The sequence below is a fragment of the Peristeroidobacter soli genome (genome assembly GCF_004138485.1).
Classification (GTDB): domain Bacteria; phylum Pseudomonadota; class Gammaproteobacteria; order Steroidobacterales; family Steroidobacteraceae; genus Steroidobacter; species Steroidobacter soli.
The window spans coordinates 1-115,343 of the sequence record NZ_RYEV01000005.1 but is presented as its reverse complement, the minus strand read 5'-3'; the positions used below and the strand labels follow the sequence as shown (position 1 = coordinate 115,343).

Sequence of the window (115,343 nt, the reverse complement as noted above, 5' to 3'; positions counted from 1 at the left end):
TGGTACACGCCGATGGACATCGATGTGTCGTTGAGCTGGCGTTACATCGGCTCGGTGAAGTCGGACCGCACGCTGCCGGAAATCGGTGGCGTGATTCCGCCGGTCGATGCGTCGATCAGCGCCCAGAACTATTTCGATCTGGCGGCCAACTGGCGCATGCGCGACAAGGTGAACGTGAGTCTGTCGATCAACAACGTCCTGGATCGCACGCCCCCCATCATCGGCGCCAATTACATCCTCTCGTACTCCAACGGCGGCACCTATCCGGGCCTGTACGACCTGCTCGGTCGCTACATCTCGCTGGGATTGCGCGCCAGCCTGTAACGATCTGCTCGCAGTCAGACCGGGCCGGCGCTGCACGCCGGCCCGCTTTTTTGGAGTCTCCCGAGTGAATCAGCTCCGAGTCGCCCTCGCCTCGCTCCTGCTCGCCACCTCCGCGTCGGCGGAAACGATCGCCGTCAAGGTCGGTCATCTCGTCGACCCCGCCAACGGCACGGTCATGGACAACCGCATCGTGCTCATCGACGGCAAGAAGATCGTCGATGTTGTGGAACGCATGCCCTCACCCGCGCCGGCGACAGTCATCGACCTGTCGACCAGCTGGGTATCGCCGGGCCTGATGGATCTGCATACGCATTTGAGCTACGACTACAGCGGCACGCTGTGCGCGAACTACGTGGAGCACGGCAACGGCTATCGCGCGCTCATGGGAATGCGACGAGCTGAAGATATGCTGGCCGCCGGCTTCACGACCGTTCGGGACCTGGGCAACGCCGGCAATTACGTCGATACCGACTTGCGCAAGGCCATCGAGGCCGGTTTATTCGTCGGCCCGACCATCGTCAACGCGGGCAAGATCATCGCGCCCTTTGGCGCCCAACAGGACAGCGCGCCCGTCGAAGTCGGACCGTGCTGGCATTACGAATACATCGATGCCGACGGTGTCGATGAGGTTCGCAAAGCGGTGCGCACGAATATCTTCTATGGCGCACGCGTCATCAAACTCGTCTCCGACCCACGAGGCCAGACGCACGGCATCTACACCGAAGAGGAAATCCGCGTCGCTGCTGAGGAGACCCATCGCGTTGGCTTGACGCTCGCGGTTCATGCCAAGGAAGATCTCACCGCTATCCCTGCCATCCTCGGCGGCGCCGACAGCATCGAGCATGGCTACACTGTCTCGGATGCCACGCTCAAACTCATGAAACAACGCGGCGTGTATCTGGTCAGCACCGACCGGCCGATCAGTCATGTGCCGCTACTGAATCTGCCCAACCCTGCCGCCGCCGAAGCCAGCGCACGCGCCAAGGTGGAACGCCTGCGACGCGCTTATAAAATCGGCGTGCCGCTCGCCTTCGGCACCGACGTCACCGAGGATCTCGGCGGCCGGGATCGTGGCCGCATGACATTGGATTTCATCCAGGGCTGGATCGATGCCGGCATTCCCTCCGACTACATCGTCAAAGCGATGACGACCAACGCCGCGCGAGTGATGAAGCTGGAAGCCGAGCGCGGCTCGATTGCGAAAGGACAATACGCGGATTTGATTGCGACGGCGGCCAACCCGCTGGCGGATGCCCGCGCGTTGGCCGCTGTCACGTTCGTGATGAAAGATGGTAAGCCAGTGCCTCGCAGGACTCTCTCAGCCGCGCTATTCGAGTAGCGCGGCCCGGTAGAATGACGGCACGGCTTCAGTTGGCGCTGCCGATCTCGTTGAAATCGACGTTCATGACGGGATAGTTCCGCCATTCGCCATAGTCGAAGTGCCACCACTCGTTGACGTAGACATCGAAGCCTTCGGCTTCCATCGCGTTCTTGAGCAGGTCACGGCGCCAGCGCTGCAACGAGGTGCCGCCCACATACAACGGTGACGAGCGCGCCGACGGTTCGTCATAGCGTCCCGCCATCTCGACAGTCTGGCCGGTCGCAAGATCGAACATGCTGATGTCCGCCGCGCAACCCCGATTGTGTCGCGAGCCCTGCGACGGATCGGCGACGAACGGCCGGCTCTCCGGCGGTACGGCGTCCCAGAACATTCGGGTCGCGTACCACGGCCGATAGCCATCGATCAGCACGATGCCAAATCCTTGCTCGGCGAGCTTGCGATGCGCACGAATCAATCCATCCGCCGCCGGACGCTGCATGAAAAAGCGCGGCGAGTTGTAGAACGGCGCGCCCATGAAGTTCTCGGTCGTCGCGTAACGCACATCGAGCTTGGTGCTCGGCTCGAGCTTGTTGACCTCGACCAGGTCGGGCTTGCGCAGCTTTGCGGGCTGCGTCGGCGGCGTCATCTTGCGTGCATTCGCCACGAGCGCGGCGATGAATGGCGCGTTCGCGCGGCTACGAATTTCCGTCTCGGCGCCGAGATCGCGACGAGGCATCACGACGCCACTCAGGTTCGCCGCCGCGCCCAGACCTCGTTCGTCGCGCATGAAGCGCAACTCTTCATTCGCATACAAACCCGCAGCCGGGAATCGATAAGCATCCTTCCCTGCCCGCTCGAGCTTGTAGTGCTGAGACCACTCGGCTCGCGCATAAACCTCGCCGTCGCGTTCGTAGATGCGCAGGATGTTGTGCGGCCAGCCGTATTCGCCGACGAGCCCCGCGAGATCCGCAGCCGGCTCAGACGGTCGTTCCCAATTCGTGCGCTGATAGGTCGCTCCGCGGAAGGTCACGGAGCGCGCTTTCGAGTCGACCTGCAGCTCGTCGCCAGATACGGCGAGGTCGTCAACAACGAGACGACTGCCACGCTGACGTAACTCGGCCGCCACGCCTGGCGCTTCGACGAACAGTCGCTGATCGACGATACGAATGTCCAGGCTGTGGGCACCATCGCTGTAATGACCTTGCAGGCGATGCGCCGTGTCGACGGTGACCTTGTTGCTCGACTCCGACGTCGGCCGACGCTGCTTCGATTTCGCAGCGATGACCTGTCGCGCCGTGAAGTCGCGCACGCGTTTGAGCACCGGCTGCGCGCTGTCGATCGCCATCAACGTGATGACCGCGAAACCGTCGGCTGGGAAGACCGACAAATCCGCGGTGTAGCCGTAGGTCGCGCCGCTCAGCGAAACCAGATCGTGACGATCCAGCGTGCTTCGCTCGCCACTCAGGGCAGTCGCTTCACGACCGAGCAAATCCTGCGTGAACCGGGCGAGATCTTTGGTGCTGGACTGCGCGCCCATCGAGGCGGCAACGCCCGAATCGAACACGGCCGGCGCGAATCGCTCGCCGTCGAATGGAGCCATCGTGGCGACGGCCAGCGCATTCTTATCCGCTCGCACCGAGGTCTGCGTCATGGAGCGCGGCGCGAGCACCGTTTCAGCCAGCAACTGATCGAACGGTTTGCCACCCGCCACTTCGGCCACATGAGCGAGCACGGCGTAGCCCGCATCGGAATATTTGACCGCCGCCCCCGGCTGCGACACGAGCGCCGTCGCGTTCAAGCTCGTGACCGTCTCCGCAAGCGTCGCGCTTTCGAGGTCCGCGTGATGGCCTTTCGGCGGCATGCGAACCAGCCCACTGCGATGTTCGAGCAGGTGTCGAACCGTGATCTCGCCGCCGAACGTATTGCGCGGCTGAAATGAAGGCAGATAGCGAGTCACGGGCGCGTCGAGATCCAGCTTGCCGCCGGCCGCCAGCGATCGCACCAACTCGACCGTGAGCGCCTGAGTCAGTCCGCCGATGCGATAGACGGTGCTCGCATCGACGGCCTGCTTACCCTCGGCGTCCGGGTGACCGACGCCACCCGACCACACCAACCCGTCACGCGTAACGATACCGACCGCGATCGAAGGGATATTGCGAGCAGCGCGCTCCTGCTCGGCGGCCACCAGAGCCGCCTCGCCCGCCCGCTGCCACCCCCCATCGATGTTGGTGGACGCCGTCGCAATGGCCGGCATCAATGCCGCAGCCAGGACCACGGATCGCCACATAGTCTTCCCCTCACTCTTGTGCTGGCTTCCCCAGGAAGCGTTCGAGGAATTCTACCGTGGCCGCGTTCGCCTTCAGCACATTCTCATGACGCTGCAGGCTGTGCGTCTCATCGACCAGGATCAGTGTCTCCTGATGCACGCCCGTGTCTCGCAATCGACGCCACAGATCCACCGTGTGCGTCACCCTGACATTGCGATCGTCGTCGCCCGTGATGAACAGCACCGGCGACTTCCAGCCGGCGAGCGCCGAGATCGGCGACGAAGCCCAGCCCGCCTCCAGCGCCTGCTCGGCATCGGCCGGCATCTGATAGCTCTTGCGCGTCAGCAGGTCTTTCAGGCCGTACTGGAGAATCCAGTCGTGCACGCCATGGATGTCCACGCCGGCTTTGAACAACGCCGAGTCATGCGCCAGCCCCATCGCGGTGAGATAGCCACCATAGGAGCCGCCGTAGATTCCCACCCGGTTCGGGTCCACATTGGACAGCGATTGCAGGTACTGACCCGCAGCCTTCACGTCCTGATATTCGGACGCGCCGCGCTGCCCGGCCTTCGCGGGGAAATGGAAGTCGAAGCCGTAACCCGGGCCCAGCCGATAGTTCACCGCCAGCACCACGAAACCCTGCTGCGCCAGGTATTGATTGATGGAGTAATCGTTCGAGTAGTAACCCATCATGTGCCAGCCGAGCACCATCTGCCGCTGCGGGCCACCGTGCAGATAAACGATTGCCGGCCGCTTGCCCTTGACCTTCTTCGGTACGAACAACTGACCGTGCACCGTCACGCCGTCCGCCGACTGGAACGTCACGCGCTTCGGCGTCACCAGTTCATCCATCGGAAACTTCGCCGGCACCAGCTCCGGCGCAATCAGCTTCGGCTTGCCATCCTTCGCCAGCGTGGCCGGCACCGGCGGACGCGTGGCCGTGCCACTGAGGAACAACAAACGATCGTCGCCGGTGAGCACCGGCGCCCATTCCAAGCCGGCACCCGACGTGAGCGGCGTGACCTTGGCACGATCGACCGGCGTCTGGAACAGATGACGACGCTCGATATCGTCCTTGTCGCTGCCCGTGTTGGCCGCGAACACCAGACGTTTGCGATCGGGGCTGAGCGTCGCGTCCTCGACCATGTAGTTGCCCGGTGTGAGCAACTCCGGCGTCCCGCCCTTGGTCGCCACCGAATACAAATGTTGCCAACCATCGGCATATGAATTGAACACCAGCCTGTCGCCGGCTGCCCATTCCAGGAATCCCTGGAACATGGTCTCGCGCAACGTCGTACCGCTGTTCCAAACCGCCCGCGCCGTTCCCGTCTGCGCATCGCCGATCCAGATCGACCACGGCCGCGCCTCGAACTCCAGCGCCAGCGGCGGCACGCCCCCGTCGCCCAAGCGACGAATGAAGGCGATCTGCTTGCCGTCCGGCGACCAGGTCGGAGTGCCGTCGCGATAGACGTCGGCTGCGATCCAGCGAATCGGAGTGTTCTCGTCGGAGTAGATGCCGATGTACGTGGTGGCGTCGCGCGACGATGTAAACGCCAGTCGCGTGCCATCCGGCGACCACTGCAGAGATCCGGTTCGGCCGCGGGCCGTAAACAGTTTCTTCGCCTCGGCGCTGCCATCGGAAGGAACGATCCACGCGGCGTCATCTTTGATATACGCAACCTTGCGGCCGTCAGGTGAGACCGCCGGATAGTCGCCTTCCGCGAGGCGCACGGGTTGACCGCCCGACACCGCGACGCTCCACACCTCCACCTTCGTACCGGCGGGATGCGACAACACGTTCACCGGCAACCCTTTGTCCCAGTTCGCGCCGTGTTCTCCGCCTCTTACGTAGACGATCCGCGAACCATCATCCGTCAACAACAAACTGCTGATTTCTTGTCCGTCGTCGACTGCGTAGCTGGTGAGCTGGCGCGCCGCGAAGTCCGCCCCGTTCGCCACCCAGATGTTGTTCCGGCCGTGATCGTTGACGAGCCAGGCCACTTGCGAGCCTTGTCTGGCCGCGATCAGCGACTCGGGGAACGCATAACTGCGCACCTGCTCGATGGTGAAGCTCCACGCTTGAGCGAGGGGCAACAAGGTGCAGATCAGCGCGAGCGTGAGCCCGCGCGCGTAACGAGTGAACGTCATGTCTAGCCTTGGATGAGTGAGACGCAAGCGCGAACTTACCGCGCCTGCCGGCGTCATGCACTATCCGTGGAAGGCGTGCATTTTGCTTTTAGGTGTTTTCTTTGAATCGAGACTAGGCGGCCTGCACGATACGCAAGGCATCGAGCAGCAGGTCCGCACCGGCCGTGGGCTGACCTGCACCTTCGGAAAGATAGCGCCGCCACGACCGCACTCTCGGCAGACCGGCGTACAGACCCTGCACGTGCTTCACCATGCTTCGCAGCCGATGCCCCTCGGCCAGCCGGGTCCGCACATAGTCTGCGTACTGCTGAATCACCAGCTCACGCGCCGGCAGGCTCCAGCTCGGATCGAACACGGCTTGCTCGAGTTGCGCCAGCAGATATGGATTCGAGTAGGCCTCGCGCCCGATCATCACGCCATCGAATGTTTGCAAATGGGTCTGCACTTCTGCGACGGTCTTGATGCCGCCGTTGAGTACGAATGTGAGTTTCGGAAACTCAGCTCGCAAGGCCGCCGCGACGTGGTACTTCAGCGGCGGGATCTCGCGGTTCTCTTTCGGGCTCAGCCCTTTCAGGATGGCCTTGCGGGCATGCACGACGAACACGTCACAACCTGCCGCATGTACCGTCGCGATGAAGTTACGCAAGAACTCATATTCATCCGCCGCCTGCGGCATCGGCTCGATGCCGATCCGGCACTTCACCGTCACCGGCACACTCACCACCGCACGCATCGCGCTCACGCACTCAGCCACCAGCTCAGGCTCGCCCATCAAACAAGCGCCGAAGCGCCCGCTCTGCACCCGATCACTCGGGCAGCCGCAATTCAGGTTGATCTCGTCGTAACCGACGTCCTCGCCCATCTTCGCCGCAACCGCCAGCTCCTTCGGATCGCTACCGCCCAGCTGCAAAGCCACGGGGTGCTCGGCATTGTCATAAGTCAGCAGGCGCGCGCCATCGCCCCGGACCAGGGCGGCCGAGGTCAGCATCTCTGTATATAAGAGAGTGTTGGGACTGAGCAGGCGCAGGAAATACCTACAGTGCCTGTCGGTGTAGTCCATCATTGGTGCGACCGACACGCGTCGAGCCACTGAAAGGCTGGATTTACCGAGCGAAACGCCTATTTTTTCAGCCTTTTCCGTCATACCTGTTTCTGCGGGATTTCTGCGAATTCGGTGCCATTTTCCACTTGCAGCTGGCACAAAATTGGTACAAGAATGGCCTGTACCAGCTCGGAGACTTCACGATGGCACGAATTATAGTGCGAAAGCGAGCCGATGGGTCATGCGGGTACACAGCGCAGATCCGTATGCATCATGGCAAGAGCCTCGTCCACCAGGAGGCGAAGACCTTCTCCCGTCGCGCCGCTGCCGAAAAGTGGGCTCGGGCACGCGAAGTCGAGCTTGAAGACCCTACAGCTCTGGTTCGCGCCCAGGACGGCGACGTCACCTTGGCGAGCTTGATCCGTTGGTACATCGATTCGTTCCAGAGCCTGTCGAAATGGCAACGAACAAAGCAGTGTCAGCTCGAATTCCTGGAAAAGCATCCAATAGGACAGTCGGATGCCCTGAAGCTGACGCCTTCCGCATTGATCGATCACGCCCGATCTCGGCGGGCAAATGGCGCCGGACCGGCTACGGTGGGAAATGACCTTACATGGCTTTCGGTCGTGCTTCGCGCGGCCAAGAGCGTGAAAGGCGTTCTGGTCAAGCCAGAGGTCGTCGAAGAAGCGAGAACCGCCTGTCGGGAATTCCGGTTGATCGGCAAGAGCCGCCGAAGGGATCGGCGCCCTACCCTCGAGGAACTTAAGAAACTGGACGACCACTTCCGGCGGAGGGATCGACGAGCACGCATACCGATGCTCGATATCCTTTGGTTTGCCATTCACTCTGCTCGGCGCGAGAGCGAGATCTGCCGATTGGAGTGGAACGACAACGATGCAAAGGCGCGCACAGGCCTGGTTCGCGATGCGAAGCACCCGACCGCCAAGGAAGGAAACCACAGACGGTTCAAGTACACGCCGGAAGCCTGGGCGATCGCTGAGCGCCAACCTAAAACCAGTGAGTATATATTTCCCTACGAACCGAAAAGCATCTGCGACGCGTTCACTCGCGCCTGTCACGTTCTTGGTATCGAGAATCTCCGCTTTCACGACATGCGCCACGAAGCGACCAGTCGGCTGTTTGAGCGCGGATACCAGATCCATGAAGTTGCGCAATTCACACTTCACGAGTCCTGGAATGAGCTGAAGCGCTACACAAACTTGCGACCGGAAAAGGTGCGAGAGCTCCCAGAGGCAGTTGAGGGCAACACTGAGGTCCCGAGACAGAAACGTCGATCGACCGCACGCGAAGCGGTTAACCAGCCTTCTGCCGCTGTCGATCAATCAGGTCTGCAAGATCGACCGCACTGACGAGCCAGGGAGACTTCTGCCCACCAAGCCTGAACACCTTGCAGGGGAGTAGCTTCGCAGGGGCACGACGCCGAGCTTCCTCGTAGCTCAATCCGAAATACTTCGGAGCAATTTTATCCAGCGGGATATTCGCTTCACCAAACTCCGCGAGGAGGCCAAAGAACGTATTGCTCATCTGACAGGCCCTCACAGCACGCAACTCGGCTCACACGGGCACACGATGCGTGAAGCACGACAAGATTCACAAGTCTTCGTTTTTTACGCCTTTGATGAAAAACACTTGTCTCAGGCTTATGCGAGCCAAGTGTGAAAATTCGTCGCGTCGTCTTAGCGTGTCGCGTCCGGCTCAACCCTTTGACGGGCCTCCCAAATGGAGCGCAACTTGTCGCACAATATCGCGTCCTGTTTCAACATTTCTACTCTGTTGCGCGCCGCGACAATGGCTCAAATGCGACCGTTTAAAACAGCCTCGAAGTAGCTGGGATACTCCAGGAGTTTCTGACGAACAGTGTCAACCTTAGCCGCAACCAGAGCGCGGATATTCGTTTTGGATTCATTGATCCCTAGCACGTCCCGCAGGTCCTGAGCCAGCATGCGATCCGAGAAGCCATACTCAAATGCCGCAATCGCCAGCTCGTCGGGCAATCCATAGGTCATAGACTTCTGGAACAGCCGAAATCCGGCCCGCACTGGACTGGATTCGGAAGCCGACTCAAACAGGAACTGCTCGATCGCCGCAACGATCAACGAACATTCAAAGGACAGAGTGTTCTGAAGGAAGTCCAAAACGTCGCTTTCGGCCAGAGCGCGCCGCTGCTCTTCGCCCCACGGCTTGCTACCCTTCTGAGCGCGGCAATATTGCAGGATTTCTCGAAAACTCTTTCCCTGCATCCACAATCCGGTGAGCTGGAACGCGAGCGCCGCGGGAGTGACGGTATGAAAAAACTTATCTCTATTGAAGGCAGCGAACATCGGCCACACAGCCGCGAGCCATTCCTCCGGAGACGTAAGCTCGAGCAAGCGGTCGCGCCGTTCAGCCACCCATTGCTCTATCAGTCTGGCATCGATAACACCCAACAAGGTTTTCCCATAAACCGCCTGCCTCTCGACCGCCGAGGCCTGCGCTTCAATGTATCGAGCCACCCATTGAAATAGCACAGTGAGGGCAGACTTTTGGTCGTCGTTTGCCAGATGGTATGCAAGCGTGCCTCTGGCAAGCTGTTCGACGGTGGCGGCGAATTCCGGGAAGGAAGTCTGACCGCGGTTGGCCATCAAGTAACTCTCGATCGCGACGATATCTACCCGGCGTCGGCGCAACTCAGCAACGACGTTATCGACGGTGAAGCTATGTGCCGGATTGAGCCGAACGACTTCAGCTGCCCAGGCGACCCATTCGGGCTCCGACGAGTAAATCAGCTGACACAGATTATCCGCCGGGACCAGCAGCTCGCTCTTGTCATCCGGAGTTCCGATGGGGGCGACCAGCCCGAGCAGCGAGCTGCTGGTATCCTCGGCGTTGTCCCCTGAGAGCAGCTCACACGAAATTTTGAATCGCCAGCCGTCATCTCGCGAGCGACGCCTGTCGTAGACACTCGGGTCCGAAAAAATAATCACCCCTTCGGTATGAATGCCGGCTCGCCCGGCCCGCCCGACCAGATTCTGAAAGTCGCGCGTCTTGATGCGCTCGGCTCCCTGATAAATACCAGATACGATCAGGTAACGAATGGGTAGATTCACTCCCTGCGCCAGCGTCGATGTGCAGGCTACCAGCGGTATGAGCCGGTGTTGCATGGCATGCTCGATGGCCAGGCGCAAGCCGTGCGGCGTATTGTTGTGGTGAACGAAAAGCCCGCGGCGAGCGCCTTGGGCTTCCATTGACTGGTCACCAAAGTGCCGGTCGATTAAAAATACAAGTCGCCCGAGCTCGTTCTGATCGGCATGGATTGCCGGCGCGGGCAGCGAGTAGCCGCGTTTATAGATCTCGACGATCCGGCGCGCCATTCCCGCCGCCGTGTCCTTGCGTCCGCAGAAAATGGCGCATGCTCCTTTCGATGCCAATCGGATAGCGAGGTACAGCGACACGTCCTTGGCAGTTTCCGTCGAGCTGCCGCGATCCGGGAAGTACCTGTCCTTCTCCCTCGAGCTTAGCTTGGCAAGTTGCTGCTGCTCGATGGCCCGTGGAACGAAGTAGTCTCTGTTGGTAAAGTTGGTGGACTCGAAAAACATCAGCTGCCCAAGCTGATCCATCCAACTGGCAAACGCATACGCCTTGCTCGTGGGGTGCAGCCCTGCCCCATCGACTACTGTCGCTCCATCGCCAATCAGCCATTGAGACAATGCCTGAGCATTTCTGACGACCGCCGAAATGAGAATCGTCTGGGCGCCAGAAGGCAACAAGGATTTGATCTGCGTGAGCAACAACTCGTATGTGATGCCACGGCTGCCAGTATCGAATTGATGTCCTTCATCGTAAACGACCACGCCGATCCGGTCGACGATCTCCGGCACCTGCCGCAGCACATACAGAAACTTCTCTGGCGTGAGCACCAGGATCCGACTCTCGGTCACGTAACCCGGCCCGAGCAACTCTGCGAACTCGCTCAGGAAGTCACGTTGCAGTACATCGGACAGCTCGTTCACGGTCACGCCGTCTGCTTTAAACGCACCGTGCAGGGAGGCCGCAATCTCGTGACACAAGGCGCGGAAAGGCGCGACAACAACCGCGAGTTGCGTTCTCCCGGCTAGGAACGCGGCTCTCAGAATAATCTCGACCGACTTGGTCTTGCCGGCACTGGTCGGCATCTGTATCACTCCGGAGCGCCCAGCAAATATTCCCTGCTCTCCGAGGCGGACTTGCGCCGGCCAGAGCTCCTTCGGGAACCCGGTTCTTCCAATGATGGGTCTCCAGGCTTCTACCGCAATTCCTGTGTAGACAGGCAGCGTGGTCCATGCCGAGCGCGTGAGCCGAATTCTTGCAATTGAGGCAATCAGATCAATGAACAATAGCTCCCGAGCTGAAGCCCGCGCATACGCCTGGGCCCGGAGCGCTGCGAGCCTGGCAAATGTTTCCATCCTCCCGGAGCCGTCGTAAAAGTGGTAGGCAATGAGTCTGACCAGCGATTGCAGCCCATCGCCGAACAGTTGGTGCTGGATCGTCGGGTAGCTTTCCCAACGACCGCGCAGAATCCACCTCAGCACCTGCGTCACGGGGGCATCATCGGAGCCATCGGGTAATCGCTCCGCAAGCACGAAGCTGCTCCCAGGCCGATGCGCCAGGTAGTATGCGGAAGCTGCCAGAAGCGTGACATCACGCGAAATCTCGTCGCGAAAGCGTGATGCCAGAAAGGCATCGAAGAAGCTGGCGGCAAATTGCAAATCGTCGGAAGCGACCGGCAAGGTACTCGGCGCCTGGGTTTCGTTCAGCTGACCTTCGTTGAGACTGGCCGCGGCATCCCCCAGATTGCCTACGGTAAGGACGAATAGTGATTCCGGCTCGTCGTGCGGTGGCACGACGACGTGCGATTCCTTCGGCAGGTCAAACTCATACATCTTGCCGGTCGAGCGTGTGATGCCAAACAGGCGCCGGCTATTAAACTCAGGCTTCATTGGCCGCGCGCTCATACATAGCGTGAACCAGAGACATGAGATCGGCGCCGCGTATCACAATCAGCGAAAGGTACTGCTGATTCGGATGTTCGGCCGTCGTGGAGAGCTCAATTTCCGCGCGGTCGTATACTCCATCGACGAGAATGGCCGCGGCGCCAGATCGATACAGGTAAGGTCGATCGCTGGGATTCTGAAAGCGCTGGACTATGCCCGCTCGGGCATCCTGCTGATGCATGAGCCGTCGTTTGGTTGCGTTCAGCGTCATGGCCCTCCGGAAGTAGTCGGCGCGCGAGTCATCGATCGCCACCTGGAGACGGCCGCTGTACTTTCCATCTGCCAGTTGCGCCTTGACCTCGAAGGCGAACAACTCGTCCGAGGGAGACTCGCTCGAAGGGTCCGGCATCTTAAATCCCAAGATGTCCACACCTTTCACTGACTCATTACGAACCGCTTTCTCGGCGTATCGGCATCGTGGTACCCAATAGCCGAGCAAATACTCGACGTAATCGGCGACCAGGATCTCTGCGAAGTCCCCCGCCCTTATCGAGGGCCCGGGAGCCGCGCTCTTATCGGGAAAGACCAGTTCAGCGAGGTACTGCGCTCTCGATAGGCCGGTGCCGTCTCTTAATGCATCGATCTCTCGATCCAGACAATAGTGCTCGCGAAAGCGCGTTGCCCACTCACTCAAGTGGGCGTCGTTGGTGGAAGGCGCAAGACGCCAGACGTCGATGGCCCTGCCATCCAACGTAACGAGCTTCTCATTCGTCTTGCTCAGATACTGCAGGTGCGTTGGTGCCTCTGTATCGAGACCATGGCGCAACCCCGGCTCCTCTTGTGCGGCCGCCTCCACTCCGATCTTGGCGCCCGTAACACTCATGGCTTCTTGCCTTTCGCCGCTAGTCACTGAGGGAAGACATTTTATAACGAAGTGACTGCGTGGGCCTGTGACGCACTTGACAAAACGTGGACAGCCGCGTCTCCCGGACTGCTCGCGGTCACTTTCCGTTGCATCCACAAAGCATCCGATGGGTGAGTTATCTCACCTCTTGCAACTGTGAAGGATTTCTCGTATAGCTCGCATAAACAAGCACAAACACCAGCACGACGGATAGTAAGGCATGGCGGCTCCCGAGCTTACAGAGATCGAATTCCTTCGACATGTCATTCAAGCCGGCCCGCATCTCATGTGGTTTCTCGGCGCCGGTGCATCTCGAAGCTCCGGCCTACCAACAGCGACCGACATCATTTGGGACCTGAAGCGGAAACTCTATTGTCTGGAACAGAACCAGGACGTTCGGGATCATGACGCCGCCAATAAGGCCGTTCAGACGCGCATTCAGGGCTACATGGACAGCAGAGGATTTCCGCCGCTGTGGGATCCCCGCGAGTACTCCTTTTACTTTGAAAGGACCTTTGGCAATGACTACGCCGCGCAGCAGAAATATTTGAACGATGCTCTTTCAACTCAAAGGATATCATCCACAATCGGGCATCGTGCACTTGCCGCGCTGCTATGCATGGATCGCGCTCGACTCGTCTTTACGACAAACTTCGATGAAGTCGTCGAGACCGCTTATTCCGCAATGGCCGGGAAGAATCTGGCGACCTTTCATCTTGAAGGCTCCTATGCCGCCCTTGAAGCTCTGAATGGCGATCAATTTCCATTCTATGCAAAAGTGCATGGCGACTTCAGATATCAAAGTGTTAAGAACCTTAGCAAGGACCTCCTAAGCAATGACCAGGAGCTTCAAAAGTGCCTCGTCGCTGCTGCCACCCGATTTGGATTGATCATGGCTGGCTATAGCGGGCGCGATGGCAATGTGATGTCGATGCTCAGGGCTGCCATAGACCAAAACAATGCTTTTCCTCACGGCCTGTTTTGGACGGCGCCAAAGATCTCCGGAGTTGCGCAGAACGTCCGTGAGCTGATGGACTACGCACACAGTAGAGGAATCAAATGCGGCCTGGTTCAAACAGGAACGTTCGACGAGATGCTGTCGAAGATTTGGAAGAATATAGAGAAGAGGCCGAAGGAGCTTGATGAGAAAGTCCGAACCGCGATTGCAAAGCCGGTCTCGATTGCCTTGCCAACTCCAGGAAGTCGATATCCGATGCTGCGCACCAATGCGCTGCGAATAGCGAAGCTTCCAGAGTCATGCGGCACCATTGAGTACGATGGCGAAATTGTCATGGGTGACGTGAGATCCGCGGCCTTCAACGCCAGACCGGATTGCACGCTAGCCTATACCGACCGCCTGCTATTCTGGGGAGGGGCCGGCGAACTCGCGAAAGTTTTGGATGCAACAAAGATTCGTAAGGTGGAAAACTATGAATTCGAGAATCTGATTGATTCTGTTGATAACTCAGGGACGATGAAGTCCTTTGTCGAAGAGACCATCGCGATAGCCGCCGTAAGGGACAAGCCAGTATATCTTCGCAAAGATGACCGCACATGGTACGCCGTCGTTAAGCATGACGCGGCAACTCAGGACATCTACGAGCCCCTGCGGAAAGCACTCGGATACAGAGGATCACTTGCTCCAGTATCAGGCAAAGTCTTCGGCCTGCAAGATGTCTATTGGGCCGAATCAGTTTCCATGCGTATCGAGGAAAGAAATGGTGCTCTCTGGCTGATGTTGCGGCCTGACGTTTGGATCTCTCCGCTTAAGGAGCGTGAGAATGCAGAGGACTTCCTTCGCGCGCGAAAGCTCAAGAGATACAACACTCAAGCATTCGACATGCTTAGCGCCTGGATACAGATATTACTCGGCAACATAGGCCAGGGTCAGACGGTAGCCATTAGCGCTTTCCCCGCATCCGATTACAGCGCGAAGTTCGAGATCAGCACGCGCACGGCCTATAGCAAACGGAACGCCGCACATGGCTGATAACCCCAACGAGTTCGCCAGCAACTTTTCGCTTCCAGAGCCCGACCTACTGTTCGCCAACAGTAAAACGCACAAGCACCCGTTGCGTGGTCTCAACGACCTTGGCCCGTACAGCGCCGGCCTGGGCATCGTTTCTCAGGTCCGACTTGCCTATCTTGCCCCCACTGAACTCCTCGAAAAGATCGACTCGATCGTGGACGAACTGCGAAAGAAGCAGCAGCCGAAGGATGCTGTGAACTACTACATCGCCTATGAAGGTTTCGACAAGGTATTTAGAAGCACCCTTATACCCGCGACGGCCGCGTTACGCGTGGCAACGCCGCCGGAGTGCACTGCGCTTGCGGCTGCGGGCAATGGCAATGGCCTTGTGAACGCAATTCTTCAGGGGCTTGGCGCGCTCATGCGTATCAAGCACACCTTCGACGTGCTAATTGTTTACCTTCCTGATGCTTGGAAGGCTTCTTATCAGTATGACGGCTTCGATCTTCATGATCGCATAAAGGCCAAGCTCGCGCCTCTCAACATACCGATTCAGATCGTGAATGAAACCGCATTCACGCGAGAGTGCCGCGCGAACGTAATGTGGGGAATGAGCGTAGCCTTGTATGCAAAAGCTGGCGGGATTCCGTGGAAGCTTGCCGACTGGGATAAGGATGAGGCGTACATCGGGCTAAGCTATGCGATCAAGAAACAGCCGGATGGTGCCGAGTACAGCACATGCTGCAGTCAAGTATTCGACCCGGACGGAACGGGCTTCGAATTCATCGCATACGACACACGCGAATATGTGACCGACAAGAAAGGGAACCCATATCTCAGCTACCAAGAGATGCAATCGATCATGTCGAAGAGCCTACTGCTCTACCAGAACGGACATGGCGGACGCATGCCCAAAAAGATCTATGTGCACAAGACCACGCACTTCACAGACGACGAGATCCAAGGAGCCTTCGACGCCTTCGGGTCAAAGACCGATATTGAACTTATCCAAGTCGTCCGAACAAACAATTGGTACGGCCTAAAGGTCGATGCACCGTCGCGTCAAGGTAATCCCCCGGGGCCGGCAATGTACCCCGTTGGTCGCGGCCTCTATCAGCCGTTAACAAAAGATGAGTGCTTACTCTGGACGCAAGGGAGTGTTGATGGCGTTAATCAGCAGCGTTCGAACCAGCCCGTATTCAAGGAAGCGGCACTAAAGCCACTGCCTAGCCCGATCATGCTTCGCAGATTCACAGGCGAAGGCGGATGGCATGCCACGTGCTCCAGCGTACTCTCTTTGACCAAGGTGAACTGGAACAACAATACGCTGTACAGCACTTTGCCGGTGACCATACATTACTCGCAGGTCTTTTCCCAAGTCGTCAAACAATCACCGGAAATCATCAACGAAATCTACGATTATCGCTTCTTCATGTAGAGACATGAGCGAAGAAAGCTGCGTCGTATTTCGATGCAAGATTCGCCCCTCACCCTGGCCAAGATTGATGATCGATACTTCTAGCGAGCCCTCGGCTGCTGCAGGGTCGGGGCTCTCAATCGACGCATGAATTCCGCGGCTATCCATTCACGATCAACGTAGGCCGGCTGCATCTCCTTTGTGAACTGCCGGACTTGGCTCGCGAGATCTAAGTCGCCATCGCGGCTTAGCAGCGCGCTTACGGAGTACCATCCTCGCTCCACATCACGCCTAGTCGCGAGGAGCTTTTCCTTGCCATCGCCCGAATCGACTCGCCCGCTCCGCAGCTCGCCCGCCACAGATTGCACTCGCTCCTCGAAGCGCGTCGACTGCCCTCGGCGCATGGCCCGGTAGATCCCGTCCTTCTGATGCGTTCTGCTCACGCCGCGCACCGCCCGTTCCGTCGCGTTAGCGGCGACACCCTGGGCACGTAGTGCTCCCGCAAAGTCGCGCCGCCATTGCCGTAACGTGTCCTTGCGGATGTTTAGACGCGTGCCCAGCTCGCTCACTGCCTTCAGGACGAGATGCACATGGGGGTGATCCTGATCAGTGTGCAGCACCATCGCGTAGCGATGCTGAAGCGCGAACGTCTCCTGAGCAAAGTGACGAACGGCCGCCAGCAGCTTATGTGGCGGCGTTCCCTTCGGCATCGAGAACATTAGGTTATGCACCAGCTTCGCCGGCTTTCTCCCTGGCAAGCCCGTGTAGACCGCCTTGTCTTCGCGCTCCTGCAGCGCAAGCCCCCAATCTTCCAGCAGCGCCTTCTCCGCTCCCTTCAATCGGAGCCTCTCCCCATCGTCCGTTTCAAGCTCAAGCTCACCGCGCCGGTCAATGTACCGAAGATGTCTCCACACGGCGCCCACAGTTCGCCCGCCGCCCGTCACCTTGATCATGACCTCGGGAACGCGGGCCACAGTTCGACCGATCTGCTCCCGCTCGGCCGGAGTGAAGGTTCGACCGCGTCCTGGCGAACGCCGGCCATAGCTCACTATGTCCAGGAGTGGTTTCTGGCTGCGAAGGTCGATCGTGCGCTTACCCGTGGCCCGTCTCCCAACTACGCAGGTTCGCGTCGATCAATTGCCTGACGTGGTTCCTCAAACCTTCGCATGCACGCAACAGCGTCTTCAAATCTTCCCGGCTCGGGCCGGTCACCCTGCCCCCTTGGTTCGCATGTCGGGCGAGTTGGTTGAGGTTGCGACCGATGGAACTTAGCGCCCCGAGCGATTGGGTAAGCAACAACCGCTCCTCCTTGGGAAGAGGAGCCACGCCTCGTAGATGACTCCGAATCACCACCGATGCATACGTCGCCATTGGCATTCCCCGCGCCTTGGCGCGTGCATGGAGCAGCGCCTGATCATCCGCCAGAAGCCGGACCATCAATCTCGCCTGGCGTGGCGGCTCGTCCCTCAAGCCCGCCTCGAGCACCACACCCGAAGACTGGAGCGTCGTCTCGATCAAGCGCCGCAGCCACGCAGATTCTGTGAGCTGTTGCTGACGCGCGATCGCTTCGACGACTGCGTGTGTCGTCGCCGGCAGGCGGGTGCGAAGGATGCGCGTGTGACTCATGGGACGACTGTGGCCCATGAGCAGCCGAAAGGCTATCCTGCCTATTCCATCTCTTTGTGCAAAAAGGCCCGCGTGATTGTGATGTTCGAGAAGGTTCCGCTTGCAACCCAATGCCGCGCCCCAGATCGGTTGGCGCCAGATCGTTGATTTGTAGGCCACTGTGCAGCGTAGATTCGGGAACAAGAACAAGAGGTGCCGCAGTCCCAGCTCGGCCCTGGCCACTCAGAACGGCACGTGCTCAAACACGCACTCACCGCACCACGATCCCTTTCGTTTGCAGTTCTGGCACGGCGGACACTCCCACGCCTGCCTGAGCAGAGAGGCTCGCGCAAATGCTATCGCCTCATCGCGAGTCATGACGCTCATCGTGCGCCAACTGTACAAGTCACCCCACATGCGACGGCCCTCCTCGTCCCTCTCTTCCGTCAATCCGATTTCTATGGAATATCTGCCCCGCGCACATTGGTATTTCACAAGAACGCGATCCTGACTGATTAACTCGATCTTCCACTTACCCATGGCACGCAGCTCCCGCGTTGGCACGAGCCACACTTCGCGGCCCACTCACCCCCATGGGGAGCTTTCTTAGCCCTGGCTCCAGGGGGAGCCGTACTGGCTGCACTCGAAAAATCCGTGCGAGGGCGGCTTTGCGCGCTGGCACGGATTTTTCTGCCGGATCTGCCGCCAATCGAAGCCCTGCGGCAGCGCCGAGCTACGCGTTCGCGTCCTGAACGTTGAGGGCGAAAATCTCGGACCCACGCTACGCTGCGCGCGAGCCCGAGATGAAACACGAGCTAGAGGCCTCGATGCTCGGTCGTCGTGATCGTGACCGTTCGTCGATGGTGTTTGTGGACGAGCTCATTGCGAGCGAGATTCCAGTCGATGCGACCGTAGGCCCCCTCGCCCTTCGACCACTTCGGATGTCGCAGGTCGACCAGCTTCAGCACAACTACCGTAATCTCCTTAGCGAGGTCTTCATTGAATTCGGAAGCCAACCTCTTCCCAAATGCATTGCTCGCGTGGCAGCTAACATCGCCGGCGTCCTCCCGACCGTTGTATTCTATGCGCAGCTCCGTCGCTCCCACCGCCAGAAGACGCCAGTAGAGAGGAGCTACAGTCGCGATCAGTTCTGGGCTGGAAGGTCCGCCCGTACGGGGTGTCGAGTTATCACTCTGGTGAGTCATGAGCATTCTCCATCCTGGGCGGGATCGCCCGCGCGAGCGGCACACGTCGCAGCGCAGCCATCCAGACTCGCGTGTTCCATGCGCGACTCGCCAAGCACGCGTCTTCGCGTGCGCAGGGTCTGGAGGGCGAGGACGACGTGTTAGAATGGCACGCACAGCGATCCCAATCCGACACCAACCGAGGGAAAGCAGCTGCTGCTCGTCATCCCGAACCGCTATGCCAAGCGGGGCTCGTTCGCGTTCCCAGTTCATCACGAAGCTTTCTCTCATCAAAAGAGAGGACACCGAAGTATCCTCTCGCGACATCCAATGCCTCTACGTTGATTCTGCGTGACCCTCTGGAGCTTCTCGATGACCCCAGGCTCGACGTACATACATGGTTGATCTTTTGTTACAGGGATATCGAAGATGGCGGAGAAGATCTCTCGCTTGACATGAGCGATCGGCCCGGTTCGGAATACTTTCTCCGGAAGAACCCTGTCGCCCGTGCCAGCAAGGTCACTCCTCTCCGGGTCACACTCCACCAAGGCGACGTATCCCTCCTCGTGAAGCCGTAGATGCTCGGGGCATAGTCCCCAGCCAGTCCACTTTATGGCGCGTCATTGATGCACGCAGTCGGCGATCCAGCAGTATGCTGCCAGTCTCATACTTGTATCCGCAGACGAGACACACTCGCTGTTCCAATGAAACGTGAGACAAGTCGGTCATGGCCCTTCTCCGATCAATCTGATGGCGGGATTGCCCGGAGGGGCGCTTATCACGCTGTGCTCGCCAGTCAGGGGGCAAAGACCGCCGCAGGCGGCGAGTGCGCGAGCACTCGCCCTTGACGGCGAGCGCAGCGTGATAGAATACAAACAGTCTGCAACCCGCCTCCAGTTCGTTGGATCGAAGTCACCGCTGGAGTTGCGATTGAATGCGAGCGCGATTTGATCAACTGGCGAGGGCAGGCAGTCAGGCTCGACCGAATATCGATGGCAGGCATCAGCCGGAACCACGAGGAAGAGCCGAACTACGACAGCTGAGCCGAGCATCAATGCTTGATCTGGGCGCAGATGCCACATCTGCGCCCAGTCAACGTTATAGCCCGCGCATGGAGTCGAAGTCGTAACTGTAATTTCGCCAACCGTGAACGTGCGTTAATTCGTCACGCACGAGTTCCCACTCGAACTCCCCGCGCGAGCCCTCGGCATTCTTCCAGCCAGGATGACGCACTTCGAGCAACTCATGGAAGAATGCCCAGAGCGCTCGTCGTGCTCTTCCCGGTAAGGATGGGTTGATGAGTTCGCCATTCGCACCGTGAAATAGTGCATCGTTCACTCGGCCGGAATCCCACTCACCCTGGTAAGTGATTCGCACGTAAGACACGTCGGCTCGTTTCAACATCGCTGCGACAGCCGGCATACGTTGCGATACGCGTTGCATCCTGGGGTGAGGTTCGGTTACGTCCAGCTGCTCTCCGTTATTACGCTCCGTCATGATCGTTCTCCGCCTGGGCGGGATTGCCCACGACGCTAGCAGCACGGCGCGCGCAGCCGTCAAGAGCGCAGCCGCCGTTTCGGCGGTCGTGCCTTCGCGCGACTCTTGACGGCGAGCACGACGTGGTACGCTGGAATCGCATATGCAAGCCCCACTCCCCTCCCTTCCTCTTCGGTCGAGATGACGAGAGGCGAGCCGGCATGGCCAAGCGAATGCGCACACGCCTTAGAGAGACGCGAGGCTGCAGCACTTAACCAAACGCCGCAGCCCCGAGATCTATGTCACTGCGCTACCAACTACACCAAGCCCCGAAGGCATAGCCCCCGGACCTCAGGCGCATGATGTGAAGCACATCCCGCGTCGGCATTTGAGTCAATCGCGCTTGGGCGTCGTCAATGCTTTCGGCGACTTCTTTTATAAGTTCGACTCGGGTGCACTCAGCCAGCGCACCTGTGTAGGGCCCCGATCCCTCGTTTTCTCGACTTCTTCGGATTGCCGCTTCAGCCACTCTTACTGCGACCTCATCATTAGGAATATTTTCCCCGAAATAAAATTCAAACAAGGCGCCCATGGTGAGCTCCGCATTTCTTTGCTGGGCGAATTTGCCCGCGACCGCTGCTCCACCGCGCGCGCAAGCTGTCAACGCAACGCCCGGCGTCTTCGCCGGGTCGCGCGCCTGCGCGCGATGTTGACAGCGAGCACGGGGTGGTAGGCTGGATCGGTAGGCAATTCGTCACTCTCTTCCTCTGCTTTCCCTCCGTAGTTCAGGCGGACTGGCTCAATCTCATTCGTAGGACAAGCCCGGCCCACGGCGTTGCGTACGTGCAACCCCGAGCATCGCGTGATCAAAACATAAGGCGTGCTACGCTCGTGAGCTCAGGCAATCCAACAATTCCGGTCATCAGACGAGGTAATGTGTGGCTATAGTAAACGCGGCGTCCGGGCACATCTCTGCGCCCGGACACCACGAGTTATTTAGTCGAAGTTGTTATAAGTGATCACGTGCTTGTGAATGACATTGTTATCGACAACATCCCAGTCAAACTCCCCAGCACCATCGACCGCCCCGCCTCCTAGTTCACGAACCCTCTCGTTCAAGAGAGTTTCAAATGTTTTAAGAGCCTCTGCCAGAGTACCCATCGGGCAACGCGGTAAAACAGGCTGATCATTGGCATCGAGACAGACGATTCCGACTATGGCCCTGCCATCCACCATCTCGTATAAAGCCTTCAATCGCACGAGGCCAGTCTCACGAAGTTGAGCTGACAGCTCTCTCAGGTGCAGCATCTGCCCAGCACGGATGCTGGAGCCCCGGTCGCCAGAAGGACTCTCATTGTTGGCTGAATCATTCATGATAAGTCTCACCGTCGCGGGCGAAATTGCCCGCGATCGGGCGACCGCCAGAGATTCGGCCCGCAAAGAGCGAAGCCGCCGTCTGCGGCGGGCGCGCGTCTGCGCGCCTCTTTGGGGACCGAATCTCTGGCGGTACCGTTCGCGTCCGGCAAGTTCGCCGCCTATCACTCCTGCGCCGAGCCAAGCACTCACAGTGCAGACGGACCGACGTGACCCCGTTTTGAGTAGCAGATGATTCTAGAGCCCGGCCGTTACTGTAACCGCCTTCTCTGCCAATTGCGTTGCGTACTGTGATGGCGTGAGCCCGCCGAGTGCTCGCTTTGGACGCTCCTCGTTATATTCACGCCGCCAGGCTTCGATGACCGTTCTTGCGTGCGCCAGGCTGGTGAACCAGTGCTCGTTGAGGCATTCGTCTCGAAGGCGCCCGTTGAACGATTCGATGTAGGCGTTCTGGTTCGGCTTGCCTGGCTCGATCAGCCGCAGCAGTATGTGCTTCTCATGCGCCCACGCCAGCATCGCTCGGCCGCAAAATTCTTTGCCGTTGTCGGTGCGAACCACCTTGGGGTAGCCGCGGCGGCTACAGATATCTTCGAGCATACGCACGAGCTGACGACCGCTGATGTTGTGCTCTGGAATGACGGCGATCGCCTCGTGTGTGGCATCGTCCACGACCGCGAGATTCTTGATCGCACGGCCACCAGCGACGCGATCGAAGACAAAATCCATCGACCACACGGAATTAGCCTCCGACGGGCGCTCCAACGGCTGTCGTTCCGACATCGGTATCTTCTTCCGTCGGCGCCGGCGGACCTGCAGCTTCTCCTGCGCGTAGAGCCGTTCCACGCGCTTGTGATTCACGCGATGGCCGGCCTGACGCAGCTTCAGGTAGATCATCCCGGCGCCGTAGCGGCGATGGCGCTGCGCCAGATGCACGATCTGCTCGCGCAGCTCGCCGTTGCGATCCGGCGCTGGCTGATATCGCAACGAGCTCGCGCTCATCCCGATGATCTGCAGCGCCCGGCGTTCGGACAGGCCTTGTGGCGTCATCCAGCGCACCACCTCGCGTCGAGCTGGTGCGCCTACCACTTTTTTCGCAACGCCTCGCGCGTCACCTCGTTCTCTAGCATCGACTCCGCCAGCAGCTTCTTCAGGCGCGCGTTCTCGGCCTCCAACGCCTTCAGCCGCTTCGCATCGGAGACCTCCATGCCGCCGAACTTGTTGCGCCAGAGGTAGTAACTCGCCTCCGAGAAGCCGTGCTTGCGACACAGCTCTTTGACCGGCACGCCGGCATCCACTTCCCGCAGAAAACCAATGATCTGTTCTTCAGAAAAACGCTTCTTCACCCGTCCAACATCCGTCTCTGGGGTCGGACTCTAAATCACCGTGCTACTGAAAGGTGGGGTGACGTCGCTGCCTCAACTTCGTGGTTTCAGTATCGCATCGACCCTACTGGCAAGAACAGCAGCAACGGTACGAGCATCTGCTCAACATCCCGGCGCTGCCGACACAGACCCTCAAGATCGCGCGCGAACGCCTGTCGGAAGCCCAACGGATGCTTCGCGCGCTCGATTCATCCCCAGGAGAGTCACATGCCTCCAACACCACGTACTGAGCGTCCTGCTCGCGCACGGCTCAGCGATGCGCTCGAGCGACTGACGGCGGACACTCGCCATCGTCCACCGCGCGTGACGGTGAGCGAACTGTGCCGGCTCGCCGACGTCTCCCGCAACTCGCTATATCGCTATCATGCTTCGATTCTTGCGCGGCTGCGTCGTCATCAACCTCGCAAGTCTGCGCGCACCCAAGCCCGACGTGCGGCCGCGCATCGCCAGCGCGAGAGCGCGGTCTTGCGCGAGCGCGTGGCGCAGCTCGCCCCTCGTGGACCATTATTTCACCGCCTATCGCGAGACCAGCACACTCCTTGAGCGCCGCGACCGAGAGCTCGCGCAGCTTCGCAAGCAGTTGCCCGCGCGGCTGACGGTCGTTTCTTCCACCCCGCGCGGCGCGCACCGGCACTGAGGTGTCGTACTTAAAAAGACCCGAGCGCATCGCTGCGCCCGGGCCACGCGGCGGATCAGTCGATCGCTGCCAGGATTGTTCCGGCTTCGGCGTGCGACAGCGCGAACTCCCGCAGGTAATGGAAGTGATCCGCGATGCACTCGTCCGCGATCTGGAACGACAGATGACTCAGTGCAAAAAGACAAGCCGTGATGCCTGCAGCATCCGCACTCATCTCACCCGAGAAGCCGTTACCTTCGACGTCGATCCGGAAGATTGTCTCCCCGTGCGGCGCAAGGTAAACCCCGCCGTTTGAGAGCTCGATGAAATTCCAGTAACCGCCGGCATACTGAGGAGCGAGCCTTCGCATGAAGGTATACACTGCATCTTCCACGGTAAGCATGTGACGACCGAAGTGCCGAGGCAGCATCTCAAGTCGCTCAGCTTCGGCAACTCGGCGCGCTTGGATCGACTGCGACATCAGATCAGTGGAGGTATTCATGAGCGGGATCCTTTTCGATTGGGGCGAGATTGCCCGCGCTCCCGCTCCACGCCGCAGCGCAGCGGTCAATGGGCGAAGCCGGCCCAGCGGGCCGCAAGCGCGCTTCGCGCGTAGCCATTGACCGCGAGACCGGCGTTGGTATCCTAGCCATCCCGCAATCTCGCCCGCCTCTTCCTCCGACATGCCAGGGATCGTCATTCGAACCTATCGAGCGGCTGATTCCGCAGCCGTAGTTGCCTCCGTTCGACGCATCGCAGGGCGCGATTACAGCCCATCTCAAATCGAGGCTCGGGCGCCTGACGTCATCGATGTGAGGAGCTTTGGAAAGCGATGCGAGAGTAAATCAACATGGGTCGCCGAGATCGAAGACCAAATCGCTGGATTCTCCGACCTCGAGCCCGATGGACATGTCGACATGCTCTACGTCCACCCCGATTTTCAGCGTCGTAGCGTGGCCCGTGCTTTACTTCAGCAGATTGAAGAGGCGGCCCGCATCCAAGATTTGCGTCGTCTATACACAGAGGCGAGCATTACGGCACGCCCGCTCTTTGAGGCGATGGGATTTCGCGTCATCGTTCCGCAGACAGTCACTGTACGAGGCGAATTCATGACGAACTACCGAATGGAAAAGCGCCTCGACACCCCGCGAGCACCATAACTGTCACCTTTCTTGTTGCGCTGGGTCCCAGCGTTGCAAATACTGGATTTCAAGCATTTCCCCCACGTCCGGTGACAAATACATCCAAACATAAGATATGCGCTCGAGCCATCGTGGGAGTTGAGGATCAGAATCTCCGGGACAACCTCCCCGACATAGACTTCGGACTTGGCTCTGCGGAATCGCAGCGCGTGACGGGCGAACGCCGGCAAATCACGGCGGGATCGTGATTGAGCGGCCTGAACTACGTTGAACCCCGCCTCACCCATCGTTGCAATGACGACTGAGGTCGGCAAGAAGGCATACTTCGCACTCAGCTTCTCATGGGGAGCCTGTGCGTAGACAGCTGGTGTCAGCTTCTCGAGTTGCATGCGATCGAGCCCGCCGACGAACGCGCTGTCGCAATCGATATCGCCCAGAAGTGTCTGGATGGTTTTCATGACGATCCCTCAATTGATTTGCTTGGGCGGGATTGCCCGAATGCAATCCATCGCGGCGCATCTCGGAGTCAAGGATCCCAACCGCCTCAGGCGGCGAGTGCGTCATCGCACTCGTCCTTGACGGAGGGATCGCCGTGATAGGATTGAACTCAGCAATCCCGCCTGCTTCAGCGGCTGCGCTCGTCGCGTCGGTTGCGCAATTTCGGCGAAGGTACCGATTGGTTCTGCTGAGTTTTTTCCTGGAGGCGTTTGGCGACGCCCGCAATGAAATTCAAGCGCTTCTTTGGGTCACTCAGTCGTTGGTCGGCAACCCGCTCTGCTGCCTGCATCGCCAGCATCGTCTGAAACAACTCCGAATCTCCACGCGAGATCCGCAGAGCGGCGACATGATCGTCGCGCAAACGTCGAGCTTCGTTTCCTCGCGTTCCGAACCATTCCGGCTTCTCGGCTTGCCATCTCACGCGCCGAGGGGCCGACGCATTCGCTACGCGTCGGACCATCACCCGGTCTCCAACCCGGATCCGAGTCTGAGACTGCTCGATTGCCTTTCGCAGCCCCGGGCCCCACAGCGTTCGATACCCTTCCGAGGTCAAGATCGTCGCGTAGTAGCTCTGACGCTGGTTTCTCTCGAAGAGGTAGGGCGCACTCCCGTGCTTTAGTAATTTTCCTGCAACCGTCTCCGTGCTAAAGCGCGGTTGCCGTGGCAAGTTATTGTGTTCGGTTCCAAGAGGTCGCAGATCGCGTTCGTCGACGCGAACTTCACGCGCCAGGTCGGTTCGCTGAGCCCCGGGCTGCAGTTGCGGCGTGTCAGCTTTGGTCTGTGAGCTTGGTGGTGAAACGATACGACCGCTCGCGTCTGTCGCCCCTGCTGGCCAAACGTCCGCAAGCGTAGCTGCGCCGCCCTCAGATCTTGGCTTCTCACTCATGGAACCCGCTCGATTGCGTGTTGGAGCCGGCTTCCGTCTTGTCAGGGATCACACCGACCTTCGTTGAGAGGTAGACATTCCCGACGCTCCATCCCCATCGCTCAGCTGCGGGATCATCACGCTCGGGTGCCCGTCGCAATCGTTGGTTTGGATAGGGCTGCCACCCCCAGTCGGAGACTACCGGCCCGAGTCGCAACACACCGATCTCGCCGACCTGCCACCAACGAAGCTCCTCGCGACGCCCAAGCGTGACTAAATGGCCACTCGAAAAGTATAGAGTCCCGGCGCTCGTATCGATCCGTAGCAGCTCAACGTCATAGAGATGCTGCGTCCCTTCAAGATCTGTTGGCATGGGAGAGCCCGCTCAGCTCAAGACGCGAGCCGACGTTCGAACGCGTTCGGCTGCACGCGCTGGTACCGTTGGCGCTGGAGACCCCACTCCGCTATCCAACACCCGCGCCAGCTCCGCACGCACGCCCTCGACGAATCGACTTCGCTGGGCAGCGTCGGGAATACGAGCCTCTGCAAGCAACTCCGCTGCGCGAAGCGATGCCAACGCATTGGTGAGCGCCGAGTTGTTATGCGCTGATTCACGCGACGTCGCGGTCGGTTCATGCAATGCTTGGCTCCGAGAGCCTTCTTTCTCACCGGCCTCTCTCTGACGCACGTCCCACTGGTTTCGGTGAGCGGGAACTTCCTCTTCGCCGAGCACACGTCCGTCCGCATCGCGCGCTGGGCGCATCACGGCGACGCTCTTCCGCCCCGTGAGCTCCACTTCGATGAGATCCCCGTTCTTCACGCCGGATTGACTCAAGGCGCGAGGAAAATCGACGCCCCAGAGTTCTTTCGGCCCGTCCACCGTCTCGAGACGAACGAAATAGGATTGCTCCTTATCATCGCGAAATTTGTAGCGTGCCTCTCCATGCTCGATCAGCCGACCTGCATACACACGCGGACGCGACGACTTATCGCGAGCTTCTCGGCGCGGTTCGCTGGGTGCCTTCTCTGGCTCGGATGTCGATGCCGCAGATTTCCGCGCGCCGCGGCGTGCACGAACACTTCGCCCCTTCGATGCCATCGATGTCCGTTCGCGCCCCGGCTCCACTTCACGTTCAGATGCCGCCTGCGGCTGCCCACGCATATCAGCTCCTCGTTTAAAGGCAGCTTCTGCCGTCGGCGCAGACGCTACTCGATGCGGTGGCGCGATTGTCGGTCGTGGAGGATCAATCAACGGTTCAGGGGACTCCTGTGGTGCCCGCGCTTTGGCCAGGTCGCGCACAAACTGACGCTTATCAACTTCGGAGGGCTGATAGCCGCGCACAATGAGCCCCACATACGTCGCCTGTCGCCAAGCCTCGCGCCTGAAGCGGTCGGTGCCAGAAACCGTGATGTCATTCCAACCGCGCGCCAGAGCAATCTCAACCAAACTGCGTACTACCTCGGTGTTCTCAGAACGCGTGACTACCTTCTTTCCCTTATCCTCGAACGCCACCTCGCCGCCGGGAAAATAGTAGTAACGCCCCATGCGCGTAAAGCGCTCACGTACATCCTCGGGCACCGAGCGTACATCCAGCGCCGGAGGTCGCGCCGCCGCGATGACTGGTATTCCAACCGGTGACTGCGCTCGCGTTCGTGGCGCAAATTCTTCCGGCTCCAGCTCACGCTCCGACAGACGGCGTGCGTCAAGGCGTGCCGCAACCGGAGAATCAGCTTGATATGTCCATGGGGGATCCGAAGTAATGCGTTGAACCGCGCGATCGATCCAACTCACGATAGCAGGCGATGGTCGCAGCTCGTTGATCGATGGCGCCGAACGAGCACGCTTGCCCGCGGACGCGCCAGGGCCTGGCATCGGCGACGACGGAGCATGGTCTACCATGGGGAATCTCCTAACGGGAACGTGCACTCGGTCGCGTGGTCACACGAGGACCGACGGCGGTGGAATACGGCGATTTCGACGAGGATGTAGAGAGGGACGACGATCTGCGCGCGGGCGGTGTCGGATTCCCCGACTGCGCCATTTCGGCCACTCGTTTCTCAAGGGCGGGCATCGGCATACCGCGCTCGACAGCGTGCGCCAAGGTCTCACGCACCAGCGAGACGAATCGTTCTCGCTGCGTCGGGGATACGCGCTCTTTAGCGACACGCCGCGCGGAATCGAGGGCAAGGTACGCAGGCAGAAGTTGAGGAAAGGTCTTGATTGCATCGCGTGGGTGGAGCCGCTCGCTCCGCAGGGCTTCCGCCGCGAGCAGCGCCTCGTCATAGAATGCTCGCTGCTCGATTGCCCAATGGGTGCGCGCCGACTCGAAGCGGCGTCGCTCAACGACCTTCCCGGCCCTGTCTCGGCTGTTGAAGAGGACTGTCGCCGGCAGAATACTGTTCTCTCGCACCCCGACCTGCTCCCCGATCGTCGGCTGCGTACGCGACCGTGCGAGCGCAGTCTTAAGCGCGGGCGACCAGAACACACTCTCACCACGCTCGGTCGCAAGCTTCACAAAGTACGACGGCGGCGCACCAGGCTTACCCTCGTGCCGCCCGGGACCATGATCAACGAGGCGACCGAAGGTGACGCGATCTGCTTCGGGGCGCGGAGTATCGAACGCCTCGGCTGCGGCGTCCGCCGCGCTTCGCCGCGCACCCGCACCCTTTGATGCGGAGGGTGAGCGATCGTGCGGATCCGCCATGACGCCTCACCTCGTCTCGAGCGCAGCCATGAAGCTGTCGACCGCGGTCTGCATCTCCGCATCGCTCCATGGACCATCGTGCGTGGGGAACTCCACCTGCGAGAAGTCGCATCCAAAGTCTTCTAGCGTTAGGTTATCGGGTCGGTCGCGATCAGCGGACGCGGTCGAACGTGCACTGCCGTCCGCCGGAACCGGAAAAAGGGCGATGGATGAATCCATGAGAACACTCTCTGGTCGGGAATCAGAGATCGGAAGGTGCGCCTCGGCAGACGATAGCGATGCGCACCTCGCGGGCTGGGGCAGCGTTGGGGCGGGCAACAGCCGAGATACAAAGCGCGGATCGCGCCAGTAGCAAATCTTCTGTGCGCGAATCGGGCGTAGCTCCTCGCAGAACACGATCTCTTCGTCGCCACCCAGTTCTTTAACTTCCTGCGGCAGCAACAATGGTCGCTTCTGCTCACTCACCGAAATCGTTGCGCCGCGTGACGGAAGCCCCCAGCCACCAAATTCAGGACGCGACCGAGAGCGCACACGCACGGTCGTGTCCCCGAGTTCCTCAGAGATCTCTCGCGCGTCTTCAAAATCCTTTGGCGCGAACACGATACGAGCGCCTAAGCTTTTCATCATCGTCCGGCTGTTCTCCTGACCGTACACCTCACGCAGTTGCGAAGGAGCTTGAAACACCATCACCACGCGCACGTTGTAACCGGGGACGTAGCTGATGGCTTCAGAGAGGATCGGTATACGCCCAAGTGCTGGACATTCATCGAGCAACATCAGGACCTGAAATTTCAGCGACGGGTCGTGCTGAGGTAACACGCGCGTTTGCAATCCGATCGCCTGTTCGAAGAACAGCGATAGCACCGGGCGTAACCGGTGCAGATCGTCGGGATTGACCGCGACGTAGATGCTCATGGGTCGCCGTCGTAGATCGCGCAAATCAAAATCACTACTAGAGGTCGCTCGATCCAGGAGTGGGTTCAACCACAGATCCAAGCGGCTCGTGAAAGTCTTCCGAACCGACGACGCGGTGACGGGTGCCAGATCGATCACATCGTAGAGCGCGCGAACGCATGCCGACGACAATGGGAACCGGCCGCTGTTGCGGCCTTGGATGATGCGTCTCCAGTGGGCGCCGAAGCCCTCATCGTCGGATGCCATGCCCTGCCGCAGAATCTCTCCCACCGTCTTTGGCAGTGATGGCGACTCGAATAGATATAGAGCGATCCCGAGGAACAGCGATCTCGCCGAGGCAATCCAAAACGGATCGGTGCCTGGCACCTCGGGATAGAGCATGCTGCCTATGCGCTGGAGATCATTCACACGCAGGTGGGGATTGGAACTCACATAGTCCAGCGGATTCCACGCCGCGGTGAACCCCGACTCCGACAACGGATCAAACAGGAAACAATCGTGACCTTGCGCTGCGCGGTAGCCGGCGGTAATCGTCCAATTCTCTCGTTTAATGTCGACGCTGACTGAACTGCCAGGCCAGTTCAACAGATTCGGTACAACGACAGCGACGCCTTTGCCTCCTCTTGGACGCGCTGCAAGCGCAACGCCTTGCTGTCCGGGCAGAATGAGGTATCGGCCGAACAGCTCGCCGAGGAGAATCCCGTCGTCTCCGAGTAGCCCCGCACGCTTGATCGCGCGTCGATGCTCGAACTGAGCCGCCCCATACAACGGTCGCGGCCTCGGCCACGCTGCAGCCGCGGATGCAGCACCAACGACGCTGAAGCTGACTACCGAGCACACAATTACTCGCCGCTGAACCTGCGGTCGATCACCGTAGTGATAGAGATATCTCGCCGTCGTCAGCGGCGTGGCATTGATCGGCGGTAAACCGAGAGACCACAGAAAGTAGTAGCCCGCGAGCCACTGCGCAATGACAACTCCAGCCGCCGCAGCTAGCAGCCCCCAGGTCGCGAGTGAGCTCGGGCGACTACGCGCGGTAGTCCTGACTGCGTTTCCGTGCTGGCTCATACCACACCTCCGAGATGTAACGATCTCCCCCACTTCGCCCGAATTGCACGACGACATCGACCAACTGATAGAGCAGTCGTTTGATGTCACCTGGCTCGAGCGCTGCACCGGCACGGCTCTGCTGGACCAGCAGCGTCAGTTGTTCAAAGGCCAATGTCGCGCTGGATGCGTGAATGCTCGTGATGGAACCAGGATGACCTGAGGCGACCGAGCGCACATAGTCCCAGGCTTCCTCGGCGCGCAGCTCCGCGAGCAGGATTCGATCGGGCCGCAGGCGTAAGGAACATTCGAGGAGCTGCTTCGGCGTGACCGACGCACCGCTCTGCCCGCCCTTCGAATAGAACAACCTCACATGATTCGGGTGACGGTCGAGCGTGAGCTCAGCGGCGTCTTCGATCGTGATCAGTCTCTCGTGCACGGAGATGTCGCTGATGAGCGCACGCGTGAACGTCGTCTTGCCAGTGCCCGTTGCACCTGAGACGACAATGTTCCGTCGCGTCTGGACGGCGAATCTCAGGAACTGTTCATAGTCGCGATCCGCGAGCAGACGCATCAGCGTCTCTTCGCTGCTGTCCAGAGAACCACACGCACTACGCGTGCGACGAAAGAGTCCCTGCGCGCCGAGTTCCTCGAGCGACCAGGTACTTGGTGGCGAGCGTCGAATCGCCATCGTGACTGTGCCGGACGCGACCGCCGGCGGCAAGACGATCTGGATACGCTCCCCGCCGGGCAGCGTCGCCGATAACAACGGCGCGTCCTCGGCAATTCGTTGGTGCGTCGCGTGCGCAACCAATTTGGCAAGGCGCATACACCAGTCAAACGTTGCGATCGGCAGGGCCTCGCGCCGCCAGCCGGACGACGATTCGACGAACAGTTCGCCAGGTCGATTGATACAAATTTCCGTGACGTCCGGTTGCGACAACCACGGCGCAAGCGGACGTAGCGTCATTGCGAGAGTCGTTTGAGTTTCTCGCGCACCGGGAGTAGCCGGCTCAGTTTGCCCGGCGTCACTGTTCAAGGCGATGACACTACTGCCGCGTGAGGCGAAGCTCATAGATCCTCCGAAAATCGACATCGCGTGCCGCCAGGATCTGGACGCGATCACCCTGGTGCACGAGGACGGTCGGTGGGATACCGATAGTCTGACGGAGCACGTCGGTGAGCACGCCGCTGGACGTCGAGGGTTGAACGAGAACAGAGCCGTTGCCCCGTTGAGATTGCGAGGCGGCCTGCACGGCGCCGTCGATGACGGACACCAGGATCGCGGCTCCGAAGCGCTCGACGAAATGCCGGTGCACGTAGCCAGGCAATCCGGAACGCCCGAGTGCGTCTGTGCCAGGCGATTCGAGCGGAACGACGATGCCGTTCGGCGTTCGTGCCTCACCCCATAGCACGAAGACGCGCGCATTGCCCTGACGAACTTCCCCACGGGTTTCACCGACAAGCGTGCTGCCACGTTCGATCAGCACGACACGACCGTCTGCACTGAAGGTGTCGGTCGCGGTCACGCAGGTAACAATGCCCTCGAGACTGGTATCGATTGCCGTGATCAACGTACAGTCGACCGCTGTGCCCTTGGACAATAAGAGGTGCCGCGACGGCAGTACGCGCGCCTCTGTCGCCGGCAACACACTGGGCGTAAGCGTATGTTCGAGTGTGGACCGCCCTGCCGTGACGGCGAGATCCCCTTCCTGGCCGACGTCAGCCGCCCGAGGCGTCGGCAAGACAGGTGCGCGGCCATCATCTGCAGCACGACTGCGCCCAATGAGTACAGCGCCGGTCAGTCTCCGATCGACCGATGCGGGATGAGCAGCGCCGTCTGGTGAGCCCGCAACCTCGTGACTGGTTTCTGTAGCGAATCCTTGAGCGGCCCTCCATCTCACACCACCAGGCATTGGCGGCGGCTCGCCCATGGCGTGTTCCATCCATGACGTCTCCGGTTCAACCGACGTGTCGGGCGGAACGACGCGGGGCGGTTGGATGGGGCCGAGCGGCGGCACAATCATCTCGGTCTGAGCACGCTCACGAGTGGCACGCTCCGCATTCGCTTGGACGCGCTCGCCCCGACCAAGCGCGTGTGAGTAGTACCACCCCAGAAATCCGAGTCCTATGACCGCCATCAATCCGATAGCGAGCGCGCTACTCACGCGGCTTTGCATGGAGCGGACGCGATTGACAGAGGGAATGCCGCGTTCGCCCGCTACTCCTACGCTCGACGCCGAACTCTGTTTTGAACGCCCCTGCTGCGCGTCGCTGCTCGGTGTCTCGGGCATCGCCGTAGGTTCGAGCTCGCTCGCGTCGTCGCTCCCCCCGTCATGGCGTGAGACGCTCATGGCTGCACCTGTCTCACGTCACGTACGACGTCGGGTGAGATCGTTCCGTTCGGCAGCCGCTCCCCACTACCCGCATATCCACGGTTGACGATGCATCCAACCAAGCGTCCTCGCCGCAGGATTAGCTGCGGCGCCAAGCGGTGGAGGACCACGTAGCCGTCCTCCACGCTGAAATTCGTGAGTGCTTCCGTGCCGTCCGAATGTCGCACAAACACGGCCGGGATCTCACTGCGAGACCCGAAGCGAATGCGGGTGTGGACCCCATCATCGGTCACCGACTCGGGCTTGAGCGCCGGATGACCGCAATACCAGTAATCGACATTCACACGTCGCGCGAGCGTAGACGATGCAGTCGACAGTGCCTGCTCCAGACGAGACACTTCGGACGCCGGCGCCGGTGGATACACAAAGCGCAACGAATAGATAGGCGGCGGCTCAACTTCGCGCCCGAGCATCGAAGGATCGGCGTGATAGTCGAACTGATAGCGACGGCGATCCGTCACCAGAATGAGGTTCGTGTCGATGCCAGACGCGCGCGGTTTCAGGAAGACATGGTGGTCTTGCACGTCCACCGCAATCGCCTCGCTGTCTCCAGCACCGATACCTCGGTATTGCTCCCCGGGTTCGAGCTCGATGTGAATGACATAGCCCACCGCGCCATTGAGGCGATAGACTTGATCGGCCACGTAAGACACAACGCGCACGCGACTATCGACCACACCCGGAAGGCGCTCCGCCTCGACTTCTCGTGCCGGCGGGACATCGGCGAACACAGTGCCGCTCACAATGCACAACCACCCAATGCGCATGATCTGGCCACGCATGTCGGTCATTCCTTTTCCACTGGATTGCGTGCCCCGCTCGCGGCCTCGCCGCGAGCGCCAGTGGATTCCGCTTCGGGGCGGTAGTCGATGATTCGAAGTCCAAGCGGATTCCAGCGGCGAACGCTCGGATCGACGGATGGCTTGGCATACGCGTACTGAATAGTCGCGATCCAGTACGTACGCTGTTCATCCGCGCCGTTGCCCCGACGCAATGCCTTCACGAATCGGACCTGCGCAAGGTCTGCGAGTCCAGAGCTGCGCGTAAAGAACGTAACGCTCTGGACGTCAGCGTGCAGTGTCGATCCGTCCTTGTAGGCATTCAGCGGTGACGCGGGATTCGCGGTTGCCCATGCCTCGGCCCACACTTGGTTGCGCTGCGCCGAGTTGAATGCGGCACACTCTTCGTAGTCACTCTCGGCCGTGGACCAGGAGAAGCGTTCGCAAACCGTGACGTAGTGAGTGAGTAGATAACGCGTGATGGTCTCGTCCAACGTTCCGCGTCCGTCGTACGGTGGAACGAAGTCGACAATGCCGCTACGCGAATCCACGCGCACCAGGAACGGCTCGACCGACTTGAGCGGCATCAACACCACCAACGCGGTCACGCAAGCCAGTAAACAGATGAGGCTCACGCCGGCAACGATCCACGCTGTTCGCGCGCGACGTTCGAGCTCGCCAGCACGATCACGATCCCAACTGGCAGCCTCCGCGTAGTAGTCGGCCAATGACGAATCAGTGCTCATCGCTCCGGCTCCTTCGGAACCCGCGGCTCGCGCCTCACCGGTTCGGCTATCACGGCCGGAACATTGATCGGAGACAGGCGTCGATCACAGTCGACAGGAACGGCCCGGTTGCCCGCGCACCCGACGAGCAACCCCGCCATTGCTGATGCTATTCCGGCCCTTGTACGATGCGATTTGACGATGTTCATTCTGAAATCACCCGCGTGCCGAAGGACTCACGGTGTTATCGCTCGCGAGCGCACGTAACGTCCGGCGGCCACCGCCGAGCACTGCGCGCCGTGCTTGAAAGCCCGCCATGCGCGATAACGGATCCCAGCGTGTGGTCTCTTTATCCAGCAGCGCACCGCGCGTAAATTGCCGTGCAGAATTGGAGGCGTGGCCCATCCCCCACGCGATGACGGCACTCATCGCACCGAAGCTCGAAAGCGCGACGCCGCTCGCAAGACCCGACGCCATCGGCATCACCTGCCGCATGATGAGTAGCGTCAATCCGGAGGCGAGCCCTACTCGCACGGCATCGACAATTTGAATCCCCGTGCCCACCGCGGCCACTTGGCGAGTCGTTGCGATGAGCATGGTGAGCATGACTGCCGCGACCATCACGGAGAGCAGCGCGATGAATGCGTAGTTCGCGAGCTGCGCGAGCCATGCTTCGAGAAAACGACGGGTGGCCTCAAAGAGTGCGAGTACGAGGAACATCGGGCCGATACTCAGCAGCACCGCCAGTGCGATATGCGACAACGAGAGTAAGAACATGGTGTACACCGCCGTCAGGCCGACCATCATGAAGACGATCATTCCAGCCATGTAATATGAGATATTTCCTCCGAAGATCGATCCCTTTGCGAGCAGCGATTGCGCCGCATCCGCACCCTGAAACATGACTTCGTCGGCAATGCCGACCGGATCGTTCGCACCGACTACCGCTGCGGCAAGCTGCGAGGGCGCGTCATAGAACGTATCGACGATCACGTCGTGATAGAGCCACAAACGCAGACTCACCCCGAGGATCAGGGCGAGAATGCCGATCCGCTTCAGTCCTTCGGTGAGCGGCTCCTCGATGCGCCCAGTCAGATGGAGAGCGCCCCAGACCATCACGTACAACACTGCCAACGTAGCCACCGCAGGCTCGAGTGTCGTGGCCACACGCACGACCGTTTGAGCGATGTAGTCAAGCAGCAGGTCGTTCAGCCAGGCATAGAACTGAGCGAAGAATCCCACGGTGACGCTCCTGTTATGAGTGAATTAGAAACGCAGCGGTGGCAACTGCCGCAACGAGCCGATGTCCGTGATCGCGCGCTCGAGCAAGCGCTGCCGCTGCGCTTCAGATTCCGCGTGAGCGGTCGCACGCAATACTTCGAGTTTGCTTTGCTCATTGGCGAGCATCGCTGCCTCAGCGCCGATGCGTGCCTGCAGATCGAGCACGGCTTTTTGGTCACCTGCTGTACCAATAAAATCGATGAGCTGTTCGATGCTCGCGAACCGGTGGCTGGTCTCTTGCAACGCCTGGCGTGCCAATCCCTGCATCAGTGCCGCGATGCGTCGCGAGGCTTCGATATCTGCACGCGCCGACGGAGAGAGTGCGGCGAGCTGCGTTGCAGATAGCACCGCATTCGTGCGGGTTGCCGCTTCGATCTCGGCAGCCAGTGCACTGTAAGCACCCTCGGTCCCCCGAGCGGCCGCCACTAACGTCGCCCAGTCCTGCGGCAAGTAGTTTCGGTTGGCTCCCCGCAAGAGGCGCTGCATGCCTCGAGAGCCGGTGATGGCAGTGTATTGAGCTCGCTGCTCAGCGAGCTGAGCGCGAGCCGTGCTCAGCTGCTGCTGCAGAGTCTGCAACTGCTCCACCAGTTGGGCGATCGCGCCGACATCGACCACCGCCCACTGCGCATGGGCGGCCGACAGCGACAACAACGACGTCGCCACGATTACTAAGAGTCGACTCAGAAGCGATCTCATATAATCTCCTGATGAGCGTTCAGGCTCCGATAGATCGGTACTGCGAAAGAAACAGGGGTAACCATGCCTCCGGCGCCGGGCCGTGGCGCTCGATCAACTCACGCATCAGCGTCCCGGTCGCCGCGCGTCCGGACAGCACGGCGAGTTCATCGGTGCATCCGCGTAGATCAAGCGAGCACACCACGCTGTGATGTCCCTGCTTGATGAGGCAGCTGCCCGGCCGCAGCTCGAACTTGACCAACAGGAACTCACGTTCGGTCAAGCTGCATCCCTCGGTATAGTCTTCGCGTGTGGCATCTGGATTCGGAAGAAACAATTTAGTCGCCGTCTGTTCGAGAATGGTTCGGGCGATCCGGCTGCCCAACACGTTGCTCGGGCTTTGTGCCGCGGCGACCAGCGCGGCATCCAACTTGCGATAGGTCTGCAGTCCGTTCTTGGCGAACTCGCTGAACGCCTCATCATCGAGTTGTCGGGAAAACTCATCCGCCCAACACACCACGCGTCCGTTGCCAACCAGACTGCGGACCAGATGGAATAGATACATCGTGATCGGCGTGCGTACGCGCACGTTGTCTAGGAAATCCGTGATGTCAAACCCCATCACTGCGTGGCCAGTCAGTCCTGGCAGAAATGCATCCTCGGGGTTGTCGAACACCCAGGCATCCTCTCCTGTATCGGCGCACCAGGAGGCGAGTCGTGCACAGATGCCCTCGGCGTCCGTGACATCCAGAAACTCGAGCACGCGCGATAAACGTCGCGTCGAGGGATCGAGCGCCATCACGCCGCGCAACGCGTGGTCCAGATCGCTCTCCTCGCGGGCCGAGAGAGGTCGATCGGGCCGCCTCACGAGCACGCGGAGCCACTGGCGAAGAAAGTCGATGTTGCCGGGCGTCGGTGAGAGCTGCAGCGGATTGAAACCGGTGGCCACGCCATTTCGCAGCGGTGCGTAAGAACCGCCCAGTGCGCGAATCAGGATCTCGAGGCCTCGATCTTTATCGATGACGATCTGTGTGGTGCGAAAGCGCGTGAGCATCGTCAATAGAAAGCCGATCCACACAGTCTTGCCAGAACCGGTTGGCCCGAGAATCAGCGTGTGGCCGATATCGCGTCGAGCGCCCCCGTCTGTAGCGCGTGGGTCGCTCGCGTGTAACGAGAAGTGGACCGGTGAACCTACCGGCGTCACGAGCAGCGCGGCAGCCTCGCCCCAGTGATTGCCCGTCGCCCGCCCTATCGGATAGTTGTCGAACGAAGCGAAGGCGGCAAAGTTGCGCGAACTCACCGGAGCCTTGCGGGGACGCATCGCGAAGTAGCCTGGCAGTTGCGACCACCACGCGGCTTCCATGCCGAGATCCTCGCGCGCCACGGCGAATTGCGTATCGACCAGCATCCCGGTCGCCATGGCGAGTCGATCATTCAGCGGCTTCAACCTACGCGCCACGTCCTTATCCGCCGTGTCAGCGTTCAGATCGGCCAACACTTGCAGCGACCAGTGATGGTCCCCCATTACCCACTCGCCGCCCGAGAGCTCATCGAGCGCCACATGCAGGGCATCCGCTTGCGAAATCGCAAAGTCACCGGCATTTCGCATCTGATTGTGCTGACGCACCAACAGCCCCTGAGCCGTTACGCGGCTCAGGAAGGTGAATGACTGAGTCAACAGGAATGGAAAAGGCGCTGCGAGAAGCGCATCGAACATCCCCGGACTCGTGGGCGACGCGTACTCACGGATACCGAGCATGCCGGCAACGCGCGTTGATGAAGGCATCCGATACTCGATCGCCTCGGCCCCGAAGATGGGACGCGTGGTGCCGAGCACCTCGTTTAACGGCGCTCTCGGCAGAGCGACAGGTCGAGGCTCGGTATCGAGCAACAGGGTGAAGAACTCGAGCAGTGTCGAGAATCGTCGGCCGTCGCGCTCGACCACTCCGAGCAGCTCCGGATCGTATGCCACCAAATGCTCCATTACTGTCCTTCGCAACTGCGCGCACTGGTCGAGGGAGTCCGTGAGCTCCAACGCCGAGCCATTGCCATGCGTTCGCTTGAGCAGGCGCGTCGCCAATCCGGTGGCGCGGCCCGCGGCAGGTCGATACACGAGCGAGACGTACAGCTCATTGCACATCAACCGGCCGCGCACGCGTCGTCGGTAGGCATCGAGCAGCTGCGCGGCAAATCCTGGCGGGAACTCGCCCGGGGGCTCGACGCTAACGGCCCGGCGGATCACATGCGTCCAGACCGCCAAGTGAGGACTCGCAATCGTGCGCCATAGTACGTTCAGGCGTTCGTGGCGAACGTTGAGATCCACATCGTCGGCAGTATCGAAACTCGCGCCGCTCAAGCGCATTGTTTGTACATAGTCGCCCGCCTCCGTGCGCACCACGTGGGGCGCGACATGGGCGGTGTACGGAATGCGATCGGCGAGGCCGGACTCCCGCTTCGCGCGCGCAATGGAGAGCAGATCATGCATATAGCGTCCTCACACGCAGACGTGCGGCACGCGCCGCCGCCGTCCTTTGCTACTGGGAAGGTCGAGCACGAGCGGGCTGTAGCTCGTGCCGTGCCAGTACCGCAGGGTTCCCATCAGCGCCGGCAAGCGCGTCCTCAGCCACAACGCCGCCAAGTCAAAGAAGCGGGAATCTCGCTCACAAAGGAGCGCGGCAATACCGTGCAATGGAATGGCAAGCAGCAACGTGAGCAAATTCTTGCTCAGCAGGAAGATCTCCATCGTGATCACCATCTCGCCGAGCAGCGCGAGATACGTCACGCCCCATCGCATCGGCGGCCTCGTCGCAGCGACAAACAATGGATCCAACGTGAGACCGGCATTCCGTTCGCTCATGATGGGTTATCCTCAGACACCGAAGAGGCCACGGATCCAGGCCACCACCTGAGGAGCACCGAAGATCACGGCCACCCCGACTAGCACCCCAATTGGCCAGCCCCAGGAGATCCGGCCGGTCGCCGCAACGATGCCGAGAACCATGATGAGAATGATGGCAATAGGAGTGGCGATCGCGACGATGTTGGTGACGAGGCTCTGCGCCCCGACGTGGAAGGGCGAGGTCTGCGCCCACACAGGTGGGGCCAGCAACAGCGCGCAACCGCATGCGACTGCGGGCAACGAAACGATACTTGGTGCGGCAAGATCGGAGCTGGTCATGACAATCTGCCTCCACTGAGTGCCGGCGACCGTCGGTCGCCTCGTGAGACAGCATCAAATCACCGGATCAACGCTTGCCGTGAGCAACGAAATTGCCGTGTTTGTTCAAAAATGTTCGGAATGGATGTACGGTTCAGGAACGATTCACCGGCGACGTGACACGCTGCGACCGGACGCAACAGGTTGCGACAGGAATGCGCACATCTCGACAGAGGAGCATGAGCGATGATCTCCGAACCGCACACTCGACCGATCCAATTGTCTTTAGTCGGCGTGAAGCTCGCGTGGCGAGCAGTATGCGTTCCGATCTATTTCGTGCTGGCGATTCTGGAACCTTTTATCGGCTTCTTGTTGGGCGCCCTCACCGTGCTTGGCGTGTTGACGGCGATCGGCGTGAAGCTGACGCTTCCGGATGCTCCCTTCTGGACGCTGCTTGCCACGGCGCTAGGATTCGGCGTACTCCTGGCCGTGTACTACCTGCTCATGCGCTTGTTTCGTCCCCAGTGAACGGAGCTGTAGAGTGACAGAGTGCGCCATTCTCGACCGCACTCTGCCATCAGCGTCGCGAACTACAATGGATACCAGGGTATCCCCTCGGGTTCCGGAAGATCCAAAAATTTGCTCTCCCGAGTCTCCATCGAGACCCTTCCTAACTTGATCATGCATAGCCTCCTTGCGATAACGTAGAACACTCCCCCTCCTGATTACCATCCGCCTGCAAGCCAAGCCTGTCAAGGCAAACAATGAACAACATCTCCAGTGGAGGCCTGTCATCGAGCATGCTCAGTCTCTGCTACGTGGAGCATGACAACATCTGGCGTCTCATCAGCCGCTAACCCGAATGCACGCTCCACGCTAGTGACCCAACCGCTTATGTTGCTAGTAGTCACCGTGCCAGTAATCGGAATATCGCCGATTTCCTCAGTCGCGAGCCGTATCGGCTTCGAGGCATAGCGATTCACATCTCGTACAGCATCACGCAGCGATTGCTTGTTGAAGGACAAGCGTCCCGATTGCCACGAGAGTATCGAAGCCAGGTCACTGACTGTAGCGGGAGCACCGATGCCCGCATGGTCCGCAGTGGCTTGCTCGCCTGCATTGAGATGCACACCGGTGCGTGGCGAGACCGCTGTCGAAAGTTTGGCCAGCTCCACGAGCACACGCCCCTCGGTTACGGTCACAATCGATCTGTCCTCGCGCTGGTTTACATTGAATGCCGTACCAACTGCGGTAACGGAGGCCGCTCCGGCCTGCACGATGAAGGGTCGCGAAGAATCTTTAGCGACCTGGAAGTACGCTTCACCTCGATCGAGTCTGACTACACGCTGCCGCTCGGAGAAGGCCACTGCAAGCCCCGTACTTCCCCCAAGCACCACAAGAGATCCGTCCGACAACGTCACCCTTCGGTTCTCGCCAACTGACGTATCGAGCACCTGCTCCGCGACCGTCGGCTCATTTTTGGCGGTCTCGATGTGCAACAGCGCACCTGCCAGAACAACTGCCGTCGACACCGCGGCAACAACACCGACAGCAACTCGGCGCCGATTTCGCGTGGCGTACCAATCACCGAGAGGTACCGCCGCGTCGTAGTGATCCGCGACGAGCTTGCCCGCATCCGGCTCAGGTGGAGCCGGCACCGCCTTCAGTGAAACTGAAAGCTCCTGGATTCGATCAAATGCCGCCGCGTGCCTGGCATCCCTCTGCATCCAGTCGAGCCAAGCTGATATCTCTTCCTGAGCCACATCGGGGACTTGCATTCGCATCAACCATTCTGTGGCCGCAAGATGTATAGGATCGGTCTCCGCGTCCTTCCACCAACGCCGCTTGGTCGAAGTCTTCGAACCGAAACTAAGCACGTTATCGCTTCGCATTGATGACCTCCTGGTCTATGCGCGCACGACAGTGCAACCAAGCTCGTTTGACGTACTTGCGCACCATGTCCTCGGACAAACCCATTCGCTCTGCAACCTGCTGGAAGTCCTCTCCCACTATTTGATTCAGCACAAATGCCAGTTGACACTTGGCCGGTAACGCCGAGATCAGGTGTTGCAACCTCAGCAGTGCCTGCTCCCCGGAAATTCTCCTCTCCGGCGTGCGGTTGTCCACGAGATCCGAGAAAACAGGCAATTCTTCGGCACGGCGTTCACGCAAACCGTCGCGTCGCCGGCGATCAATGGCAATATTGGCGGCGGTTTTGAACAGGTAGCTCTCCAGGGATTTGACCCCTCGCACATCGACACTCAAGAGTCGCACGTAAGCCTCCTGCGCCACCTCGCGCGCCTCCTGCCTCGAGAGCCAGCGGATCTCCAAAAAACCAATCAGCTGCTTATTGTATCGACGAAACAGGTCCTCCACGCGTGCGCGATGCTCTTCCGTCACCGCCTCTCGATGCACCGACTCCTGCACGTCCATTGCCCCTCTATCTAAGACGATCAACACCCTATAATTTTGAATCTATTTTGGCGACTCAATCGGTGTTCCAAAAATACGCCAACAGCCCGTCTGTATAGGTGCCAGAAGCACCAAACATGTATAGGAGATTACATATATGACGGTCAAGGATATATTGAAAGCCTGCATTCAGGTGGTAGCCATGCTACTTCTGTGTATTGGCCTCTTGATTCGAACAGCATTGGCACAGTCGCCGATGAATAGCGTCTTATCCTTTGAGATCTCTCCCCAACCGCTGCCGTCGGCATTGACACGGTACTCGGAGCAGTCAGGCGTGCAGGTTACGAGCTCGAGCAGACTTGTGGAGCAGAAGAAATCACAAGGCGTGATTGGACAACTCCCCGCCCGCGAAGCACTCGCCAAGCTCTTGGAGGGAACTACACTCAGCTTCGAAGTGATCGATGCTGGCTCTGTCGTGATCGTACCCGTGCGAGCCACTCTGAGCCCCCGGCCAGGCGAAAAGCGTCCTGTGAGCGACACGGGCAACGAGACTGCACAGGAGGAGCAGGAAGTGGTTGTCACAGGAAGTCATATCCGCAGAAATGTTATCGACCACGCGCTCACGCTCTCCTTTGATCGAATGGATTTTTCGAACGCCGGCTCCACGTCAACCCAGGAGTTTCTTCGCGCACTGCCTCAGAATTTTGCAGGCGGACGCAGCGAGGCCAGCGCAGCAGTAATGTCCTTTCGCAATGGCGGCAGAGACAATCTGACGCACGGAGCCGGAGTCAATCTCCGCGGGCTTGGCAATGAGGCGACACTCGTTCTGATCAATGGCAGACGCATGGCCGCCGGTGGGTCGGGAGGCTTCTATGATCTATCGACCATCCCGCTCAGCGCGATAGAGAGGATTGATATCGTTCCTGATGGAGCATCCGCGATCTACGGATCAGACGCGCTGGCCGGAGTCGTCAACATCATCCTCCGGGACAACATTGACGGCGCGGAAACGAGCCTACGCTATGGCACAGTGACCAGCGGAGACCTGAGCGACTGGTCCGTGAATCAGCTGTTTGGCAAGACATGGGAACGTGGATCGATCGTCTTGAACGCTGATTACGGCGAGCGCGATTCACTGGCAGCTTCGGACCGACCCTTTGCCCGTGGCCTCTGGGGCGGAAGGAATGATCTGCTGCCAGACGAGGAGCGATTGAGCGCCCTCGCGCGGGCTCACTATAGAATCCTCGATAGCTTGAGCGCATCCGTCGACATCTATGCGAACCGACGGGACTCGCATGTTCAGCACTTCCAGAGCTTCACTCAGAATCAACTGTCGTCAGACTCGGAAAGCGAATCGATCGCCGGCACCTTCGAGCTTGCATGGAGTCTCGCCAAGGATTGGAAAGTGGAGCTTGCCCACACATACAGCGATTCCGACAACGTGCGATCCAACCATCTCGGCAACGTCCAGCCACCTCACAATACGGTGAATTTGGAGCTGGCGGTCTCCGCCACAGAAATCAAGGCTGCGGGAATGGCGTTCGAGGCTCCGGGCGGCATGTCCCAGGTAGCTCTAGGAGTCGAGCGACGCGAGGAAAGCCTGGATCTCCGACGAGTCGATATTTCTGGCGCACCGGACACCTCCAATGGACTCAGCCGAAGTGTTGACGCTGCGTTTGTTGAACTCCACGTTCCCTTGATGACTAGGGAGAGCCGCAATCGCCTCGACGTTACTGCTGCTGTCCGATATGAAGATTACAGCGACGTGGGGGATACCGATACTGTTAAGGTTGGCGCGACGTGGGCGCCTTTGCCGAGCATCTCGCTCCACACGACGTGGGGAACGTCCTTTCGCGCGCCATACCTTCAGCAGTTCGATACGACATTCGGCACCGGCATTCTCCTCAACGCACCCAACCCCGCATCACCGACAGGCACGACTTTCCTTGCCATCGCTACACAAGCGCCGCATCCGGATCTTGGGCCCGAACATGCTACGACCTGGACGACCGGCTTCAGCATCAGACCTGACATGTTGCCGAGAACAAGAATCACGGCGACATACTTCCACATCGACTATAAGGACAGGATCGTGACGCCTGGGGTCACTAGCATGCCCTTCTCAGATCCGGCCCAGGTACCGCTGATCTCTGTGCCAGCGGACCCAGAAGTTCTCGAGTTCGTGCGTATAGCCCCGGTTGGCTCAAGTCGGAGCGGTCAGGACTTTGGCCGCGTGCAAGGAACGCTCGATGCCCGCACCCGCAATCAATCGAGGGCAAAGGTTTCGGGACTCGATCTCGTGCTTTCGCACGAACTTCAGACTGATGCGGGCGTTGTCAAGTCGAACATCGATGCAACTTACCTGCACTCCTTCGACACATGGGTGAACCGTTCTTCGCCGAGGGTGAGTATCCTCGATACTGTCTTCAATCCAGTAGCTCTCCGAGCCCGGGGACAGCTGACGTGGTCGCGTCCGGAATGGTCGATATCGGCTTCGATCAACTACGTCGACTCCTATAGAGACAATCAGACCACGTCGTCTCGTAGAGTTGCTTCGTGGAGCACCATCGACGCCAGCACCGCATACGTATTCAGAAGCACAACGGGACTGCTGCGCGGATTGACGCTGAAAGGCAGCGTCCTCAACGCGATGGACAAGGCTCCGCCGCGAATTGTCGATCGGCGCGGAGCATTCGGAGACCCTGGGTACGACACAGAGAACGCGAGCGCACTGGGCCGTTTCGTGGCCCTCCAGGTCATCAAGGACTGGTAGCAATCATCTCGCCCGCTGACAGAGGCAAAGATCGGCCGGCCAAGCGGATCCCGGACGGCAGAGCCAAAGTGTGGAGCCCGACATGCCGAACCGCGTCCAGAACGCACGCTGTAGTGGGCTATTGAGAAGAGGATGTTGCAGTGTCGGAGCCATTCGCACCGATATATGGCATCAACTCCGAAATGCTAGCGCTGCTCGTGGACGTGGCGAACTCCGACGCGGCGGATGCGGCTTGGCCCGAATGGCATGCTCTTGGGAGCGAGCTACATGACGTAGATGCGCCATTGCTCGCGCAGATCGCCCACTGCCCGTTCCTGCTGCTGGATATCGCCTTCAACGATCCCACCCGATGGCAGATCTCCGAAGATGATCGGGTGGCGATGACTCGGGCCGTGCTGCCAGTCGCGACCGATCCGCTGCAAACGCGGCTAGAGAACCTGGCGCGCGCCGCGTGTTTCCTCGCCTGGCACCTTGCTCGCAATGATGCGATTGCGGCGCGACTGGCTTTGGGCGCTACAGCCCAGACCGCCGCGACTATTGCCCGCCTCTCACTTCCAGACTTGCTGCAGATCGCGACGTGCGAGGTTCATAGAGGTCAGGTGAGACCACGATGGCACGACCGGCCGGACGTGTGGCATCGATTGATTTACGTCGCGAGATCTTCGGAGTATGCGCGGGTTGCACCAGTAACCGCACACGGCCTGCAGTTCTTCCTCTGGGATCTGCTCGCCCAAGATCAAGAACCGTAGTAGCCCGCCTTTTTGACTAAGCCCGGCACGAACGCCGCCTTGCTGCGCCCACTACGCCGCTGCACAGTCGGAATCAGTCGAAATCCGTTGCACCCGTATGCGCTTGCGTCGCCAGCCGAGCCGTCGCCGACCGAACAAATCCGCCCACGATGGCGCCGATCGGCAATTCTCGTTACCACTGGGTGCAACGACATTGAGTGCGGATGCCGCAGCCAATCCACCTCCTCTGGCGCCCAGCAGATCCATGCTCAAGCGGGAGCAGGAACCTCATATGGACCAGATTTTGCGGACCAAAGATGTCGTCCGAATCACTCGCTGTCATCGCTGCACGATCTATCGACGTATGCGTGCCGGCACGTTTCCCAAGCAGCACTCCTCCAAAGGCTGGCGAAGGTCCGACATCGAACGGTGGCTGGCGGATGGCGCAAGCGACGAGCCGGGTCGCTGACCAACCTGGACAGATCGAGGATCACCCAACTATGCGCATTACCGATGATCGCTACATGAAGGATCGTCAGCGCCTCGACTTGGCGTGGCGGCTCATCAAGCACGAAGCCCGCACTCGAACAATCTCATCCTGGACGCGCCTCTCAGATCATCGAATTCGCGCACTGTACAAGAGCTACGCACCCGGCCACCGCGAACAGCTGATCAGACACCGAGGTGTTTCACCGTTTAGTTTGGAGACGATCATGCACTCCGCCCGCTTTCGATTGGAGTCAGCGATCTTTGCGGCGATCTGCAAATCGGTGCATGTGCTACCGAACCACGTTCTGGTCGAACCCGAGCGCATGCTCCCGAGCGTGGAGCGCGGAGATCTGCTTTGCGATGCCTTTGAGTGGTTTCAGCATGACGTACCAGCGGCCAAGCTGACAATCGAACATGGAATGCTCGTACTCAACGAACTTGCGCGCGGTGAGCAGATCGAGCTCGCCGGTTGCCGTTTGTGCGGCGGCTTGATTCTTTCGGATCGGCTCTCGTACGGACGGTTGGAATGTCCCTTTTGTGCCCGTTCGGACCAACGCGCTGGTTCGTGGAGCAAACAACGAAATGTTCTTGGAACGCGAGACGACACTTGATGGTCCCGGATAGGAACGATGAGCCACCGCTTGGCGCCAGTCTGCATATAACCACCGCGAGGAAGGCCCATCAAATCCACGCCCGCAGGCAGCCCATGTCCGCTTTCGGGCCAGAAGCGGACATAAGATCACAGCCCTGTCCGGTCAGATCAACACTGCCACTTAGCTACTCGCGTGCGCGCCCAGTCTGGTGCGCTTTTCATGAAGGCGATGGACAAGGCTGTCGACGATCTATGGGGAACCGAGCCGGAGCGGTGGAGACAGAGACTCCAGCTGGAACGCTGAATGTAAAATTCCTGTCGACGTGGACTCGCAAAGAAACCAAGAATGTCCATGGAATTTCACTCAGATCACCAAATTTGCGAGTAAATCAAGCGAACACGTTTTGTATCTCGTCGTGTGCATTGCCGCTTTGCGCGCGAATGGCGGATCACTCCGTGCCCTCGACCGGTCTTCCGCAATATGGGAGGGCAGCGCACCAAACCTTCTGAAGGCAGCTCGCAAGACGGAAGCGCTCAGGCTTGGTTCGTCAAGCTTGGGGAAGGCATTTCGCCTAAAGAGCAAGCTGCGTATGTGCGATGGCTCAAACAAAGTCCCGCACACGTACGAGAGATGCTTGAGCTCGTTAGCCTTGATCAACTTCTGCGAGAGCATGCGGACGACAGTTTGGCTGCGACGGCGTCCCCAGCCTCGCCAGCCGCCCTTCGCAGAACGATTGAGTCGCACTTAAGCGGCATCGCGCTCAGCTCGACGTACTTCGCACACTTCCGCAAGCACAATCGCCTGACAAAGGTAGTGCTCGGTAGTGTCTCGCTCGCGCTATTCGCAGGTACCTGGCTTGGACTTGTTGCCATGATATCCGCCGCCACTTTCGCGGCCGCTTTCTTTCTCCTCGTGGTGCTCAAAGAAGTTGTGGTTGGCTACCGCGTGTCCCGCGGCTTCTTCGGCCGTACTGATTCTGAAGCCCGAACACTCATTCGGTTTCTCGTAGAGCAGTCCGATCACATCGACTTCGACGATTTCAATGGCAGACGTCGTCCCGCATTCGAGCCTGCACCGCCGGATGCGTCTGAGACGCTTGCCGTAGGAGCTGTCACCGAATGAACCCCCTCGACCGCTGGACGCAGCTTATCGACAAGACGCTCGATCTATTGCTGGCGAACTCCCCCACGCGCACGGGTCTTGGCGTCTCGATGGGGCTAGCAGTGCATGCTCTCATGCTCATCTTCGAACCTGCACTGAAAACGCTCACCTATCTGAACCTAACTCAATTGCCGTTTTGGAGCTGGCCCGTCCTGGGTATCGTTGTGATGAACGTTCGCACCATTCTCTCCGCAGTGAGGGACGAGACGGTCGGCAATGAGCAGATTGACGTTGCCATCAAGCTCATCAAACAAGCCCCGATACCGGCTGCCGTGAAGCAGCAGCGCTATGCGCAACTCATTGCGGAGGTCATCGAAGGCCTGCGATTCAGCACAGAGAAGAAACATGCGGAGCCGCACACCGACTAAAGACATCGAGTGCGGTTCGCGATCCTGCCATTCCATTATGAAGCGACATCCTCTTTCGGCTGCGGATTAAACCGCAGTCGGAAACTGACATTTTACAGGAGCGCAGACAGACGCCGAAACCTGCTCGCTCAAGCAGCCTCAGCAACTCGATGCTCATAATAAGGGCGATGCCGCTGAGCGAGGATCTCAAACAACTCGGCCGAACTGCGGCCTTTGGGTGCCAGCCAGGCAAGCGCTGAGTCATGCGTCAGATTGATCGGGCACCGGTTGTGACCCGCCTGAGCAACCTCGACGGGCGGGTCGTCCGTGATGAGGGCCATCGAATTTAGTACTTCCCCTCCTCTCTCCCAGCGGGCCCAGATGCAGGGCACGAGCATCGGAGTCTCGTCCTTCGGGTTGAACTGGAGTACAACGTTCTCGGGTCGCTCCCCCTCCTTGAGTTCACGCCCTTGCATATCATGAACCTTGACGTTCTCCCGAAATCCGTCCAGTACGAGCAGCCCGTGATTCTTTCCGAAGATAGGTCGCCACCAATCTTCCAGGGAATCGATGCGCGCGTTGTAATTTCCCATCAATCGCTTGTCCATGTCTGGCGCATGTCCCGGCAATCTACAGTGGTAACGCATGGGCGTGACTCTCCGCTCTCCATCTACCTCGGTCACGAGCGGGCCATAGTGCATCGGGTACATCACGATATCTTCTTCGCTCGTCTCGGCATCGCGAAAGTCTTTGAGCCACTTCAACCGTTGCTCGATCTTATCGGTTGAAACCTGGAAATCCTTCTGCGCCGACTTGGTCACATTCTGCGCAAGTTTACGCTCGGCGTCCGCATGGCGCCGGCGCTGCTCGAAGATTTCCGCTTCCCATTCCGTCGTATGCTGCTTGCGGAATTTCTCGATGGCTTCGACGATGGGCGCTGCCGCCGAATCAGTCATTCCTAGAAACTGCCGGTCGAGCGCAATCGGAATTCTGAACGCCTTGGGCTCGACAAGGCGTGCCTCATAGGCCCGCTGAAAAGCGGCAAATTCGATGCGCGCGCCCAGCTCGCGTTCTAATCGACGCAAGTCCGCAGAAACGAGGGCTGCGTAACACATGAGATCACCTAAGTCACAAACCTGGAGGCATCATGCCATGCCTGGGACTGGTGACAACCGCCAAGGACATCGCGCGCCATTCAAGCCCAACTGACGTGACAGACTTCCACGGGCAGCCGATGCCGAGCGCAGAATTGCAACCATCGACGCTGGTTGTCCCGTACGCGATCGCCCGGCCCCTTTACCTCAATGAACTTGTACGTGCGGGCAGCAACGAAGAACTGAACCAAATCGGGAAAACCGGTGCTGTTCGCGCCCAAGTCGTCGAGCAGCCTGGCGAAGGACAACTTCAGATGCTCGACGGGGATGCAGGCAAGTGCGAGCTGCAACGTGGATTCCTCGAGGGCAGACCAATGCACGAACGGTGCACTGGTTCCGTGCTTCTCCACAAAGGTTCGCAGAATGACTTGGGCGTGCTCCTCCGATTCGAGCCACTGCAGATATGCGTCGAATACAGAACGTCGTCGCCCTACGAAGTCACTGCAGCCAAGATCGGCTGGGCCCGACTGAAACGGATGAAAAAATGCACCCCGAAATGGGGTGGAAGATAGCTTCCTAACACAGCAAGCCGAACATTGAGCAGATCAGGCTATTCTCGACGTAGTACACCGGCGTGTCGGCACTCGACAAGTGTGCCTGCACTATTGTTTCGACGCGGCGGGCGGAGATAATAGAAGGCATCGGGTAGCGCGGAGCCACTCATGATCATAGGTTAACCTGGGATTATGTACAGTATACCTGTTTGCTACTCCGAGACGAGGCCAACACTTCGCCAAGCGTGTCTTCACGCTCCCAACGAGAAAATTTATTCGACGGGCGATCAGTCTGTTAGCCATGCAGGAGGGGTCAGACGGTCGAATTTGCCGGTCTGACTTCTTCCACCGCCCGCCAAAGCGATCTAGGATATGTACATCCGTACAGCCATTGATTCGCCATGCCGGACCGGCCCGACCACATCTGCTGCCCAATCTGCAACGGCACCGTATTCCAGCCGGTCATGGCGGACCCGCCGAGCGGCTCGAGTGCAGTCCTCCAGCTGTTCCATTGTGCCAACTGCACAGTCGTCTGCCTCGACCCAGTCGCACTAACGCGCGCGTTTGAGGATCGGCCGACAGTCCGGAGACCCGCAAGCAACAGTCCGTCCATCCAAGCGTGGTCGAGGATCAATGGACGGCGGCGGGAGCGCGGTTGATCAATGAACAGGGTCACGCTCACGGATATTCCGCTGCTCTGGCGTGCGCAGTCGCTTGCGTCGGTTCAATCGAGCTGCGTCCCCACGGGTTACGAAGAGCTCGATCGTGCGCTCGGCGGCGGGTGGCCGGCACCATCGCTCATCGAGCTGCTTTGTGAAGAGTATGGTGTTGGCGAACTGAGACTGCTCCTGGGCCTGTTGCGACAGGAACCGTCACCTTTGGACCCGCCGGTTCGAAAGGTTGTGCTGTGGCTCTCGCCACCCTTCGAACTGCATGCCGTCGCTCTCGCTCAGTATCGCTTGGTGCCTGAAGATCATTGGGTCTGTTCAGTGTCACGGCCTGCGGATCTGCAGTGGGCCATGACACAGGCACTACGCTCGGGCGCATGTCTTGCGGTTGTCGCATGGGCTCAACGCCTGAAGACTGCAGCGCTGCGCACGCTCAAGCTTGCAGCCATGACCGGCCGTGGTGTTGGCGTATTGTTTCGGCCGATGAGTGAGGCGCGCATCGCCTCGCCGGCAACGTTAAGAATAGCGCTCCGAGCGCAGGCCCCCGCGCTCGATCTATCGATACTGAAAATTCAGGGGCGTCGGCCGAGCATCGTACGCATTACTCCAACCGACGTGGACCAATCACCGGGTGAGTAATGGCAACCGCTGCTCAATTATTGCTGTTCGACGTACCAGCACAGACGATCGCTTCCAAGTCAGCACTCAAGTCGGTCGAGCTGTCGCCCTCACCCACTTCTGCGGCCTGCTCTCCGCGCCGCTCGCAAGCGTGGCTGGCATTGCATTTCGCGGACCTGGCACTTGCAGCGGCGTACCAAGGTGTATCGCCAGCCCAACGCGCTACGCTTGACGCGACACCGTGGGCGGTCGTCGAAGAGGACCGATTGAAACATGTTGTCGCGTGCAATGAACGAGCATGGCAGTACGGCGTGCGCCCCGGCCATCGCATGAATGCGGCCATCGCACTGTGCGCCTCACTCACCTTGGTCGCACGACGGATGAGAGGGGAGAAACAGCTGCTCGAGCGAGTCGCGACCGACTGCCTGAAATATACATCGGCCGTCAGCCTCCAACCGCCGAACGAAGTGCTGCTCGAGTTGCGTGGTAGCTTCCGACTGTTCGGCGGCCCCACCCGGCTCATCGAGCGCATTCAGTCGGACCTTGGTGCGCTGAACGCCGGCCTGCAACTAGCGCTTGCACCTACTGCCCGCAGTGCTCAGTGGCTCGCACGAGCCTCAACGACGCCACGCGTGTGCCTTCCGCGCGAACTGGCAGATACGCTCAGCACCTTACCTGTCGCGAGCCTCGCATGGCCGCTCCCGGTCGAGCTGCAACTCGCTCGCTTCGGCATCACCACTATCGGGGACCTGATGCGCCTTTCGCGGAAGGACCTGGCGCGGCGCATCGGTGCCGGCCCGGTTCGAGAGCTACAACAGGCCCTGGGTCGAACAAGTTGGCTTCATCGAGGCTGGTCCACACCGCCAAGTTATCGCGATCGAGTGGTGCTCGACTTCGAGATTGAAACGACGTCTCTGCTCGAGAAAATGCTGAAGCGCCCCCTGGCTCGTCTGAAACGCAACCTCATTGAAAGTGACCGGGCGATAGACGAGTTGGACCTCACCCTCAAACATCGTGAGGGCGCAACGAAACTCGCCTTACGATTACAGCAGGCGACTGCCGATACTGATCATCTTGCAGGACTCCTGCATGAACATCTGGACCGACTCGTCCTCCGGGCACCGATTCGTGAAGTGCTGGTCGATGCCCCGAGGCTGCTCGTTGCCAGCCCACATACACGGTCGCTCGGTATGGACCCGGCCACGCGCACCGATCCACGCAGCGCACCGGAGCTCAAGGCACGGCTGCTCGAACAGTTGCAAAGTCGATTTGGCACACACGCGATCCGGGCGCTCTCAGTGCGCCCCGATCACATCCCAGAACGAGCCCAACGAGTGAGCTCGACGCTGCAATCATCGAGATCCGCGCAGGTTCCCGCGCACTTACCTCGCAGGCCATTCTGGCTATTGCGTGAACCAAAGCTCGCCACGCGAGAGTATGAAGCGGGCGAGTTTCAAATCGCGTCGAGCCCAGAGACCATCGAGGCCGAAGCCTGGGAAAGCGGCAGCGTAAGGCGCGCGTACTATCGAGCGCGCATGCGCGACGGCATCGAATGCTGGATCTTTCGCGACCTGAGCACCCGGTATCAGTGGTTCGTGCACGGACTCTTCGGATGAACGATGTACGCCGAGCTGTATGCCTTGAGCAACTTCTCATTCCTGAGATCGAGCTCGTTCCCCGAGGAACTCGTGGAGCGTGCCGCGAAGCTCGGCTACCGCGCGGTCGCCATCACCGACGAGTGCAGCGTTGCAGGGATCGTCCGCGCCCATGAGGCCGCGAAAAAATTTAATATCTCGTTGATCGTCGGGGCCCTGCTTACCTGCACTGATGGTCTGACGGTAATTCCGCTCGTGAAATCCCGCTCTGGCTACGGCCAGCTCTGCCGACTCATCACACAAGCGCGACGCGCTGCCGAGAAGGGCACCTACACGCTGGAACGCGCTTGGTTGGACGGAGCGCTGGATGCGTGCTGCCTCATCTGGCTACCGACCGGCCGCAATGCGGAGACCGATGGCGAATGGTTGCGTTCGAGGTTTTCGGAACGGCTCTGGATCGGCATTGAACTGCACCACGATGGTCGTGACCGCGAGCACATCGATCAAGCACGCGGCCTCTCGCGAACGTTGAATCTACCTATCACTGCCTGCGGCGGCGCGCTCATGCATGTTAGAGATCGCAAGCCGCTACACGACGTGCTGACCGCGATTCGTCTACGAACCCCGCTGTCAGGATGCGGTTATGCCCTGGAGCCCAATCGCGACCGTCACCTCCATGACATCCGAGTACTGATGGCGCGCTATCCGGCCGAGTGGCTCGTGGAAAGTGTCCGCATCGCAGATCAGTGCCATTTCTCCCTGGATGAAATCCAATATCAGTTTCCGGCCGAGCTGGTGCCGGACGGCTATACCGCAACGAGTTGGTTGCGCAAGTTGTCCTATGAGGGCGCGCACGAGCGCTGGCCAGATCGAATACCCGACAATGTCGCGACATTGCTCGAGCATGAATTGGCGCTCATCGCGGAATTGCGCTTTGAACATTTTTTTCTGACGGTGTGGGACCTCGTTCGTTTCGCCCGCGACAGACAGATCCTATGTCAGGGACGCGGCTCGGCCGCAAATTCCGTGGTTTGCTACTGCCTGGGTATTACAGTCGTCGACCCTGCGCGACAGTCGGTTCTATTTGAGCGCTTCGTTTCGAAAGAAAGACATGAACCGCCCGACATTGACGTGGATTTCGAGCACGAACGCCGCGAAGAAGTCATGCAGTACTTGTACAAGCGCTACGGCCGCCATCGGGCCGGCATCGCCGCAACCGTCATAACATACAGACTCAAGAGCGCGTTACGTGATGTAGGTAAGGCGCTCGGTTTCGATCTCCTGCAAATCGAACGGTTGATCGGCGCGCTTGCACGGCGCGAGACGGAAGACCCGCAGCAGCTACCCCATTGGCTCGCTGAGATTGGCTTCGACGCAAGCAATCCGATGATCGAACGATTGCTCCACCTGGTTGGGGAGATCGTCGGATTTCCGCGGCACCTATCACAGCATGTTGGTGGATTCGTCATCGCCAGTCACCGCTTGGATGAGCTGGTCCCGATCGAAAACGCAAGCATGCCTGATCGAACGGTCATCCAATGGGATAAAGATGACCTCGAGTCATTGAAGCTTCTCAAAGTCGATGTGCTTGCACTCGGTATGCTCACCGCGATTCGCAAGTCGCTGGCGCTTCACAATCAAGCAACTCGCGACTCGCTGACCATGGCGACGATCCCGACCGAGGATCCACGGACATACGAAATGTTCTGTCGCGCGGACACCGTCGGTGTCTTTCAGATCGAGTCTCGCGCGCAGATGTCGATGCTGCCTCGATTGCGCCCACGCGAGTTCTACGATCTGGTTGTCGAGATCGGCCTGGTGCGCCCCGGCCCGATCCTCGGCGACATGGTGCACCCCTACCTGCGCCGTCGGATGGGTCTGGAGCCAATCAGCTATCCAAGTGAAGCGGTTCGACGAGTGCTTCAACGTACGCTTGGAATTCCGATATGGCAGGAGCAAGCCATGGAGCTTGCGGTAGTAGCTGCCGGCTTCACATTGGGTGAGGCCGATGCACTTCGCCGGGCAATGGCTGCATGGCGAAGGCACGGCAACCTGGAAAGCTTTCATGAAAAATTGCTGCAAGGGTTGCGCGAGCGCGGATACAGCGAGCAGTTTGGTGACCAGCTGTGGCGCCAACTGCAAGGCTTTTCCGCCTACGGTTTTCCAGAATCGCACGCGGCCTCGTTTGCCGCCATCGCCTACGCGAGCGGCTGGCTCAAATGCCACTCACCGGCTGCATTCGCCGCAGGTCTGATCAATAGTCAGCCCATGGGTTTCTACTCACCCTCGCAAATCGTTCGCGACGTCCGCGAACATGGGGTCGAGGTTCGCGCCATCGATGTGACCAAGAGCTCCTGGGACTGCACACTCGAAGTTGATGCCCCGGGACAACGACCGGCGCTGCGGTTAGGGTTGCGCCTCGTCAAAGGGCTGGGCGAAACCCCGGCCAACTCATTGATCGGTGCGCGCGACGTCCGCGCTTTTGCCGATACGGCTGATCTGGTAAATCGAAGCCGACTCAACCGTCGTGAGCTGGAATTGCTGGCAGATGCAAACGCACTTTCAACACTTGCCGGCAATCGTCATCACTCAGCCTGGGCGCTGGCCGGCGTTGACACGGAGTTCGCATTGCTGACCCAGGCGCCACCGAAGGAGGCTACTCCCCTACTTCGATCTCCCAGCGAAGGCCAAAACATTCTCGCCGACTTCCGGAGCACAGGGCTGTCACTGTGCCGTCATCCCGTCGCGCTGTTACGAGATCGCCTCATTCGACGACGCATACAATCCGCCAGCGAGGTCCTCCAGTCGGAGAATGGTGCCGAGGTGCGCTTTTGCGGACTTGTCACGCTGCGGCAAGCACCAAGCACAGCGAAGCACACGACATTTGTCACCATGGAAGATGAAACCGGCATCGTACAAGTGATCGTATGGCACGGCGTTGCGCAGAAATATCGAGCTGCTTTTCTCGGCGCTTCGCTGCTGGAGGTTCGGGGAGTCTTTCAGACGGAGAGCAACGTGAAACATCTCATCGCACAGGCCCTGTTCGATCACACACGTTGGCTCGGGGTCCTGAAAGTGCCCTCGAGAGACTTCCACTAGAACATAGCAATGCCCGACGCTATTCTCGCTAGGACCGTTTCGAATGCTCCCCTCCTCTTGGGCGATGACAGCTCGGGCTTCTTTCTCTTGGAACCCAATCACGGGCAGGGTTCTTCCATGTTGATCCGCGATCAGTCGCGCTGCGCTAGCCCGGACTGATCAAGATTGTCATTTTCCGACCGCTCGGTCCCGGCAACGACTCCGGCACCGGCCCGCCCGCGCCACTGCAAGCCCTGCCCCGGCAGCCGGCCATGCCGCTCCAGCCGCGCTTGAATGCCCGCCATCGTCCGGTCGTGTGCCTGAGCCAGCTGTGCGAGCGACTGGCCATCGGCGAACCGTTGCAGCAGGTCGTGATCCTCCTGTTCCCCCCACGGCTTGCCGGCGTTGGCGGGCATCCGCCCGCGATTGCCCCGCGCCCTGGAGCGCTTGCTCAGCTCCAGGGCGCGGACGGCCACATACAATGCGCGAATCACGTCGGCCGCCTGATACGGCGAATCGATCTCGAACATTTCACCGGTCTGCGGGTTGACGCCATTCGCCAGCGCGGACACGATGCTCAGGGCCTTGCTCTCATCCACAGGTGGGTCTCCTATCTGATGTGTTGCTCGCCGCCAAGGGGGCGGCCGACGACGAACTTCTTGATCTCAGGTCACGAAGGAGATCACGCCGATTGAGAACTTGGCGCAGTAGTTCACATGGATCCCCGCTCGTGCCCTCGGACAGTTCGATAAACAAGCATAGGTGACTTCCGCGTCCTCGAAGAACGGAATAAACGAACGAGCGACTGACAGCACTCCACCGGGCTGCATCGGTCTGTCGAACTCGGCGCACCCTCAAGTGCCTGCGCACCGACTCACTCAGCGCTCGATTCGTCAGCTCCTCGCGGTGCTCGCGAGATTCACCGATTCGATCGGGACATCGTTTATTCACGGATAAGTCTCCAACTGAGCACGCCACGCGGATTTTCAGCTTTGTTCTGCGACTCCAGAACATCGATGATCTTGATCACAAAGCGCTGCTGGGTTTTTGAAAGCGCCTGGAGCCGCTGCGCGTGCCGCATCGCCTTTGGCGAGAGTCGTCCCTTCCTGCTTGGCTCGGGCGTGACGCCGAGAAGCTGATCCATCGTCAGCTTGAACAGCTTCGCGATCTTTTCGAGAAGGAGAGCTGAGATTCGCCTATCCCCATGTTCGTATGCAACCAACGCCTGTGGACTGACACCGACCGAGCGAGCCACCTCCAGTTGGGTCATACCATGTGACTCTCGCAACCGCCTGACGCGCCTTCCAATCGCGGAGAAATAGGACCGGCTCTCCTTGTTGACCTTCGGCGAATTGAGTGGAGGGCTTACCGTATCGCTCACGTGCATCCCCTGCTTCGCCGCTCTGCTGAGCGGGCCGGGCGGGCACCACCTAATGCCACGCCTGGTGGTGGGCCGAATTCACCGGCTTTGAAGCGCCTCATGATCTTTGCGAGCGAATCGACCGCTTCTTCTATCAAGTTCGCGATAACTTTGGCCACGTCGGCATGCATCACCCCATCGTCGTCATCGGAGTACAGCAAGACGTCTTGCAGGCACCTGACCATCGCTTGAACCTGCATGAGGTTCGCGCGCTCTGCTTCGATGAGTTCTTCCAGAGAGCGAGTGGCGGGAGGTGACTCGTATGTTTCTCGATCAGTCACGAACTCTGACCTCTTCCGGAGCAGCGACCACGCAACCGGGTGCGCCTGAGCGATGCCCGTCCCCCTGAGCTCGCCACCACGTGTCTGTTTGGCGAATGCACGCGAGTAGCGTGTTGATGCCAATGCTGAGGACGAGCCTGTCTTCTCGGCTGGGGCGGGTCATGGATTGACCCCATCCCAGAGTCGCCGCAGCGGCACCGAAATAGACTCTCCCCGTCTGAGTCAGTAAACTCCCGGGAAGATGCGCGAGCGTGTCACAGACGACACCGATATGCGCCTCTACCTGTCGAGGTTTCTGCAGGCGGTGGATGAGACGGGCTGGCCGCGCCACAGTGCGAAACTGTTGTTTCGCATTGCTGGGCAGCCGGACGGACGCATCCCTTACAGCAAAGCCCTTCTGGATCTCAGACTCAACGAGGGACAGTTGGAGCGAGCAATCGCGGCACTGATTGCCGCGAAGCTGATCGTTCGCACGGACAATCATGAGAATGCCCGCGCAGTCGACCTGCAGTTGACGCAGACCGGTGAGGACGTGATCGGTAAATTAAACGACCTCGCGGAAGCGAGAAAGCCAATCTCCGAAAAACGAAGATAATTGAAAAACACAACTCATCTCCGAAAAACGAAGATGACGTAACTATAGCCCCTTTCCCGGGCGAAGCGCAAGGCTGCCCGACGCGGCGGGCTCAATATTGCCCCGACTGGAGCTGCCCATGCTCATTGATCCCATGACTCTGATCGGCGAAGACCGTGGAGCACCTTGAGCTGCTCTCCACCTTTTTCGTGGACGAATCCGATGAGCGCATCGTCGATGCCGCGACTCACACCCCAGGCCGCGAGCAGCAAGGCCCCATTGACCTTCGCCTTTCGGCGCGTCCTCACCGTGACGGCGCGCGAGCTCGCCAAACCGCATCTTAAGGATCGCACCCGGGTACTGATCGCGTGCTTTTCGCTCATCGGGCTCGGCCCTATGCTCATCACAGGCATGACGACCCGCCGTAGCACTTTGAAACGAACGAGCCACCTCCCGCACCGATCGACTTAAACTCGCCCGTCGCCACAGCGTCGGCCGAGCTTCCCGAGACGGCGGATAAACATCCACCTGTTTCTAAGGTATCGCTAACCACGCGCTCGCGGCGCACACAGACCGTCTGCGGATCAGCCATCTTTTTTCATCTCGCCCGTGCACGGCGCTCTTCTCAGCCGTCTACAGTAAAAACGACAACGATGAGACGTTCTGGTGCCCAAATATCCTGCGCCCAATGAGCCGCCCTCTGACTCGACCGACACACGCCCACCGCAGTCCATTCTAGAGTTCTTCAGCCAGTGCCGACCCGACTACGAAAAACGCCTGACCCGAGAACTCGGATCAAGAGATGACGCAAAGGACGTGCTTCAAAACGTCTCAATCGCGCTACTGAAGGCGGAGAGGAAACACCAACCGATCCGGCAACCTCCCGCCTTCGTCCGAACGGTCATAAGGAATGCGGTCGCCGACCATCTGCGAAAACGACGTATCCGCGAAACTAGCGAAGGACAGTTCGCGCACGAACAACCTCAATCCACACCAGAGCACGCTGGATCCGACGCCCTGGACGCTCAGCAACAACTCCAATCTCTCGCGCAGGAGCCACCCGAGGTGCATCAGGCCATCAGCCTTCGAGCGTCAGATGGCCTGACCTACGCCGAGGTCGGCCGTGCGATGGGCATTAACCGCAATCGGGCGGCGAAGCTCGTGAAGTCCGCCCTCAAAAGGATGCAAAGAGGAAGTAAGCTGCTCGTGTGCCTTTGCGCCGTGTGGCTCAGCTCTTCTTCGAATCTTGGAGAGAACCGCCCTCTTAGCGCCGAGACGGGCGAGTCGCACCAACTGACGCTGGCCGACGGGAGCATCATCCAAGCCATGCCTCGAACCCTATTCAAGGATTCCGTCACCTCGGCGGAACGCCATGTGCGCCTGATCGAGGGCGAAGCCACCTTCAAAGTTGCCAAGGATACGCAGCGCCCCTTCATTGTCGAGACCTACAACATGCGAGCCGAGGCCGTGGGCACCGAGTTCTCGGTACATGTCTCCGCTGAGGCCTCGGTCATCAGCGTTGAGGAAGGAATAGTCAAGGTCTCGAAAATTGGGTCGACACTTGAGGAGCGACTCTTCGGCGGAGGGAGACAACCCGTCACCGACGTCTTCCTATCCGCCGGACAACGGATGAGTGTGTCGGGGAGAGAACCGATCGAGATCGAGCACATCGACCCGCCTCAAGACCTCGGCTGGCATCGCGGTTGGTGGGCGTCTCACGGCGAAACCATCGGCGAGTTTGTTGATCAATTCAATCGCCGCAACACGCTTCAAATCCAGATCGACGATCCGCAATTGGCACAACGCAGGATTGTAGGTTATTTTCGAATTAGAGCTGACAACCCAGAGTCGTTCGTGAAGGTACTTTCGGTCCAGGAGGCAGTCATCGTCACCCGAGAGGGCAATCGGATACACGTGCGGCAGGAATAGACCCTGTCAAACCACCAAGATTTATTCATCGATACCTCCGGGCTGCACGATGCCACGAAGCCACCACCGTCATCCCTCCGTCACGTTCGATGTATATTTCGAGCGGTGATTCAGAAAGCATCCGCTGGGATCGGCCGGGCCCGGCATGATTCCCCCCAATACATCGATGATCCGCGGGTATTGCCACCGGGCTGGGTCGGCAGCCGGTAATCGCATATGGGGGCTGGACCAAGATGACAGTCTGGGTCGCTGGTAACATTGGTTGCCGAGACTGGCTGCTGTTGGTCGCGTCGAACAGCACCGAGCACAGTTATCTCACGATGCTCACAGTCCATGCCGCGTGAATCTGCGACGCCGCGCCTCACGACATCAAATTGATTCGCGCGCCCCATGGGAGATCCTGGACAGGGCCTGGACCTGGACCAAGTTCTCCTTGTGAAGGTTCGGCGTGCAGCGGAGACGGGGTATGCCCTTCGCGCGCGACCGCGACCTTTTTCAGCGATAGACGAAATCATGCGGTGTGCCGAGCGACTCGCCGCGTGAAGTTGCCATCGCCGTGTTTCTTGTTTCCTCCCTGGATTGCCCAGGATCGTGCAGGCCACCACAAGCAGCTAGTGTTCGATCCGCCGTCGGTACCGTTGTGTCTGAAAACTTCGTCGTCAGACCGCCTCTCGATGATAGAACTTGAGCATCCCACAAGTCTCTCCCGGCGCTCCACTCGACCAACCCGATTGATAGGGGCATATCCGGCCACACCACTACCAGAGCGATACGCCAATCAAAACGCGCAACGGCAGCACCAATGTGCTCGCAGTTCACGAGCGACCTCGTCTCCGCTTTCAACCTTCCCAAGTCCGAAGTGGCCGCGAGGCCGGCCACACGCCCTTCGCGGTGACTGATTGAGTCAACGATGCCCAGCGTAGCTCCAGGAATGGCCCCCATCCACCGCAGCGGCAGCGGGGACGAACGCCTGGTCAATCAATGCATCGAGCGCGAACCTCATTTCCGTCCCTTAGAAGTTGAAGCGGAGGCCAGCCGAGTAGACCCGGCCGATGACGTCGTACAGCGAGCGAGTGGTGCCGTAGCCGCCAACGCCCGTGATCGGTGGATCCTTGTCGAGCAAGTTCTGTACGCCCACGAACAGCGAAGATTTGTCGTCCATGGAGCGACCCAGCGGCAGCTCGCCCGAAAAATCGAAGTACAGCCGTCCGCTGATGCTCCGGATGTTGATGTCCTTCGCCGTATAGGCCGTATTGATCTCGCCACCGCCCACATATCGAGCCGTGAGGCTCACGCGATAAGCGTCTGTCTTGTAGTCCGCCGCCACATTGAAGCGCACGTGCGGTGTTCCGCCGACGGCGGCTATGGCGGGCTGATCGACGGAGCCATCGAGCACCGTGACGGTCGGGCCGTTTTGCAGGGTGAGCGTGTCGACGTAATTCACGAGCGCCCGCAGCGAGAGATCTCCAGGGCCCACCGGAAGACCGTAGCTGAGATCGAAGTCGACACCTCGCTCTCGTACCGACTGCAGGTTGACCGGCACGTTGGCGATGGTGGTAACCAAGCCGCCGGCGCCGCGCGTGATGAGCGAGCAGGCCTGCTGATTGTTGCGCGCACACTGATCGAGGATGGCCTGGGGCGTCAGGCTGATGATCGCGTTCTCCAGATCGATGTCGTAGTAGTCAACGGAAAAAACGAACCCCGGCGCAAACTGAGGCGTCAGCACCAGGCCGGCCGTGAGGGTGTCAGCTTCTTCCGGCTCTAGATCGGGATTGCCGGTGCTGGCCGTCGCTACCAGATAGGTCTGGTTGGTCGCCGGATCATTGTTGATGATCAGATTGGAGATTGATCCCGCCGCGAACAGTTCGCTCAGGCTCGGCGCGCGGATATCGCGCGAACGGGTCACTCGCAGGCGCACAGTGTCATTGATGGCATCGTCCGCTCCACCTTTCCACGTGGTGACCGTGCCGGAGGTGCTGTAGTCCGTCACGCGAGCGGCGACGTTCACGCTGAGCTTTTTCGCCCAGCGCGCGTTCGACAGCAGCGGCACGAGCGCTTCGCCGAAGGCCTCCTTCACCTCGACCTCTCCAGAATAGGGTACGAGTGAGTTGCCGCGGAAACGGGCCGTTGCCGCGAGCGGATCAGAGGTCACGTCGACTGCCTGCCGGCGGTACTCAGCGCCGACCGCGACAGAGACGGAGCCGGCAGGCAGCGAGAACGGCATGCCACGGAGCGTCCCGGCGGTCTCGTGCCGAGTGAGCTCCGTACGATTGAAGCCGGATCCGTTGACCCAGGCCAGCGCTTCCGGCGATGCCCGGCCGATGCCAAAGAGATTGACGGGCACGCAGCCGTTGGCAGGGTCCGTGAGCGTGGAGCGACAGACGATTGCGTTGGTCGCGGGATCGACAACGGCATCTGCCGCCAGCAGGAAGCGGGAGCTGATCCGGGCATTGGAGAAATCCAGTCGGTTGTCGGTCCGCCCGTAGCTGTAAAACACATCCCAGCTCCAACCCTCGCCGAACTCGCCGTTCAAGCCCGAGGTGACCTGGTAGGTCTGAACGTCGGAGTGATTCTGGATCCGCGAGTTGTCGTTGATGCTCTTGCCCATGACGAAGCTTGGGATGGTATTGCCCATCATGTCGCGCACCGATGCCGGCAAGTAAGCGTTGTCCGCGTGAATCGTGATCTGGTCGACCGACGCCAGACCGAGGAAATCCGACTTCGTTTGGTTGTACGCGGCCTCGGCGAACATGGCGACATGGTCCGTCAGGTCATAGGTGACGCGTCCGAAGGCGCTATGCCGCTCGACGGGAGCGACGAGAATGCCATCCGCGGTGGTCAGCGCTCCGTCGCCGCCGCGCATCGTGGACGCAGAGACCAAATCACCGTACTGGAACGGAACGGGCGTGCCGTCGGCGGCGAACTGGTAGCCATGAAGCGGTCCAGGCGAGTTGATGACGCCGCCGTAGCTCACATTGGAGTAGATGACATTGTCAGTCAGGATCAGGCGCGGCTCGGCGTTGGTAGCCGTGTAGGCCGGATTGTTGATGAGTTGATAGTTGCGCGCGCCCCAGTCGCGGTCGCCGACCCGATCGATGCCGACGTTCTCGGAGAATTCGACACCCATCACGACATGGCCGCGGCCGCCGCTGAAGGAACGACCATAGGCAGGCGAGACGAGGTAGTTACCGTAGTCGTCGTGGTTGGTCAGGCCGCCCTGAAGCGTGCCGCGCAGGCCTTCGAACTTGTCATCGATTCGCAGGTTTACGACACCGGCTACGGCGTCGGAACCATACGTGGCCGAAGCGCCACCAGTAACGATGTCCACGGACCGGATCAGCGCCTGCGGGATCGAGGAGATGCTTACACCTCCGGCCGCGACCGTTGGGACGTAGCGCCGGCCATCCACCAGCACCTGGGTTCGCTGGTATCCCAGTCCGCGCAGGTCCAGAAAGCTCTGTCCGGCCAAGCCCGCCGCGTTGGTCGTGCTAGCTGGCGTAAGCGAAGGTCGCAGGGCGGGCATCTGGTTGATCGCGTCGGCGATGTTCGGTGCAGCGACTCGCGCCAGATCGTCGGCTCCGAGAACTGTCACCGGCGTCGGCGCATCGAACCCGTTGCGTTGGAGGAGCGAGCCGGTGACCACGATCTCTTCGATCTCGGGAGCGCCTGGCTCGGCGGGCGCATCGGAAGTTTGAGCCAGGACGCCTGCTGGTATCCAGAGCACCAAAGCAAGATTGATTGCTCGTAAAGGCCCACGGCCGGCCTGCATTCCTACTGCGACTTGGTTAGTCATCGCGCGATCCTCTCCAATGATTTCTAGTGACCCCGCGATTCCTGCTCAGGTCATGCGGCTAATTTGAAAGCCTCAGCGGGCGTCTTCATGCCCAGCGCGGGCAACGTGAAGTTCGATGTGCCAGCGGCGACGGCCGATGTGTCGCTACCGTTGCTCAGCACGTGCCCGCCATCGAGCGGTTGCGAATCTGGCGAATGCGGCGGCCACGAGGACCATGATGAGAGTGGCGCCGAGCCAGGAGACAACCTGTTTCATAGATAGCGTTCCCGTGTGCTACTGCCGCTGTGTAACGCGGGGCAACCACGGAGTTCCGAGCGGGTCCAGGGCGCAACGATACGAGCGCAGCAGCGTTGACATGGGGCACGCCTTGCAAGGATCTTCGGGATCTGCAGCGGCATACATCGAGATCGCTTTGGAAAAAGGTCAACCCTGGTGAGGTGCGGGGCTATGCAACCGAGCTCGAACGGGCAGCTACAGAGGGCGCCAGGTGCGACGACGCTGCTGATTGAAATCGCCCGTGAAGTGATCGAGGTGTACGCGAGGAAAGCGGGCCCTTTAGCGGATGGGAAGTCGAAGCTGTGAGAGCCGCGATTCCGATTTCGCGCATGGGCGCTGCGGCCTGAGTGCGGTGTGCGAGATTGGTGGTGTCGCGCACTCGAGCAGCTACGCGCAGCGCCGACCCAAGAATGCGGTATCGCGCGTGCGCCGGGAGCCGAAAACGCGCTGGAGCGATGAGACGCTGGTGGAACAGACTTGTACGCAGCTGAAGAGCTCGACCTGGCGTAGACACCACCTACTCTTTGCCGGCCTTCCGGCGCACTGATAAGCAAACTCTACCAAGACTCACGTGACCGCCGCGCAGCGATCACGCCTCACTCGTGCACCACCACCAGGGACGCGATGAGGGCCGTAACCAGCAGCATCGGAGAAGCATGGGGTGGTTCGCGACTAGCAAGCGCGGGCGTGAGCCGGAAATGCTAGCCATGCCAGTCGACCGCGCATGGCTCGGATGGCCGCGGTATCTATCCGTGAATTCGCCACGCACCGGATCACTCCGCGCGTCCGCCGCATAGGGCGGCCGGCATCCGTGAAGATGGACGCCGGCCTGTAGCATCGTCACATCTCCTGGAACGCAACCTTGTCGACACGCAGCCATTGGCCACCACTGGCGTTCGACGTAAAGGCAATCGTCGCACTCTGGTTGGTCACCTGAACATTGTCGATCGTGATCTGCGTCCAACTGGCCGTCGCGGGAATGTTATAAACGCGCTCTGCGCCGCCATAGTTGAGCACGCGCATGGCACACTGCTGCTGACCTCCGGAGCTCTTTACGTAGGCCGTTAGGCGATAATTGCCGTTCGGAATGAACTGCAGGTTCTGCTTGGTCGTGACCAGGTACGACGTCGCCTTTTCATGCTTCAGTGAGCGTGTGGCGTCGACGTACTCATCCCACACCAGCATGCTCGCTTGGTCGTCGTAGTTCTCGATCCAACCGGTGACGATTTGCAGGTCGGGATTGTTGAGCGGACGTGCATCGAAGCCGGCGTTGCCCAGCCGGTTGGCGGCAGTGTCGTGGCGGGCGTAGAACTTGAAATAGTCAAACTCGCTGTAACCCGGCAGGACCGACGAATTCGAGTTCGGCGTATACGGCAACGAAGTGAGCCAGAAGTTCATCGGCCCGTACTGGAAGGGATACTGCGAGCTTGGAATTTCGAACAAGAGATGACCATTGATATAGAAGCGGTGGTAATCGGGCGAGATTTCATAGCCATACGTATTCCAATCCGCGAAATTGATGGCTTCGCCCATGAGCGCACCAAGCTCCGCCTCCGTCCTGTAGGCAAATCGGGATTGCGTCGTCTGCTGCGCTTGTTTGATCGTGCCCATGCCCAGTTTTGCAGCGGAGTTGTGCTCGAAACCGTCCACCTCATGGAACTGATTGTGCAGCGGAATGCGCTTTGCATCGATGTCGGCCTGGATGTCGGGATCGCCGGTGGCGCCGGGCATGTTCGGGCGCACGCCCATGCTCCAGAACGACGTATGCAGGCCGCTCACCGCGTCGAACAGTTTCGCCCGCGTTTCGTAGTAACCGTAGCCGAACAGGTTGCGCGAAAGGATTCCGCCGCCAGTGAAATCGAGCACGCCATCGTTGTTGAAATCTTCGTAGTCGTACCGCAATCGGAGCAGACCTCCCTCGACGGAGACGTTGCCCGCGCGCATGTAGCCTTCGGTGTATTTACCGAGCGTGATCCGGTGATACCACTGGCTTGAATCGAGCGCACTGCCGTTGAATTCCTCCTGATAGATGAGCGAGTAGCCCGCGCCGGAAGGTGGCGCCGAAACCGCGACGCTGCAGAACGCGTTAGCGGCGATTGCGAATGGGACAATGATCTTTAGAACGTTGCGTGGACGCTTGAGCATGACACTTCCCCCGTCGATCGCTTTGTAATGATGCTGAAAGCCGGCGGCAGAGTTGCCGCCGGCGGAAAGAGATCACGTTGACTCCACATGCACGGACTGACCAGCGAGGCGCCGATTACCAGCGTGCGCGTACAGTAAGGGAGTAAATTCTGCCGTATTGTTGAGTCGAGTTGAGCGCCTCGGGAACCGAGTTGTAGCGCACGAGTTCGGTGTCGAGCAGGTTGGCTGCCTCGAACGACAGGTTGATCGCATCGCTGATGTCGTAGCGCACGGTCAGCGCGAGATCATCATACGAGTCGAAATAGACGCCGCCGCCATTGACACCGATGCTGTCGAAGTACTCGTCGCGCCAGTTGTAGGCGAGGCGCAAACCGAATGGCCCCTTCTCATAGATGGCGACAAGATTCACGTTGTTTTGCGACAGGCCTGGGATCGGCAGCGTCTCGCCGGTGCGACCGTCACGGAACGGCGTTTGGCTGTCGATATACGAATACGTGCTCTGCAACCCCAGTCCGTCGAATGGGGCTGGCAGGAAGTCGAACTTCTGCTGGTACAGCAGCTCGATGCCGCTGATCTCGCCGCCCTCGCCGTTGATACGACGTGAAGTGGGAATGGGCACGGCCACGCCAGGGACAAGCTCGCTGCGGACACGGGTCACGATGAACGATTCCACGTCCTTGTAGAAGAGTCCCATCGATGCGACCGAGCCTTCCGCGAAGTACCACTCGAACGACAGGTCGGCCTGATTCACCAGGAACGGATCGAGCGCCGGGTTGCCGCCGGTCGCCCGCACATCCGCACTGACCGAACCATCGGCATTGACGCCCGACACGGACAACGTATTGCTCAAGTCTTCAGTATTGGGGAAGGAAACGACGCGCGCTACGCCGAAGCGGGCAACGATGTCGTCCGTCAGATCGGTCTTGATTACGGCGGACGGCAGCCATTCCTCCTGCTTCACATCCTGTACGTCGGGGATAGTGAGCGCACCGATGACGACCGCGCCAGCAGATGTCACATCACGCGAGACGTAGCGCACACCGAGATTGCCCTGGAACTCACGGGCCGCGGCATTGAACGAGAAGGCACTCTTCACGTAAGCGGCTGTGATGTCCTCGTCAACGTTATAGCTTCGGTTCGGATCGCGCGCCTGCAGGCAAGCCGCTTGCGACGCCGCGCTGAAGTATTGGAAGAACTCCTCGCACTGACGCCGGCCGGTCCAGGATAGGTACGTCGCAGGCACGCCGAAGGCCTTGCCATCGAGGAAATCCGGGCTGGAGAACGTCGTGATGTTGCCGGCCACATCCGCCAGCGGAATGTTCAATCCGCTCTGCTGAAACATGTCGGTGTCGCGATCGGTCTTCAGCTCCTGATAGCGCGCGCCATACTCAAAGGACGTGAGCGGGCCCACATCGATCGAATGATCGATGTCGATACGAGCGGCGAGATCCGTGGTCTCGACTTCGAAGATGTTGTCGAACAGCACGGTGGCGGCCATGCTGGCGGGATCGACGACACTCACGTTGCCAGGCAAGCTCAGCGACGGAACCGAGCCTCGCAGGTCGAAACCGACCGGAGCGCGCTGCCGGGACTCGAGTCGCGCATAACCCTGGTCCGCAATTTCCTCGGCGCGCGTGTAGGATATCTCGCCGAATACCGTGGTTGACTCCCCTTGCCAGCGCGCAGTGAACGCGTTTGAGAATGTCTCGCTGCCCGACTCGGCCAACTCGTAGTTCGTCTGCAGCGGCGTGTTGATCGTGCCGGCGATCAACGTCTCGTGCTCGGAGAGCACGACGTTGGAATATTGCGTCCCGCTATCCGCCAGCAGAATGCTGAACCAATGGCGCTCGCGATCGGAATCGAGCTTTGAGTAGAAACCGTCATAAGCCAGTTCGAGCGAGTCAGTCGGCCGCCATTGCATCACTGCCTCGACACCGAGACGCTTGCGCGTATCGTCGATCTGCTGATATCGGAAATCGGCGATACGCGAGCCCGGCTGACCGTCACCGTTCGGATCGAAGTTGATGCCGTCCGGGTTGGTATTGAATGCAGGCAGCAGCGGCACATAGCCGGTGAAGCTGTTGAAACCGTCCTCGCGCAAGTCGTTTTCTGAATAGCGCGCGCTCAACTGCAATCCGAACGTATCGTTAGCGAAGGTATCGGAGATGAGACTGAAGGCCTCGTAACCCGTGCTGTCAGCCAGCTCGCTGTAAGTCGCACCGGCAGAGCCGACGATCTGAAAGCCCGCGTGATCGAGGGGCCGACGCGTGATGATATTGACGATGCCACCGAGCCCGCCTTCGATTTCATCGGCTCCGGGCTGCTTGGTTACTTCCAGACGAGAGATCAGCTCGGAAGGGATCTGCGCAAGCGTTCCGTAGGTCGACGTTTCAAGCGTATCCGGACCGTTACCGCCGCGCCCGGAGGAATTCACGATGGTGCGACCGTTGAGAAGGATCACATTCTGCCGCAGGCCGCGAATCGAGATATCGGAGCCTTCGCCGATACCGCGCGACAGTTGCACGCCCGAGACACGCTGCAACGATTCAGCGACATTGCTATCGGGCAACTTGCCGATGTCGTCGGCGACGATGGCGTCGACGAACTGCACGCTGTCGCGTTTGATTTCCGCGCCCGCCTCCAGACTGGCACGAAAGCCGGTCACTACCACTTCTTCGAGCTCGGACTTTGTCTCGGCGCCGCCGGTGTCAGTTGCCTGCTGGGCAATGCTGACAGGTGCGGCGGCCACGCCCAGCGCGGCCAGACATGCAGTACGGATCAGGATTCCGCTGTTCATCGATCTCCCCCAAGCGTTAGTTCACTGACGACGCGATGCCGCCCATTTACTCTTGCTTCGATCCTACTATTTGTTGCGATAGTAGATACATTGTGAGGCGACTCTAGCGACATGAATTCTGTATTGTCAAGGCGCTTGCCTAGCTCCAAGTATTAATTTTCCAGCCTTTGGCAGACCACGCCGCGTTCGACCGACGCAGGATTCCATTCCCACGCTGCGAATGGGTGTTGCTATAGGTACGCGCCGGTCGGCGGAATCAGCCGTGCCAGAGACCCGCTGGCTGCCCTGGGCAGCCAGCGCGATACGCCAGAACGGAACCTTCGAGAACGGCGCCACTGCTGTGCGACAGACCTGCCGAGGCGCTGGTGATGAATAACGTATCGCCCTCGTTCCCACCGAAGGTGCAACTGGTCGGCCGGCGGACTGGCACGGGCAAACGACCGATGCGTTCGCCATGCGGGCTGACGATCTGGACACAGCCGCCATCCCACATTGCACACCACAGATTTCCGTCGCCATCGACCGCAATCCCGTCAGGCCGCCCCTCGTGTATCTCGAACCTGGTTAGTAACACCGATTCGCCAAGGGTTCCGGTCGCACAGTCAAAGCGAAATTCATGAATGACTCTCGGAATCGTGTCCACGAGATACAGGCGGCCACCGTCCGGGCTCCACGCGATTCCATTACACACATCGAAGCCCCGCGCCTGCTCGACGAGAACGGAACCATCGAGGCGATACAGCACGCCGCGGCCGTGGCTACCTTCTGCTGATCGGGTTCCGATCCAGAATCGCCCGTGCGGGTCGCACTTGCCGTCGTTGAAGCGCTCGGATGCTGGCGGCGCGATCCAGCTAATCGAGTCGGTGTCACTATCGACGCGTTGCAGGCCCGCTGCGCCCGCAATCAACACACTTCCATCAGCCGAGGGAACCGCTGTGCTGATGGGACTGCTGAGCACGATCGTTCGCGCGTCGCCGCGCTTCGGATCGAGCCAGTTCAAACTCGGCCGCAAAGCATCGATCCACAACAATTCGCCTGAATCAGGCAGCCAGGAAGGAGACTCGCCCAGAACCGCGCCGAGGGGCCATACGCCCAGCAACGGCCGAGTCAGCTCAATCACGCTTCGGACTCATGGTTTTGTCATGCACGATGCACCGCCAGCCGCCGCGCAACTCGGCGCCGGGCGGCAGCACATCGATCATCGCGGAAGGTTGCGAATGTTCGTTGACGAGATGCGAAACAGGCTCGAGGCAGATGTAGTCGGCGCCGGCAGGTGCAAAGATGTGCAAGTGACGCGCAAGGACACCCGTCGCTTGAAACTCGAGCGCGAGCCCCAGTGCGGGCTGATCGACTTGAATGTTTCCTGACCAGTCAGCGGCGACACCATTGACGGCTACTGCAGGGTCAGCGCGCAGCACTCGGTTGGAGTCCACAAGGGTTCCAATGGAACATGCCCGTTGCAGCAATCCATTTGCGTTCGCCGGCAGCCAGCTGTGCGCAGCCAGAGCAATGCGCGTACTCGCGAAACGGGGCACGTAGGGATGCAAGCCCAAACCGAAAGGCAATGCCGATGCGCCCGAGTTACGCACCGATATCTCCACAGCAATGCCGTCGGACTCGATACGATACGCGAGCACGCAGTCGTAACTGAAATCGTCACCTTCGCCGCGCCACGCATGCGCGAGCTGAACTTCAGCGGCCGAGCGCCCGACAACGGACCACGGGCACATCCATCCATACCCGTGTGCGTGGGGTCCTGGCGACCTGGGCGATAAACGCCAGTGTCGATCTCCGAAGTTAAAGCCGCCGCCAAAGATGCGGTCCGCCCACGGCACCATTGGAAACAGCGCGGCTTCGCGGGGATCGCGTATCTTGTCTGTGCGAGCGCCACGAAACACCGGTCGAGTTTCCGAGCCGTCCCACAGATTCACGCACGCCAGCGAGCCGCCGACACCCGGCACCACCGCCGCCTGCAGCCGACCAGCACTCAACCACACGAGGCTCCCGGGCATCGGCGTGTTGCCGTGCTACTCACTCACCACATGTGTCCAAAGCGATTCGCGCGGCTCCACGCCCAAGCCATGACCACTGGGAACGACATAGGCGCCGTCCTTGCACGCCATATCCGTTTCCAGGAAGTGCAGGTTCACGTCGAATATCGTGGGCTGATACTCGTGCATCGGTAAATCCAGCAGCGTCGAGGAGGCGTGCAAACTGGCGGCCATGAAGATGCCGAAGCCGATCGTCGCGTGCGGCATGACGCGCGCATGGAATGCTTCGGCCAATCGCGCAATGCGCATGAACTGCGTGATCCCTGTGTGCCCCATCTCGGGCTGGACGATGGAGGCGGCACGTGACTCGATACGAGATCGCGCATCAAACACCGTGCGCCACTCCTCTCCCACCGCCAGCGGCATCGGCACGCGTCGGGCGAGTTCCGCCAATCCGCCCACGTCCTCGGGCTTGACCGGAGCTTCGGCGAAGGACAATTGATACTTCGACAATCTATGCAGCAACTCGGCCGCCTCGCCCGCCGTATGGCGCCAGTGGAGATCCACCATCAGCTCAACGTCCGTTCCGAGCGCTTCGCGCAGGCCAGCCAAGTCCCTTTCGAGCTCAAGATTCTGCGCGGCGTGCAGCTTGAAGGCCTTGTAACCGCGGTCCACGCACTGTTTGGCGAACGCAATGCGCTCGGGGAGCGTCGCCTGTGGCAACCCGGAGATGTAGGCAGGAATACGAGTTCTGCGGATGCCGCCGAGCAGTTTTCCAAGCGGTTGCCGCAAGATCTTGCCGCAGATATCCCAAAGCGCGATGTCCAGCGCCGCGAGCGCGTCGAGGTAAAAACCTCCGTGATAACCGCGGACCCGCATCATGTCGTAGAAATCTTCCCAGATGACTTGCACGTCGAGCGGATCGCGGCCGCGCAGAAACGGCCCGATGACATCCGTGTTCAAGGCCGCGATCACGGCGGGAGCGGACAAGCCATAGGTCTCGCCCCAGCCAATGACGCCATCCCGCGTCGTGACCTTTACAATCACCGACTTGTGCTGGACCGGGTAGATCGTTCTGTTCTGGGGCCGCACGAAGTAGCCCCGTTCGTTCACGTCGAGGCCGCCCGCCGCAGAGGACAAGTAAGGAGCCTGCGGCGCGTGACGAACAATGAATGTTTCGATGCTTGCGACTATATCGCCCATCCCCCAATCCTCCCGAGAATGACGCCTGAGCGGCAACGCTTGCGCCCGAGCCATTCTCGTCTTAGTGTGGTGCTATTATAGCGATACAGACATTGAACGCTAGCTGCTGCAGCCCGGTGCCGGCGGCGAGAGGAGCGCGGGGAAATGATTCGATCGGCCAAAGAGCAACCCTTTCGATGGATGATCGTCGCGTTGCTCGCCGTCTCTGCATTTCTCAACTATGTCGATCGGCAGGCCCTGTCCCTGCTCGCAGCGCCAATACAGCGCGACCTGAACATCGACGACGTTGGCTATGGCCATCTCGTGTCCGCCTTTCTGATTGCATACACCCTGTTCAACCTGGTCGCTGCGTGGATCGTCGATCGACTCGGCGCTCGCGTAGGTCTCGCGCTGTTCGTGGGCTGGTGGTCGTTCGCCGGCGCGATGAGCGGATTCGCGCAGAATGTGCATCAAATGCTCGTGACACGCTTTGCCCTGGGAATGGGTGAAGTCGGTAACTGGGTCGCGACGCCGAAACTCGTCCGTGAATGGTTCACCCCGAAAGACTGGGCGCTCGGCATCGGCCTGTGTACCGCCGCAGCCATGATCGGAGCGACTCTCTCGCCGTATCTGATCACAGGACTGGCGGACAATGTCGGATGGCGAGGAACGTTCTGGCTGACGGGCGCGGTCGGCTTCGCATGGGTCGCAATGTGGTTCCTGATCTACGGACCCAAGCGCATACCCCCTTTCCTCACCGCCCCCGCAACCCCGCAGGGCCACAAACCGAGCTTCAAAGAAGAATGGCCCGACTGGCGCGGACTGATCGCATCGCCCGCCCTCTGGCTGCTGACCGTTGCGGAAATACTCACCGGTCCGGTCTGGTTCTTTTATCTGTTCTGGTTTCCGAAATACCTCACCGACGAGCGCGGCATGAGCGTTGCCGCGATGGGCGAGCAGACGTGGGTCGTTTATGCCGCCGCGGGCATCGGCGCTTTAACGGGTGGCATTCTTTCCGGGCAACTCATTCGGCGCGGCGCCTCGCCGCCACGTGCACGACTCATCATCATGACAATCGCGGCCGTCGCCGCGCCTATAGGCGCGCTAAACGCTTGGGAACCTGGCGTCAACACCAGCATCGCACTCGGCGCGCTGGTCGCGATCTGTCATATGGTATGGCTGACCAATCTGACGGCGCTGAAAGTCGATCTGTTTCCTGCCCAACATCTCGGCAAAGCATTCGGCATGATCGCCCTGATCGGTGGCATAGCTTCGGTCGCTTCCACCCAGGCGATCGGACATTTGGTGCAGACGATCACTTATCGCCCGATGTTCATCGTCGTCGCCATTGCCTATCCGGCCGCGCTGGTCGCCGCGTTCTTCGCCACCCGAGCGTCATCGCTTGACCCGACCATTACCGCCGTTGCGCCGGCAGGACCGTCTCAGGCCGCTACCACATGATCGGAGCAACCCCAAGTGCTACTGCATAATGTCACCACCCTTGTGAGTGGCGCTGCCGGCGGAATCGGCGCGGCGATCTGCTATGAGTTTCGGCGAGCAGGTGCTGTCGTCATCGGGCTCGATGTCTCGGAATCAAGCGCCGCAGACTTGAGCATCATATGCAACGTTGCTGAGGATGCTTCAGTAAGGCGAGCCACGGATCTAGTCAGAGAGCGAAAGCTGCGCCCGACAGTGATCGTGCATGCGGCAGCAATCTGCGAAAGCGGAGGAACACTTCAAACCTCGCCCATAGATTTTCTGCGTGCCTATGACGTGAACGTCGTCGGAGCCGTCCGCCTCGTTCAGGCGTTCGTGCCAGCGATGCGCGAGCGCGGCGAGGGCTCGATCGTGCTTGTCTCATCAATCAACTCTCAGTTTGCGACCCCTTCGCTCTCCGCCTACGCCGCATCGAAGGGAGCACTCGATAATCTGACGCGTACCTTGTCCCTGGAACTGGCCCCCGACGGCATTCGCGTGAACGCAGTTCGCCCGGCGTCTATCGACACCGCGATGCTGCGGCGAGGGCTGGCAACGCAGGAGGATCCCGAAGCCGCGTTGGCGCGGAACATCGCACGTCATCCGCTTGGACGGTTGGGGACTCCACAGGATGCGGCCCAGCTGGTGCTTTTTTTGAGCACTCCGCAGGCATCGTGGATCACCGGTGCATGCATTCCCATCGACGGGGGCGCGAGTGTGACGCGCAGTTAGCCCCGGCGGTCAAATATTCACACCGCGTGGCGAATCAGCAGCGGGGCCAGCAAATCCTTGTCCGACTCGGATACTTGACTCGCTTGCTCGATCTCCTGCGCCGTTTCCCTCAGCGCCGCCACGATGGTAGGCGTCGACTCGACGGGAATCCAACCTGACACGCCGATTGCACTGTGCACGGGGTTGCCGACCGCAATCGCGACCGTATGTTGCTCAACATCGGTTTTCACGCGCAGGCGAACGTACGACTTCTTTCGTATGTCCGCGAGGTCCGTGAGCAGCGCCTTCATGTTCGGATAATTGGGGATCTCGTGCCCCTGATAGATCGATTTCACAACACGCTCTTCCAGCGCTGCGAGCAGCACCATACCGATACCGCCGGAAGTCGCAGGATACAAGCCGATGCGCCCGAGGGCATCCGCATCGCTCATACCAGGGGGCGCGTGGTAGATATAACTCACATTGTCTCGCCACAAAACACCCATGGCGACGGTATAACCGAAGCGTCGCAACTTGCCGAGCGATGGCAGTGCTTTGCGAATCAGCGAGGACGCGAACAGACTCTGCGCTGCCAGTACTGTCATGCCGGGACCCGGTTGGTATTTTCGGCGTACGGTCTGGGTGGCAAAGCCCAGCCAAGCAAGCGTTTTCAATAGTCGATTGACTCGCGTCGGCTCCAGATTCAGGCGCCGCGCGAGTTCGCGACACCCCACGGGCTCGGATGAGATAGCCAATGCCTGCAACACGGCAATGCCATCGATCAGGCTTTGGTTGGGCTGCGATCCGAAGTCAGCTTGCATGGGTGGATTGAGCGTCCTACGAGTAGTCCGCCAAGCGTACCCGCAAGTCGTTGCTTCTCGCCAGCGAAGCCGCGGCGGGTTGTGGTGCAAACCCTTCCAACAGCAGATCATCGAGCATGACGAGCATGTCCGCCAGCTCGCGCCGGTCGACTTCATCCAACTCGGGGCCTGGCGCGCGAACGTAGGCGCTAGCGATCACACCTCGCTGTTTGAGGACTTCCTTAGTGAGCCGCCAGCGGTAGACAGCCTGCATCATCAGAATCGGGAGCATGCGCTCATACAGGCGCCGTACCACCTGCCGATCGCCGGCGCGATGCGCTCGCATCAGTGCGACATGAACGTCCGCGAGCTCGCTGGCCGGCATGGTTCCAACCGCCCCGCGCGACAATTCATCTGTGATGTAACGCCCGCCCGCCCCGCCAAACACACCGCGCAGCGTGCCGAGCCCGGCATCCAGCAGGGCCGTGATTCTCTGCCCCGACGGGACGGTTTCCTCTTTGACGTAACACACGGCCGGAGCCGCTGCCAGGATCTTCACGATAGCTTCCGTCGCAAGACCGGAACCCATCGGAGTCGGCGCATTTTGCAGCATGAGCGGCACACCGCTCTCGCCGAGTCGATTGTAGTAAGCGGCGAGCGCATCAACGTCGTGGCCGAGCGACTTCGGCGTCATGACCATGACTGCGGCCGCATTCGCCTTTGCGCCCGCAAGCAACAACTCTCTGGTCACGGCCTCGTCGGGATCGCTGCTCCCGACGATGATGGCCGTGCGTCCGCGCACGGCTTCTCCCAATAGGGAAATCAGGCGCAAGCGCTCGTCCAGCGACAGATTGTCGTACTCACTGGCCAGACCGGGAAACACCAAGCCGTCGACTCCCGCGGCGATGGCAAATTCGATGACTGCGCAGAAGCCCGCTTCGTCGACTACACCGTTCGCATCGAACGTGGTCGGCAGGACCGGAAACGCGCCCGAGAGTCTGTTCACACCCTTTCCTCGTATGCGAGTGCTCGTCAGATGCACTGTTAGCAATTTCATCGCGCCATCGAGCGCGCCATCGAGCGCGCCAGACGACCGTGAAGCCACGCGAGCCGCCTCCCCTTCTGAGAGGGCCTGGTTGCCGTGTTGCTTCTTTAGCGACATTATATTCACCCGGTGGCTTTCTGGCGAGACCTTTCGATGAATCACGCTGTTCGTATCGGCATCGCCTGGGGCACGCGCGCGCTGCATGCGTATCTGATCAGCGGCAGCGGCGTCATTCTCGAGCGTCAGTCACGCGATGTGACATTGCAGACGTCCTCACGCATGGAGCTGGCACAGCTCCTGAATGACATCGTCGCGAACTGGCCCGCCGCTCACGGCCCCATCTGGTTGTGCGGGATGATCGGATCGGACGTCGGGTGGACGGAGGTGCCCGCGCTCGAAACTCCGGTGAGTTACGACCAGTTGGCCGCGGCAGCTGTCAGCATCGACATCGGAAAGCATGCATGCAGGATTGTTCCGGGACTGACAGGCCGTTCCGTGTTCGGCGATCCGGAACGCTTGCGAGGCGAGGAGATCCTGATTGCCGGATGGATGCAAAGATCGGAACGGCCGCGCGAAGCAATCGTCCTGTGCGTTCCCGGCATGCACGGTAAGTGGGTGCACGTCAGTGGCGATTGCATCGTCCAGTTTCACACAGCTGCGACGGTGGAGCTGTTCGGGCTGCTGCGCAATCACAGTTTCCTGCGAGGCGAGCTGGCGAACGACTCCATCTGCGAAGCTTCCTTTCTTGCCGGAGTCGATCGCGCCGCGCAGGGAGGCAGCTTGGCGAGGCTGCTCTTCAGCGTGAGATCGCTGCGGCTATCGAAGGAGCTGATGCCGGAACAAACAACCAGCTATGCGTGGGGACTGCTGATCGGCGCGGACCTGGCCGAAGGTCTGCGCGCGTATCGCAACGTTCTGGAGAGCTCACCTCTCGTGATTACGGGAGCGCATCAGACCTCAAGTCTCTTCGCTCGAGCTGCTCGCCATTTGGGAGCACAAGCGATGGAGGAGGATGAGCGCACGCTCACCGCTGCCGGATTTTCCGCAGCGTGGCGACTGAACGAAGTCGATGTCGCGTCAGATGCTCGGCGGTAGCGGCGCCGACGATCATCGTTCAAGCCTGGTTCGGAACGATTATTCGGCTTTTCGCCTACGCGAAAAACCACTGATGCGCTCATCCGCCATCGCCCGCGCTTTGTTGTGTCGGCGTATACGGTTGTGAATGATGGGCGACCTCTCTGCGTGCCGGGTATCACTTGTGCAGCAGTGCGAAGCACGGATGCACCTTGTGTGGTTGTTGTCACGTTGTGATCATCGATCCGTCTAGCATCGCTAGCGAAGTCGCCGTGCGCCGCGCAGCACAGCGCGAAATCCCTCTCTCGATTTGTACCGGATCGACTCCGCCCTGGCAGCTGAGTCGAGCAGCGGCATCGATCCCCTTCGAAGAGCGGAATTGACCCGAATGTTCATCCGTCGATGGCTGCCACCCTGAATTGCCGAGCCCGTAACGACGGGCTCGGAGACACGGCCGACTCGCCACCTTTGCGTCCGGCACGTAACCTTTGGCCTGCCTCGGGCGCTTCACTCAAAATGAATGGGACGTCGAATCATGTCCTTACGCAGGGACCCCGCGGGCGGCTCACGCATGTATACCAGGTAGCAGTCCTGGCCGGATCGAGTGCTGGAGTCGCCAACGATGAATGCGTAGCTCGCTGTGTAAGGGTCCGTCTCGGTGAAGAGCGTCACCGGAGCTTTCCAGTGCAATCCATCGGGACTGAATGCAGCCAGTATCTGCTTCTTCTTACCGAACCACATCCACGTCCTGATGAACTGTCTAAGATAGTAGTTGTAGGTGATCCCCCCGCCCGTGCCATTGTTGGCGTACGCATCCTTCATGCCGGGTGCGATATCCAGAGGAAGCAATGGCTGCGTCGGATCGACGTGCTGGCTGAACGCTTCGTTGTAATATCCATACCAGGTGCCGGGCAGCGCGTGCGGGTCCGTTGAAATGAATGCCTTGTCGCCGTTATACCCAAGCCAACGCTGATTGACCGGGTCCCAGATCCCGCCAATCCCAATTCCCCCGAACGGCTGTGCTTTTGGCGGCTTGGGCTCGCCAACGACCTCGCCATAGTTGGTCCAATTGAAACCGTCGTCCCACGAAATCCACAGGCCCGACGAGTTCCATTGACCGGATCCGCCATCGAGGAAGTGGTGGTCTTCACCATGAACGAACGCGACGAGCGCACCGTCAGGCGTGCGCGTGGCGGTAAGCATCCAGTTGCCAGCGGAGTCCCAATCACGGCTGACGCCGGGAGTGACTGTCACGTTGACCGACTCGTTGCCCGGCGGAGGTTGCATCGAATCGAGGTCGGTCCCTGAGTATCGCATCACCGAAGCGTCGCCCCAGAAAGCGAGATACTGCGTGCCGTCGCGGTTGGGAAGAAATGGAAACGTGGAGTCATTGATGCCGTACGCGTATTTCTTGATTCCGTTGATCGGAACTCTGGTAGCGGCCCCCACGGTGAACTTTGGCGCCCAAGGAGCCTTTACGGAAAACTCGATCGTCGCATTGGCCGACCCGGCGCTATTGCTGCCCGTCACCGTATAGGTGCTCTGGGAGACTTCAACCGCAGGTCGACCGCTGATGATTCCTGTTGCAGGGTCAAGCATGAGGCCCTCCGGCAACTCCGGCGAGACTTCATAGAGCGTGATCATCCCGCCGTTGTTTTTGGGAATGTTCGGTGTGATCGGACCAAACTGGGCATAGGTAGTCGTTACATCGCCGTAGGAGAGGTCCGAGGGCGGCTGAGCCTCCTCGGCAACCCCGATCGACAGACTGACGGAAGTCGAACCCGCACCGTTGCTGGCGGTCACCACATATGAACCCATGGGCACCGTCACCATCGGGGTGCCCGTGATCACCCCGCTGGTCGGGTCCAGCGCGAGCCCAGTTGGTAGTGCTGGCGACACACTGTAATCCGTGGCCACACCGCCGGTGTAGAAGGGAATATTTGCAGCGATCACCTGATTGGAGGTGTACGCAGCGGTCGTCGTCGCATAGGCTAAATTACTCGGCGGCTGTAGCTGCTCGGCGACCTCCATGACGAGACTGATCTGCACGGAGCCTGCGGCATTGCCGGCGGTCACGGCGTAAGTCTGCCGCTTGGACATCACCGTGGGCGTTCCGCTAATGACGCCGCTTGTGGGATTCAATACAAGTCCGAGCGGTAAGTAAGGCGAGATGCTGTAGTTCGTCGCAATTCCGCCGGCGGTGTCGGGGAGATTGGGCGTGATCGCCTGGTTCCGAGCATAGACAACGGGCTGGTTGGCGTAGACCAGCTTGGTGGGCGGGCTCAACCGTTCGCCGACGCCAATGATCAGGATTGTTTGGGCAACGCCGGCGCGGTTGCTGGCGGTCACCGTAAAGATCCCTGTGCTTGCAGTGTCAACCGGCGTGCCGCTGATCGCGCCGCTTACCGGATCCAGCACAAGCCCGGCAGGCAATACGGGCGATATGCTGAAACTGCTGACGGGACCGCCGGCGACAGTTGCTTCGTTCGCCTTGATCGGCTGCCCACGCACATAGACGACTGCACGGTTGGTGTAGCTCAAGTTCACTGGCGGCTTCAGTTGCGGACCGACGTCAATTTCCAGCTGCGTCTGCGTCGCACCGGCGCTGTTGCTTGCAGTCACGGTGTAGCTCAGCGGGCTTGCGACGACCGTCGGCACACCGCTGATGACTCCGTTAACCGGATCGAGGGCGAGCCCGGCCGGTAGCGCAGGAATCACGCTGTAATACGTGACGCCCCCACCGGCACTGGTGGGAGTGTTCGGCGAGATCTCCGTGTTCACGGTGTACGACGCAACCGGGTCCGCGTAGCGCAGATCAGTCGGCGCCGTTGGTTGTTCCGTTACCTCGATACTGAAGGTGGCCTGTGCCGATCCTGCGTCGTTGCTGCCGGTGACCGCGTATAAGTGCTGCGCCGAGACAGCGGCAGGGGTGCCACTGATCACGCCGGTGCTCGGATCGAGGTTCAGACCCGCCGGCAATTCTGGAGATACGGTGTAGACGCTGATGGCGCCCCCCGAGCTGACCGGCACATTGTCGGCAATGGCGTAGCCGAGCGCATATGTCGCACTCTGGTAGGTGAGACTGGCTGGAGGCGCCACGAGAGTGGAAGCGGGTGGCTCAGGCTGGAGAGGTATGGACCGGGTGTCTTCTCCCCCTCTACAAGCCGTAAGAACAAGCAGCGCCAACGCAGCGGCTATTCCACCAATACGTTTGAAACCGATTCGAGTCATTTTCGTTGCAGCCACCGGATTTACACGAAACGTACGTGACACCGGGCAACGATTAGTTCCGTTCGACCAGCGCCAAGCCGGTTGAACGGCAAGTTGTTATTACGACCGCGAAGCGATGATTTGTTCGAAGGACGGATCGGCCCGGCACGCGGCGCCCATGCCCTGAGCAAATCCCCACATTGCATCCACAGCAGCCTGACCGCGCAGGTCGTGCATGGCATCGACGATGCCATCCATCAGCAGAGATTTTTCCATTGCATCGGGCAGATGCTCGAGCCGCATCGCGAGCCTGCCGAGCACTTGGCCCTGAACGGATTCGTCGAGGTTCTTGATGTTCGCCAGCGCCTCGCGCCAGTTCGTGGCGGCTGGAACTCGATGTACGTCCAACAGCGCTTGCAGCGTGCCGTGCTCGGCGTGCGGCAGAGCATCGATCGTCGACTGCAATTTCGTCATCTGGCCCTGACCCAGCAGGCTTGCGAGTTGGCTCGGATCGACTCCGCCTCGGGTAGCTGCGTCTAACAGCGCGTCGATCTTCAGCGATCCCGCCTGGCTCTCCGGTGTGGCCGGCTCCGATAGCGGCGCAGCTCCGGTCACGTTAGGTGCACCGGCAGATGCTGCATTGATGGGCATGGTCGAGTCTCCGATGTGAGCTAGCGAGTTGCACGCTCTGTAACTGAAGCTCGCCACGAAGTTCCCGCTGATTGTTCCCACCCGGCGCCTCTCCCCGTCCCACCCGTTCGGCGGATTTGTGGTGACGGGCCGCCCGCGGATCATTTCATCTGCGTCATGGTAGGAAGCAACCAAATGAAAGTATCTCTCAGCTGGCTCGGCGTCATTTTGATCACCGCGAATCTCGCAGCGTGCGGCGGCGATGGCGGTCGCATAAACAATAGCGGCAACATCGACAACAACGACGGCGGTTCCACAGACAATGGCAGTGGCGGCACCGGCAACGTCGACAACAACGACGGCGGTTCCGCAGACAATGGCAGTGGCGACACTGGAGACAACGGCGGCAACCACGACACGCCTCCTCCGAATTTCTCCATCGGCGGCACGGTCGCCGGCCTGCCCGACGGCGGGCAACTTTCTATTCTCGACAACGGCGCGAGTACGCAGACGATCTCTGCAAACGGACCTTTCACCCTGAGTGCGAGCGTGCCCACCGGCACTTCGTACAGCATCTCTCTTGATACACAACCCCCGGGCTATCAGTGCGCGGTCACTCAGGGCTCAGGAACGGTGGCAGCGAGCAACATCACCGATGTCACGATCGCCTGCACGCAGATCACTGCGACCGTCGGCGGCTCGATCGACGGCCTGACCGCCACCGGGTTGGTCCTCGCAAACGGCAGCGACACACTGAATGTGCCCGCCAACGCGACGACCTTCACGATGCCGACGGCTGTCGCCAGCGGCACTGCCTACAACATCGTCGTTCGCAGCAGCCCCACAGGGTCGCGCTGCACGGTGAACAACGGCTCAGGAACGGGCGGCGACACGCCGGCAAGCAACTCGAAAGTCTCATGTGAGCCGGCGACCGGCTCGGAGCTCTATGCTTTCGGAGGTCCGCCGGGCGCATCGTACCCGGCCGGAGCTCTGGTCCAGGGTCCGGACGGCAATCTCTACGGAGCCAGCGAGGACGGTGGCGAGAATGATCTGGGCACCGTATTCATGATCACGCCCGACGGCACGCAGACCGTGCTCTATTCATTCAGCGGCGACTCCGACGGCGAACATCCGGATGGCGGTCTCACTCTCGGCCGCGACGGCAACTTTTACGGAACGACGAGCGGTGGCGGCGACTGGTGGGGAGGCACCGCTTTCAGGATCACGCCAACCGGCACGAAAACCGTGATCTGGTCGTTCGGTGGCTACTACAAGACCGTGATCTCGTCCTACAACACCGTGAACTCGTCGTTCGGTGCCGACTACAGTGACGGCAGTGAACCCTACGGCAAGCTGCTGCAGGCGAGCGACGGCAACTTCTACGGAGTGACTTCTCTGGGCGGCGATAATGGTATGGGCACGATCTTCCGCCTCACTCCATCCGGAACCGAAACGGTCCTGCACGTCTTCGACTACTACACCGGCAACCGAGGCGCGATTGCAGGCGGCGGGCTGATCGAGGGCAAAGATGGCGCGCTCTACGGGGTCATCAGCCAGCAACCCACGGGTCCTGGGGACGGGACGATCTTCAGGATGGCGCTCGACGGCAGGGTGACGACGCTGTGGACATTCGAAGATGCCGATGGCATCTATCCGATCGGCCAGCTTCTGCAGGCCAGCGATGGCAATTTCTATGGAGTAACCCAGCAGGGCGGCGCCGCTGATCAGGGAACCATCTACAAATTGACTCCCGACGGTGGCTTCTCGGTACTGTACTCGTTCGACCGTGGAACGGGTCAGCAGCCGTCGGCCGGGCTCATCGAGGGCAGTGACGGCAACCTCTACGGAATGACGAAGACGGCCTCGGCTCCCGGCCAAGGCACACTTTTTCGAATTACGCCCACAGGCACGTACACCACGCTGTACTCATTCACGGAGACATCCGAATACAGCGGCGAGCCCTACGACACCCTCTTCAAGGGTGCCGACGGCGCGCTGTATGGCATCTCGCCTACCGGTGGCGCGAACGGCGTCGGCAGTGTGATTCAGCTCAAGTAACGAAGCACAGTGATGAACGAGCCTCTCTCGGTACACAGCCGCCGGATGGATGCGCAATCCGTCCGGCTCTCGCACGGTAGCAGCAAGCAACGTCATTGATGAGGCGGTTGCCTGCAGGCAGATCAGCCGTATCGAATAACGGACAGGCCGTCGCTGCGCCCTTAGCCTGAGCAGCTTGCTCAACCGGTCCCGCTTGCTGGCAAGCTCGAGGGCGAGATTCGTAGCGCGATCGGGGAAGTCGTGATGAGCTTGGTCAGTCCCGCTGCTTGCAGCAGATTGGCCGCGACGCGCGAGGCGAACGCCCCTCCAGCCAATAAATGGACATTCGTGTGGGAAGCGATGGGCTCATGTCGCCCGACACGGTGCGCCGGAGCAAGATTTATCTCCATGCTTACAGCGGATCGGTTCTCGCGGCAGCCTGTCTGGACGCCGTGTACACAAGTATCAGAAGGCTCAACGAGCCGCCGGCCAGTCCGATGTGCCCCATGCTTCGAGGATATCTTCGGCCGCGGGACCCATGACATCCTTCTGCAGAATGAATCGGTCGCCAAAGATCAATGCTCCGGCCTTGTGTTCGAAGTCCACCTTGGTCAGGAGCGTCAACGCCTGCTTCTGTGCCTCTGCCAGGGCATCACCCCGCGGCAGTGTTTGTAGTTCGGCATAGACCACGCGGTCTTCGTACGCCGGTTCACGCAGCAGCCATTGGAAAAAGAGCTTCAGGGCATATTGGTCCCGGGCCTGGTGAACGCCCAGCACGACGACGCGCAGCTCGCTCCACTTCTCATCAGGGAACTCGGTGCGCCACGCATTGACCTGTGTCCGGAACTGCACGAGCTGTTCGTTCGCGCCCACACGAAGATTGGCGCTGATCAGTTCTTTGAGCGGTTGGGCGTAAGACTGAAAGTCAGCCTCCGTCGCTGAACCCTTTGCCAAGGTCGCAACGACGAACTGCCGCGTCTGCATAAGGATGGATACCAACCGATCCCGCGTCTCGATGGGTATATCCAAGGCGTAGACATCGCCAGCAGCGCCCTCGAGAACGGTTACGTAGTCCTTCAGCTTCTGCTTCGTGCTGTCCGTCAGGGAGCCGAACCCGTTGCTGGAGAGGATGGAGAATACGGTCAGGGGCGGATGCGAAGAGTGAGCCATCAGCATATAGGCGCGTGAATTCATCGGAAAGCGGGCTGTTGTCCCGTCCGACCGCCATAGCGTCATGTTCAGCAGATCTTGCGTGATGATGGGCGCGCTCGCACGAAGACGTTCTGAATGTGCCTCGACCGCCTCGTCGTATTCCGCTCGAAAGGCATCACGCAGATTCCCAATGCTCGCGGGCAGCGGTGAGGTTAGCTGGATCGACTCGACAGGCTTGCGTGGGATGGGAGTCGTGCAAGCGGAGACGAAACCGAGCAGAACGGTTCCAACGATTGCGCAGCCGTGCGTACGAGAACGCGGTGCTTTCATGGGAGCTCCTGGCCGGCCGTGGGGCACGACGCGAAGTTCCGACGCCACATCGTCAGGTATGCGGATTCCAGGTCATGCGTGAACTGCGCCGTATCGAATAACGGGCATGCCATCCGCTGCCCGCTCAGACGTTGTCGCAACTTGCTCAGACGATCTCGCTTCGTGGCAAGCTCCAAGGCGAGAGATTCATAGCGCGACCGGGAATGCGTCACGAGTTCGGGCAATCCCGCTGCGAGCAGCAGGCTGGTCGCAACCCGCGAGGCGAATGTCTCTCCTGCCAACGTCAGCACGGGCAACCCCGCCCATAGTGCATCGCTTGCCGTCGTATGCGCGTTATAGGGCCAGGTATCGAGAAAGAGATCCGCAAGGCGATGTCTCGCCAGATGCTCGGATGCCGGCTGGCGAGGCGCAAAGATCAGGCGCTGCGGATCGACGTCGTAATTTCCCGCATGAAAACAGAAGTGCTGCGTGGCCGTGGGATTTTCATCCAGCAACCACAACACGCTGTCCGGCACGTGTCGCAACAGCCACATCCACACTTCGAAGACTTCAGGCGTGATCTTCGCGGGATTGTTGAAACAGCAGAAAACAAAAGCATCTTCGGGCAGACCCAGCGCAGCGCGTGTCGGCGTCGTCGCGTTGGTCTGTCGTCGCGAGTCGTTCGGCTGATAGCAGTGCGGCAGCCGAATCAATGTTTCTGAATAGTCGGCCTCATGCGCCGCCGGAACCACCACGCCATCGGCGATCAGGTAATCGAAAGCCGGCGAACCCGAGGTGCCCGGGAAACCCAGCCATGCCACCTGGATCGGTGCGGCGCGCTCGACGAAGATGCCGCTGCGGCTACACCGCGTGTAGCCTCCCAGGTCGATGGCAATATCGATCCCGAGCTGCCTCGAGATCTCTGCGGCCCGGGTATCGCTGCAACCGTCCAGGTCGATGAAATGATCGAAGCTCGCACGCAACCGGGCACGCATGGAATCTTCCACTGGGGCGCCGAGCGCGAATCCGATGACTTCGAACCGGCTGCGGTCGTGGTGATCGATGGTGCCGGCGACGAGCTGAGCCGTCGGATGCTCGTGGAAATCCGCCGAGAAATATCCGATGCGGAGTCGCGCATCGGGGTTGGCTGCACGCAGCGCTCGCGGCCCAGGCAGCCGCGGCTGCAAGCTCTGTGAATGCAATTCGGCACAGCGACGCAGTTGTCGACGATTCAGCGGCAGAAGCAACGAAATAAACGGCTCGCACACCCGGCGTCCGGCGTCGATCCCCGCGGCGATCTCATCTCGCAACTCGTCGAGCCCATGCCAGTCCGCTATTCGCAGCTGTGTGTGAATCAGCCAGCCGGGCAGATAAGGCAGCGTGGGATCGATCGCATGGGCTCGGCGATAGCTCGCGGCAGCGGCGGAATGTTGTCCCAGTTCGGCAAGCAAATGTCCGCGGTTCACGAGCAGCGCTGCATCGTCAGGCCGCAGCAGGAGTGCATGCTCGCACGCGCCGAGCGCCTCCGAAGTACGCCCTACTTCTCGCAACAGAGCGCTGTATCTGGCAAACAGATCTGCGTTATCCGGCAGCAACGGCAACGCCTGCTGACAGGCGACAAGCGCTTCCCGCGAACGACCGAGCGCTTGTAGCGCGCTCGTGCGGTTATACAGGGAGACGCCGTGCTGTGGATCGAGCGCGAGCGCCCGATCCACAGCCTCCAATGCAGCCGCTGCTTGTCCCTGATCCATTAAAACGGCTGCGCGGTTGCTCAGGGCTCCTATATGACTCGGATCTAGTGCAACCGCGCGATCCAAGGCCTCCAGGGCCTCGGCCTCGCGTCCCAGCTCACGCAACGCTGCACCTCGATGAGCGTGGACAGCAGCGTTCGATCTGTCCTCGCCGATCGCAAGATCGAACCACGAAAGTGCTTCTGCGGGATGGCCTCGCTGCAGCTCCGCCACACCCAGCAGGTGTAGCGCATCGAAGCAGCGTGGCTGGCGCTGGAGCACTTCCTCATAAACGGCCATCGCCGCGACGGTCTGCCCGGCACGATGAAAGCCGATCGCGACGTTCAGCAGCGAAAGCGCCCAGCTGTCCTGTCTCGCATGCGCCATTGCTGCATCTCGTGCGCGACCGAGCGCGACTCACTCGTGAACCGAAGATGAGTGCGGGTCCGCAGTCGAAGCAACATTGGTCTGCTCCACGGCGCGCTCCCGAGTCACTTCGATCTCGACACGACGCAACTGCGGATACACGATCTGAGCCTTCGCGACGGGCGTGCGTGCGAACTCGAGCTCACGCTCGATCTCGGGCGTGCGCTGGCGTGCATCGGTGTTATCCGAATTGAACTCGGCAACTGCGTATTCCGCGAGCGGCTCGCCCTCGACCTCCTGCGACCGGCCCTTGGTATCGCTCGACACCAGGGTGTGCAATTCGCTGCCCGCTTCGGGCTGAACCGAATCCGGAACACAGTTTTCGCCATGTTCAGCACACACCTTACGCAGCTGCGCCAGCGCCGCCGACGCGCGTCGATAGGAAAGATCGTCGTTGCCTTCGAAACCATACCGAGGGACACGCGGACCTTCCGGCGACGTAAACCCGCGCACTCGCTGCACTTCGAAACCGTCACCGAGCGCCTGGAGCAGTGAGCTCAGTTCCGAAGCACTGCGTGCTTCATCGATAGTCGCGGACCGGTACGGGAAGTAGACGTAGTACGTTCGAGTGTCGGTCACGATCTGCTTCACCGGCTCCACCGCCGCCACCGGCGGAGGTGCCATCGGCAGGGCCAACGGGCTCATTTCCAGATCCACGTTGGCGGGACGCACGTCATGTCGTCCACTGATGGAATTTCGAAACGGTTGCTGAGGGTCCGATACCGAGCGCGGCTCGTGCGGTACCTCCAATACCGGTGGTGCAGTGATCGTCACCGTCGGAGTGCTCAGATCGGTGAGCACATAGTTGCGCGCATCGACACCGCTCAATCCCAGCGGGCCGTCGGTCGTCACATGCTTGTCGATGCCGGCGTCCGGATCCGCCATCGTGCCCACGAGGTTGCCGGGCGCCAGGCCGACGGTGTCACCTTCCAGCACGCCGCTCAGCGTCGCAGCGTCGATGTTGAGTGCCACGGTACTGGTCCCGTCATAAGCTCGATCGATCGCATCTACGCCGTTGCTGTAGACGGGCCGCGGGATGATCTCTGAGATCGCGTTGCCCGGACCTTCCGGGCCCACCTCACCCGCCGGCCGGGTGAAAGATTCATAGAGCAGCCCGTAAACCGTGGAACCATTATCCGCGTAGGTCGCCACCACGTTGTTGGTTGCGTCCACCGTGTAGCGCTTGTTGGTGCCGGCCGTCGGGTCGTCGAACGCGCCGTCGGTCACCACTCGGTAGTGGCTCAGGCCGGTCGCACCATGGGCGTCCTGCTGCAGCCAGGCGTCGGCCTGGTTGCCGGTCTGCACGAAATCGAACGCGGTCGTGCGATCGTAGATCCATGAGATCGGCGGTCGATCCGCATTCGGCGCATCGATGGTGCCGCGACGATTCGTATAGTAGCCGTTGCCCGTGGTCGGATCGGCACCGACCCAGCCATTGAGCACGGTGTAGTTCACATTGGCGATGTCGTCGGCGCTGAAGCCGATGGCGCCAATGACATCCCGGGTGAAATCGCTGGAGCGAATGATGAAGCGGCTGCCGGGCTGCACGTTCACATGCGCGTCGGCGCTGTTGTCGAAGCCGGCGCTCGAAAACTCCACGAGGGATTGGCGACTCGCGTCCGTGGAGCTGATATCCGCTCCGAGGATGAAGAGTCCGCCCGCGACGATATTGATGTCATCACGCGCCACGCCGCCAGCATCGAGATCGTTGACGTCCCGCAGGCGCAAGCTGCCGTCGATATCGAAGCGCACCGGGCCGATGAACTCGTTGTCAGGATCGTCCAGCGCGGCATCTCCAGCCGTCGTCACATCGAATTCGCCGCCGATGGTCATGCTTCTGGACTGCACGACCCGCTCGCCGACGTTCAGCGTGTACGCATCGCCGATGGTCGCGCCGGTCCTGAGCGGCGAGCCGTCCGGCGTAAAGTCCACGTCGACGCTTGCGGTATAAGCGGTAACGTCGAGCGTTGCCATGGTATTGCCGGCCTGCGTCAACGATACGATTCCCTGGGTCGCGCGGGTCAACACGTCGGACGAGTCGATCGAGCCTGCATCCTGGTGGATCGAGCCGGGGATCAGGGCATCGTCCGGCACACGCATCGTCAGCGACGGCACCGTGACGTCGGCGGCCAGGCCGATATCGGTGCTGGTCAACGCCACCGAGCGCAAGCTCTGCACCGGGGCATTGACGCGGATCGAGTCGCTGAAGAGCCGTTGGGTATCGATGTTCAACGATGCATTGTTCAGGGTCACTGGAGCGTTGATGAATGCATGCGGAGTGTTGATCGTCAGCGTGGAGTCGGCGCCGCCGGGGGCAACCGAGAGCGGCGCGCTCACCGTCACGCTATAGCCGGCCTGCAGCGTGACATCTGTTGTTGCAAGAAGGGAAGCAACGTTCGATGCCGTGATCGAGCTCTCGGCGTAAAGGTAGTCATCCTCCAGGAGTGTCGTGCCCAGCAAATCGTCGCCGGTGGGCCCCACGCCATCGACGTTCGCCGTCTCGCCGATATCGATGTCTTCCGGATCGAGCAGTAGGGTTCCCCGCTTCCCGGCCGGCGCCTGTGTGTCCACGGCACCGGTAAACAAAAGCGTACGTTTTCCGGAAACCTCCACGCTGCCACCGTCGCCGCCGGAGGCTCCACCGCGAGCAGCAATGTTTCCTGCATACGAGGTGACGTCGTCAGACCACACGACGACATCGCCGCCATTGCCGCGATCTCTCGCGCTGGCGTCGATCCGTGCACCTTCTTCAACCACCGTGACCCGTGCGTTGGGCTCACTGCCCTGCCCCTGGAACGCTCCACCCACGAGTACGCGGCCGCCGTTCGTGCCGGCGGCATCGATCTGCGCAGTGTTTTGCAGAAGCACGCGATCGCCGAGTACCTTCACGGTCCCGCCGTTCGTTCCTTCACCACTCGCATCGAGCTGACCGCCGACACTCACGAGGCCGCTCGCCCCGCCGGAGAGTACGATCTCGCCGTCGTGTCCCTCGATGCTGCGAGCACGCACGATGCCGTCGATCTGCAGCACGTGGCTCGCAGCCGCGTTGACGGCCGCCGCTTGCAGATTGATCCGACCGCCATCGGCGGTGAGCACACCACTATTGACGAGCTGTGCGCCCACCGCCTCGGCCGAAACATCGATCGATACGACGCCGGCGCCTGTCGGGTCGACAGTGACTGCGCCGGCCGCGGCGAGCGCAAGCGTGCCGCCAGGCGCATTGATGGAGCCTGCATTGTTGACGTTCGGTCCAGCCAGCACTACGTGTCCACCTGGAGCCGCGTTGATCGTGCCTTCGTTGCTCACGGTGCCCGCGCCCTGCGCACCGCTGAGCTTCAGGCCTCCAGTCTCCATGAACTCTTTCGCATCCGCCTGCAACGTCGTCGCAACCAGGCTGCCGACGTTCACCTGCGCGCCCTTCGCAAAGAGCACGCCGTTCGGGTTTTGAATGTAGACACGACCGTTGGCGGAGAGATTGCCGAGAATGCGGCTGGGATCTCCACCGACGACACGATTCAACGCCACGGCATCCGCCGAGGGCTGCGCGAACCGGACGGTATTGTCGCTGCCGATCGAGAAGCTCTGCCAGTCGGCGATCATTCGCTGGCTGCTTTGATTGACGGTCAGCGTGTCGCCGCTGATGGCGATGCTGCCCTGACCTTGCACGATCGCGCCGCCGGCGGGCAGCACTGGGGGCGCAGCCTGCGCCAGGACACACTTGCAGGCCAACGCCAGCGGCGTCAGTGCGAAAACTTTCTTGTTCATCGGAAGCGGTTCCTCATCGGAAAATCAGAAGGCCATGCTGGCTTGCACGAACAGGCGCGCGCTGCGATCGTCGGTCTGGGCCGGCTCGTTGCCGCGCCAGGCGACGAAGCCGCGAATGGAAAGGCCCATGTCGCTGCCGTAGTCGAGGCCGATGCCGTGCGAATGAATGTCACGAGTATTGTCGGGATCGGTTGGCAGGGGCTCGTCGTGCAGCCGGCCAAAGCCGTAATCGCCGAACAGCGAAGCACTCCAGCGGCCGTCCAGTGCGAAACCGAGCAGCCTGCGGTATTCCCACGTCAACGTGATTGCTTGATCGCTGGGCGAGTCGGTCGCGGGATAGCCCCGCACCGCGCTCATTCCACCGAGCGTGAACTTCTCGGAGCTGTCGAGATTGCGGCTCGGCAACTGCGCCTGAGTCGCCAGCAACAATGAATCCCTCGACGTGATCGTCTGCAACCGGGATAGCGCAACCGAATAGAGGGTGTATCGCCCGGCCGTTCGGTAGCTCTGTGCGTCGAATGCCGCATCGGCCGCGTCATCGAAGCCGAGCTTGCCGCTCGCGACGCTGAACGAGTAGTTGTTGAGACCTCGGTAGCTGTCGCGCACCTGGCCCGCGAGGCCGATGCTGCCGTAACCATCCACGCTCTTGTGGCTGTCGATGCCAAGCGCCCGCACTTCATCCTCGAAGCGACGTTCGCCGAGACTGGCCTGCAGATAAAGATTGTGATCCTGCGAGCGAATCAGCGGCTGCTGCAATTGCAGGGCAAACCAGTAAGCATTGCCCCGTGCGTCGAGCGGCTCGAACTGCGGCGTGCCCAGCTCGTAGTCCAACCAGCCGGCGACGGGACCGATGCGCGTACCGAGGCCGTTGACGGGCACGAGCCACGAGCCTTGTATATAACGAGTGCCGGTCGACGCCTGCGCTTGCAATGAAGCGACGTCGCCGCGGCCGGCCAGATCGAACACGTCGAGATTCGCGTAGAAGCGATCGCGACCGGTGTACACCGAGCCGCCGTTGTCGTACTCGAATTCGGTGGCGTAACGGCGCCCGCGATTGATGTCGATTGCCAGGTCCGCTATGCCGGGTTCATCACCGGGCTTGAGCACCGAGTGCACGGCGATGCCGCGCAGATCGCCCAATCGCAATAACGCGCCATCGATCAAGTCCCGCTCGATCGGTGGATTGCCACGCAGCGGTTCGACAGTGCTGTCGACCAGGGAGCGAGAAATGTTTGCGTCCGGCTGCACGTCGATGCTCACCTCGCCGAGCCGGCCTTCGAACACCTGCAGCTCGACGACGCCGTCGACCATTCGCTGCGCGGGAACGATGACTTGCGCAAGGAAGCGGCCACGATGGCGCAGCTCGGTTTCGACGGCCTTCGCCGCTGCTTCCAGATCGGCGAGGGTCTTGCCGGCGCCGACGAACGGCGCAAGCAGCGGCTGCAACGATTGCGCGTCCGCCGCCGACTCTCCCTTGAGCTGATATTGGCGAACGTCGATCTTCGGTCCACCCGCTGCCGTGGTCTGTTCCGCTTTCGGAATGATCAGATTCGGCGCACCAAGATCCTGCGAGGACGCGGCAGGCTGTGCCTGGATCTCGCGCAGCACTGAACCCGCGGTGGGCGCTGGCAGCGGAATCGATTGAGCCCAAGTCACCGAGCTCAGGCCACAGACAGCAGGCACCATTACCAAGTAGCGCACTGCGCGGCGCAAGCGAATGGAACGATTCAGCAACGTCGTCTCCTGGATGTTTGTTCGCGGAATCGCGCGCTGGCGTGCGCCGTGCGATCTACGCATGGGTAACAACTCGCGGCGTTGAGTTCCCTCAACGGCCCGGGAGATGTCCTCCGAAAGTGATGAGATAGGGAACCGAGTTCGTTCCCGCCGCCGCGAGCTCGTGGTTCGTGCACTGGAACGTCGAGCTCATATCGTCGAACGGATACGTGTAGCAGGTCGGACACGCTTTCTTCAGCCACGCGATCGTCGGCAGCACGTTCTCGGTCCACGGGTGTTGCGCTTCGACCGTGTTGTTGGTCGAACACGGCGTGGTCGGCGACGCGATCTTCGCAGCGAACGGCGCATCGCCCGTCACGCCCGGCAGTGACGCGTCACCCCAGTTCGTGCAACCACAAGACAACGACGCATCGGTATTGGAAACGGCATAGCCGCTGGCGGTAGGCGCAGTACAGCTGAAGAGCTGGTTGAGCTGCACGGCCGGCCCGGAAGAGGATTGATAGCTGCTGGAGAAGCGAAACGGCGCGGCATTGGACGGCGAGGTATTCATCGCCCACAGCTGGTTGGCGGAGAGCCAGGCAACCGGATTGCCGCAGCTCGTCTGATAGTCCGAGTCGCCGCCGCGATCGACCGCGGCCGAGTCATACCCGCACACATAGCCAGGCGTCGTGCAGGCATTGCTCGTGGAACAGCCCGGCGCTTCGCGCGGTGTGACGGAAGAAACGAATTGATAGAACGAGGTCGATTTCGTGGCGCTCGTCTGCGCCGCGAAGCTGAACGGTTCCGTTCCGCCCGCTACCACGGGTTCCGCGACGTGCGTTGCCATGTCCCAATCGGCTGCCGGCAATGAGCCCTGCGCCGTGTTGGCGCCAGCGGTGCCGCACTGATAGCCGTCGGCATCGGGAATGGGACTCAGAGACGATGTGGCTGCGCGATCCGGGCCGAACGACGTGGCCACATTGGCGCCGCCAATGATCGAGATGTCGTAGTAGTCCGTGTTGTAACGCTGGAGCGTGACTTCCGGCAACGTCGCCACCGCTGGTGCTCCTCCCGTTCCTGGAGCGCATGCCTCACCCGACGTCGCGTTTCCGCAGTTGGCTACCGCGCAGATCAGCTCGCCGGTATTGGAGAGCGTGCAGCCTTCCCGTGGGAAGAAATTGCCCGACCAGGTGATATCCGCGACGGGATCGTAAGACGAGTCGGAGATGCTCACGGTCGTGCTGTCCGTCGACGAGGCACGCAGCTGATAGCCGTTCGACGGCTGCGGCGCATCCCAGTAGCAGAAGTAAGTCGTGTCGTCGTCCGGATAGGCGCCGCCCTGCTGACACGTCGATCCGCGCGGACACGCTCCGCCCGGATTCGATGGGCCGCACATTTTGCTCGGCCCACTCGCCGACGCATCCGTGGAGCTGATCAATGCACGCGTCTGATAGCTGTTCGACGTGCCTGAGGTGACCCCGAGCCAGACCGGATTGGGGCTCGTGTTGCGGAACTTGAAAACGCGAGCGGTCGCCGATGGCTCGTCGATCATCAAGGCCAACGGGTCGATGGTGTAGCCACCGGCGCCCGCGGCGATCGAAACGGTGCCGGCGGTCTCGCCTTTCACGCCGAAGCCGCACACCGGGTTCACCGAACTGAGCGTGCACGACTGCTGCTGATAGGCGCCGGACGTGCGCGTCACTCCAGGATTGATCGTGACATTCGTGTTCGACGCCTGCAGCGTCACTACAGTGTCGCCGACGCCGGAGCTGTCGCGCAGCACGGCCCACATCGGGCTCGACATGCCACGCGGCGCACCGCCGTCGGTGCTTTCGAGCGCGATCGTGCCGGCAACGGACGCGTCGGTGGTTGCGATCGTCACGGTCGGCGCATTCCATGCCTGGAACGAGGACGCCGTCCCCACTACGCGAGCCGTGACCACCACCTTGTTGTCGGCCGGCGCCGAGCTCGGCAGACGCAGCTGATACAAACATGTGTGATTCGGATCAGCGGCACTGTCCACGTTGCACTGAGGGTTGCCGATGAATGCGCCTGCCGTGGTCTGCAGCAGAATCGGTATCCCGTTCAGAGGCTGATCGAAGCCCGTGAGGCTGGCCTGCAACGTGACGATCTGTCCGAGCTGCCCGGCGCTCTGGAAATTCGAGGTCGACAGTGCTGCCGCCGTCGGAAAGGTACCGATCTGGACCTTGCCGTAATCGTACTGTTGTGGCGGTGGCCCGCCGACGGAAACTTGCGTCGTCACGGTCTCCTGCCCCGGCGCCGACGCTGAAAGTGTCGCCGTACCGGTGCCCATGGCACGCACGGTCACGAGGCACGAGCTGCCGGTGCCTGCCAGGAAACAAGTGCCAGGAGCAACTGCCGCAACCTTCACATCCGAAGAGGCGATCGTCACGGTCAGCGGCGCTTCATCGGCGGCTCCATCCAGGGAAACCGGAACGACCACAGTAGCCCCGGCCGTGTACTGACGAATCGTGGCGCCGTCGTTGAGACTGAGCGATGCGGCGGGCGGATCCGATGTGGCTGGCGGATCGTCGTCCGCCGGTGGATCGTTGCTCGTGGGCGGATCGGTCTGCGGCGGCGTGAGCTGCGATCCTCCGCCCGCGGGATGCCACCCGCCACCACCGCCGCCGCAACCCGCAAGAACGACCATGGCGACGGCACAGAGCAGAGCGTTGCACAGCTCCGCGAAGCTCACATTTCGCCACATGTATGGTTTCACTGAACAGTTCTCTGAAGATGACGTTTTGCCGCGAGCAGCTATCACGAAGGTGATTTCAGCAACCGGCCGGTCGGCACGACACTCTCCGGCCGGGTGGGATGCGGAAGTTCCAAGGGTGGGCGCAACGCTCGCGGACTATCGATTCGACGGTTCCAGGTTCGCGCTGAGCGTCGAGGACGAGGGCACGACCATCGGCCGGATCACGAACAGGCGCGCACTGCGCTTGTGCTCGCCGCTCTTGTCTCGAAACAACGCCCCCAACAGCGGCACGCGACTGAGCCCAGGCACGCGGCGCTCCACGAGGTTGTCGCTCTCCATGAAATATCCGCCGATGAGCAGGCAATCGTTTTCGCGAACCACGGCCTGAGTGTTGATCGCGCTCTGTCTCACGCTCGGCAACGTCTCCTCGCTGTCTTTCGAGTCGCGCTGGATCTGGCCGTCCTGGATCTCCACGGCGAGCGCGATATCGCGCCGGCCGTTTTCGTCCACGAGCCGCGGAATGACTTTCAGCAGCGTGCCGGTCGTGATCGGCACCAAGGCACCGTACGAGCCGCCCTTGCGGTCCTCGCGCAGCCCCGACACTCGCGTGTAGAGCGTTTCGGACAGCGACAGCACGGCAGACAAGTTGTCGAGCGTCAGCACCGACGGGCGACCCAGGATGCGAGCATTACCTTCCGTCACCAGTGCACGAACCCGCGCGAAGAAGCCGTCCGTATTGACGGACAGGATGGTGCCCTCACCATTTCCGCCACCGCCAAAACCACCGCTGACGCTGCCGCCGCCGGCGCGCCACGCCACGCCGAGCGTATCGATTTTGTCGGTGGCGACATCGACGATCATGGCTTCGATCTGTATTTGCGGACGCCCGGCGTCAAGCTCGCGGATCAGCGCTTCGTAGATCGGCATTTTCTCCGGCGCGTCATACACGACCACCGAGTTGAGGCGCGGATCGGATTCGATCACGGGTGAGAGCGCGTTGAGGCCCGCGGTCACGGCAACCTTGCCACCTGACACCGGCTGACCACCGGACGGAAGCGGCGGAGTGCCGGCAGCACCCTCGCCGGTCAGGGGAGGAATTGCCTGCACGGGCTCGATCACGGATGGCGCCACCGAGAGCGGGCCGGTGCTCGGATTCTCGTACTGCGACGCCATCGAGCCCGCCGCAAGGTTGCGCAACAACGTAGCGACGCCAGGGGTCACGACGCGCTGACCCTGATACTCGAATGTGTAGTCGTCGGCCCGTGCGTTCTGCAGCCGGAACACGCGCAGCTGACGGCCATCGCTCGGCCCCGTGCCGAGCGAACCAACCACCGATGAGATCTTGCCGACATAGGACGCCGGACCGGAAACGATCACGATGCCGCGCTCGGGAAACTCGGCCCAGCCGAAGCGGGACTCGAAAACACTCAGCCCGCTGAGCTGCGCCTTGAGGGCGCTCACGTCACTGGCCGTCATACCGACATGCAACACCTCCGTCACCCAGTCGCGGGCCGGACTCACATACAACACGCCCGCTTGCCAGTACCAATTGAAGCCGTAGCTGGACGCGAGCGAATTCAGGAACTCCGTCGGTGTGCGCGCGGAGAAATCGCCTGTGACTTTTCCCTCCACCTCCGGGTCGAGCGCGAGCCCGATACCAAAGGTGCTGGCGAAATCGCTCAGCACGCGCACCAACGAAGATTGCCGCGCGTAGTACTTGAACTGTGCCGCCGGCCAGGGCTCCGCCGCGAAACAAATCGAGGTCGACCACACCAGCAACACGGCACAACCGATCCATCGAAACTTGCGCAGATAGGACATCATGGACGTTTCGCTCCCACCACTGCGTTCCAGCGATCCAATTCGTTGAGAAAGGTTTCCACACCCGCCTCGAAGCGATCTGCATCGGCGCCGTCGAGCATTGCCTGCAGCAGCAGTTGGTCACCCGCGGCGCTGACAGCGATCGTTCCCAACTGGTCGGAAGCACCAGCAGTGACGCGCAGCATCACGCGGGCAAGCAGCGCCTCGCATTCTTTATGTGCAGCCGGCAACGCGCCGAGCCGCGCCTCCAGCATCACTTCATTCGGCCGTCGACCAGGCAGCAGCTTGATACGAGTGCGAGCGTCGATTCGCAGATCGAGCGTCCCGCGCAACGCCCATGCATCCGTGTGGACGCCGCGCTGTTCGGCGAGCGAGGCCAACGCGGGAGGAACAGGAGGTGCTGTCATCAGTCGGTACTTCCAATCGGTGTGCGGTGACCTGGCACTGTCCCCCGATGAGTAACCAGCGGCGCCTTCGAGGTTCCGGCGCCTCTGTTTCAGGTCTCGCCGGGAGGCAGGCCTTGCGCCACCTTCCTGACCGCACGCAGCACTTCGGCGACCGGTTCGAGCAGATCCGATGGCACATACTGTTCGAGCTGAGCGTGCGCATGCAGCGCACGTGCGAGCGGAATGTTCTGCATCACCGGAATGCCCTCCTCCCTGGCGATCTCGATCATGCGCTTGGCGACCAGGTCCGTGCCCTTTGCGAGCACCATCGGCAGCGGCGTCTTGTCATCATCGTAGTAGAGCGCGATGGCAATGTGCGTGGGGTTCGTCACGACCACCGACGCCTTGCGCGTCTTTTCCATGTTGCCGGACATCATCAGCTCCTGGTGCAGATGTTTGCGTGCGCCTTTGATGTGCGGATCGCCTTCGGATTCCTTGTATTCGCGCTTCACCTCGTCCTTGCTCATCATCAGTTGCTTTTTGTAGGCGAGGCGCTGGTAGACGAAGTCCGCGAGCGCGATCACGAGATACACCATCGCCACGTTGATGATGAGCACTTTCAACAGTGCCGTGATGGCCATGCCCACGCCGGCGACGCCGGCTTTCGGCAGTTCGAGCAGATGCGCCATCTCGCTTCGCACGACTTTGTACAGGATGGCCGTGAGCACCGCGACCTTCAGGATGTTCTTCAGGAACTCCACCAGGTTTTTCTTCGACACCATGTTCTTGGCATTGGCCGCGACATTGAGCTTCTTGCCGCTGGGCTTGAGCGCCTCGAACGAAAGCAGCACGCCCACCTGCAACATCTCGGCGAAAATGCCGACCCCGATGACGATTCCCAGGAACGGCAGCACGATCATGACGGCGTTGTGAGTCACCTGGCTGACGACCGGCTCGAGTGCCACCCGAAACGGCTGGTTGATGAGCCCCATCGGTAGCACCAGCAACTCAGCGAGGCTGTGCGCCAACATCCCCGCGGCCGCGATGAGATATCCGAACAGCGCAAGGATCAGCGCCGTCTGCGTGAAGTCCTTGCTCTTGGCGACCTGGCCCTTCTTGCGCGCGTCCTGCAGCTTCTTGTGGGTGGGTTGTTCGGTTTTCTCGCCGCTCATCCGAAGGCTCCCGCCAGCGACTGCAACAGCTCAGGCAACACCCCGATCTCTTCTCGCAGATAGCCGAACAGCACCGGCAGATAGACCACGAGCACGAAGAACGCCATGCCGCACTTCACCGGCATGGCGAGAAAGAACACCTGCAATTGCGGCACGAACCGGCTCATGAGCGCGAGGCCCATCTCGGCGAGCATCATGGCAACGATCACCGGCGCGGAGAGCAGCACGGCGAGCCGCACGATTCGCCCGAAAACATCCGCGAACACGATGAGCCCATCCGGCGGCAGGCTGGGAAAATAAGTGAGCACCGGCCACAGGCCGTAGCTCGCGTACAGCAGTGTCATCAGCACGCTGAAGCCGCCCGCGACCATGAAATAGACGACGAAGGCCTGGTTGAACAGGATGCCCAGCGGCGAACTGTCGTTGCCCGTCAACGGATCCAGCGTGCTCGCGATGCTCGCGCCGCGCTGGTTGTCGATGAAGAAACCCACCGCCTCCACGGCCCAGAACAAGGCCGCCACGCAGTAACCGATGAGCAGGCCCAGCACGCCCTCCTTCACCACGATGGCGATCAGCCTCGGCGCTTCCGGAATGGTCGAAAAGTCCGCCAGCACCGGCGGCAACAGCAGCAACGACAGACCGATGGCGATGCCCGAGCGCAGCAGTGCCGGCATCATTTGTTTGTTGAACAGCGGAATGATGGCGAACGCGACTTGAATTCGCACCGTCACGCACATCAGCGCGATCAGTACGCGGTGAAAATCGCCGAGAAATTGCGTCGCTTCCATGGAACGGGCGCCGGCGCTAGCGCCCCGCGTAAGCAATCGAATCGAACAGCATCGCGGTGTAGTTGTACACCTCGACGCCGATCCACCGTCCGGAAAGCGCCAGCGTGACGCCGACGGCAATGAGCTTCACGGCGAACGACAGCGTCTGTTCCTGGATCTGCGTGAGCGCCTGAAACAAACTGAACAGCACGCCCACCACCGAGGCCACGACGATGGCCGGCATCGACAGCAGCAGGATCAGCAGCAGCCCTTGGTGCAGGAAACCGACGAAGTTCGCTTCGGTCATGGCGGCACCTTCACGTATAACTGAGCACGAGGCCGTGAATCAGCCGCGACCAGCCGTCGACCATCACGAACAGGAACAGCTTCAGCGGCAAGGAGATGGTGACGGGCGAGACCATCATCATGCCCATGGCGAGCAGGATGTTGGACACGATGAGATCGATCACGATGAACGGCAGGTAGAGCAAAAATCCCATCTCGAATGCGGAGGTCAGCTCGGTAACGAGGAACGACGGAATCAGCACGACGAAGTCCGTATCCTTCAGCCCGGCGACCATCGAAGGCTCCCACAGCTTGCGCGCGGTTCCCATGAAGAACGCGCGCTGTTGCGGCCGGCTGTGTTGAATCAGAAATTTTCGCAACGGCTCGGCTCCCTGCAGCACCGTGGATTCCAGGCTGTCGAGCGACTGCGTCGCCTGCGGATTCGCCTTGACCGTGCTGTACATGTGCTGGCCGACCGGCGCCATGATGTAGAACGTGAGAATCGCCGCGAGACCATAGAGCGCGAGATTCGGTGGAATCTGCTGCACGCCCATAGCATTGCGCACCAGCGAGAGCACGACGGCGATCTTCATGAACGAGGTCGTCATGACGACGAGCAGCGGCAGCATCGCCATCACGCCAAGCACCAGGATCAGCGGAAATGGATCTGCGTGGGTCACGGCGGACAACCTCGCGGGCACGGGGAGTTCATGGGCAACGGTCCTTGCGACGGGCGACGCCGCCCGACCCACTGAGTAACGGTCTTCGGCCGCACGGTTCCCGGTGCGAAGGGCTGGAACCTTCTGCGCTTCCAGCGTTACTCACTCCACGATCCAAGTGAGGACGTCCGACAGTGAACCCGGTAAGTGTCGTCGATCAATGGTTCACCACCGTGAATGAGCAGTTCGGCACGGCGTTCGAGCTCGCGGACGGCGGCTCGTGCGCCATCGAGTTCGCCAACGGCGCCACCCTCTTCATTCAAGTGCTGGCCGACGAAGACTCCGTCGTGCTCTATGCTCCCATCGTGGCGCTCGATCCGAGGCCCGACGCGCTGTATCTGCTCGGCGTGCTGGCGTTGAATCTGTTCAATCACTGCACGGCATCCGGCGTCATCGGCTACGACGCCGAGCGGCACTCGCTGGTCTATTCGGAGCGAGTCGCCATCGGCAAGTCGAACGCCTTCGAATTCGCCTGGCGCTTGGACCATTTCCCGAGTTTATGGGCGCAGCTGGTGGCAGCGTTGTCCGAGCTCAAAGCGCACGCGGCGCGCCCGACCGATACCGCAGACACCGGAGAATCGCTGCCACAACCGATGGATCCGCGATTCCTGAAGCCGTGACGTCGTCATGCCGGATGCCATTCGCGGAAACTTCATCACCAACCGGCCGGACATCGTGACGGCGCCGATTCATCTCGCAAACATCTCGGCCAGAAAGAAACGAAACCGTTACTGCGGTTACTCACTGGCCACTTGGGACCGTGAGATCGTTGGAAATGGCCGTCACACCGCTGGGTCTGTTGCGAAGCTGCTTCGGCATGCGTCCGCGTCCCGCCGCGGAGGCTGCCGGACCGCAGCCCGCTCGTTCCGTCTCGGTCGCCGATCCCACCGCTGCACGCAGGCCCGCTCAGGCGCCCGGGCGCTTCAGTCGCTTCAAGGACTGGGTGTCGCGAACCTGTGAGAAGGTCACCTGTTGTGGCTTTGCCCGCAGACCAGCCGCGTCCCCTCCCCCTCAGATGTGGACCGCTGACCTGTGGTCCCTGGAGCCGGACCCTGCTTCTGCGTCTGCCGAGCAATCCGCCGCCCCCGACAGTGCGGAGCGCTCGAGAACTCAGTTGCCAAGCGAGAATATCCCTTCGGCGACGCACGCTGCGAGCCTGACCCAGGATGCTACCGACTCAGCGCCCACCGAGCCGTTCCCGAGTCTGGACTCGCCACACGAATCGACCGCCACCGTCATCAGCGATATCGAGGACTTCAGCGACATACAGGATGAGGGTGACGTCATGCCCTCGGCGTCCCCGGAGTTGCTGAGCAATGCACTCGCCGCATTCCACCAATACCCCTTCGCCGAGGGCACGCGACTGCCGTTGTCCGAGGTGAGCACGCTCTCCAAGGCCCACGCCGACCCAGCGGTCACCAAACTCACCATCACCGATCCTCGCGCCCTGAAATCACTCGAGCGCTTCAGCAATCTCCAGCAGCTGACCCTCGAGGGGCCGGCGTTCACACAAGGCTTCGATCTGGCGGATCTGCCCTCCTCCGTCAAATCGCTCACCCTCAAAGGCTGCACGGTTGACCGCGACTTCTTCGCCCCGCCCAGCGGGCCGCGTCCGCTCGCGAGCCTGAGTCTCATCAACTGTACCGTCCGCGATCTGACGTCCGTCGCTCGGCTGGAAGGTGTGGATGCACTCAAGGTGAGCGGCGGCCGCATCGGCGACAAGGATGCAAAGGTGTTGAGTACGATGAAAGGCCTGAAGGCACTCGATCTCAGCGACAACGTCATCCACGAAGAGGGTGCCGCCGCTTTGAGCGGCATGGAGGGATTGGACTCGCTCAATCTGTCGTTCAACGACCTCGGCGACAACGGTGCGAAGCGGTTGAGTACGATGAAAGGCCTGAAAACACTCAATCTCAGCGCCAACGCCATCTTCGCAACAGGCGCCAGCGCCTTGAGCACCATGGAAGGCATCACAACGCTCGACCTGACGTGGAATTACATTGGAGACAAGGGTGCCATTGCCTTGAGCGAAAACATGAAAGGTGTGACCTCGCTCAATTTGTGGCGAAACAACATTGGCGATGCTGGCGCTACCGCCGTGAGCAAGATGCAGGGCCTGGCCTCGCTCAATCTGGGGTGCAACTACATCGGCGATGAAGGCGCCGTCGCTTTGAGCACAATGAAGGGCCTCACCTCGCTGGATCTGCGGATCAACCTCATCGGCGACGCAGGTGCCATCGCTCTGAGCAAGATGCACGACGTGAGGATGCTTGACCTGGGCGCTAACACCGACATCGGCGCGGCGGGCTCGGCTGCTTTGGCTTCGATGAAAGGCACTCTCTTTCGAAAGCGGTTCACCTCGACCTGATTCCCGTACGCGCTGCCGCGCAAGTTATTACGTAACAGGCATCAGCCCAAAAATATACAGAAAATTCGACCGATCTCGCGTCAGCCACTCCGGCGGCAGCTTCATATACCAAGGGACGTGAGCTTCGTGCGCCCCCGATCGAGATCCGGGGTTTACGAGTCCCGCTTTCCCAACGTCCTCACTTGCTGGTCCAGCTCAGCCTCCTGTTCATCATCGAGCTCGAGATGCCTCAACTCTCTAACAAGTATCCGCTGCAAATGCACCGTCCCCTCGACATAGGCGACCGCGCCAGGTCTCGGATCCAGGACCGCCTCGACGAACTCCCGATGCTGCTCCGGGATCTTCTCGACTTCGGCTAGAACTCTCTGGAAGAAGGGTTTCCGCTCCGCGAGCGGCAGCCTCCTTATTCTGGCAATCAAATTCCCAAGCACCTCCGCGCGGTCTTGAACGTCAAGCAGGGTAATTTCATTCAAAAATGAATCCATGATTGAACGTTCGGTGGGAACGGTAGCGGCCAGACGCACGAGCAGGCGCTGTTTGTGACTCGCAGACAATCGCGAGCTGAACTCGGTCAACTGGCGATGGAGTGCTGGCCGATCATTGGCGGGCAAATAATCCAATTTGAAGGTCAATTCCACGAGCGCTTTCAGATGGTCATCAGGCTTCAGGCACGCGATATCGTGGAGAACGGTCAAACTGTGCTGCAACCGGAGGTTGCGCGACAAGTAGCCAATGAGTCGTGCGAGATCTTCCAGGAGCGCGCCTCGCTGCTGTTCTGGTATCTCATGGCTCGCAACCAGGAGCTTCTCGAACAGTTTGTCCTTCTGGTCAGTCGCGCCCATCATTCCCAGTTGAGCCTCGCTCGCAATCTGACACAACGCATCCGCCCTGGATTCCGGCGCAAGCGTCAGCGTCATTTCGAAGAGGCGATCGAACCAGTAAGGAGCGTCGCTCGATGGCACGTTTGGCAACCACCTGATGAGCTGGAGGATCGCAGGCAGTTTCTGTTTCTCGACGGTGAGCTCGTCGATGGCCGCAACGAATGCCTGGAAGGCAACACACCATTCACCATCGGGTCGATCCGGAAGAGCGCTCAGATGCTCTCCGAATATTCCGATGAGACCTTCATCGCATCCGACCTTCGGCAAGGAAGTATTTGGCGCGGCATTGTGCTGCGCCTCTTGGGGCGGGACAGGGTTCCCGGAATGGGCGGGCGACAGCCCTTCGCTGCCAGATGCGCCCGATCTGTCAGTGTCCCTGGAGGCAAGGCCGGAGGAGCTGTCCCGTTGCGGATTGCGGGAAAAGCCGCAACACGCGACCCTCCGAAAGGTCCTTGCCATCCAGCTCTTGAAGCAACTGAATATCCCTCGATTCTCCGCCCGAGGGGGAGTAACGGGCATGCGCGGAACGGTAGAGTCAGCGACAGACACTCGCCGCACGGGCTGCGGCGCCGAAGCGTCCTGCGTTGCACCGGAACGCACTCCGAAGCAGGTTCGCAACAGCCTCAGCGGCGCAAAGTGCATGGATTGAATTCGCCTACTCCTGATAGACCCCTGAGTAACGTCACTTCTGGCTAGGTTCCTTTTCAGTAAGCGGGAGCTCTGCCGACCGTCTCCTTCTCTTCTGTTGTCCCGGCCATTGAGCAACCATCAGCGCCGCGCGGTTCCCTGCGAGGACTGGAACCATCTCCTCCTCGGGCGTTACCCACCCCGCGATCCAGGTGAAAACGTCCGACTGCGAGTGGCCATGCCGAACACTCAATCAGAGCTCGCGTCCGACCCGTTCTCGGGCGAGGACGGTGATATAGCGGGCGTCTACGACGAGATCCAGGAGGAAGACGGCGCCGACGAATGCCTCATCGGCCTGATGAGAATTCACAGCGATGGCCAGCTCGAAATCCTGGCCGCCGATCCCGCACGGGCCTCGTTCCTCGAGCAGGTGATGCATCGGCTGAACGGCAAACCCGCTATCTCAGTGGAGTCGGAGGAGCCCTCGCCGCCGCCGTTCGAGCTGGCCCCGACGACGATCTTGCGGGGCGATCCGCGCTTTCCCGAAGCGCTGCTCGCTTATGTTCGGGACTACTACGGCCTGCGAATCGGCTGAGCCGAAAACCAGACCACAGAAGAGGAATCACACATGGGATGGGAAGCCATCCAACCGGGGACGCCGCCGGCGGTGGTTGGACAGCCGTCTCATCCAGAACCCTCTCCACGGCAGACCGCTCTCGCGGGTCACGACGTGAAAACGGCATCGCCCGGCGGCTTCCGCCAGGCCATCACGCAGGCGTTCGCGCAATTCGGCCGCAAGCTCTCTTCGCTGGTCAGCGCGCCGCCGTCTGGTCACTCCCGCCTCCCCGACACAGCGTCTGTGGAGCGCAGTACGCGCAAGCAGCTCGTCTCGCTGCTCAAGCGCGTGGATTCATGCGATTTCGAGGACGGCAAGCTCGGCGCCGAGCTCGACAAGCTCGAGGACCTGAAAAAGCAGTGGCTGCAGAGCCCCCCGGGCCAGACCGAGCAGCAGTTCGACGAGATGGTTCGCGACGTGCTCGTTCAGCATTTTCCCGGGAAGACGATCAGACATCTGGAAAAGACCGTCGGCGTGATGGCCGGCCCCGACTTCGATCACCTTCCGCAGGCGCCGCTTCGTCAGCGACTCGCGGCACTCGTGAAAGCCAAGGTCGGCGACTATCGGTCCGTCGAAGCGCTCAAGGCGCACCACAAAAATGAGATCCACAGGATGGGTTTTGGCCAGGCGCGGAAGATCGCCGGAGGCATCTTCTGGAAAGGGCCCATGTTGGCTGGCGCCGTCAAGGCGTTCGACAAGGCCACCAAAGACTGCGAATACAAGCCCGGGGCCACCGAGGCCGACCTGCAGGCCGCGCGCGAGGCGCTCGAGGAGGCAGGCGATCGTCTCCTCGACGCACTCGATGCGCGCTCACCGAAGGCGTCCGGGCCCGCGTTGCGACGCCGACTCTTCAGCAATCAGAACTGGACCGCCATCGTCGTCAAGGCGAGAAACCAGACCCAAGCTGACCTTTATGCGCAGTTTGAGGGGGATTATCTGCAACCTCCGCGCAATAGCGATGCGGTCGCGAGGAAGTCCGCGCAGGTCAAGGCACTGCGCATTCAGCTGGCCCACGACGAACCGCGTCAACGCGGCGCTCTGCGCAGCACAGAGGAACAATATTTCCGCCTGCTGCGGAAAAAAAGGGTCTATCTCGAAGCCGTCCGCGCGACAGGCGAGCCCGAGAACGATGACGACATGAAGGTGCTGCGCGACACGCTGGCCCGGCTGCCCACGAAAACGTCCGGCAAGGCCAAGAGCGCGGATGGCGGAGCACCCGACTACGCGGCAGGTCTCCAGACACTGGAACAGGCCATTGCCGCTGCGGATCGCAAGATCGCAACGCGGGTCGCTCTGACACTGGGTCACATCGATGAGCTGGAGCAGGCGCCACCCGATACGCCCGAGCGCGCCGAGACCGCGCAGTGGCTCGTCTCGAATACGCCCAAGGTGGTGCTCTCGAGACTACCGCCGGAGGCGCAGCTGCGGTTGATGAAACTGGTGCGCGGCGATCTCACGAGCCAGCCGCCCCAGGAAGAGCGATGGAAACCGTTCGCGGAGGCGCAAGCCAAGCTCTACCAGGCGATGGAACTGCGCCCGGAGCTGCTGACCCACGAAAAGCAGCTGCGTCGTGACGTCATGAGCGAATTGGAACAAGACAAGAAGATGCTGCAGGAAGCACGCGACCTGTGGCACACGTACACACCCCAGCAGCGACGGGCGGTGCTGATGCACATCGCAAAAGTGCACAGTAAAGTGCTCGGCTGCGAGCCGCCTGACAACATCGTGTTCACGTCGGATCCGAAGGTATCCGGCTACGAGTGGCAGGGGAGCTCGCGGACGATCGTGGTGGGCACGGCCGACGCTCACTATCTCGACTTCGAGCACATGATGGATGGCGTGTTCCACGAGAATACGCACAACTGGCAGGACCAGCTCATAAAGGCGGTGAAGAGCCGGGCTGCGACGCAGAGCCCGTTGTATGAGCAGGCCCTGATCTTCGAGACCAACCATCCTTTCTACCTCGACTCGGACTACGGCTATCTCGACTATCGAACGCAACCTCTCGAAGCGCACGCGTTCCACTCGGGCAGGCGGCTAGCTGCCGACCTCATGCGTATGTTGGCCAGTTAGATGTGCGCTGTCCGTCTCGCGTGGCGCGTGAACTTACCGCGCTCACTCGTTACTCACCGTCGAGCGTGTCTTTCCCATTTTCCACAGCGCACACGTAGTCGACTAAGGAACCGCAGTCAGGCGGCGACAGCAGATGCCCAATCCCTTGCGAGACTGCCTGCCCTTCCTGCGCACCGCCAAGCCCGCAGCTCAACCCACGACGGGGGGAACCGCGCCATTGCACCCCGCTGCTGGCGCATTGCCGAGCGGCAGAACCGTTCACGTGGCAGCGCCAGGAACGCCCCTCGTTCCTCGCCGAAGCACCTGGTCGAGCGTCAGAGATTTTTTCTCGCGCCAGTTTCGTGCCGTCGCAGCGTGCTTCGGTCGACGCGCATCTTCCGAGAACACTGCCGACTCTTTCAGGCTTCCACGCCCGGAACCCTCTTCAGCCGATGGCAACGCTGTACCGAGCGAGCAACTCGCGCCGAGGGCGAGCGGGGAGATCTCGGAAGACAATTTGAATCCGCCGCCACACGTCGCAGATATCGCATCGTCCAGCGCAAATACGCCCGCCGCTTCGGCGTCGGCGTCGGCGTCGACGTCGGCGACCGCGGTGACGACTCCGGCTGCTCAGGCCACTCAGACCACTCAAGCCACTCAGCCCGCTCAAGCCGCTCAGCCAGCGCAGGCAGCCGAGCCTGCTGCCCGCGTCGATGAGAAGCCTCCGCTCGATCTCGAGCTCGGCGACAAGGTCCTGTGGAAGCTGGGTCCCCAGCCGCGGTGTGCAGAGATCATCGCCCTCCCCAATCCGAGGTTCGCAGCGATCCATGTCGAGGAAGAAGGCGAGGAGAAGACATACATCCTCGAGCGAAGTTATCTGCTTCCTTGGGATGACGAAGCCGAGCGCCTGGTTGCCGAAGCAGCCGCCGAGGAGGCGACACAAGCTGCGGCAAGGAAAGAAGCCGAGCGCCAGGCCGCGCTGCTGCCGCCGATCCCTCGCACACGTGCCGACGCAGTAGCGGAGCACGCCAAACATTTCCCGCCCGTTCCGGTGACGGAAGCGGCACGCGTCGACGCGAATCACAAACTCGCTTCCTACGTGAAACTCGGTGAAACCGATGCGGAAATGATCAAAGACGCCTTCGGAAGCTGGAAGGGTACGAATCCCGACGAGGCGCTGTTGCAGCAGCATGACGAAGCACTCAGGAATCTGCCGCCGCAGGACATGAACCTCATCCACCACTACGTGAGCAACTGCGGCGACAACAAGGAAATGCGCGACGGCAAGGTGAACAAATTCGTCCGCGATCTCTCGAACGTGCTGCATCGAGTGTCCCTGCCACTGCCCGCGGGCATGGAGCTCAAGCGCAACCTGGGTTGGTTTCCGGATAAAGGAAAGCTGCTGAGTCTCAAGCCCGGAACCATCATCCAGTCCCCGCAATTCGACTCGCTGTCGCTCCCCAGCGGAGTCTACGGCGAGAAGGGCAATGTCTCCGGGAAGAACAATCACGAGGTGCAGCTGCGACTCGTCACTGGCGAAGGCGTACGCGGCATCTACATCGGCAAGTCATCGATCATGGGAAGCGAAGAGGAAGTGCTGCTGCCGGAGAACACGCGCTATGCAATCCATAGCGTCAACGTCGACCCGAAAACCGGCAAGTACATCGTCGAGGCCGTAGTTCTACCGACCGTGGAAGGTAAATTGGAATGAATACACAGCAACCCGACAGCCGCCCGTTCGGCCTCGCCGAACAGCTGGAGCAGATTCACGAGAAGCCCGCGCTCACTTCGATTGCCGTTGTGAGTCGCTTGCTACGTGAGGCCTTCGGCAAAGCCATCACTCGTCGCGGCGATTATTTCGCTGGCCACGCGCCCAACGCGGCAGCGTTGGATGTGGAAGACATGGACGCGCTCGCCCGCCTGCTGCAGGGACAGGATTCATCCGAATACGTCGTGCAGCGCTGGAACAGCGAAAGGCAGATGGGCGAGTACGTCAAAGCGGCATATTGCATGGAGTGCGAGCGAAGCGACGCGGTGTTCACCTTGTTGCTGACTGTGCTCGGCACGGTCTACGAGAAGATCGACGAAGCGGGCCGTCTCGGCAGTGACCCCTCTCGGGATATCGATGCACTGATCGCTCAGACCACCGCCGCGCTGCTCGGCGTGCCGCGGAAACCACGCACGTCATAGCAGAGCGCGCCGCCTGCTCGGGTGCGCCTGATGCGAATGCTGCCGAGCTCACCGATGGGGCGATGACTCCCCCGGCGGTCGGCGACGGATCGAACTTGTTCTGAGCGAAGCGAAAGCAGAACCTGCAAACCGCGGCATCGACATCAGGAGTCTTGGGCCTTCTGCGCACCATCGAGGCCAACGTGCCGACGCAACAGGCTCGATCATGTCGAGCGTTTCTTTGCACTCGTCACGGCCGAGACGATGCGCCACACGCCGCGTTACTTCACTTGAAACACCATGCCGTAGCCCTCGGCGCCACCCCCCGTCGTCATCCCATACAAACCGCCGTCTGCTCCCTGGATCACGCCATCGCCGGGCGAGGACTCGAACGAGTACAAGGCAGTCTCCTCACCCGCCAGCGTCAGTCGATACAGAACGCCGTGCCCGTAGGCGCCGCCCGTCGTGGTCACTCCATACAAGTTGCCGTCATTGGCCTGGATGAGGCCGCCGGCAGGCTGCGATCCATTGAGAGTGCCGTCCTTGAACACATCCAGCAGCGTCACGACACCCGACGGCGTCATCCTGAAGAGAGCGCCATTATTCGCTGTGCCACCCGCCATGCTCGCACCATAGAAATTGCCGTCGCTGGCCTGCACGAGACTGCCGATGAGGTAGTACGGCCCGCCGTCGTTCGTGGAGAAGCTCGCCACCGAGGTGCAAACTCCGTCCAGTGTCATGCTGACGACGTTACCCCCGCCGCGCGCACCGCCGTCGTATGTCGTGCCATAGAGCTTGCCGTCGCGGCCCTGAATCAGGCCCCCCAGATTGGGGAAGGCTCCCTGGCAGTTCGCCGAGGAGAAAGACACCATCACCGTTTCCATCCCGGAGGGCGTCAGCCGGAAGATCGCGCCGAGGAGACCTGAGGCGCCGCCCCTGCTGGTGAGACCGTAGAAATTCCCATCGCTCGCTTCCAGCAGAGGCGCGGTCGGGTTGCGTCCGTCTTCGCCGGCGCCGAACGACCAGAGCACGTTTTCAGCGCCGCCCGGCGTCAGTTTGAACGCAGTACCATAGCTCGTCGGACCTCCGCCAAAGGCCGTGGTCCCGTAGAAATTGCCATCGCGACCTTGAATGAGGCTGGCCATCGGCTCCTGACCATCTACTCCCGAGCCGAACGACCAAAGTAACGTGTGCTCACCCGACGGCGTGAGCTTGAAAGCCGTGCCGCCGCCATAGGCGCCGCCCTTGCCCGTCGTTCCGTAGAAGTTGCCATCCCTGCCTTGAATGACATGGGCATTTTCGGGGTTGGCGCCCAGATCGGGATCTTCGAATACATGCAGCGCTGAGAGGGTTGCCTGCCCGCACGAGATGCTGATCGACAGCGGCGCCGCGCCCGCAACGCCCGAACCGTTGTTGACTGTACAACGCACGGCTGCCGGACTACTGACCGTGGTCACCTCGTAGCTTGCGCCGTTGGCCACGGGCGTGGGCATCGTGAACGTCGCCGCATTGGGCAGTATCGGCAACCTGTCACTGCCGTTCGATAGAACGAGCCCATTGGTCGTCAGCCCGCTGATCGATCCGCCGATCGTGAAGGTCGCCTGAGCGCACGTCACCGTGACATCCGTGACCGGCCCCGCGCCCATCGTGCCCGTACCGTTGCCGATCGTGCAGGTGAAGTTCGTCGGCTGTGACTGAACCACCAGCGCGTACGGACTGGTGAATGCAACCGCTGACGGCATCGTGAAACCGGTTGAGTTCGCAGAAACCGTCAGCAGATCCGGTCCGTTCGCGAGCACGAGCCCCGGCACGGTCAAGCCGCTGATCGAGCCGCCGAGCGAATAAGACTGATCCGAACAAGTGACAGCGACGTTGGTGATATCGCCGGGGGTCATGGAACCGGAGCCCTGCGTGACTGAGCAGGTCAGACCCGCCGGAGAGCGCTGGACCGTGATGTCATAGGCGCTGCTGTACGGCACCGGTGTAGGCATCGTGAATGCGGTCGCCCCGGCATTGACGTCGAGAAGGTCGGGGCCGTTCGCGAGTACCAGGCCCGCGTAGCTACCCAGCCCACTGATGTTCCCGCCCAGCGAGAACGATCGATCGGTGCAGATGACCGACACCGCCGTGAGATCACTCGCCGGCATGATGCCGGCACCGTTGCTCACCGCGCAGGCAAGCCCGAGCGGCTGTGTCTCCACCGTTACCGAATAACTGCTGCCGAACGCGACGAGCGCCGGCATCGTGAAACTCGCTGCGTCCGCAGCGACCGCGAGTGTCGTTTCGCCATTGGCCAGCACGAGGCCCGCGGTGCTCAACCCTTGGATGGTGCCGCCGAGCTGAAAGGCCCGATCCGAGCAGGTCACGACAGCGTTGGCGATGTCGGCCGAATCGACCGTGCCGGAGCCACCGGCGACCGTACACGTCTTGCCAGCAGGTTCATTGACGATGCCGATGACATAGGACGTGCCGGATGGCACGCGCGTCGGGAAGACGAACGTCGCATCGCCGGGGCCGACCGTGATGGTATCGATGCCATCGCTCAGTTGCAGGCCTGCAAGATCGCCGAGACCCGCGACAGTTCCGCCGATGGCGAATGTCGGCGGCGCCACGTCGGAAACGGTGGGCTGCGGAACACTGCTGAAGGAGGCATGGAAGACGGACCGGTCATCCCAGCGGCAAGCGGCCAGGACGCTGGCGAGCAGGACGACGGCGAACCATGAGAGCAGCTGTTTCATGAGCATCATTCGTGTGGAGGACTGCGGGATGCTGGCGAGGTTTGTCCTCTTGCGCCCGCGGACGTCTGAAGGAATCCAACGACGCTAGTAACGGCATCCGCAGAAAAGGTTCGGGCTGTAGCGCGAACCTTCTGCGCCAGCACCGTTACCCATCTGGAGTTCAAGACCGAGGAAGATCACATGGGTTGGAGTTGGGGGAGTATTCGATCAAAGTCCCCCACCGAGACTGGTGCAGCATCGTCCGGCGCCGCACCGGACCCACAGCAGACTGCGCTGGCGGGACATGACGTCGGCACCGCCCCGCCCCAGGGATTTCGACACAGGATTGCGCGTGGGATCGAGCAGATCCGCCGGCGGTTGTCATCGATAGTCACCGTCGTGCCACGTTGCGTTCGACGCGCAGCGGCCTGCGTTCAGCAGCGGCATGCACGCAGTCAGATCGAAGCATTGTTGGATCGACTGGCGTCCAGGCAGGCCAGCGCCGCGGGACTTGCGGCCGACCTTCGCAAACTGTCGGAGGCGAAACAGCAGTGGGCATTGAGCGATCCGCAATTCAGCGAAGAAGCATTCGGCGATCTGCTGCGGACCGTGCTCGAGCGGCAGTGGCCGGGAAAAAAGGTGCTGCATCTCGAAAAGGCGTTGCACGAACGATGTCTCGCTGCCGCGGGAGACTCTGTTCCGGAGGAGTTGCGCCCTTTGCGCGATCAACTTTCGGCACTGATCACGACGCAAGCCGATAGCTCTCGTGCCGTGGAGGGACTCAAAGCAAAGCACCGGAACGAGCTCCAAAAGATGGGCTTCGGCACCGCGAGGCAGATCGCGGCAGGAATCTTGTGGAAAGGGCCGGTCCTGTCGGCTGCCTTGAAGGCATTCGACCAGGCCAACAAAGCGTGCGAGTTCAAACCCGGCGCGACCGAGGCCCAACTGCGTGCGGCGCGCGATGAGCTCGAACACGCTGGAGACAATCTGCTCGATGCGCTCGACAGGACGCATCCGAAGCTCGCGCCAGCGGCACTGTCGGCCCGGTACTCCGCCACCGCAAACTGGAGAGCCGTGCATATCCAGCCGAAGAACCAGGCGCAAGCCGATCTCTACAACCGGTTCGTCGAGGGGCACAACTTCGATACCTCGCCCGGCAAGGCGTTGGTGCTCGACAAATCCCGGCAGGCCAAGGCGTTGCTGAGGGAAGTCGCCGAACACAACACGCAGCGCCAGCCTGGGACGCCGCGCACCGCGGAGGAACAATATTTTCGCGAGCTGTCTCGGCAGCGACGCTATCTCGAACGCGTCGACGATCTGGACAGCGCCGCTGACGATCCCGACATGAAGGAATTCCAGGCACTGCTGGCTCAGCTGCCTACTTCACCGCAGGGCGCTCGGAGAGATCCCGGCGAAGCTGCACCCGACTATGCAAAGGCACTGGAAACATTGCAGCTGACTGTCGAGGCCGCGGATCAAAAGGTTGCGATGTTGATCGCGGACACCGTGGAACAGATCGCTCAGCTGGAGCGCGAAAGTTCGATTACGCAGCGCGCGAAGCAGGCTCGCCAACTGGTCCAGAGGACCAGCTTGGCCGTCCTCATGAAATTGCCGGTGCGTGAGCAATTGATCCTGCTGCGGCAAGTGCGCGGCCATCTGCGCGGCCAACCGCCGAACGATCCGCGCTGGCGGCCGTTCCTGGATGCGCAGTCCAAGCTGTACCGCGCGATGCAGCTCAGCCCTGCATTCCTACGACATGAGAAGGAGCAACGCCGGACGCTCATGAGCTGGTTGCAACGGGACAAGAAGATGCTGCGGGAAGCGCGCGACCTGTGGCACACGTACACGCCCGGGCAAATGCGCGACATCATGATGAAGATCGCGCAGGCGCACAGTAGAGCGCTGAATTGCGAACCGCCACAAGATATCCGCTTCACCACCGATCCGGATGTGAAGGGCTATCGCTGGCTGCGAGACCAGCGAGTCATCCTGGTGGGCACGGTCAATCGCCAGTTCCTGGATTTCGAGGACATGATCGCCGGGCTATGCCACGAGAATTCTCACAATTGGCAGGATCAACTGGCGAAGCAAGTGCAAGAGGAACATCCAGTGAGCCAGGAAGATCATCCGCTGCACGAGCAGGCGTTATCTTTCGCGGCTAACCACGGCTTCTACATTCGTGCGAACACGGATTATCTCGCCTATCGATCGCAGCCCGTGGAAGCGCATGCGTTTCGCACCGGGGCCAAATTCTCGGCCGATCTGATGCGGATGCTGGCGAGCTAGAGCGCGCGCATGGGAATTTCCGCGAATCACGCGCCCCACCCACCCGGCGCAAAGCTCCACCCCGCCCGTTCAGTCAGTTCGATTGCCCGAGCCCTCCACGGATCATGCCCATCATGTTCGGGTGCGATGGGTCGCAGCCGTCAGGCAACAACGGAATCAACTGATGAAAACGTCTCTTCGAGGGCTCAGCGTCCTTATGCTCACCATCGCACTCGCTGCGTGCGGTGGCGGTGGTGGAAGCAACGGCAGTGGCGCTGACGCCGGAAACAACGGCGGCAACAATGACGCCCCTCCTCCGACCTTCGCCGTCGGCGGCACCGTCTCCGGTCTGCCCGATGGTGCGCAACTTTCTGTGACCGACAACGGCGAGAGTGCGCAGACGATCTCCACCAATGGGCCATTCACCCTGAATACGAAAGTGCCCAGCGGTACTTCGTACAGCATCTCTGTTGGCACACAGCCCGCCGGATATCAGTGCGCAGTCACTCAGGGCTCAGGCACGGTGGCAGCGAGCGACATCGCGAATGTCGCGATTGCCTGCACGCAAATCACGGCAACCGTCGGCGGCTCGGTCGACGGACTGACCTCCACCGGGCTGGTCCTCGCGAACGGCAACGACACATTGAATGTGCCTGCCAACGCAACGACGTTCACGATGCCGACGGCTGTCGCCAGCGGCACTGCCTACAACATCGTCGTTCGCAGCAGCCCCACAGGGTCGCGCTGCACGGTGAACAACGGCTCAGGAACGGGCGGCGACACGGCGGCAAACAACTCGAAGGTTTCATGTGAGCCGGCGACCGGCTCGGAGCTCTACGCTTTCGGAAGTCCGCCGGGCGCCTGGGACCCCGCCGGAGCTCTGGTCGAGGGTCCGGACGGCAATCTCTACGGAGCCAGCCAGGGCGGTGGTGAGAATGATCTGGGCACCGTATTCATGATCACGCCCGACGGCACGCAGACCGTGCTCCATTCATTCAGCGGCGACTCCGACGGCGAAT

General features: G+C 60.7%; 88 protein-coding genes and 2 pseudogenes (1 of these 90 running past the window's edge). 32 read left to right on the top strand and 58 right to left on the bottom strand.

The features are described 5' to 3' along the window. Nucleotides 1-324, top strand: partial view of a TonB-dependent receptor gene (locus EKO19_RS22005; protein ID WP_129778651.1) — the 3' portion only. The gene continues 2,844 nt to the left of window position 1, outside the view; 324 of the gene's 3,168 nt are visible here — the last part of the coding sequence; its start codon lies off the left edge, out of view; it ends in the stop codon at nt 322-324. A gap of 64 nt (nt 325-388) precedes the next feature. Then, nucleotides 389-1,663 (top strand): amidohydrolase family protein, encoded by a 1,275-nt coding sequence (locus tag EKO19_RS22000; protein ID WP_129778650.1) that lies wholly within the window; start codon nt 389-391, stop codon nt 1,661-1,663. 28 nt (nt 1,664-1,691) lie between these two features. On the opposite strand, the gene EKO19_RS21995 is transcribed toward EKO19_RS22000, so the two are convergent. The 3 genes from EKO19_RS21995 to dusA all read right to left on the bottom strand — a co-directional run bounded on the left by EKO19_RS21995 (nt 1,692) and on the right by dusA (nt 7,204). Then, nucleotides 1,692-3,932 (bottom strand): serine hydrolase, encoded by a 2,241-nt coding sequence (locus EKO19_RS21995; protein WP_129778649.1) that lies wholly within the window; start codon nt 3,930-3,932, stop codon nt 1,692-1,694. A gap of 10 nt (nt 3,933-3,942) precedes the next feature. Beyond that, on the bottom strand, nt 3,943-6,060 hold the full coding sequence (locus EKO19_RS21990; RefSeq protein ID WP_129778648.1) for a S9 family peptidase: 2,118 nt from the start codon (nt 6,058-6,060) through the stop codon (nt 3,943-3,945). Nucleotides 6,061-6,172: 112 nt separating this feature from the next. Then, on the bottom strand, nt 6,173-7,204 hold the full coding sequence (gene dusA / locus EKO19_RS21985; protein WP_129778647.1) for a tRNA dihydrouridine(20/20a) synthase DusA: 1,032 nt from the start codon (nt 7,202-7,204) through the stop codon (nt 6,173-6,175). A gap of 164 nt (nt 7,205-7,368) precedes the next feature. Here dusA and EKO19_RS21980 point away from each other — a divergent pair, with 164 nt between their 5' ends. Further along, complete coding sequence (locus EKO19_RS21980; RefSeq protein ID WP_157995390.1) at nt 7,369-8,472, top strand: tyrosine-type recombinase/integrase; 1,104 nt, start codon at nt 7,369-7,371, stop codon at nt 8,470-8,472. Here the strand turns inward: EKO19_RS21980 and EKO19_RS39975 are convergent. The 3 genes from EKO19_RS39975 to EKO19_RS21965 all read right to left on the bottom strand — a co-directional run bounded on the left by EKO19_RS39975 (nt 8,417) and on the right by EKO19_RS21965 (nt 12,955). After that, nucleotides 8,417-8,647 carry a pyocin activator PrtN family protein gene (locus tag EKO19_RS39975; RefSeq protein WP_129778645.1) on the bottom strand — a complete coding sequence of 77 codons (231 nt, stop codon included), beginning with the start codon at nt 8,645-8,647 and terminating at the stop codon, nt 8,417-8,419. The two genes, EKO19_RS21980 and EKO19_RS39975, sit on opposite strands and share 56 nt — an antisense overlap. Nucleotides 8,648-8,916: 269 nt before the next feature. After that, on the bottom strand, nt 8,917-12,078 hold the full coding sequence (locus EKO19_RS21970) for a DEAD/DEAH box helicase (protein WP_157995389.1): 3,162 nt from the start codon (nt 12,076-12,078) through the stop codon (nt 8,917-8,919). Continuing rightward, a complete protein-coding gene (locus EKO19_RS21965; RefSeq protein ID WP_217705519.1) occupies nt 12,068-12,955 on the bottom strand; it encodes a DUF1837 domain-containing protein in 888 nt (295 codons plus the stop codon). The genes EKO19_RS21970 and EKO19_RS21965 overlap by 11 nt, the downstream gene beginning before the upstream one ends. 241 nt (nt 12,956-13,196) lie before the next feature. On the opposite strand from EKO19_RS21965, the gene EKO19_RS21960 reads away from it, so the two are divergent. Together EKO19_RS21960 and EKO19_RS21955 are read left to right on the top strand one after the other, a co-directional pair. Then, nucleotides 13,197-14,966, top strand: a complete 1,770-nt coding sequence (locus EKO19_RS21960) for an SIR2 family protein (RefSeq protein ID WP_129778643.1) — start codon at nt 13,197-13,199, stop codon at nt 14,964-14,966. Next, nucleotides 14,959-16,383, top strand: coding sequence for an argonaute/piwi family protein (locus tag EKO19_RS21955; RefSeq protein WP_129778642.1), 1,425 nt, complete (start codon nt 14,959-14,961; stop codon nt 16,381-16,383). The genes EKO19_RS21960 and EKO19_RS21955 overlap by 8 nt, the downstream gene beginning before the upstream one ends. Nucleotides 16,384-16,463: 80 nt before the next feature. Here the strand turns inward: EKO19_RS21955 and EKO19_RS21950 are convergent, their stop codons facing one another. The 7 genes and pseudogenes from EKO19_RS21950 to EKO19_RS21920 all read right to left on the bottom strand — a co-directional run bounded on the left by EKO19_RS21950 (nt 16,464) and on the right by EKO19_RS21920 (nt 23,344). Further along, a complete protein-coding gene (locus tag EKO19_RS21950; protein ID WP_129778641.1) occupies nt 16,464-17,315 on the bottom strand; it encodes a relaxase/mobilization nuclease domain-containing protein in 852 nt (283 codons plus the stop codon). 139 nt (nt 17,316-17,454) lie between these two features. Further along, nucleotides 17,455-18,147 (bottom strand): plasmid mobilization relaxosome protein MobC, encoded by a 693-nt coding sequence (mobC, locus tag EKO19_RS21945; protein WP_129778640.1) that lies wholly within the window; start codon nt 18,145-18,147, stop codon nt 17,455-17,457. Between the two features lie 635 nt (nt 18,148-18,782). Then, a complete protein-coding gene (locus tag EKO19_RS21940) occupies nt 18,783-18,983 on the bottom strand; it encodes a hypothetical protein (RefSeq protein ID WP_129778639.1) in 201 nt (66 codons plus the stop codon). A 458-nt stretch (nt 18,984-19,441) separates the two neighbouring features. Beyond that, a pseudogene (locus EKO19_RS39260) lies at nt 19,442-19,880 on the bottom strand (ATPase). Between the two features lie 369 nt (nt 19,881-20,249). Beyond that, nucleotides 20,250-20,648 carry a hypothetical protein gene (locus EKO19_RS21930; RefSeq protein ID WP_129778638.1) on the bottom strand — a complete coding sequence of 133 codons (399 nt, stop codon included), beginning with the start codon at nt 20,646-20,648 and terminating at the stop codon, nt 20,250-20,252. 975 nt (nt 20,649-21,623) lie between these two features. Beyond that, complete coding sequence (locus EKO19_RS21925; protein WP_129778637.1) at nt 21,624-22,001, bottom strand: hypothetical protein; 378 nt, start codon at nt 21,999-22,001, stop codon at nt 21,624-21,626. Between the two features lie 237 nt (nt 22,002-22,238). After that, nucleotides 22,239-23,344, bottom strand: a protein-coding gene (locus EKO19_RS21920) for an IS3 family transposase (RefSeq protein ID WP_129778636.1) whose coding sequence is annotated in 2 segments (ribosomal slippage) — nt 22,239-23,086 and nt 23,086-23,344 — 1,107 coding nt in all. Because the reading frame shifts where the segments join, the coding sequence is not laid out codon by codon here. 535 nt (nt 23,345-23,879) lie between these two features. Here EKO19_RS21920 and EKO19_RS38885 point away from each other — a divergent pair. Beyond that, entirely contained in the window at nt 23,880-24,020 is a 141-nt protein-coding gene (locus EKO19_RS38885) for a hypothetical protein (protein WP_157995387.1), read from the top strand. 55 nt (nt 24,021-24,075) lie between these two features. Here the strand turns inward: EKO19_RS38885 and EKO19_RS21915 are convergent, their stop codons facing one another. Further along, on the bottom strand, nt 24,076-24,501 hold the full coding sequence (locus tag EKO19_RS21915) for an antirestriction protein (protein ID WP_246038941.1): 426 nt from the start codon (nt 24,499-24,501) through the stop codon (nt 24,076-24,078). A gap of 181 nt (nt 24,502-24,682) precedes the next feature. On the opposite strand from EKO19_RS21915, the gene EKO19_RS39970 reads away from it, so the two are divergent. After that, on the top strand, nt 24,683-25,159 hold the full coding sequence (locus EKO19_RS39970; protein WP_129778635.1) for a GNAT family N-acetyltransferase: 477 nt from the start codon (nt 24,683-24,685) through the stop codon (nt 25,157-25,159). On the opposite strand, the gene EKO19_RS21905 is transcribed toward EKO19_RS39970, so the two are convergent. The 14 genes from EKO19_RS21905 to EKO19_RS21840 all read right to left on the bottom strand — a co-directional run bounded on the left by EKO19_RS21905 (nt 25,117) and on the right by EKO19_RS21840 (nt 40,205). Then, a complete protein-coding gene (locus EKO19_RS21905; RefSeq protein ID WP_129778634.1) occupies nt 25,117-25,599 on the bottom strand; it encodes a DUF932 domain-containing protein in 483 nt (160 codons plus the stop codon). The genes EKO19_RS39970 and EKO19_RS21905 overlap by 43 nt on opposite strands. A gap of 167 nt (nt 25,600-25,766) precedes the next feature. After that, complete coding sequence (locus EKO19_RS21900; RefSeq protein ID WP_129778633.1) at nt 25,767-26,000, bottom strand: hypothetical protein; 234 nt, start codon at nt 25,998-26,000, stop codon at nt 25,767-25,769. Nucleotides 26,001-26,889: 889 nt separating this feature from the next. After that, nucleotides 26,890-28,083, bottom strand: a complete 1,194-nt coding sequence (locus tag EKO19_RS21895; protein WP_129778632.1) for an LPD7 domain-containing protein — start codon at nt 28,081-28,083, stop codon at nt 26,890-26,892. Nucleotides 28,084-28,414: 331 nt separating this feature from the next. Continuing rightward, a complete protein-coding gene (locus tag EKO19_RS21890) occupies nt 28,415-29,209 on the bottom strand; it encodes a hypothetical protein (RefSeq protein ID WP_129778631.1) in 795 nt (264 codons plus the stop codon). 6 nt (nt 29,210-29,215) lie between these two features. After that, nucleotides 29,216-30,892 (bottom strand): type IV secretory system conjugative DNA transfer family protein, encoded by a 1,677-nt coding sequence (locus EKO19_RS21885; protein WP_217705518.1) that lies wholly within the window; start codon nt 30,890-30,892, stop codon nt 29,216-29,218. Between the two features lie 259 nt (nt 30,893-31,151). Beyond that, complete coding sequence (gene virB11, locus EKO19_RS21880; protein WP_217705517.1) at nt 31,152-32,141, bottom strand: P-type DNA transfer ATPase VirB11; 990 nt, start codon at nt 32,139-32,141, stop codon at nt 31,152-31,154. 79 nt (nt 32,142-32,220) lie between these two features. Further along, nucleotides 32,221-33,525 carry a TrbI/VirB10 family protein gene (locus EKO19_RS21875; RefSeq protein WP_129778628.1) on the bottom strand — a complete coding sequence of 435 codons (1,305 nt, stop codon included), beginning with the start codon at nt 33,523-33,525 and terminating at the stop codon, nt 32,221-32,223. Beyond that, the gene (locus tag EKO19_RS21870; RefSeq protein WP_129778627.1) at nt 33,522-34,358 is read right to left on the bottom strand and encodes a TrbG/VirB9 family P-type conjugative transfer protein; all 837 of its coding nucleotides are present in this window, start codon (nt 34,356-34,358) and stop codon (nt 33,522-33,524) included. The genes EKO19_RS21875 and EKO19_RS21870 overlap by 4 nt, the downstream gene beginning before the upstream one ends. After that, complete coding sequence (locus tag EKO19_RS21865; protein ID WP_129778626.1) at nt 34,355-35,092, bottom strand: VirB8 family type IV secretion system protein; 738 nt, start codon at nt 35,090-35,092, stop codon at nt 34,355-34,357. Before EKO19_RS21865 ends, EKO19_RS21870 begins: the two co-directional genes overlap by 4 nt. Nucleotides 35,093-35,287: 195 nt before the next feature. Beyond that, nucleotides 35,288-36,313 carry a TrbL/VirB6 family protein gene (locus tag EKO19_RS21860; RefSeq protein WP_129778625.1) on the bottom strand — a complete coding sequence of 342 codons (1,026 nt, stop codon included), beginning with the start codon at nt 36,311-36,313 and terminating at the stop codon, nt 35,288-35,290. Nucleotides 36,314-36,337: 24 nt separating this feature from the next. Further along, nucleotides 36,338-37,048 (bottom strand): type IV secretion system protein, encoded by a 711-nt coding sequence (locus tag EKO19_RS21855; RefSeq protein WP_129778624.1) that lies wholly within the window; start codon nt 37,046-37,048, stop codon nt 36,338-36,340. 19 nt (nt 37,049-37,067) lie between these two features. After that, nucleotides 37,068-39,512 (bottom strand): VirB4 family type IV secretion/conjugal transfer ATPase, encoded by a 2,445-nt coding sequence (locus EKO19_RS21850; RefSeq protein WP_129778623.1) that lies wholly within the window; start codon nt 39,510-39,512, stop codon nt 37,068-37,070. Nucleotides 39,513-39,521: 9 nt separating this feature from the next. Next, nucleotides 39,522-39,884: a VirB3 family type IV secretion system protein gene (locus EKO19_RS21845; protein ID WP_129778622.1), complete on the bottom strand. Its 363-nt coding sequence runs from the start codon at nt 39,882-39,884 to the stop codon at nt 39,522-39,524. 12 nt (nt 39,885-39,896) lie between these two features. Beyond that, nucleotides 39,897-40,205, bottom strand: coding sequence for a TrbC/VirB2 family protein (locus tag EKO19_RS21840; protein WP_129778621.1), 309 nt, complete (start codon nt 40,203-40,205; stop codon nt 39,897-39,899). 225 nt (nt 40,206-40,430) lie between these two features. Between EKO19_RS21840 and EKO19_RS21835 the strand changes: the two genes are divergently transcribed. Continuing rightward, the gene (locus EKO19_RS21835; RefSeq protein ID WP_129778620.1) at nt 40,431-40,712 is read left to right on the top strand and encodes a hypothetical protein; all 282 of its coding nucleotides are present in this window, start codon (nt 40,431-40,433) and stop codon (nt 40,710-40,712) included. 263 nt (nt 40,713-40,975) lie between these two features. Here EKO19_RS21835 and EKO19_RS21830 read toward each other — a convergent pair whose 3' ends face one another. Together EKO19_RS21830 and EKO19_RS21825 are read right to left on the bottom strand one after the other, a co-directional pair. After that, nucleotides 40,976-42,076 (bottom strand): FecR family protein, encoded by a 1,101-nt coding sequence (locus EKO19_RS21830; protein ID WP_129778619.1) that lies wholly within the window; start codon nt 42,074-42,076, stop codon nt 40,976-40,978. Beyond that, the gene (locus EKO19_RS21825) at nt 42,063-42,617 is read right to left on the bottom strand and encodes an RNA polymerase sigma factor (RefSeq protein WP_129778618.1); all 555 of its coding nucleotides are present in this window, start codon (nt 42,615-42,617) and stop codon (nt 42,063-42,065) included. Before EKO19_RS21825 ends, EKO19_RS21830 begins: the two co-directional genes overlap by 14 nt. Nucleotides 42,618-42,753: 136 nt before the next feature. Here EKO19_RS21825 and EKO19_RS21820 point away from each other — a divergent pair, with 136 nt between their 5' ends. The 7 genes and pseudogenes from EKO19_RS21820 to EKO19_RS21795 all read left to right on the top strand — a co-directional run bounded on the left by EKO19_RS21820 (nt 42,754) and on the right by EKO19_RS21795 (nt 48,708). Beyond that, nucleotides 42,754-45,369, top strand: coding sequence for a TonB-dependent receptor (locus EKO19_RS21820; protein WP_129778617.1), 2,616 nt, complete (start codon nt 42,754-42,756; stop codon nt 45,367-45,369). 284 nt (nt 45,370-45,653) lie between these two features. Further along, nucleotides 45,654-46,118, top strand: coding sequence for a hypothetical protein (locus EKO19_RS21815; RefSeq protein ID WP_157995386.1), 465 nt, complete (start codon nt 45,654-45,656; stop codon nt 46,116-46,118). Nucleotides 46,119-46,389: 271 nt separating this feature from the next. Next, entirely contained in the window at nt 46,390-46,566 is a 177-nt protein-coding gene (locus EKO19_RS21810; protein ID WP_129778615.1) for a helix-turn-helix transcriptional regulator, read from the top strand. Between the two features lie 31 nt (nt 46,567-46,597). Beyond that, nucleotides 46,598-47,197: a FlhC family transcriptional regulator gene (locus EKO19_RS21805; protein ID WP_157995385.1), complete on the top strand. Its 600-nt coding sequence runs from the start codon at nt 46,598-46,600 to the stop codon at nt 47,195-47,197. 462 nt (nt 47,198-47,659) lie between these two features. Then, a pseudogene (locus EKO19_RS39965) lies at nt 47,660-47,800 on the top strand (FecR/PupR family sigma factor regulator); the annotation flags it as partial. 9 nt (nt 47,801-47,809) lie between these two features. Beyond that, nucleotides 47,810-48,301, top strand: a complete 492-nt coding sequence (locus tag EKO19_RS21800) for a hypothetical protein (protein WP_246038940.1) — start codon at nt 47,810-47,812, stop codon at nt 48,299-48,301. Further along, nucleotides 48,298-48,708 (top strand): hypothetical protein, encoded by a 411-nt coding sequence (locus EKO19_RS21795; protein WP_129778612.1) that lies wholly within the window; start codon nt 48,298-48,300, stop codon nt 48,706-48,708. Before EKO19_RS21800 ends, EKO19_RS21795 begins: the two co-directional genes overlap by 4 nt. A 128-nt stretch (nt 48,709-48,836) precedes the next feature. Here the strand turns inward: EKO19_RS21795 and EKO19_RS21790 are convergent, their stop codons facing one another. Next, on the bottom strand, nt 48,837-49,802 hold the full coding sequence (locus EKO19_RS21790) for an SOS response-associated peptidase family protein (RefSeq protein WP_129778611.1): 966 nt from the start codon (nt 49,800-49,802) through the stop codon (nt 48,837-48,839). 80 nt (nt 49,803-49,882) lie between these two features. Then, the gene (locus EKO19_RS39960; protein ID WP_157995384.1) at nt 49,883-50,191 is read right to left on the bottom strand and encodes a VRR-NUC domain-containing protein; all 309 of its coding nucleotides are present in this window, start codon (nt 50,189-50,191) and stop codon (nt 49,883-49,885) included. 806 nt (nt 50,192-50,997) lie between these two features. On the opposite strand from EKO19_RS39960, the gene imuA reads away from it, so the two are divergent. From imuA to EKO19_RS21770, 3 genes are read left to right on the top strand one after another with little or no spacing between them, the layout of a single operon-like run. Then, on the top strand, nt 50,998-51,642 hold the full coding sequence (gene imuA / locus EKO19_RS39955; RefSeq protein WP_129778610.1) for a translesion DNA synthesis-associated protein ImuA: 645 nt from the start codon (nt 50,998-51,000) through the stop codon (nt 51,640-51,642). Continuing rightward, complete coding sequence (locus EKO19_RS21775) at nt 51,642-53,237, top strand: Y-family DNA polymerase (RefSeq protein ID WP_129778609.1); 1,596 nt, start codon at nt 51,642-51,644, stop codon at nt 53,235-53,237. The genes imuA and EKO19_RS21775 overlap by 1 nt, the downstream gene beginning before the upstream one ends. Before the next feature lie 3 nt (nt 53,238-53,240). Next, on the top strand, nt 53,241-56,315 hold the full coding sequence (locus EKO19_RS21770; RefSeq protein ID WP_129778608.1) for an error-prone DNA polymerase: 3,075 nt from the start codon (nt 53,241-53,243) through the stop codon (nt 56,313-56,315). A 131-nt stretch (nt 56,316-56,446) separates the two neighbouring features. Here the strand turns inward: EKO19_RS21770 and EKO19_RS21765 are convergent, their stop codons facing one another. From EKO19_RS21765 to EKO19_RS21755, 3 genes are all read right to left on the bottom strand, one after another. After that, nucleotides 56,447-56,893 (bottom strand): hypothetical protein, encoded by a 447-nt coding sequence (locus EKO19_RS21765; protein WP_129778607.1) that lies wholly within the window; start codon nt 56,891-56,893, stop codon nt 56,447-56,449. Between the two features lie 344 nt (nt 56,894-57,237). After that, entirely contained in the window at nt 57,238-57,681 is a 444-nt protein-coding gene (locus EKO19_RS21760; RefSeq protein ID WP_129778606.1) for a helix-turn-helix domain-containing protein, read from the bottom strand. Continuing rightward, nucleotides 57,672-57,995 carry a hypothetical protein gene (locus EKO19_RS21755; protein ID WP_129778605.1) on the bottom strand — a complete coding sequence of 108 codons (324 nt, stop codon included), beginning with the start codon at nt 57,993-57,995 and terminating at the stop codon, nt 57,672-57,674. Before EKO19_RS21755 ends, EKO19_RS21760 begins: the two co-directional genes overlap by 10 nt. Nucleotides 57,996-58,266: 271 nt before the next feature. Between EKO19_RS21755 and EKO19_RS21750 the strand changes: the two genes are divergently transcribed. Together EKO19_RS21750 and EKO19_RS21745 are read left to right on the top strand one after the other, a co-directional pair. Beyond that, nucleotides 58,267-58,590 carry a hypothetical protein gene (locus EKO19_RS21750; protein ID WP_129778604.1) on the top strand — a complete coding sequence of 108 codons (324 nt, stop codon included), beginning with the start codon at nt 58,267-58,269 and terminating at the stop codon, nt 58,588-58,590. A 645-nt stretch (nt 58,591-59,235) separates the two neighbouring features. Next, the gene (locus EKO19_RS21745) at nt 59,236-60,498 is read left to right on the top strand and encodes a sigma-70 family RNA polymerase sigma factor (protein ID WP_129778603.1); all 1,263 of its coding nucleotides are present in this window, start codon (nt 59,236-59,238) and stop codon (nt 60,496-60,498) included. Between the two features lie 1,012 nt (nt 60,499-61,510). Here the strand turns inward: EKO19_RS21745 and EKO19_RS21740 are convergent. From EKO19_RS21740 to EKO19_RS21715, 6 genes are all read right to left on the bottom strand, one after another. After that, a complete protein-coding gene (locus tag EKO19_RS21740) occupies nt 61,511-64,291 on the bottom strand; it encodes a TonB-dependent receptor domain-containing protein (protein WP_129778602.1) in 2,781 nt (926 codons plus the stop codon). A gap of 1,116 nt (nt 64,292-65,407) precedes the next feature. Continuing rightward, nucleotides 65,408-66,712, bottom strand: a complete 1,305-nt coding sequence (locus EKO19_RS21735) for a glycoside hydrolase family 16 protein (protein ID WP_129778601.1) — start codon at nt 66,710-66,712, stop codon at nt 65,408-65,410. A gap of 115 nt (nt 66,713-66,827) precedes the next feature. Continuing rightward, nucleotides 66,828-69,509: a TonB-dependent receptor gene (locus EKO19_RS21730; RefSeq protein WP_129778600.1), complete on the bottom strand. Its 2,682-nt coding sequence runs from the start codon at nt 69,507-69,509 to the stop codon at nt 66,828-66,830. Nucleotides 69,510-69,765: 256 nt separating this feature from the next. Beyond that, complete coding sequence (locus tag EKO19_RS21725; protein ID WP_129778599.1) at nt 69,766-70,629, bottom strand: SMP-30/gluconolactonase/LRE family protein; 864 nt, start codon at nt 70,627-70,629, stop codon at nt 69,766-69,768. Next, the gene (locus EKO19_RS21720) at nt 70,622-71,521 is read right to left on the bottom strand and encodes an aldose epimerase family protein (RefSeq protein WP_129778598.1); all 900 of its coding nucleotides are present in this window, start codon (nt 71,519-71,521) and stop codon (nt 70,622-70,624) included. Before EKO19_RS21720 ends, EKO19_RS21725 begins: the two co-directional genes overlap by 8 nt. 15 nt (nt 71,522-71,536) lie before the next feature. Then, nucleotides 71,537-72,703, bottom strand: a complete 1,167-nt coding sequence (locus tag EKO19_RS21715) for a mandelate racemase/muconate lactonizing enzyme family protein (RefSeq protein ID WP_129778597.1) — start codon at nt 72,701-72,703, stop codon at nt 71,537-71,539. 180 nt (nt 72,704-72,883) lie between these two features. On the opposite strand from EKO19_RS21715, the gene EKO19_RS21710 reads away from it, so the two are divergent. Both EKO19_RS21710 and EKO19_RS21705 read left to right on the top strand, forming a co-directional pair. Then, entirely contained in the window at nt 72,884-74,143 is a 1,260-nt protein-coding gene (locus EKO19_RS21710) for an MFS transporter (RefSeq protein ID WP_157995381.1), read from the top strand. 15 nt (nt 74,144-74,158) lie between these two features. Continuing rightward, nucleotides 74,159-74,890 carry an SDR family NAD(P)-dependent oxidoreductase gene (locus tag EKO19_RS21705; RefSeq protein ID WP_129778595.1) on the top strand — a complete coding sequence of 244 codons (732 nt, stop codon included), beginning with the start codon at nt 74,159-74,161 and terminating at the stop codon, nt 74,888-74,890. Nucleotides 74,891-74,907: 17 nt separating this feature from the next. On the opposite strand, the gene EKO19_RS21700 is transcribed toward EKO19_RS21705, so the two are convergent. Then, complete coding sequence (locus EKO19_RS21700) at nt 74,908-75,690, bottom strand: IclR family transcriptional regulator (RefSeq protein ID WP_129778594.1); 783 nt, start codon at nt 75,688-75,690, stop codon at nt 74,908-74,910. 16 nt (nt 75,691-75,706) lie between these two features. Further along, nucleotides 75,707-76,675, bottom strand: coding sequence for a dihydrodipicolinate synthase family protein (locus EKO19_RS21695; protein ID WP_217705516.1), 969 nt, complete (start codon nt 76,673-76,675; stop codon nt 75,707-75,709). Nucleotides 76,676-76,867: 192 nt separating this feature from the next. Between EKO19_RS21695 and EKO19_RS21690 the strand changes: the two genes are divergently transcribed. After that, nucleotides 76,868-77,809: a 2-dehydro-3-deoxygalactonokinase gene (locus EKO19_RS21690; protein WP_129778593.1), complete on the top strand. Its 942-nt coding sequence runs from the start codon at nt 76,868-76,870 to the stop codon at nt 77,807-77,809. Between the two features lie 486 nt (nt 77,810-78,295). On the opposite strand, the gene EKO19_RS21685 is transcribed toward EKO19_RS21690, so the two are convergent. Together EKO19_RS21685 and EKO19_RS21680 are read right to left on the bottom strand one after the other, a co-directional pair. Then, nucleotides 78,296-80,887 (bottom strand): Ig domain-containing protein, encoded by a 2,592-nt coding sequence (locus tag EKO19_RS21685; protein WP_175597151.1) that lies wholly within the window; start codon nt 80,885-80,887, stop codon nt 78,296-78,298. A gap of 231 nt (nt 80,888-81,118) precedes the next feature. Continuing rightward, nucleotides 81,119-81,793 carry a hypothetical protein gene (locus EKO19_RS21680; protein WP_129778591.1) on the bottom strand — a complete coding sequence of 225 codons (675 nt, stop codon included), beginning with the start codon at nt 81,791-81,793 and terminating at the stop codon, nt 81,119-81,121. Nucleotides 81,794-81,823: 30 nt separating this feature from the next. On the opposite strand from EKO19_RS21680, the gene EKO19_RS21675 reads away from it, so the two are divergent. Continuing rightward, entirely contained in the window at nt 81,824-83,686 is a 1,863-nt protein-coding gene (locus EKO19_RS21675; protein ID WP_129778590.1) for a choice-of-anchor tandem repeat GloVer-containing protein, read from the top strand. A 453-nt stretch (nt 83,687-84,139) separates the two neighbouring features. On the opposite strand, the gene EKO19_RS21670 is transcribed toward EKO19_RS21675, so the two are convergent. The 11 genes from EKO19_RS21670 to sctR form a co-directional block, all read right to left on the bottom strand. Beyond that, on the bottom strand, nt 84,140-85,147 hold the full coding sequence (locus EKO19_RS21670; protein ID WP_129778589.1) for a hypothetical protein: 1,008 nt from the start codon (nt 85,145-85,147) through the stop codon (nt 84,140-84,142). Beyond that, the gene (locus EKO19_RS21665; protein ID WP_129778588.1) at nt 85,144-87,243 is read right to left on the bottom strand and encodes an O-linked N-acetylglucosamine transferase, SPINDLY family protein; all 2,100 of its coding nucleotides are present in this window, start codon (nt 87,241-87,243) and stop codon (nt 85,144-85,146) included. Before EKO19_RS21665 ends, EKO19_RS21670 begins: the two co-directional genes overlap by 4 nt. Nucleotides 87,244-87,273: 30 nt before the next feature. Next, entirely contained in the window at nt 87,274-91,047 is a 3,774-nt protein-coding gene (locus EKO19_RS21660; protein WP_129778587.1) for a two-partner secretion domain-containing protein, read from the bottom strand. A 24-nt stretch (nt 91,048-91,071) separates the two neighbouring features. Continuing rightward, nucleotides 91,072-92,844 (bottom strand): ShlB/FhaC/HecB family hemolysin secretion/activation protein, encoded by a 1,773-nt coding sequence (locus tag EKO19_RS21655; RefSeq protein ID WP_129778586.1) that lies wholly within the window; start codon nt 92,842-92,844, stop codon nt 91,072-91,074. A gap of 28 nt (nt 92,845-92,872) precedes the next feature. Beyond that, nucleotides 92,873-95,500, bottom strand: a complete 2,628-nt coding sequence (locus EKO19_RS21650; RefSeq protein WP_157995380.1) for a thaumatin family protein — start codon at nt 95,498-95,500, stop codon at nt 92,873-92,875. Nucleotides 95,501-95,635: 135 nt separating this feature from the next. Continuing rightward, nucleotides 95,636-97,303: a type III secretion system outer membrane ring subunit SctC gene (gene sctC / locus EKO19_RS21645; protein ID WP_129778584.1), complete on the bottom strand. Its 1,668-nt coding sequence runs from the start codon at nt 97,301-97,303 to the stop codon at nt 95,636-95,638. Next, a complete protein-coding gene (locus EKO19_RS21640; protein ID WP_157995379.1) occupies nt 97,300-97,680 on the bottom strand; it encodes a CesT family type III secretion system chaperone in 381 nt (126 codons plus the stop codon). Before EKO19_RS21640 ends, sctC begins: the two co-directional genes overlap by 4 nt. A gap of 116 nt (nt 97,681-97,796) precedes the next feature. Next, a complete protein-coding gene (gene sctU / locus EKO19_RS21635) occupies nt 97,797-98,858 on the bottom strand; it encodes a type III secretion system export apparatus subunit SctU (protein WP_129778582.1) in 1,062 nt (353 codons plus the stop codon). Beyond that, nucleotides 98,855-99,646 (bottom strand): type III secretion system export apparatus subunit SctT, encoded by a 792-nt coding sequence (sctT, locus tag EKO19_RS21630; RefSeq protein ID WP_129778581.1) that lies wholly within the window; start codon nt 99,644-99,646, stop codon nt 98,855-98,857. Before sctT ends, sctU begins: the two co-directional genes overlap by 4 nt. Before the next feature lie 16 nt (nt 99,647-99,662). Next, nucleotides 99,663-99,932 carry a type III secretion system export apparatus subunit SctS gene (gene sctS / locus EKO19_RS21625; RefSeq protein WP_129778580.1) on the bottom strand — a complete coding sequence of 90 codons (270 nt, stop codon included), beginning with the start codon at nt 99,930-99,932 and terminating at the stop codon, nt 99,663-99,665. 10 nt (nt 99,933-99,942) lie between these two features. Further along, nucleotides 99,943-100,590, bottom strand: coding sequence for a type III secretion system export apparatus subunit SctR (sctR, locus tag EKO19_RS21620; RefSeq protein ID WP_129778579.1), 648 nt, complete (start codon nt 100,588-100,590; stop codon nt 99,943-99,945). Between the two features lie 173 nt (nt 100,591-100,763). Between sctR and EKO19_RS21615 the strand changes: the two genes are divergently transcribed. Further along, the gene (locus EKO19_RS21615) at nt 100,764-101,249 is read left to right on the top strand and encodes a CesT family type III secretion system chaperone (RefSeq protein WP_129778578.1); all 486 of its coding nucleotides are present in this window, start codon (nt 100,764-100,766) and stop codon (nt 101,247-101,249) included. Nucleotides 101,250-101,743: 494 nt separating this feature from the next. Then, nucleotides 101,744-102,997, top strand: a complete 1,254-nt coding sequence (locus tag EKO19_RS21610) for a leucine-rich repeat domain-containing protein (RefSeq protein WP_175597150.1) — start codon at nt 101,744-101,746, stop codon at nt 102,995-102,997. A gap of 152 nt (nt 102,998-103,149) precedes the next feature. On the opposite strand, the gene EKO19_RS21605 is transcribed toward EKO19_RS21610, so the two are convergent. Continuing rightward, nucleotides 103,150-104,337, bottom strand: a complete 1,188-nt coding sequence (locus EKO19_RS21605; protein WP_129778576.1) for a hypothetical protein — start codon at nt 104,335-104,337, stop codon at nt 103,150-103,152. Nucleotides 104,338-104,743: 406 nt separating this feature from the next. Between EKO19_RS21605 and EKO19_RS21600 the strand changes: the two genes are divergently transcribed. The 4 genes from EKO19_RS21600 to EKO19_RS21585 all read left to right on the top strand — a co-directional run bounded on the left by EKO19_RS21600 (nt 104,744) and on the right by EKO19_RS21585 (nt 109,363). Beyond that, nucleotides 104,744-105,100, top strand: a complete 357-nt coding sequence (locus EKO19_RS21600) for a hypothetical protein (RefSeq protein ID WP_129778575.1) — start codon at nt 104,744-104,746, stop codon at nt 105,098-105,100. Between the two features lie 135 nt (nt 105,101-105,235). Then, nucleotides 105,236-107,194 carry a hypothetical protein gene (locus tag EKO19_RS21595; RefSeq protein WP_129778574.1) on the top strand — a complete coding sequence of 653 codons (1,959 nt, stop codon included), beginning with the start codon at nt 105,236-105,238 and terminating at the stop codon, nt 107,192-107,194. A 496-nt stretch (nt 107,195-107,690) separates the two neighbouring features. Beyond that, nucleotides 107,691-108,884 (top strand): ADP-ribosyltransferase, encoded by a 1,194-nt coding sequence (locus EKO19_RS21590; protein ID WP_157995378.1) that lies wholly within the window; start codon nt 107,691-107,693, stop codon nt 108,882-108,884. Then, nucleotides 108,881-109,363: a hypothetical protein gene (locus EKO19_RS21585; RefSeq protein WP_129778572.1), complete on the top strand. Its 483-nt coding sequence runs from the start codon at nt 108,881-108,883 to the stop codon at nt 109,361-109,363. Before EKO19_RS21590 ends, EKO19_RS21585 begins: the two co-directional genes overlap by 4 nt. A gap of 260 nt (nt 109,364-109,623) precedes the next feature. Here the strand turns inward: EKO19_RS21585 and EKO19_RS21580 are convergent, their stop codons facing one another. After that, the gene (locus EKO19_RS21580) at nt 109,624-112,080 is read right to left on the bottom strand and encodes a choice-of-anchor tandem repeat GloVer-containing protein (RefSeq protein ID WP_157995377.1); all 2,457 of its coding nucleotides are present in this window, start codon (nt 112,078-112,080) and stop codon (nt 109,624-109,626) included. 378 nt (nt 112,081-112,458) lie between these two features. On the opposite strand from EKO19_RS21580, the gene EKO19_RS21575 reads away from it, so the two are divergent. Together EKO19_RS21575 and EKO19_RS21570 are read left to right on the top strand one after the other, a co-directional pair. Further along, a complete protein-coding gene (locus EKO19_RS21575; protein ID WP_129778570.1) occupies nt 112,459-114,345 on the top strand; it encodes a hypothetical protein in 1,887 nt (628 codons plus the stop codon). A gap of 163 nt (nt 114,346-114,508) precedes the next feature. Further along, nucleotides 114,509-115,343: choice-of-anchor tandem repeat GloVer-containing protein (locus tag EKO19_RS21570; protein WP_217705515.1), on the top strand; the 835-nt coding region annotated here is incomplete at its 3' end.

Coding starts and splice junctions, on each gene's coding strand:
- EKO19_RS21995 (WP_129778649.1), bottom strand. CDS start 3,932: ATGTGGCGATCCGTGGTCCTGGCTGCGGCATTGATGCCGGCCATTGCG.
- EKO19_RS21950 (WP_129778641.1), bottom strand. CDS start 17,315: ATGATCAAGGTGACGGGCGGCGGGCGAACTGTGGGCGCCGTGTGGAGA.
- EKO19_RS21820 (WP_129778617.1), top strand. CDS start 42,754: ATGACGGTCAAGGATATATTGAAAGCCTGCATTCAGGTGGTAGCCATG.
- EKO19_RS21790 (WP_129778611.1), bottom strand. CDS start 49,802: ATGTGTTACGCAGCCCTCGTTTCTGCGGACTTGCGTCGATTAGAACGC.
- dusA (WP_129778647.1), bottom strand. CDS start 7,204: ATGACGGAAAAGGCTGAAAAAATAGGCGTTTCGCTCGGTAAATCCAGC.
- EKO19_RS21905 (WP_129778634.1), bottom strand. CDS start 25,599: ATGAAAACCATCCAGACACTTCTGGGCGATATCGATTGCGACAGCGCG.
- EKO19_RS21830 (WP_129778619.1), bottom strand. CDS start 42,076: ATGCGAAGCGATAACGTGCTTAGTTTCGGTTCGAAGACTTCGACCAAG.
- EKO19_RS21960 (WP_129778643.1), top strand. CDS start 13,197: ATGGCGGCTCCCGAGCTTACAGAGATCGAATTCCTTCGACATGTCATT.
- EKO19_RS21670 (WP_129778589.1), bottom strand. CDS start 85,147: ATGAAAGCACCGCGTTCTCGTACGCACGGCTGCGCAATCGTTGGAACC.
- EKO19_RS21980 (WP_157995390.1), top strand. CDS start 7,369: ATGCATCATGGCAAGAGCCTCGTCCACCAGGAGGCGAAGACCTTCTCC.
- EKO19_RS21930 (WP_129778638.1), bottom strand. CDS start 20,648: ATGACGGAGCGTAATAACGGAGAGCAGCTGGACGTAACCGAACCTCAC.
- EKO19_RS21965 (WP_217705519.1), bottom strand. CDS start 12,955: ATGAGTGTTACGGGCGCCAAGATCGGAGTGGAGGCGGCCGCACAAGAG.
- EKO19_RS21680 (WP_129778591.1), bottom strand. CDS start 81,793: ATGATCCGCGGGCGGCCCGTCACCACAAATCCGCCGAACGGGTGGGAC.
- EKO19_RS21750 (WP_129778604.1), top strand. CDS start 58,267: ATGCGCCTCTACCTGTCGAGGTTTCTGCAGGCGGTGGATGAGACGGGC.
- EKO19_RS21800 (WP_246038940.1), top strand. CDS start 47,810: ATGCTTGAGCTCGTTAGCCTTGATCAACTTCTGCGAGAGCATGCGGAC.
- EKO19_RS21810 (WP_129778615.1), top strand. CDS start 46,390: ATGGACCAGATTTTGCGGACCAAAGATGTCGTCCGAATCACTCGCTGT.
- EKO19_RS21835 (WP_129778620.1), top strand. CDS start 40,431: ATGATCTCCGAACCGCACACTCGACCGATCCAATTGTCTTTAGTCGGC.
- EKO19_RS21760 (WP_129778606.1), bottom strand. CDS start 57,681: ATGCACGTGAGCGATACGGTAAGCCCTCCACTCAATTCGCCGAAGGTC.
- EKO19_RS21580 (WP_157995377.1), bottom strand. CDS start 112,080: ATGAAACAGCTGCTCTCATGGTTCGCCGTCGTCCTGCTCGCCAGCGTC.
- virB11 (WP_217705517.1), bottom strand. CDS start 32,141: ATGACGCTACGTCCGCTTGCGCCGTGGTTGTCGCAACCGGACGTCACG.
- EKO19_RS21740 (WP_129778602.1), bottom strand. CDS start 64,291: ATGACTAACCAAGTCGCAGTAGGAATGCAGGCCGGCCGTGGGCCTTTA.
- EKO19_RS21770 (WP_129778608.1), top strand. CDS start 53,241: ATGTACGCCGAGCTGTATGCCTTGAGCAACTTCTCATTCCTGAGATCG.
- EKO19_RS21605 (WP_129778576.1), bottom strand. CDS start 104,337: ATGGCAAGGACCTTTCGGAGGGTCGCGTGTTGCGGCTTTTCCCGCAAT.
- EKO19_RS21855 (WP_129778624.1), bottom strand. CDS start 37,048: ATGAGATCGCTTCTGAGTCGACTCTTAGTAATCGTGGCGACGTCGTTG.
- EKO19_RS21735 (WP_129778601.1), bottom strand. CDS start 66,712: ATGCTCAAGCGTCCACGCAACGTTCTAAAGATCATTGTCCCATTCGCA.
- sctC (WP_129778584.1), bottom strand. CDS start 97,303: ATGATGTCCTATCTGCGCAAGTTTCGATGGATCGGTTGTGCCGTGTTG.
- EKO19_RS21690 (WP_129778593.1), top strand. CDS start 76,868: ATGAATCACGCTGTTCGTATCGGCATCGCCTGGGGCACGCGCGCGCTG.
- EKO19_RS21585 (WP_129778572.1), top strand. CDS start 108,881: ATGAATACACAGCAACCCGACAGCCGCCCGTTCGGCCTCGCCGAACAG.
- EKO19_RS21840 (WP_129778621.1), bottom strand. CDS start 40,205: ATGACCAGCTCCGATCTTGCCGCACCAAGTATCGTTTCGTTGCCCGCA.
- imuA (WP_129778610.1), top strand. CDS start 50,998: ATGAACAGGGTCACGCTCACGGATATTCCGCTGCTCTGGCGTGCGCAG.
- EKO19_RS21795 (WP_129778612.1), top strand. CDS start 48,298: ATGAACCCCCTCGACCGCTGGACGCAGCTTATCGACAAGACGCTCGAT.
- EKO19_RS21870 (WP_129778627.1), bottom strand. CDS start 34,358: ATGACCGACATGCGTGGCCAGATCATGCGCATTGGGTGGTTGTGCATT.
- EKO19_RS39975 (WP_129778645.1), bottom strand. CDS start 8,647: ATGAGCAATACGTTCTTTGGCCTCCTCGCGGAGTTTGGTGAAGCGAAT.
- EKO19_RS21730 (WP_129778600.1), bottom strand. CDS start 69,509: ATGAACAGCGGAATCCTGATCCGTACTGCATGTCTGGCCGCGCTGGGC.
- EKO19_RS21850 (WP_129778623.1), bottom strand. CDS start 39,512: ATGCATGATCTGCTCTCCATTGCGCGCGCGAAGCGGGAGTCCGGCCTC.
- EKO19_RS21865 (WP_129778626.1), bottom strand. CDS start 35,092: ATGAGCACTGATTCGTCATTGGCCGACTACTACGCGGAGGCTGCCAGT.
- EKO19_RS21665 (WP_129778588.1), bottom strand. CDS start 87,243: ATGGCGCATGCGAGACAGGACAGCTGGGCGCTTTCGCTGCTGAACGTC.
- EKO19_RS21675 (WP_129778590.1), top strand. CDS start 81,824: ATGAAAGTATCTCTCAGCTGGCTCGGCGTCATTTTGATCACCGCGAAT.
- EKO19_RS21925 (WP_129778637.1), bottom strand. CDS start 22,001: ATGAATGATTCAGCCAACAATGAGAGTCCTTCTGGCGACCGGGGCTCC.
- EKO19_RS21915 (WP_246038941.1), bottom strand. CDS start 24,501: ATGAATACCTCCACTGATCTGATGTCGCAGTCGATCCAAGCGCGCCGA.
- EKO19_RS21955 (WP_129778642.1), top strand. CDS start 14,959: ATGGCTGATAACCCCAACGAGTTCGCCAGCAACTTTTCGCTTCCAGAG.
- EKO19_RS39970 (WP_129778635.1), top strand. CDS start 24,683: ATGCCAGGGATCGTCATTCGAACCTATCGAGCGGCTGATTCCGCAGCC.
- EKO19_RS21990 (WP_129778648.1), bottom strand. CDS start 6,060: ATGACGTTCACTCGTTACGCGCGCGGGCTCACGCTCGCGCTGATCTGC.
- EKO19_RS21710 (WP_157995381.1), top strand. CDS start 72,884: ATGATCGTCGCGTTGCTCGCCGTCTCTGCATTTCTCAACTATGTCGAT.
- EKO19_RS21825 (WP_129778618.1), bottom strand. CDS start 42,617: ATGGACGTGCAGGAGTCGGTGCATCGAGAGGCGGTGACGGAAGAGCAT.
- EKO19_RS21715 (WP_129778597.1), bottom strand. CDS start 72,703: ATGGGCGATATAGTCGCAAGCATCGAAACATTCATTGTTCGTCACGCG.
- EKO19_RS21655 (WP_129778586.1), bottom strand. CDS start 92,844: ATGCGTAGATCGCACGGCGCACGCCAGCGCGCGATTCCGCGAACAAAC.
- EKO19_RS21775 (WP_129778609.1), top strand. CDS start 51,642: ATGGCAACCGCTGCTCAATTATTGCTGTTCGACGTACCAGCACAGACG.
- EKO19_RS21890 (WP_129778631.1), bottom strand. CDS start 29,209: ATGGCGGATCCGCACGATCGCTCACCCTCCGCATCAAAGGGTGCGGGT.
- EKO19_RS21660 (WP_129778587.1), bottom strand. CDS start 91,047: ATGAACAAGAAAGTTTTCGCACTGACGCCGCTGGCGTTGGCCTGCAAG.
- EKO19_RS21805 (WP_157995385.1), top strand. CDS start 46,598: ATGCGCATTACCGATGATCGCTACATGAAGGATCGTCAGCGCCTCGAC.
- sctT (WP_129778581.1), bottom strand. CDS start 99,646: ATGGAAGCGACGCAATTTCTCGGCGATTTTCACCGCGTACTGATCGCG.
- EKO19_RS21970 (WP_157995389.1), bottom strand. CDS start 12,078: ATGAAGCCTGAGTTTAATAGCCGGCGCCTGTTTGGCATCACACGCTCG.
- EKO19_RS21875 (WP_129778628.1), bottom strand. CDS start 33,525: ATGAGCGTCTCACGCCATGACGGGGGGAGCGACGACGCGAGCGAGCTC.
- sctU (WP_129778582.1), bottom strand. CDS start 98,858: ATGAGCGGCGAGAAAACCGAACAACCCACCCACAAGAAGCTGCAGGAC.
- EKO19_RS21700 (WP_129778594.1), bottom strand. CDS start 75,690: ATGCAAGCTGACTTCGGATCGCAGCCCAACCAAAGCCTGATCGATGGC.
- sctS (WP_129778580.1), bottom strand. CDS start 99,932: ATGACCGAAGCGAACTTCGTCGGTTTCCTGCACCAAGGGCTGCTGCTG.
- EKO19_RS21600 (WP_129778575.1), top strand. CDS start 104,744: ATGCCGAACACTCAATCAGAGCTCGCGTCCGACCCGTTCTCGGGCGAG.
- EKO19_RS21845 (WP_129778622.1), bottom strand. CDS start 39,884: ATGAGCGAACGGAATGCCGGTCTCACGTTGGATCCATTGTTTGTCGCT.
- EKO19_RS21720 (WP_129778598.1), bottom strand. CDS start 71,521: ATGCCCGGGAGCCTCGTGTGGTTGAGTGCTGGTCGGCTGCAGGCGGCG.